Origin of the sequence: Streptomyces sp. NPDC014656, assembly GCF_043084305.1 — a bacterium.
Taxonomy (GTDB): domain Bacteria; phylum Actinomycetota; class Actinomycetes; order Streptomycetales; family Streptomycetaceae; genus Streptomyces.
On the sequence record NZ_JBIBZN010000023.1, the window covers coordinates 1 to 114,000 of the forward strand.

Annotated in this window: 86 protein-coding genes and 13 pseudogenes; 60 read left to right on the forward strand and 39 right to left on the reverse strand. The window is 71.7% G+C overall.

What is annotated here, in order from left to right; translation table 11 throughout:
* From ACF1ED_RS34505 to ACF1ED_RS34520, 4 genes and pseudogenes are all read left to right on the forward strand, one after another.
* Positions 1–201 (forward strand): transposase (locus tag ACF1ED_RS34505; RefSeq protein ID WP_391767304.1); only part of this gene is annotated, 201 nt, incomplete at its 5' end.
* A gap of 10 nt (positions 202–211) precedes the next feature.
* Positions 212–425 (forward strand): annotated as a pseudogene (locus ACF1ED_RS34510) (IS5/IS1182 family transposase); the annotation flags it as partial.
* Between the two features lie 864 nt (positions 426–1,289).
* Positions 1,290–2,024 (forward strand): ParA family protein, encoded by a 735-nt coding sequence (locus ACF1ED_RS34515; RefSeq protein ID WP_391767305.1) that lies wholly within the window; start codon positions 1,290–1,292, stop codon positions 2,022–2,024.
* Positions 2,024–3,178: a ParB/RepB/Spo0J family partition protein gene (locus ACF1ED_RS34520; RefSeq protein WP_391767306.1), complete on the forward strand. Its 1,155-nt coding sequence runs from the start codon at positions 2,024–2,026 to the stop codon at positions 3,176–3,178. The genes ACF1ED_RS34515 and ACF1ED_RS34520 overlap by 1 nt, the downstream gene beginning before the upstream one ends.
* A 351-nt stretch (positions 3,179–3,529) precedes the next feature.
* On the opposite strand, the pseudogene ACF1ED_RS34525 reads toward ACF1ED_RS34520, so the two are convergent.
* A pseudogene (locus ACF1ED_RS34525) lies at positions 3,530–3,806 on the reverse strand (transposase family protein); the annotation flags it as partial.
* Between the two features lie 50 nt (positions 3,807–3,856).
* Here ACF1ED_RS34525 and ACF1ED_RS34530 point away from each other — a divergent pair.
* On the forward strand, positions 3,857–4,174 hold the full coding sequence (locus tag ACF1ED_RS34530) for a DUF6221 family protein (RefSeq protein ID WP_391767307.1): 318 nt from the start codon (positions 3,857–3,859) through the stop codon (positions 4,172–4,174).
* Positions 4,175–4,180: 6 nt separating this feature from the next.
* Here ACF1ED_RS34530 and ACF1ED_RS34535 read toward each other — a convergent pair whose 3' ends face one another.
* Together ACF1ED_RS34535 and ACF1ED_RS34540 are read right to left on the reverse strand one after the other, a co-directional pair.
* Positions 4,181–4,453 (reverse strand): hypothetical protein, encoded by a 273-nt coding sequence (locus tag ACF1ED_RS34535; RefSeq protein WP_391767308.1) that lies wholly within the window; start codon positions 4,451–4,453, stop codon positions 4,181–4,183.
* On the reverse strand, positions 4,429–4,662 hold the full coding sequence (locus ACF1ED_RS34540; RefSeq protein WP_391767309.1) for a hypothetical protein: 234 nt from the start codon (positions 4,660–4,662) through the stop codon (positions 4,429–4,431). Before ACF1ED_RS34540 ends, ACF1ED_RS34535 begins: the two co-directional genes overlap by 25 nt.
* Before the next feature lie 520 nt (positions 4,663–5,182).
* Between ACF1ED_RS34540 and ACF1ED_RS34545 the strand changes: the two genes are divergently transcribed.
* The gene (locus ACF1ED_RS34545) at positions 5,183–5,566 is read left to right on the forward strand and encodes a hypothetical protein (RefSeq protein ID WP_391767310.1); all 384 of its coding nucleotides are present in this window, start codon (positions 5,183–5,185) and stop codon (positions 5,564–5,566) included.
* A gap of 1,396 nt (positions 5,567–6,962) precedes the next feature.
* Here ACF1ED_RS34545 and ACF1ED_RS34550 read toward each other — a convergent pair.
* Entirely contained in the window at positions 6,963–7,682 is a 720-nt protein-coding gene (locus ACF1ED_RS34550; protein WP_391767311.1) for a DUF2625 domain-containing protein, read from the reverse strand.
* 795 nt (positions 7,683–8,477) lie between these two features.
* Between ACF1ED_RS34550 and ACF1ED_RS34555 the strand changes: the two genes are divergently transcribed.
* The 13 genes and pseudogenes from ACF1ED_RS34555 to ACF1ED_RS34615 all read left to right on the forward strand — a co-directional run.
* The gene (locus ACF1ED_RS34555; protein WP_391767312.1) at positions 8,478–9,587 is read left to right on the forward strand and encodes a bifunctional DNA primase/polymerase; all 1,110 of its coding nucleotides are present in this window, start codon (positions 8,478–8,480) and stop codon (positions 9,585–9,587) included.
* A 131-nt stretch (positions 9,588–9,718) separates the two neighbouring features.
* Positions 9,719–11,113 carry a phage/plasmid primase, P4 family gene (locus tag ACF1ED_RS34560; RefSeq protein ID WP_391767385.1) on the forward strand — a complete coding sequence of 465 codons (1,395 nt, stop codon included), beginning with the start codon at positions 9,719–9,721 and terminating at the stop codon, positions 11,111–11,113.
* Positions 11,110–11,511 carry a DUF6009 family protein gene (locus ACF1ED_RS34565; protein WP_391767313.1) on the forward strand — a complete coding sequence of 134 codons (402 nt, stop codon included), beginning with the start codon at positions 11,110–11,112 and terminating at the stop codon, positions 11,509–11,511. The genes ACF1ED_RS34560 and ACF1ED_RS34565 overlap by 4 nt, the downstream gene beginning before the upstream one ends.
* A gap of 392 nt (positions 11,512–11,903) precedes the next feature.
* The gene (gene gltX / locus ACF1ED_RS34570) at positions 11,904–13,280 is read left to right on the forward strand and encodes a glutamate--tRNA ligase (protein WP_391767386.1); all 1,377 of its coding nucleotides are present in this window, start codon (positions 11,904–11,906) and stop codon (positions 13,278–13,280) included.
* Positions 13,281–13,787: 507 nt separating this feature from the next.
* A complete protein-coding gene (locus ACF1ED_RS34575; protein WP_391767314.1) occupies positions 13,788–15,341 on the forward strand; it encodes a TIGR02677 family protein in 1,554 nt (517 codons plus the stop codon).
* On the forward strand, positions 15,338–16,792 hold the full coding sequence (locus ACF1ED_RS34580; protein WP_391767315.1) for a TIGR02678 family protein: 1,455 nt from the start codon (positions 15,338–15,340) through the stop codon (positions 16,790–16,792). Before ACF1ED_RS34575 ends, ACF1ED_RS34580 begins: the two co-directional genes overlap by 4 nt.
* On the forward strand, positions 16,789–21,000 hold the full coding sequence (locus tag ACF1ED_RS34585) for a TIGR02680 family protein (protein WP_391767316.1): 4,212 nt from the start codon (positions 16,789–16,791) through the stop codon (positions 20,998–21,000). Before ACF1ED_RS34580 ends, ACF1ED_RS34585 begins: the two co-directional genes overlap by 4 nt.
* A gap of 32 nt (positions 21,001–21,032) precedes the next feature.
* Complete coding sequence (locus ACF1ED_RS34590; RefSeq protein ID WP_391767317.1) at positions 21,033–22,337, forward strand: TIGR02679 family protein; 1,305 nt, start codon at positions 21,033–21,035, stop codon at positions 22,335–22,337.
* A gap of 385 nt (positions 22,338–22,722) precedes the next feature.
* Positions 22,723–24,198, forward strand: a complete 1,476-nt coding sequence (locus ACF1ED_RS34595; RefSeq protein ID WP_391767318.1) for a xanthine dehydrogenase small subunit — start codon at positions 22,723–22,725, stop codon at positions 24,196–24,198.
* Positions 24,195–26,579, forward strand: a complete 2,385-nt coding sequence (gene xdhB / locus ACF1ED_RS34600; protein ID WP_391767319.1) for a xanthine dehydrogenase molybdopterin binding subunit — start codon at positions 24,195–24,197, stop codon at positions 26,577–26,579. The genes ACF1ED_RS34595 and xdhB overlap by 4 nt, the downstream gene beginning before the upstream one ends.
* Complete coding sequence (gene xdhC / locus ACF1ED_RS34605) at positions 26,572–27,393, forward strand: xanthine dehydrogenase accessory protein XdhC (RefSeq protein ID WP_391767320.1); 822 nt, start codon at positions 26,572–26,574, stop codon at positions 27,391–27,393. The genes xdhB and xdhC overlap by 8 nt, the downstream gene beginning before the upstream one ends.
* Positions 27,394–27,603: 210 nt before the next feature.
* Positions 27,604–29,844 carry an FG-GAP-like repeat-containing protein gene (locus tag ACF1ED_RS34610; RefSeq protein WP_391767321.1) on the forward strand — a complete coding sequence of 747 codons (2,241 nt, stop codon included), beginning with the start codon at positions 27,604–27,606 and terminating at the stop codon, positions 29,842–29,844.
* Positions 29,845–30,134: 290 nt separating this feature from the next.
* Positions 30,135–30,803, forward strand: a pseudogene (locus ACF1ED_RS34615) (hypothetical protein); the annotation flags it as partial.
* Between the two features lie 121 nt (positions 30,804–30,924).
* Here ACF1ED_RS34615 and ACF1ED_RS34620 read toward each other — a convergent pair.
* From ACF1ED_RS34620 to sigK, 7 genes are all read right to left on the reverse strand, one after another.
* A complete protein-coding gene (locus tag ACF1ED_RS34620; protein WP_391767322.1) occupies positions 30,925–31,755 on the reverse strand; it encodes a DUF1295 domain-containing protein in 831 nt (276 codons plus the stop codon).
* Complete coding sequence (locus tag ACF1ED_RS34625) at positions 31,752–33,035, reverse strand: class I SAM-dependent methyltransferase (RefSeq protein ID WP_391767323.1); 1,284 nt, start codon at positions 33,033–33,035, stop codon at positions 31,752–31,754. Before ACF1ED_RS34625 ends, ACF1ED_RS34620 begins: the two co-directional genes overlap by 4 nt.
* Entirely contained in the window at positions 33,032–34,369 is a 1,338-nt protein-coding gene (locus ACF1ED_RS34630) for a class I SAM-dependent methyltransferase (protein ID WP_391767324.1), read from the reverse strand. The genes ACF1ED_RS34625 and ACF1ED_RS34630 overlap by 4 nt, the downstream gene beginning before the upstream one ends.
* Positions 34,366–35,133 carry a DUF1365 domain-containing protein gene (locus ACF1ED_RS34635; RefSeq protein WP_391767325.1) on the reverse strand — a complete coding sequence of 256 codons (768 nt, stop codon included), beginning with the start codon at positions 35,131–35,133 and terminating at the stop codon, positions 34,366–34,368. The genes ACF1ED_RS34630 and ACF1ED_RS34635 overlap by 4 nt, the downstream gene beginning before the upstream one ends.
* Positions 35,130–36,437, reverse strand: a complete 1,308-nt coding sequence (locus ACF1ED_RS34640; protein ID WP_391767326.1) for an NAD(P)/FAD-dependent oxidoreductase — start codon at positions 36,435–36,437, stop codon at positions 35,130–35,132. The genes ACF1ED_RS34635 and ACF1ED_RS34640 overlap by 4 nt, the downstream gene beginning before the upstream one ends.
* A gap of 101 nt (positions 36,438–36,538) precedes the next feature.
* Positions 36,539–37,288, reverse strand: a complete 750-nt coding sequence (locus tag ACF1ED_RS34645; RefSeq protein ID WP_391767327.1) for an anti-sigma factor — start codon at positions 37,286–37,288, stop codon at positions 36,539–36,541.
* Positions 37,285–37,878, reverse strand: a complete 594-nt coding sequence (gene sigK / locus ACF1ED_RS34650; protein ID WP_391767328.1) for an ECF RNA polymerase sigma factor SigK — start codon at positions 37,876–37,878, stop codon at positions 37,285–37,287. Before sigK ends, ACF1ED_RS34645 begins: the two co-directional genes overlap by 4 nt.
* 258 nt (positions 37,879–38,136) lie before the next feature.
* Between sigK and ACF1ED_RS34655 the strand changes: the two genes are divergently transcribed.
* The 3 genes from ACF1ED_RS34655 (at position 38,137) to ACF1ED_RS34665 (ending at position 40,760) form a co-directional block, all read left to right on the forward strand.
* Positions 38,137–38,313: a chaplin family protein gene (locus ACF1ED_RS34655; protein WP_391767329.1), complete on the forward strand. Its 177-nt coding sequence runs from the start codon at positions 38,137–38,139 to the stop codon at positions 38,311–38,313.
* A 53-nt stretch (positions 38,314–38,366) separates the two neighbouring features.
* The gene (locus tag ACF1ED_RS34660; protein WP_391767330.1) at positions 38,367–39,959 is read left to right on the forward strand and encodes a molybdopterin-dependent oxidoreductase; all 1,593 of its coding nucleotides are present in this window, start codon (positions 38,367–38,369) and stop codon (positions 39,957–39,959) included.
* 150 nt (positions 39,960–40,109) lie between these two features.
* Positions 40,110–40,760, forward strand: a complete 651-nt coding sequence (locus ACF1ED_RS34665) for a fasciclin domain-containing protein (RefSeq protein WP_391767331.1) — start codon at positions 40,110–40,112, stop codon at positions 40,758–40,760.
* A 251-nt stretch (positions 40,761–41,011) separates the two neighbouring features.
* On the opposite strand, the gene ACF1ED_RS34670 is transcribed toward ACF1ED_RS34665, so the two are convergent.
* Genes ACF1ED_RS34670 through ACF1ED_RS34685 form a run of 4 tightly spaced genes read right to left on the reverse strand, consistent with a single transcriptional unit; the run spans position 41,012 to position 43,160 of the window.
* Positions 41,012–41,536 carry a hypothetical protein gene (locus ACF1ED_RS34670; protein WP_391767332.1) on the reverse strand — a complete coding sequence of 175 codons (525 nt, stop codon included), beginning with the start codon at positions 41,534–41,536 and terminating at the stop codon, positions 41,012–41,014.
* Positions 41,529–42,443: a DUF6286 domain-containing protein gene (locus tag ACF1ED_RS34675; protein WP_391767333.1), complete on the reverse strand. Its 915-nt coding sequence runs from the start codon at positions 42,441–42,443 to the stop codon at positions 41,529–41,531. Before ACF1ED_RS34675 ends, ACF1ED_RS34670 begins: the two co-directional genes overlap by 8 nt.
* The gene (locus tag ACF1ED_RS34680) at positions 42,440–42,622 is read right to left on the reverse strand and encodes a hypothetical protein (protein WP_391767334.1); all 183 of its coding nucleotides are present in this window, start codon (positions 42,620–42,622) and stop codon (positions 42,440–42,442) included. The genes ACF1ED_RS34675 and ACF1ED_RS34680 overlap by 4 nt, the downstream gene beginning before the upstream one ends.
* A 58-nt stretch (positions 42,623–42,680) precedes the next feature.
* A complete protein-coding gene (locus tag ACF1ED_RS34685) occupies positions 42,681–43,160 on the reverse strand; it encodes an Asp23/Gls24 family envelope stress response protein (protein WP_391767335.1) in 480 nt (159 codons plus the stop codon).
* 169 nt (positions 43,161–43,329) lie between these two features.
* On the opposite strand from ACF1ED_RS34685, the gene ACF1ED_RS34690 reads away from it, so the two are divergent.
* The 3 genes from ACF1ED_RS34690 (at position 43,330) to ACF1ED_RS34700 (ending at position 45,013) form a co-directional block, all read left to right on the forward strand.
* On the forward strand, positions 43,330–43,911 hold the full coding sequence (locus tag ACF1ED_RS34690; protein ID WP_391767336.1) for an RNA polymerase sigma factor: 582 nt from the start codon (positions 43,330–43,332) through the stop codon (positions 43,909–43,911).
* Positions 43,912–44,153: 242 nt separating this feature from the next.
* Positions 44,154–44,687 carry an Asp23/Gls24 family envelope stress response protein gene (locus ACF1ED_RS34695; protein ID WP_391767337.1) on the forward strand — a complete coding sequence of 178 codons (534 nt, stop codon included), beginning with the start codon at positions 44,154–44,156 and terminating at the stop codon, positions 44,685–44,687.
* A complete protein-coding gene (locus tag ACF1ED_RS34700; protein ID WP_391767338.1) occupies positions 44,684–45,013 on the forward strand; it encodes a hypothetical protein in 330 nt (109 codons plus the stop codon). Before ACF1ED_RS34695 ends, ACF1ED_RS34700 begins: the two co-directional genes overlap by 4 nt.
* 28 nt (positions 45,014–45,041) lie before the next feature.
* On the opposite strand, the gene ACF1ED_RS34705 is transcribed toward ACF1ED_RS34700, so the two are convergent.
* Together ACF1ED_RS34705 and ACF1ED_RS34710 are read right to left on the reverse strand one after the other, a co-directional pair.
* Positions 45,042–45,641: a helix-turn-helix domain-containing protein gene (locus ACF1ED_RS34705; RefSeq protein WP_391767339.1), complete on the reverse strand. Its 600-nt coding sequence runs from the start codon at positions 45,639–45,641 to the stop codon at positions 45,042–45,044.
* Positions 45,642–46,018: 377 nt separating this feature from the next.
* The gene (locus ACF1ED_RS34710) at positions 46,019–46,405 is read right to left on the reverse strand and encodes an STAS domain-containing protein (protein WP_391767340.1); all 387 of its coding nucleotides are present in this window, start codon (positions 46,403–46,405) and stop codon (positions 46,019–46,021) included.
* 407 nt (positions 46,406–46,812) lie between these two features.
* On the opposite strand from ACF1ED_RS34710, the gene ACF1ED_RS34715 reads away from it, so the two are divergent.
* From ACF1ED_RS34715 to ACF1ED_RS34725, 3 genes and pseudogenes are all read left to right on the forward strand, one after another.
* Positions 46,813–47,166 (forward strand): hypothetical protein, encoded by a 354-nt coding sequence (locus tag ACF1ED_RS34715; RefSeq protein WP_391767341.1) that lies wholly within the window; start codon positions 46,813–46,815, stop codon positions 47,164–47,166.
* A 1,994-nt stretch (positions 47,167–49,160) separates the two neighbouring features.
* On the forward strand, positions 49,161–49,565 hold the full coding sequence (locus tag ACF1ED_RS34720; protein ID WP_391767342.1) for an STAS domain-containing protein: 405 nt from the start codon (positions 49,161–49,163) through the stop codon (positions 49,563–49,565).
* 1,032 nt (positions 49,566–50,597) lie between these two features.
* Positions 50,598–50,706: pseudogene (locus tag ACF1ED_RS34725) on the forward strand (transposase family protein); the annotation flags it as partial.
* A gap of 234 nt (positions 50,707–50,940) precedes the next feature.
* On the opposite strand, the gene ACF1ED_RS34730 reads toward ACF1ED_RS34725, so the two are convergent.
* Complete coding sequence (locus ACF1ED_RS34730) at positions 50,941–51,552, reverse strand: class I SAM-dependent methyltransferase (protein WP_391767343.1); 612 nt, start codon at positions 51,550–51,552, stop codon at positions 50,941–50,943.
* Between the two features lie 477 nt (positions 51,553–52,029).
* Here ACF1ED_RS34730 and ACF1ED_RS34735 point away from each other — a divergent pair, with 477 nt between their 5' ends.
* From ACF1ED_RS34735 to ACF1ED_RS34750, 4 genes and pseudogenes are all read left to right on the forward strand, one after another.
* Entirely contained in the window at positions 52,030–52,260 is a 231-nt protein-coding gene (locus ACF1ED_RS34735; RefSeq protein WP_391767344.1) for a hypothetical protein, read from the forward strand.
* A gap of 505 nt (positions 52,261–52,765) precedes the next feature.
* Positions 52,766–52,936 (forward strand): annotated as a pseudogene (locus ACF1ED_RS34740) (ISL3 family transposase); the annotation flags it as partial.
* Positions 52,937–53,217: 281 nt separating this feature from the next.
* Positions 53,218–53,823 carry a transposase gene (locus ACF1ED_RS34745; protein WP_391767345.1) on the forward strand — a complete coding sequence of 202 codons (606 nt, stop codon included), beginning with the start codon at positions 53,218–53,220 and terminating at the stop codon, positions 53,821–53,823.
* A gap of 1,077 nt (positions 53,824–54,900) precedes the next feature.
* The gene (locus tag ACF1ED_RS34750) at positions 54,901–56,304 is read left to right on the forward strand and encodes an erythromycin esterase family protein (protein WP_391767346.1); all 1,404 of its coding nucleotides are present in this window, start codon (positions 54,901–54,903) and stop codon (positions 56,302–56,304) included.
* Between the two features lie 742 nt (positions 56,305–57,046).
* Here the strand turns inward: ACF1ED_RS34750 and ACF1ED_RS34755 are convergent.
* The 4 genes and pseudogenes from ACF1ED_RS34755 to ACF1ED_RS34770 all read right to left on the reverse strand — a co-directional run.
* On the reverse strand, positions 57,047–57,553 hold the full coding sequence (locus tag ACF1ED_RS34755) for a TspO/MBR family protein (protein WP_391767347.1): 507 nt from the start codon (positions 57,551–57,553) through the stop codon (positions 57,047–57,049).
* A gap of 296 nt (positions 57,554–57,849) precedes the next feature.
* Positions 57,850–58,809, reverse strand: a complete 960-nt coding sequence (locus ACF1ED_RS34760) for a LysR family transcriptional regulator (protein WP_391767348.1) — start codon at positions 58,807–58,809, stop codon at positions 57,850–57,852.
* Positions 58,810–58,812: 3 nt separating this feature from the next.
* Positions 58,813–59,808 carry a DMT family transporter gene (locus ACF1ED_RS34765; protein ID WP_391767349.1) on the reverse strand — a complete coding sequence of 332 codons (996 nt, stop codon included), beginning with the start codon at positions 59,806–59,808 and terminating at the stop codon, positions 58,813–58,815.
* Positions 59,809–59,975: 167 nt separating this feature from the next.
* Positions 59,976–60,291, reverse strand: a pseudogene (locus ACF1ED_RS34770) (transposase); the annotation flags it as partial.
* 401 nt (positions 60,292–60,692) lie between these two features.
* Here ACF1ED_RS34770 and ACF1ED_RS34775 point away from each other — a divergent pair.
* From ACF1ED_RS34775 to ACF1ED_RS34795, 5 genes are all read left to right on the forward strand, one after another.
* Positions 60,693–61,802, forward strand: a complete 1,110-nt coding sequence (locus ACF1ED_RS34775) for an endonuclease/exonuclease/phosphatase family protein (RefSeq protein ID WP_391767350.1) — start codon at positions 60,693–60,695, stop codon at positions 61,800–61,802.
* 84 nt (positions 61,803–61,886) lie between these two features.
* Positions 61,887–62,678, forward strand: a complete 792-nt coding sequence (gene cseB / locus ACF1ED_RS34780) for a two-component system response regulator CseB (protein ID WP_391767351.1) — start codon at positions 61,887–61,889, stop codon at positions 62,676–62,678.
* A 16-nt stretch (positions 62,679–62,694) separates the two neighbouring features.
* Positions 62,695–63,951 (forward strand): sensor histidine kinase, encoded by a 1,257-nt coding sequence (locus ACF1ED_RS34785; protein ID WP_391767352.1) that lies wholly within the window; start codon positions 62,695–62,697, stop codon positions 63,949–63,951.
* A gap of 113 nt (positions 63,952–64,064) precedes the next feature.
* Complete coding sequence (locus ACF1ED_RS34790) at positions 64,065–65,063, forward strand: D-alanyl-D-alanine carboxypeptidase family protein (RefSeq protein WP_391767353.1); 999 nt, start codon at positions 64,065–64,067, stop codon at positions 65,061–65,063.
* Positions 65,064–65,331: 268 nt separating this feature from the next.
* A complete protein-coding gene (locus tag ACF1ED_RS34795; RefSeq protein WP_391767354.1) occupies positions 65,332–65,748 on the forward strand; it encodes a DUF5958 family protein in 417 nt (138 codons plus the stop codon).
* A gap of 271 nt (positions 65,749–66,019) precedes the next feature.
* Here the strand turns inward: ACF1ED_RS34795 and ACF1ED_RS34800 are convergent, their stop codons facing one another.
* Positions 66,020–67,486 carry an amidase gene (locus ACF1ED_RS34800; RefSeq protein ID WP_391767355.1) on the reverse strand — a complete coding sequence of 489 codons (1,467 nt, stop codon included), beginning with the start codon at positions 67,484–67,486 and terminating at the stop codon, positions 66,020–66,022.
* Positions 67,487–67,820: 334 nt separating this feature from the next.
* Entirely contained in the window at positions 67,821–68,387 is a 567-nt protein-coding gene (locus ACF1ED_RS34805) for a TetR/AcrR family transcriptional regulator (protein WP_391767356.1), read from the reverse strand.
* 100 nt (positions 68,388–68,487) lie between these two features.
* Between ACF1ED_RS34805 and ACF1ED_RS34810 the strand changes: the two genes are divergently transcribed.
* The 5 genes from ACF1ED_RS34810 (at position 68,488) to ACF1ED_RS34830 (ending at position 73,854) form a co-directional block, all read left to right on the forward strand.
* Positions 68,488–70,161 (forward strand): CocE/NonD family hydrolase, encoded by a 1,674-nt coding sequence (locus tag ACF1ED_RS34810; RefSeq protein WP_391767357.1) that lies wholly within the window; start codon positions 68,488–68,490, stop codon positions 70,159–70,161.
* A gap of 115 nt (positions 70,162–70,276) precedes the next feature.
* A complete protein-coding gene (locus tag ACF1ED_RS34815) occupies positions 70,277–71,227 on the forward strand; it encodes an ABC transporter permease (RefSeq protein ID WP_391767358.1) in 951 nt (316 codons plus the stop codon).
* Entirely contained in the window at positions 71,224–72,081 is an 858-nt protein-coding gene (locus ACF1ED_RS34820; protein WP_391767359.1) for an ABC transporter permease, read from the forward strand. Before ACF1ED_RS34815 ends, ACF1ED_RS34820 begins: the two co-directional genes overlap by 4 nt.
* Entirely contained in the window at positions 72,078–73,073 is a 996-nt protein-coding gene (locus ACF1ED_RS34825) for an ABC transporter ATP-binding protein (protein WP_391767360.1), read from the forward strand. Before ACF1ED_RS34820 ends, ACF1ED_RS34825 begins: the two co-directional genes overlap by 4 nt.
* Positions 73,066–73,854, forward strand: a complete 789-nt coding sequence (locus tag ACF1ED_RS34830) for an ABC transporter ATP-binding protein (protein WP_391767361.1) — start codon at positions 73,066–73,068, stop codon at positions 73,852–73,854. The genes ACF1ED_RS34825 and ACF1ED_RS34830 overlap by 8 nt, the downstream gene beginning before the upstream one ends.
* Positions 73,855–74,817: 963 nt before the next feature.
* Here the strand turns inward: ACF1ED_RS34830 and ACF1ED_RS34835 are convergent.
* Positions 74,818–76,464, reverse strand: a complete 1,647-nt coding sequence (locus ACF1ED_RS34835) for an ABC transporter substrate-binding protein (protein ID WP_391767362.1) — start codon at positions 76,462–76,464, stop codon at positions 74,818–74,820.
* 277 nt (positions 76,465–76,741) lie between these two features.
* On the opposite strand from ACF1ED_RS34835, the gene ACF1ED_RS34840 reads away from it, so the two are divergent.
* A complete protein-coding gene (locus ACF1ED_RS34840) occupies positions 76,742–77,203 on the forward strand; it encodes a DUF3237 domain-containing protein (protein ID WP_391767363.1) in 462 nt (153 codons plus the stop codon).
* Between the two features lie 107 nt (positions 77,204–77,310).
* On the opposite strand, the gene ACF1ED_RS34845 is transcribed toward ACF1ED_RS34840, so the two are convergent.
* Complete coding sequence (locus ACF1ED_RS34845; protein WP_391767364.1) at positions 77,311–77,724, reverse strand: MarR family winged helix-turn-helix transcriptional regulator; 414 nt, start codon at positions 77,722–77,724, stop codon at positions 77,311–77,313.
* 226 nt (positions 77,725–77,950) lie between these two features.
* Between ACF1ED_RS34845 and ACF1ED_RS34850 the strand changes: the two genes are divergently transcribed.
* From ACF1ED_RS34850 to ACF1ED_RS34870, 5 genes are all read left to right on the forward strand, one after another.
* Entirely contained in the window at positions 77,951–78,862 is a 912-nt protein-coding gene (locus ACF1ED_RS34850) for an SDR family oxidoreductase (RefSeq protein ID WP_391767365.1), read from the forward strand.
* A 2-nt stretch (positions 78,863–78,864) separates the two neighbouring features.
* A complete protein-coding gene (locus tag ACF1ED_RS34855) occupies positions 78,865–79,752 on the forward strand; it encodes an amidohydrolase family protein (RefSeq protein ID WP_391767366.1) in 888 nt (295 codons plus the stop codon).
* A gap of 11 nt (positions 79,753–79,763) precedes the next feature.
* Positions 79,764–81,311 (forward strand): long-chain fatty acid--CoA ligase, encoded by a 1,548-nt coding sequence (locus ACF1ED_RS34860; protein ID WP_391767367.1) that lies wholly within the window; start codon positions 79,764–79,766, stop codon positions 81,309–81,311.
* 59 nt (positions 81,312–81,370) lie between these two features.
* Complete coding sequence (locus ACF1ED_RS34865) at positions 81,371–81,829, forward strand: MaoC family dehydratase (protein WP_391767368.1); 459 nt, start codon at positions 81,371–81,373, stop codon at positions 81,827–81,829.
* A 742-nt stretch (positions 81,830–82,571) separates the two neighbouring features.
* A complete protein-coding gene (locus tag ACF1ED_RS34870; RefSeq protein WP_391767369.1) occupies positions 82,572–82,961 on the forward strand; it encodes a hypothetical protein in 390 nt (129 codons plus the stop codon).
* A gap of 85 nt (positions 82,962–83,046) precedes the next feature.
* Here the strand turns inward: ACF1ED_RS34870 and ACF1ED_RS34875 are convergent.
* The 4 genes and pseudogenes from ACF1ED_RS34875 to ACF1ED_RS34890 form a co-directional block, all read right to left on the reverse strand.
* Positions 83,047–83,898, reverse strand: a pseudogene (locus ACF1ED_RS34875) (IS3 family transposase); the annotation flags it as partial.
* Positions 83,899–84,058: 160 nt separating this feature from the next.
* Positions 84,059–90,109 carry a hypothetical protein gene (locus tag ACF1ED_RS34880; protein WP_391767370.1) on the reverse strand — a complete coding sequence of 2,017 codons (6,051 nt, stop codon included), beginning with the start codon at positions 90,107–90,109 and terminating at the stop codon, positions 84,059–84,061.
* Positions 90,110–90,284: 175 nt separating this feature from the next.
* The gene (locus tag ACF1ED_RS34885; protein WP_391767371.1) at positions 90,285–92,609 is read right to left on the reverse strand and encodes a hypothetical protein; all 2,325 of its coding nucleotides are present in this window, start codon (positions 92,607–92,609) and stop codon (positions 90,285–90,287) included.
* Positions 92,606–98,509, reverse strand: coding sequence for a DEAD/DEAH box helicase (locus tag ACF1ED_RS34890; protein ID WP_391767372.1), 5,904 nt, complete (start codon positions 98,507–98,509; stop codon positions 92,606–92,608). Before ACF1ED_RS34890 ends, ACF1ED_RS34885 begins: the two co-directional genes overlap by 4 nt.
* 682 nt (positions 98,510–99,191) lie before the next feature.
* Here ACF1ED_RS34890 and ACF1ED_RS34895 point away from each other — a divergent pair.
* The 4 genes from ACF1ED_RS34895 to ACF1ED_RS34910 all read left to right on the forward strand — a co-directional run bounded on the left by ACF1ED_RS34895 (position 99,192) and on the right by ACF1ED_RS34910 (position 101,800).
* Positions 99,192–99,572, forward strand: coding sequence for a transposase (locus ACF1ED_RS34895; protein WP_391767373.1), 381 nt, complete (start codon positions 99,192–99,194; stop codon positions 99,570–99,572).
* Positions 99,464–99,979 (forward strand): transposase, encoded by a 516-nt coding sequence (locus ACF1ED_RS34900; protein WP_391767387.1) that lies wholly within the window; start codon positions 99,464–99,466, stop codon positions 99,977–99,979. Before ACF1ED_RS34895 ends, ACF1ED_RS34900 begins: the two co-directional genes overlap by 109 nt.
* A gap of 85 nt (positions 99,980–100,064) precedes the next feature.
* Positions 100,065–100,979 (forward strand): transposase family protein, encoded by a 915-nt coding sequence (locus tag ACF1ED_RS34905; RefSeq protein WP_391767388.1) that lies wholly within the window; start codon positions 100,065–100,067, stop codon positions 100,977–100,979.
* Positions 100,980–101,224: 245 nt separating this feature from the next.
* The gene (locus tag ACF1ED_RS34910; protein ID WP_391767374.1) at positions 101,225–101,800 is read left to right on the forward strand and encodes a hypothetical protein; all 576 of its coding nucleotides are present in this window, start codon (positions 101,225–101,227) and stop codon (positions 101,798–101,800) included.
* An 8-nt stretch (positions 101,801–101,808) separates the two neighbouring features.
* On the opposite strand, the pseudogene ACF1ED_RS34915 reads toward ACF1ED_RS34910, so the two are convergent.
* Both ACF1ED_RS34915 and ACF1ED_RS34920 read right to left on the reverse strand, forming a co-directional pair.
* Positions 101,809–102,005, reverse strand: a pseudogene (locus ACF1ED_RS34915) (IS5/IS1182 family transposase); the annotation flags it as partial.
* 100 nt (positions 102,006–102,105) lie between these two features.
* Positions 102,106–102,333 (reverse strand): hypothetical protein, encoded by a 228-nt coding sequence (locus ACF1ED_RS34920; RefSeq protein WP_391767375.1) that lies wholly within the window; start codon positions 102,331–102,333, stop codon positions 102,106–102,108.
* 44 nt (positions 102,334–102,377) lie between these two features.
* On the opposite strand from ACF1ED_RS34920, the gene ACF1ED_RS34925 reads away from it, so the two are divergent.
* Positions 102,378–103,064 carry a hypothetical protein gene (locus tag ACF1ED_RS34925; protein ID WP_391767376.1) on the forward strand — a complete coding sequence of 229 codons (687 nt, stop codon included), beginning with the start codon at positions 102,378–102,380 and terminating at the stop codon, positions 103,062–103,064.
* Positions 103,065–103,123: 59 nt separating this feature from the next.
* Here the strand turns inward: ACF1ED_RS34925 and ACF1ED_RS34930 are convergent, their stop codons facing one another.
* Positions 103,124–103,606, reverse strand: a complete 483-nt coding sequence (locus tag ACF1ED_RS34930) for a DUF4253 domain-containing protein (RefSeq protein ID WP_391767377.1) — start codon at positions 103,604–103,606, stop codon at positions 103,124–103,126.
* A 206-nt stretch (positions 103,607–103,812) separates the two neighbouring features.
* Between ACF1ED_RS34930 and ACF1ED_RS34935 the strand changes: the two genes are divergently transcribed.
* Entirely contained in the window at positions 103,813–104,247 is a 435-nt protein-coding gene (locus tag ACF1ED_RS34935; protein WP_391767378.1) for a hypothetical protein, read from the forward strand.
* Positions 104,248–104,457: 210 nt separating this feature from the next.
* Here the strand turns inward: ACF1ED_RS34935 and ACF1ED_RS34940 are convergent, their stop codons facing one another.
* The 3 genes from ACF1ED_RS34940 to ACF1ED_RS34950 all read right to left on the reverse strand — a co-directional run bounded on the left by ACF1ED_RS34940 (position 104,458) and on the right by ACF1ED_RS34950 (position 106,119).
* A complete protein-coding gene (locus ACF1ED_RS34940; RefSeq protein ID WP_391767379.1) occupies positions 104,458–104,970 on the reverse strand; it encodes a transposase in 513 nt (170 codons plus the stop codon).
* Positions 104,901–105,119 carry a transposase gene (locus ACF1ED_RS34945; RefSeq protein ID WP_391767389.1) on the reverse strand — a complete coding sequence of 73 codons (219 nt, stop codon included), beginning with the start codon at positions 105,117–105,119 and terminating at the stop codon, positions 104,901–104,903. Before ACF1ED_RS34945 ends, ACF1ED_RS34940 begins: the two co-directional genes overlap by 70 nt.
* A 253-nt stretch (positions 105,120–105,372) precedes the next feature.
* Entirely contained in the window at positions 105,373–106,119 is a 747-nt protein-coding gene (locus tag ACF1ED_RS34950) for a hypothetical protein (RefSeq protein WP_391767380.1), read from the reverse strand.
* 320 nt (positions 106,120–106,439) lie between these two features.
* Here ACF1ED_RS34950 and ACF1ED_RS34955 point away from each other — a divergent pair.
* Positions 106,440–106,949: pseudogene (locus ACF1ED_RS34955) on the forward strand (IS630 family transposase); the annotation flags it as partial.
* Between the two features lie 440 nt (positions 106,950–107,389).
* On the opposite strand, the gene ACF1ED_RS34960 reads toward ACF1ED_RS34955, so the two are convergent.
* Entirely contained in the window at positions 107,390–108,031 is a 642-nt protein-coding gene (locus ACF1ED_RS34960) for a TetR/AcrR family transcriptional regulator (RefSeq protein WP_391767381.1), read from the reverse strand.
* Between the two features lie 211 nt (positions 108,032–108,242).
* Between ACF1ED_RS34960 and ACF1ED_RS34965 the strand changes: the two genes are divergently transcribed.
* The 3 genes and pseudogenes from ACF1ED_RS34965 to ACF1ED_RS34975 all read left to right on the forward strand — a co-directional run.
* On the forward strand, positions 108,243–109,631 hold the full coding sequence (locus ACF1ED_RS34965; protein WP_391767382.1) for a serine hydrolase domain-containing protein: 1,389 nt from the start codon (positions 108,243–108,245) through the stop codon (positions 109,629–109,631).
* A 150-nt stretch (positions 109,632–109,781) separates the two neighbouring features.
* A pseudogene (locus ACF1ED_RS34970) lies at positions 109,782–110,099 on the forward strand (CNNM domain-containing protein); the annotation flags it as partial.
* Positions 110,072–110,448: pseudogene (locus ACF1ED_RS34975) on the forward strand (IS5/IS1182 family transposase); the annotation flags it as partial. The pseudogenes ACF1ED_RS34970 and ACF1ED_RS34975, both read left to right, overlap by 28 nt.
* A gap of 21 nt (positions 110,449–110,469) precedes the next feature.
* Here the strand turns inward: ACF1ED_RS34975 and ACF1ED_RS34980 are convergent.
* Both ACF1ED_RS34980 and ACF1ED_RS34985 read right to left on the reverse strand, forming a co-directional pair.
* Positions 110,470–110,565, reverse strand: a pseudogene (locus ACF1ED_RS34980) (IS5/IS1182 family transposase); the annotation flags it as partial.
* Between the two features lie 18 nt (positions 110,566–110,583).
* Entirely contained in the window at positions 110,584–111,213 is a 630-nt protein-coding gene (locus tag ACF1ED_RS34985) for a hypothetical protein (protein WP_391767383.1), read from the reverse strand.
* A 287-nt stretch (positions 111,214–111,500) separates the two neighbouring features.
* Between ACF1ED_RS34985 and ACF1ED_RS34990 the strand changes: the two are divergent.
* Positions 111,501–112,245 (forward strand): annotated as a pseudogene (locus ACF1ED_RS34990) (transposase family protein).
* 78 nt (positions 112,246–112,323) lie between these two features.
* A protein-coding gene (locus tag ACF1ED_RS34995; protein WP_391767384.1) for an IS5 family transposase occupies positions 112,324–113,132 on the forward strand; the annotation gives its coding sequence in 2 pieces (ribosomal slippage) (positions 112,324–112,663 and positions 112,663–113,132; 810 coding nt in all).
* Positions 113,133–114,000 lie beyond the last annotated feature (868 nt).

The window sequence follows — 114,000 nt, forward strand, 5'->3', positions numbered from 1 at the left end:
ACACCGAAGATCGCCCGACGCGGCGTCCCGCACGGCTCCGGACTGGGCAAGACACGCTGGGTCGTCGAGCGAACCTTCGCCTGGCTCCACCAGTTCAAACGCCTCCGCATCCGCTACGAGATACGCGCCGACCTCCACCTCGGCCTGCTCCAACTCGCCTGCAGCATCATCTGCTTGAGACGCCTGCGAACCTCATTCTGAAACGATCAGTAAGACCGCCATCGGCAAAACCCTCACGATCACCAACGGCAGCTACCCAGGCACCCCCCGGACTCCTCCCACACCACCGGCAGCGCAGCCAGACCGAACCGACGACATGGAAAGAAGAGCGCACCGAGCCCCACAAACAGGACCGGGACCGGCTCGAGCACGTCTTCACCCGCATGAAGACGTGGAAAATCCTCCGCGACTGCTGCCTCGTGGGAGCGGATCGTCGACGATGTTGTCCGCGGTCGACAGCACGTGCTCCCAAGCGAGCAAGCCGGCGTGCTCCGCCCCAACGGAACGCTTCGCGACCGATACGTACGGCTCGCCGCCGAACACGGCCACGACCTGAGTACCGAAGCGGCCCTCCCAGCTCCGCAGGAGTGCGCACAACAGAGGCGCAGGGGCGCGACCGCGGACCAGCCGATCGACGCCAGGGCATCGCTGCGGCACTGCGCGGGGACGAGTAACAGCCGGCAGCCGAGGCGCCAGGCCCAGCCATCGTTCGAAGGGCGGCCCGGGGGCATGCGGTCGGGGCTCGACTCCTTCGGATACCCGGACCGGGATGGGCTCCCTCAAGAAGGACGACCTCCTGCGGCGGTACTCGACGAAGTCCACGGCCGGCTGCTCCTCCAGCCGGACGGCAGCGACACGGTCCGGGCCGAGCGGTCTTGCCACGGCATCGGTCCGGCAGAGGAGCGGAACCGGACCGTAGACGGTGGTCCCGACAACAGGGCTGCCCGCAAGGGTCCCGGCCTTGCTGTCAGCCCGTACAGCTGACTCGAAGTCCCTCACCCCACGAGCAACCGAGCGACGAGCCCTCGCCCTCCACCCAGTCCCAAACCCCAGCCCCCAACCCATGCACCCGCCCCCCAGCGTCACGACGGGATCCAGGGGGCAGCGAGCACCGAGAAGGGGCCCCAAGGGCCCCGGAAGAAGGCTCCGGCCCCACTGGTTTCAAAACCCGGTTTTGAAACCGCCGCGTCGATGTACCTACCACCCGGGGGATACATGGCATCCTGTCCGGGTCCGCTAGTACCGGCCGACGTGGCCGGGAAGCATACGGAGCATCAGGAGTACCACCCATGGCACGGATTACCGCGCTCATCAACCGCAAGGGTGGAGTCGGCAAGTCGACTCTCACCGTGAACACCGCGGCCATCACCGCCCACGTCCTGGGCGCAGCCCCCGAAGGCGACCCGCACTACGTCGCCGCCGTCTCTGCCGACCCCCAGGGTTCGACGACCTGGTGGTCGGAGCGGGTCGGGCAGGAGCTGCCGTTCGCCTTCGAGCAGATCAACTCCAAGGACGACCTGGAGCTGTTCTCCCACCTGAAGAGGTCCCGCAAGGTCAAGCACGCCTTCATCGACACCCCGGGTTGGATGGACCTTCCCGAGGACGAGAAGGAAGAGGCCGGCGACCCGTTCGGCAAGAGCACGGCCGCCGATGCCATGCGCGCGGTGCTGGCCAACGCCGACGACATCATCGTCCCCATCGAGCCCGAACCGCTCGGCTTCATGCCGACCCGCGACACCATCGAGGAAGTGGTGAAGCCGCTCGGCATCCCGTACCTCGTGGTCATCAACAACTGGGACCCGCGCGACGGCGAGGCCGACCTGGAGCAGACGAGGGACTTCATCCGGGCCCAGGGCTGGAACCTGGCCAACACCGTCGTCCGCCACTACAAGGTCCACACGCGGGCGGCTCTCGAAGGCACCGTCGTGACCCAGTACAAGAAGAACCGCGTGGCCATGGAGGCCCGCGAGGACTTCTACCAGCTCGCCCTGGAGCTCGGCGCGGGCAAGAAGGGCACGCGCTGATGGCGACGAAGAAGCCCTGGGCCGACCTGCTGGACGGCCCCGGCAAGCCCGGCAGCAAGCGCGCCGCGGCCTCCGCGGAGCCCGCCAAGACCGACGTACCGCCGACGACCGTGTACATGCACACGCTCATCGGCAACCCGGACAACCCCCGTACCGACTCGGACTACACCGACCAGGACTCCGACTTCCGCGAGCTCAAGGAGTCGATGCGGTCCGTCGGCCAGCTGCAGCCGGCCGTGGCCCTGTCCCGCGAGGCGTACCTCCGTCTCAAGCCGGAGTACGGCGCCCGCATCGGCGACGCCGAGTGGATCGTCATCCTCGGCAACCGGCGCTTCCACGCCGCGAAGCAGCTCGGCTGGACGAAGTTCGAGATCCGGGTGCGCGACCGCCTCGGCAACGAGGACGACGACCGGGTCGACGAGGCCGTCGTCATCGAGAACATCCACCGCAAGAACATCCCTCCCTACAAGGAGGCCGAGTTCCTGCAGCGGATGGTCGAGCGTCACGGCTCCCAGGAAAAGGTTGCGGAGCGCATCGGCAAGTCGCAGATGTACGTCTCCAACCGGCTGGCCCTGCTCAAGCTGACGCCCGAGCTCCGGGACGTCGTCGACACCAAGCAGATCAAGGTGAAGACGGCGGAGAAGATCGCCAAGATCCAGGATCCGGAGGAGCAGAAGGCGGTGGCCGCCGAGGAGCTCCGCAGGGCCCAGGAGCCGAAGCCCCCGCGCAAGCGCGCGGCACCCCCGGTTCCCGCTCCGGTGCCGGCCCCCGTTCAAAACCCGGTTTTGAAGGAGCCCGCCGAAACGGCCCCGACGGGCGGGGGAGTGGCCACCGCCGAGGCTCCTGAACAGGCTGCCTCAGCCGTCGCGTCCGTCCCGGACCCGCGGGCCACGCCCTCGCTCCCGGCTCCGGCCTCGCCCCCCGGTGTCACGCCCTCCACGATTCCGTGGCACGACGGCGCAGCCCTGATGAACCTCGCCTTCGACGGCCTGGACCCCGTCCAGCGCAGCGCGTTCATCCTGCGCTACTTCCGTCGCAGCCATGGAGTCGAGTCCGTCATCACCGACATGAGGGGCGACCTCGCCTCACAGGACCGTGCCTCCCTGGCCTCCATCCTCCAGGAAGTGGCCGCCGGGCTCCTCCGAGACGCGTAGCACCCCAGCACCAGGAGCCCCTGTTCTTCACCTCCGAAGAACGGGGGCTCCGTCGCGTTCCGTCCCCCGTCCGACCGATCCCCGTTCACGACCTCGGCAAGCCGCCCCCTCCTCCCCTCCACCAGACCGAGACAACTGACCGACGGATGCCCTCAGACACCTGGAACGGCAGTCCCCGCAGGAACCGGGCACCTGAACCCGAACACTCCGTACGGCCGGCTCGGCCGGCTTGCGCCGGGGGAGTGGCCGAAGGAGTACGCCGGCTGGTGCCCCAACCGTCCGGGCAATGCGTGATAGCCACGGAGCGAGGAAGGTACGGAGTCCGCCTCTGATCCAGAACGCTCGGGTGGTCGTGTGGTTGCGGGTGGGTACGAGGGTGCCGTCGACGATGAGGACGGTGTCCTTGGGGAACCGCGTGGGGGGCTGGAGCGCGAGTATCGGCCCGTGGTGGTCGATGCTCCGGTCCGCCGCCGACTTCGAGACCGCTGAAAAGCGGGGGGAGCCGGCGCATCGTGAGGTTCGTCCGCGACCAGGCCGCGACCAGAAGGGCCCGGTCCTCCAGCGGCAGGCTCCATAACCAGCCCCTGCGGACCGCGCCCGCACCCCCACACCGCAGAACCCTCACCAGCCACCACAAGATCGTTCCATGGCGTCGGGCACAAGATCGAGAATGCGCGTATGACTGAAGAACTGGTGAGGTTCCTTGAGGCGCGGCTGGACGAGGAGGCCGACTTGGCTCGGCGCTGCGACGGTGACGGTTGCGGAGAGTGGTCTGCCCAAGGACATACGGTCGACTTCTGTCAGGTGGACCTCCCCGGGTTCCACCCCACAATTGCTCTCCATGTGGCTCTGCACGACCCGGCCCGGGTCCTGCGCGAGGTCGAGGCCAAGCGGCGCATCCTGGCACGTCACGCCCGTGATCCCTGGCCGTGCCACGACCTGCGGGACCTTGCCTCGCCCTACACGGACCATCCTGACTTCCCCGTCCGGGCCTGAAGCAGATCAGCTGCCATGCAGAGCGCCCGACGAGGCTGAACCGATCCCCGCTTCCTGAAGATCATTTACGCGACAGCCCTTACTGATCTTTTCGTTAGATCGGTGGGGTTGATGGGTGGATGGTGAGTCCAGTGTGGGGGGAGGAAGGACCAAGGGCGGCTGCTGGTTCTGATTGATCCGGCAGATGCCCTGTTCGGTGGCATAGGCGACATCGGCGAGGTGGTCACCGGCGAGGTTGGTGAGTTCGCGTTCCTTCAGCGGGGACCACAGCAGTTCCATCGGGTCAGCTCGGGCGCGTAGGCGGGTGATCGTTCCAGGGTGAGCCGGTTCTGTTCGGCGGGCCAGGCCCGTATCGCCCGGCTCCAGTGGGCGGACAGTCCGGCCCGGCCCAGCACCGCCCGCTGGCTGCGGTAGAACACCTTGAGCTGTTCCCGAACCTCGATGAGGGCGGTGGTGTCGTAGCTGCCGGGCTTGAGGTGGAAGCACATCCGTATCACTCACATCTCAAGATCCACTTTCGATGCACGGTCTGGCACCACGTACAGGACGAACAGCTCGACAGCAGCGCGGAGCGAGCTCGGAATGCCCAGTCGGCTGGGGGAGTGGTGCGCGGTGAGTCTGCTGCAGCGACGCGGCACGGCCTTGACGCACCCGCACTCGCGCCTGCAATCCCTACTGCCCCAGGCCACCAGATGATGATCAAGCTGAAGTCACACTGCCCCTACAGAGACCTCGATCTCCCGTTCGGGGCTTGGGGAGCGCCCTCCGGGCTCTTCGCGAGCGCCACGGGCAACACGAATACTTCCCCGCCCCTCTTGGCGATGTGAGGTCCGAGAAAAACTTGGACGGTCCAGTTCCAGGAGATGGCCGGCAGGCCAGTCTTCCGTTCCACGTGCAGGCCGTCTTGCTGTGAACGCCGTGATCACACCAGCCACATGGCGATCGTTTCAGTTGTCGATGACGCTCGTTCTGACCGATCCTGTCCCCTTAACAAGCGGGGAGGACCACGTGAGCTTGACCTTGTTCCCAGGAGACGGAGACGTCAGCAGCCCGGACGTCCAATGGTCCTGCATCCGCTTCAACAGTTTCCGGGAACGGCTCGCGCAGTCCGAGGGGTTCAGCCTCTCCGAGATGTGGGGGTTTGGAGGCGACCAGCCGTGGAGCGGCATCTCCACCGTCCTGGAGCCGCTTCTGAACCACCCGGATGTCGGTGGTGACGCCCTCTCCGCCGCCGACTGCGCCGCGATGCTGCCTCGCCTGCGAGCGATCACCGACGAATGGCTGGAGGAGCCCTCCGAACCGGTCCTCCAGCAGCACGTCCAGGACGCTCAACAGCTGGCGGTCGTCCTGCGTTTCTGCGTAGACGAGGACGTCGAACTCATCTTCCTCTGATGTCGAAGAGCACCCAGGCCCTCGGCACCCCACCCACCCCCACGGCAATAGTCGCGGGACAGCTCCTGAAGGGGGCGGCAGCAGGACGGGCCCTGGGCGAGGGCGAGCCGGTTCTGGACCCGGTCTGACCATGCGCGGCCCGGAACGGGGTCGTGCAGGGGGTCGACGGGCCGAACCATGTGGAGAAGGCCGACACCACGCCGCCGGCAGTCGCAGGAAGCTTGTAGTGCTTCATACGAGCGGAGGCATGCTCGACCCGCGCTCGGCCTTTGCGGTACTCGGCACTCTCCTCTTCTCAGCCCAGCAGCAGAGCCCGAGACCGGGGACTTGCCGTGGGGGCCGACGAGGGCGCCTGCCCAGAGGCTCGTTCGCTGCTCATGCCGTCGAGCGGCCAGACCTTTGCCTACCCCGCCGCCCTCTGTACTTGTGCCGCGGCGCCGGACGGCCGCCACCTCGGTCTCGCGAAACAACCCGCCCGCACCCTTCCAGCGGGGATCGCTGCCTCCCTCCTCTCCTCCTTCGGTCGCTGGTTGTTTGTGGGTGGGGGAGCGACTGAAGGGGCAGCGACTGAAGCCCAGCGACCGAGGCTCAGTTCAGTCGCTGGACAAAACCCCAGGTCAGAGCGGTGCACCCTCCCGGAACAGCGACTGAAGCGACTCAACTTCCATATATCAGCTAAGTTACTTGCGCGCGTACGCGTGATATATAGGGAACTTCAGTCGCTTCAGTCGCTGTTTTCAGTTGATCATGCCTCTGACCTGCTGGTTTACCCAGCGACTCAAACCAGCGACTGAAGCCCTCAGTCGCTGGCCTCAGTCGCTCAGTCGCTCCACCCACGGAACGGGCAGGATCCGCCAGTCCACGGTCAGGCCTCGGTCCGTCTGGGCCGACCGCGCACCGTCGGTTCACGGGAACATGCGGGCCTCAAAAGGGGGCCCTGCAGGTCTGAATCCGGTAGATCACGGTAAGAAGGCCTCAAAGGGTCGTTTGATCACCGCGCGGTCTGGTCCGCCCCTCTTGATCGGGATCTCCGGCGCGGGCACTCACGACAGCGCGGGCCCGTGCCCCTTGTCCGCGGCGTCCCGCTCAGCCGCTCCCGCCGGGCACCGTGTCGACGACGGGTCGCCAGGTTTCACGGCGGACACGGGGCAGGACTGCGCCACGCCTGCGAAGGGGACTGAGCTCCCGCAGCCCCACCCCGTGCACCGCCCTGAAGGGCGTCAAAGGCTCTCAGCGCCTGGGCCGCCGCCGCTGGACCGTGGAGCAGACGGTGACCCGGCTCGCTGGATGCCTCAGTCCCCGTCCCCGCTACGAGCGCAAGGACGGGCACTTCCTCGCGTTCGCCGGCATCGCCGCCACCCTCATCCGCTCTCGGCGTCCGAACGGGTGAGCCGGTTCATGCTGCTCCCAGGAAGCCCGGGTCGATGCCGTCGAACTGGAGGCACGAGGCACGGTTCACTGCGAGGAGTTCCGCCATGGGCACCGCGCGGCGGCTGGCCGCCGACAGATCCTGGCGGGCCTCGGCCGACCACAACGGCGGGAAGAACGACAATCCCTGCCTGCCGTCCAGCTTGGAGACCTCACTGCGCCAGCCGTCCCACCGCAGGTTCTCGTAGAACTCCTGGAGTCCTCCGGAGAGGATCCAGGACAGCCAGGCTGAATGGCCGGCGCCCAAGGTCTCCCAACCGAGCGCATCAGGGGCGAAGTAGATGATCTCGCCTGGCTCACCGGGTCGCCCGGCCTCGTGGGGGTTGCCCCCGTTGAGGGCGAAGACCCCGCCCAGCACGTCGTGCGCGATCACGAGCCCAGCATCAGGGCGCCATGAGGGGTCGAACGTCGAGGGCATCGCGTTGATCTCGGCCAGGCCAGGCAGTCCGGCGTCGCCCGGGCTGCCGAAGATCCGAAGCCATCCGCCGTCCACGAGCAGGCCGCCGCAGTTCAGTACGATGCCGCCCAGATTCGACCGGGCGGAGACCTGCAACTGCAGCAGGGAGGTCCGGCCTGCCACGGGATCACCTGGCAGCACCTGGACTGGTACGTCGGTGCGGGACAGCTCCTGAAGAAGGAGTGGCCATGCAGGGTCGTCGACCTCGATCAGTTCATTGTGGTCACGCATTTTCGCATCGTCGCACCCACGCCGAGAGACACAGCCCGCCGGGGCACCAGGGCTTCGATGCACCAACCGAGACGACCTCTCGACCGAGAGGCCCCGCGGGACGCCGACCTTCTGACACCGACGACGCTGGCCTTCCGCCACCAGCCCTCGGTCGCTGGTCGTTTGTGGGTGGGGGAGCGACTGAAGGGGCAGCGACTGAAGCCCAGCGACCGAGGCTCAGTTCAGTCGCTGGACAAAACCCCAGGTCAGAGCGGTGCACCCTCCCGGAACAGCGACTGAAGCGACTCAACTTCCATATATCAGCTAAGTTACTTGCGCGCGTACGCGTGATATATAGGGAACTTCAGTCGCTTCAGTCGCTGTTTTCAGTTGATCACGCCTCTGACCTGCAGGTTTACCCAGTGACTCAAACCAGCGACTGAAGCCCTCAGTCGCTGGCTTCAGTCACTCAGTCGCTCCACCCAGGAGAAGGACCCGAGAGAAGGACCCAAGGGAGGGGAGACAGAGCCGATTCCCCAGCCATCCCGCCGACCTCTCCGCCAGGAGCTTCGGCCGCAACCACGGCCGCAACCCTGGCCGCAATCCCGATGGCAATCCCGATCGCAATCCCGGCCGTACCCCGAGACGTACTCCTAGACGCACCCCAGACCCCCCAGCAGGCCAGCCCGCCAGGTCAGGCCGGTCCTCTCCGCACCCAGCACCGACGCGCCCGCCGCCCACTTGTGCCGACCGAACTCCTGTTTTCGCTAGGCTATGTCCGTTGTTCAGTCGCTTCAGTCGCTCTAGGGGGAAGAAATGCCTGCTGACCTGCGGGTTTCTTCCAGCGACTCAAAAGTCGCTGAGCCTGCGCCGCGGGTGCCCTCCTCCCTCACCCTGGCCCGCTGGTGTGCCAGCCACGGATGGCCCGTGCATCCGCTCGCACCGGGCAAGAAGACGCCCGCCGCGAACTGCGCCGCTTGCCGCGAACCCGGGCACGACCACCGCACCTGCCCGTGCCGGGCGGAAGGCCGCTGGTGTCACGGCTTCCACGCCGCCACGCTCGACAGCAACCGCATCCAGCAGTGGTGGGGTCCCCATCCCCGGATGGGCGTCGCGGTCGCCTGCGGTCCGGCGAACCTGGTCGTCATCGACATCGATGCCCATGCCTCGGCGCCCCCGGACAGGAACCGCCTTCTCCCCGGCATCGAGATCAGCGAAGGCATCGACGTCTCCGCGATGACCACCGGCTTCCACACGATGGCCGTGCTCGCCGCGCTGCGGGGCCAGGACAGCCCCGCAGACGACACGACCACCCTGAGGGTCCGTACCCCTTCCGGGGGGCTCCACGTCTGGTACCGGAGCACGGACGCCCGCCGCTGGCAGTGCTCCTCGGGCTCGGGCAAGAACCGCGCCCTCGCCTGGCAGGTCGACGTCCGCGCCGACGGCGGCTACATCATCGCGCCGGGCACCACCACGGAGAGCGGTGTGTACACGCCGATCGGCACCGTCCGCACGCCGGCGCCGCTCCCGGCCTGGCTCGCCCAGGAACTCCAGCGGACCCATCACCTCCCGGCCGCGCACGTACCCGCACCCCGCCCCGTTCCCGGCCGCGCGGGGCAGGCCGTCGCAGCGGCCCGGCACGGCAGCAGCCCGGTCGAAGCGGTCCTCTCCACGGTCCTCTCCGAGGTCGCTGACTGCGCCGGTGCGACCGAGGGCACGGGATTCTCCGAGAAGCTCAACAGGGCCGCCTACACCCTCGGTGGGCTCGTCGCCGCCGGACACCTCACAGCACAGGACGCACAGGACGCCCTCATGGAGACCGCCTGCTACGCCCGCCCGGGCCAGGAACACCGAGCACAAGCCATCATCCGCAGTGGCATGACCGCCGGCGCCCGACGTCCCCTGCACCCCGGGAGCCGCTCGTGACCCTCCCCACAGGCGGTGAGCCGAACACGCTCTTCGACTTCGACCCCCACGACCTGGCGGCCCAGATCATCGCCAAGTCCTCCCCGGTCCTGCCGCCCCAGCAGATCGCCAAGGCGTCCGGCCCCGCTCCCATGGGCGAAGCGACCGCGCAGGGGCTGATCCCGGATTCCCTCACGGACCGGGGCAACGCCAAGCTGTTCGTCAAGCTGTACCAGGCGGACTTCCGGCACGTGCCGGGCCTGGGCTGGTACCGCTGGGACACCACCCGCTGGCAGGTCGACGAGGACGACTCCGTCCTGTGGGCCGCCGGCGAGATCGGTGAGCACCTCGCCACCGCGGACCCCTACGGGGAGCACGCCGTCGAGGCCCTGCGCAAGCACCGCCGGCGCACCCTGAGCACCACCGGCATCAACGCCCTGCTCACCCAGGCGAAGTCGGCCCCCGGAATGGTCCTGAAAGCCGAAAGGCTCGACGCCGACCCGTACGCCCTGTGCACTCCCGCGGGCATCGTCGACCTCTACACCGGTCTCGTGCGCAAGCCCGACCCCAACAAGGACTTCCACTCCCGTTCGACCAGCGTCGGCCCCGCCCCGATGCCGATTCCCCGGTTCCAGCGCTTCCTCGAGGACACCTTCGGCGACGACGCCGAAGGCACCGAGATGATCTCGTTCCTGCAGCTGCTCCTCGGGTACTCCATCACGGGCGACGTCGGCGGCCAGGTGATGCCGTTCCTCTTCGGCGCCGGAAAGAACGGCAAGTCCGTCCTCCTCGACGTCTCGATGAAGCTCCTCGGCGACTACGCCGACGCGGCTCCGCCCGGCTTCCTCATGGCCCGCCTGTACGAAGGCCACCCCACCGACCTCGCCGAACTCCACGGTCGCCGGGTCGTCGTCTGCTCCGAGGTCAAGCCCGGTGACAAGTTCGACGAGGCGAGGGTCAAGCACCTCACCGGCGGGGACCGCATCAAGGCCCGCCGCATGAGGCAGGACTTCTTCTCCTTCAACCCCACCCACAAGCTCTGGCTGCTGGGCAACCACCGTCCCGAGGTCGGCACCGGCGGCTTCGCCTTCTGGCGCCGCATGCGCCTGATCCCCTTCGAACGGACCGTCTCCGACGACCGCCGGATCGACAACCTCGCGGACATCCTCGTCGCCGAAGAAGGCCCCGGTATCCTCAACTGGCTCATCGAGGGCGCCCGTCGTTACCTCGGCGGCGACAAGGACCTCGCCGGCCCCGGCAAGGTCCGCATCGCCACCACCGCCTACGCCGAGACCGAGGACCACACCGGCCGCTTCTTCGAGGAGGCCTGCACCCTGGGCGCCGACTTCCGCACGGAGCAGAAGACCCTTTACGAGGCCTATCGTGTCTGGTGCAACAACGAAGGATGCTTCGTCCTGAACAGCCGTACTTTCGCTGCCCGGGCCCGCGAGCTCCTGGGTCTGTCCTCTCCCAAAGAGATGATCTTGTCGAATTCGAGGAAGTACTACCCTGGTATCGGACTGCTCGCCCAGGAGGAGACGCCATGAGTTCCTTGATCAGCGAAAACGATCTCAAGCACGAGACCGAGCTGGTCTGGCTCGAGGACGTCACCCATCTCGATTACGTCCGACAGAGTCTCGACCGCCTCCCCTCCCGCGTGGGCAAACCCGCCTACTACCGTGACGGCCGTCTGGTCGGGTACGCCGTACTCGGCACCGCCGCCAAGGCCTCCCGGGCGTCGGGCACCTTCCGTCGCCGCGTCTTCTGGCTCCTTCCGCATGACCGGGACTCCATGCCCGAGGGCCTCTACGCGGGTTCCGCCCCGGCCGAAGCCGTCGACCCCCTGACCCTGGAGCCCGGGGCCAAGGGGCGCAAGACCGAGCGCAGCGAAGGCGGCCCCCCGTCCGACGCCATGCAGAAACTCGGCATAAGTTTCCCCCTCTGACCCGGGCAAGTCGCGATCCCTTCCCGGCGAACAGACAACAGACGACAGACGACAGACGACAGACAACAGACGACAGGTGAATCCGCGAGTCGGTGAATCGGCTGACCAGCGACCGAAGCGAAGCGACTCAAGCGACTCAAGCGACTGAAGCGACTGAAGCGACTGAACTTCCGACATCACTCAACGGTCGGTGAGAGGCAGCAGTCCCAGCGGGGGAGTGGAGAGGGCCGGATTCCTTTGCCTGGCATGGGGCAGGCACATGCCAGGCATTCGACCGGAAAGCGACGGTTCTCCGGTGGGAAATGTTCCAAGGCCGGATGTCCGGCATCGGTACTCTGAAACGCATGTCTGCTGCCCCGGTTCGCGTTCGTTTCGCCCCGTCCCCGACCGGCATGTTCCATGTCGGTGGTGCGCGGTCCGCTCTCTACAACTGGGCCGTGGCGCGACAGTCTGGCGGCACGTTCGTCCTGCGGATCGAGGACACGGACGCGGCGCGGAACAAGCCGGAGTGGATCGACGGGATCGTCAACGCGCTCGCGGCGATCGGCATCCACGGCGAGGACGCGGCCTTCGAGGGCCCGTACTTCCAGTCGTACAACGCTGACCGGCACCGCGAGGCGGGTCTGCGGCTCTTCGAGTCCGGGCGGGCGTACTACTGCGACTGCACCCGGGAGCGGCTGAGGGAGCGCACCGGGTCGGACCATCTCGGGTACGACGGGTTCTGCCGGGAGCGGGGGCTGGCCTTCGAGGAGGGGCGGGCGCTGCGGTTCCGGACGCCGGACGAGGGCGAGACCGTCGTGGTCGACCTGGTCCGCGGGGAGCCGGCGTTCCCGAACAGCGCGATCGAGGACTTCGTGATCGCCCGTGGTGACGGGTCTCCGGTCTTCCTGATCGCCAACGTCGTCGACGACCTGGACGAGGGCATCACGCAGGTCATCCGTGGCGAGGAGCACCTGTCGAACACGCCGAAGCAGCAGCTGCTGTGGGAGGCGCTCGGCGCGAAGCCGCCGGTGTGGGCGCACCTGCCGGTGATCGTGAACGAGAAGCGGCAGAAGCTGTCCAAGCGCCGCGACAAGGTCGCGCTGGAGGACTACCTCGCCGAGGGCTTCCTGCCCGAGGCGATGGTGAACTACCTCATGCTCCTGGGCTGGGGTCCCGGCGACGACCGGGAGATCATGCCGTACGAGGAGCTGGAGCGGCTCTTCCGGATCGAGGACGTCAACACGGCGCCGGCGTTCTTCGACGTGAAGAAGCTGACGGCGTTCAACGGCGACTACATCCGTGCTCTCTCGCCCGAGCAGTTCGCCGCCGCCTGCGCGCCGTGGCTTGTCGCCCCGTACGCGCCGTGGGCGCCGGAGGCGTTCGACAAGAACCTCTTCGAGGCGGCGGCCCCGCTGGCCCAGACGCGACTGGCGCTGCTGTCGGAGATCACCGGCTACGTGGACTTCCTGTTCCTCGACGAGCCGGTCGAGGACGAGGCGTCGTGGAACAAGGCGATGAAGGCGGGCGCCGGCGACATCCTGTCCGACGCCCGTGCCGAGCTGGCCACCGTCCCGGAGTGGAAGGCGGACGGACTGAAGGCCGTTCTGCTCGCCGTGGGGGAGAAGCACGGTCTCAAGCTGGGCAAGGCCCAGGCGCCCATCCGGGTCGCGGTCACCGGCCGCACGATCGGACTTCCGCTGTTCGAGTCCATGGAGCTGCTCGGCCGGGACCGCGTACTGGCCCGCCTGGACGCGGCGACCAGGAAGCTGGCGGCCATGCAGGCGTAGCCGCCGGCCAGGCGACCTTCGCCAGAAAGCCGTCCTTAGGACGCCGGTGCCGCCCCCCCCCGCCCGGATGGGGCCCGGCCATCCCTGCGGGCCGTCCGAGCCGGCGTACGGTCCCACGAGGCCGCACCCTCGCACGAGGCCGCTGTCTTTCACGAGACCGCCCCCCACGAGGCCGCCACCCCCGGTTCTGCCGACGGCTACGGCACGAACCGGCCGTCGATGACCTCCACGGGATGGCCGGCTTCTCCCGCGCGTGCGTCTCGGATCCGCCAACCGGATCCGCCAACCGGATCCACCCGCCCGCCGCACCCGTCATCCTGAACCTGTCGAAGCGCCGGCCCGACCGGCCGAGCGGCACGGCGCGCGTCTCCGGCAGGCGGGACGCGCAGAACCCCGCGCGCCTGCCCGCACGCACGCACGCCCGCACGCACGGAAGGAAGGAAGGCCGGAGCGGGCCCCGGCCATGACGGACACGCACCAGGACTCCGCAGGAGGGCACGACCGGAAATGCGCAGGATCCCACCGGACATGTTCCGGTTCACCACGGGGGAGAAGGCCGACCTGAACACGGCCGTCCTCGAAGCCTTCGGCGTGGCCGGCGAGCACCTGGAGACCGCGCTCGGGCTCGACGGAGTGCGCGAAGGGCTGCGCGCGGCGGGCTGGCTCGCGGACCTGACGGACGAGGACCTGCACGAGACGCTGAAACGGCTGGTGGGCTGGGAACTCCTCGACGTGGTCCACAACCACGCCGAGAACTACCGCACGGCCGCGGAGTACGAGCGGCGCAACCTCCAGTACTCGCTGACCCGGCGGGGCGAGGCCGCGCTCGCCGGAGTGCGGCACGCCCTGGAGGCACTGGCCTCGACGGGCGCGCTCCAGACCGCGGTGCTGGAGGCGATCGCCGACCGACTTGACGAACTCAGCGTCCTCTCCGGGGAGACCGCCTCGGCCGACCGCCGGATCTTCAGCACCCTGCGCGAACTGGAAGGCCACCTGGAGGCCCTGGTGGAGAACACCAAGGCCTTCAACGGCCAGCTCCAGCGGCTGCTCCGTGCCGAGGGCGCGGACCTGACGGTCTTCCGCGACGTCAAGGCCGCCACCGTCGCGTACCTCCAGGAGTTCCTGGTCGACCTCGACCGGCGTGGCGAGACGATCGCCGCCGCCGTCGCACGCGTGGAGGCGCGCGGCGTCGCGGCCCTGCGCGAGCGTGCCCTGCGCGGCGCGGAGCTGCCCCCGGTGGCCGGGGCGGACCCCGCGGCGGCCTGGCTGGAGAGCCGGCGGGCGCGCTGGGCGGGTCTGCGGGCCTGGTTCCTGCCGGACGACGGGGCCCGCCCCCGCATCGAGCAGCTGCACGACATCGCCCGCCGGGCCATCGTCTCCCTCCTGCAGGTCCTGGAGCGGATCAACGAGTCCCGGCGCCGCTCCTCCAGCGCCGTCCAGGACTTCCGGGAACTCGCCCGCTGGTTCGCGGCGGCTCCCGCCGAGGACGACCTGCACCGGCTGTGGTCGGCCGCCTTCGGGCTCGGCCCGGCCCGGCACGCCCACCTCGCCCACCCGGACCCGGAGCTGATCCCCTCGTCCCACTCCTGGTCCGAGGCGCCGCCGGTCGAGGTGTCGGCCCTGCTGAGGACCAAGGGACGCACCGAGCGCTTCACGCGTACGGGCAAGGTGCGCGACGTCGCGACGGTCCGTGCCGGCCGGGCCGAGCGTGCCCGCGCGCAGCGCGCGGAACTCGCGCGTGCCTGGCGGGAGCTGGAGACGGACGGCCCCGTGCGCCTGTCCTCCTTCGGCACCCTCGACCCCGCCGTCCTCGACCGCCTCCTGGACCTGCTGGGCCGGGCGCTGGCCGCCGGGCCAGACGCGAGCGGCCTGCGCCGCGCCACCACCGGCGACGGCCGCGTCGAAATCGTCCTGTCACCGCCTCCCGACGCGCGCACCGCCGTCCTGCGCACCGCGAAGGGCACGCTGGCGGGCCCGGACCACCTCGTCCACATCACCGCCGTCGGCGGAACGGCCGCGTTCCCGGCCGTCCGCACCCCCGCGCGGGAGGCTACGGGATGAGCACCCTCGCCAACCAGCTGGCCTCCGCCGAACGGGAGGAGGTCGCCCGCGCCATCCGCGTCCTGCTGGCCTCCCCCCTGCTCACCGAGGCCGCGGACCCGGCCGGTTTCGAGCTCGTCCGCCGCCGCCGCGATCCGCTGGCCCGCTGGTTCGACCACACCTGCGGCTGGCACCTCGTCGTGGAGCCGCGCCGCGGCTACGCCCGCCTCGCCAAGATCCGTGCCGACCCCGACGGTTCCCGTCCCGCCCGCAGGGCGCGCGCCGGCCGGGCCCCGTTCGACCGGCGGCGCTACGTCCTGCTCTGCGTCACCGCGGCCGAGCTGCTGTCGATGCCGATGACGACGATCGGCATGCTCGCCGACCGGGTCGTCCAGGCCACGGCGGCCGACCCGGCGCTGCCGGGCTTCGACCCGGTCCACCGCCCGGAGCGGGCCGCCTTCGTCGACGTCCTGAAACTCCTGGAGTCGTACGACGTGCTGCGGGTGATGGACGGGGCGACCGAGGCGTACGTCGCCTCCGCGGACGCGAAGGTCCTCTACCGCGTGGACAACACGCTGCTGATGAGGCTGCCTACCGCTCCCGTCGGCGCCTCCCGGCTCGCCGTGCCCCTGGAGGAGGTGCCCGCCCGGTTCGACGAACTGATCCGCGGGCTGGTGCGGGAGCGCCGCTACGGCGGCACGACCTCCGACCCGTACGTCCACACCGAAAACGGCACGGGTACGGGGACGAGTACGGGCACCAGCACCAGCACCGGCACTGGTACCGGCATCAGCCCCGGCACCGATGCCGACCCCCACGCCAACCCCGACCCCTACCCCGCCCCCAGCACGGCCACCGACACCGAAACCGAAACCGAGACCGCCACCACCGACGCGCAGCGCAACCTGCGCCTGCGCCACTCGGTGCTGCGCCGGCTCTTCGACGACCCCGTCCTGTACCGCGACGACCTCACCGCCGACGAGCTCGCCTACGTGACCTCGCTCACCGGCCGCCAGATCCTGCGCCGCTCCGTCGAACAGGCCGGCTTCCTCCTGGAGGAACGGGCCGAGGGCTACCTCCTCGTCGACCCGGACGCCGTCGCCACCGACGTCCGCTTCCCCGACGACAGCTCCACCACCCGCGTCGCGGCCCTGCTCCTCCTCGAACCGCTGTGCGCCGCGCCCGCGGGCATGCTGCCCGAGCAGCTGGCCGAGGCCGGCGCGGAGCTGCTGCGCCGCTTCCCGGGCTGGGCCAAGGCCTACCAGTCGCAGGACGGCGCGACCCGGCTGGCGGACGACGCCGTCCGGATCCTGCGCGACACCGGCCTGGTCCGCGACACCCGGGGCCGCGTCGTCGCCCGCCCGGCCGCGTACCGCTACCGCCTGGCCCGGACGACGAGCACGGGGCCGTACACCGGACCGGAAGACACGACGGCCCCCGGCGGCGACGCCACGGAAGGAGACACGCGGTGAGCGTGACCGAGTTCCCCCTCCAGCGACGGCCCGAGGAGACCGCCGGCCCGGCCCCGCACGCCGACCCGGCCCCGCACGCCGTACCGTCTCCGCACGCCGCCCCCGGCCGCTGGCGGCCCCACCGCGCCGGCATCCTCAACGTCTGGCGCTACTACGACGAGACCTTCACCTTCCACCAGGGGCGCCTGCTGCTGCGCGGCCAGAACGGCACCGGCAAGTCCAAGGCCCTGGAACTCCTCCTCCCCTTCCTCTTCGACGCCAGCCTGCGCCCCAACCGCCTCTCCACCTTCGGCGGTTCGGAGCGCACCATGCACTGGAACCTGATGGGCGCGGGCGCCTCCGGCAAGACCCGCGTGGGGTACGTGTGGATGGAGTTCCGCCGGGTCGGCGAGGACGGCGCCGAGCGGTGGTTCGGCTGCGGAGCCCGCCTGCACGCCAGCATGCACACCACCACGGCCCACGCCGACTACTTCACCACCCGCTCCCGGATCGCCCACCCCGACGGCGTCCCGCTCGTCAACGAGGCGGGCCAGCCGCTGACCAGGGCCGCCCTCGCGGAGGCCCTGGGCGACCACGGCGAGGTGCACGCCTCGCCCGCCGACCACCGCACCGCCGTGCGGCGCGAACTCTTCGGAGGCATGGGCGAGCAGCGGTACGACTCCCTGCTCTCCGCCCTGCTCCAGCTGCGCCAGCCCAAGCTCTCCGAACGGCTCGACCCGTCCCTGCTGTCCACCCTCCTCTCCCGCGCCCTGCCCCCGCTCGGCGAAGGGGAGATCGCCGAACTCGCCGAGGGCTTCGAGCGCCTGGACCGGCAGCGCGACCACCTCGACCGGCTCGACGCCGAGGTGGCGGCGGCCGGCACCGTCGCCTCCCGCCAGCGCGCCTACGCCCGCCGGGTGCTCCGGGCCGGCGCGGCCGCGCTGATCTCCGCCACCACGGAGATGGACGACCTCACCCGGGCCGCCCGCGAGAGCGCCGCCGGACTCGACACGGCGCTCGCCGAGCGCGCCTCGGCCCAGAAGGACCGCGACGGACTGGAGCTGCGGGCCCACACCCTGGACGAGACCGTCGAAGGGCTCCGGGAGAGCGACGCGTACCGGCAGGGAGAGGAACTCGACCGCCTCCGGCGCCGCACCGGCGAACTGCGGGCGGCCGCCCGCGACCGGCACGCCACCGCCCGGTCCGCCGGGGCCCGGGCCGCGGCGGACCGCGTCCAGGCCGACGAGGCCGCGCGGGACGCCCGCGTCCTCGACGAGCACGCGCGCGAAGCCGCCGGAGAGGCGCACCGGGCGGCGCGGGCGGCGGGCCTGGAATCCCTCCACCACGAGGTGCGCACCCTCCTCGACACGGACGCCGCCGACGCCCCGCGGCCCGGCACGGACGGCCGGACACCCGCTGCCCGCACGGCGGGAGAGGCCGACGCCCCGCGGCCCGGCACGGACGGCCAGGCGCCCCCCGCCCGTACGGCGGAGGCCGGGGCCCGCCGGGCCCGCCCACTGCTCCGGGGCGCCGTCACCGCCCGCAGGGAGCAGGTCGCCCTCGTCCTCGGGGCGATCGACGAGCACGACCGGGCGGTACGCGACCGGGGCGCGGCCGAGGAGCAGCTGGACGAGGCCCGCACCCGGCTCGCGGAAGCGAGGGCCCACCGGGACGAGACGGCCGGCGCCTGGGACGGTGCCGTCACCGCCCAGGGGGAGCGGCTCCGGGCCTGGGCCGAAGGCTGTACGGAGCTCCGCGTCGCCGACCCCGCCGAGCTCGCGGCCCGCGCGGCCGACGAGGCCGGCGTGCGGGCCCTGGCCGACGCCGCGGCCCGCCCGGCCGAGCAGGAGATCGCCACGGCGCGGGCCGACGTCCGCGCCGCGCGCCGGGCCCTGGAGACGGAACGGGACGGGTTCGCCGGGCGGCTGCGGCGGCTCAGCCGCGAGACCGACCTCCCGCCGGTCCCGCCGCCCACGCGCACCACGGCCCGGACACCGCTGGCGGGGGCGCCCCTGTGGCGGCTGGTGGCCTTCCGTGACGGCGTCCCCGTCCCCGTACAGGCGGCGGTGGAAGCCGCGTTGGAGGCCTCGGGCCTGCTCGACGCCTGGGTCGGCGCGTCCGAGGGGATCACCCTGCCCGGCCACGACACCCGCGTCGAGGCCGCCCTCGCCACGCCCCTCCAGGGCCCCAGCCTCCTCGAAGTGCTGCGGCCCGAGGAGGACATCCCCGTTCCGGCCGACACCGTGACCCGCGTCCTCGCCGGCATCGCGTACGGCACCACCCTGCCCGGAGGCCACCCCGCGGCCGTCTCCGCCGAAGGCGCCTGGCGCCTCGCACCGGCCACCGGCACCTGGAGCAAGCCGGAACCCGCCCACATCGGCACGCTCGCACGGGAGCGGGCGCGCCGGCGCGCGATCGCCGAACTGGACGCGCGCCTGGACGAGACGGACACCGCGCTGGCCGGGCGCGACGACCGGCTGCGCGACCTCGACGCCCGCGCCGCCCGGCTGGAGGCCGACCGGGCCGCACGGCCCGACCACCGGGAGCTCGACGCCCGCCGGCGGGAGTGGGACCGGGCCGAGGAGAAGGTGGCCGCCCGCGACGACGCCGTACGCTACGCGACCGGGCACCTGGCCGGGCGCGAGGCCGAGGTGGCGGCCGCCCTGCGCACCATGAGCCGCCGGGCCGCCGAGCACGGCCTGCCCACCGACCGCGCCCGGCTGCGCGCACTCGCCTCCGACGTCGACGACTTCCGCGACCTCGCCGACACCTGGATCTACGCCCGGCTCACCGCCGCGACCGCCGCCGACCGCGCCCGGCAGGCGGCCGCGCAGGCCGAGCGGTCACGCGCCACCGCCGACGAGCGGGCCGCGGACGCGGCCGCCGCCGAGGCGGACGCGGCCGGGGCGGCGGCCCGCCTGCAAGCGGTGGAGGCGACCGTGGGGGAGGACTACCGGCAGATCGTCGCCCGCGTCACGGCCGCCCGCGCCGAACGGGACCGCTGCCGCGCCGAAGCCCGCCGGCTCACCGGACACCTGGTGGACCTGGAAGGCCGCATCGGAGAACTCCGCGCCACCAGCGGCCAGGACACCGAGCGGCGCGAGCGGGCCGTCACGACCCGGGACGCCGCCGCGCACCGCTTCCGCCACCTGTGCCTGATCGGCCTCGCCGAAGACGCCGGCCTCGCCCCCGGACCCGACGCCGGCGACGGCACCAAGGCCACCCTGGAGGCGGCCCGTGCCACGGCGGCCCGGTGGCCCGGCGTCCCCCACGCCCCGCACCACCTCGGCGACGCCGCGACACGCCTGTCCGAAGCCGTCCACGACGCCCGGGGCAAGCTCGGCGTCCGCGCCGACCTGGACCTGGAACCCGACGACGACATCCAGCTCTTCACCGCCACCCTCGACGGGACGCGGGTCGGGGCGGCGGGCCTGCTCACCGCGCTCACCGAGGAACGCGACCGCAGCCGCGACGACATCAGCTCCTCCGAGCGGCGCCTCTTCGACCAGATCCTCACCGGCGACATCCGCCGCCACCTCGCGGCCCGCATCCGCCGCGCCGGCGAACTCGTCGACCGCATGAACGGACACCTGGAGCGCGTCCGCACCGCCTCCAAGGTCGCGGTCCAGCTGGTCTGGGACGTCCGGCCCGACCTCCCCGAAGGCACCCGCACCGCCCGCGGACTCCTCCTGAAGGACCCCGGCAGGGTCACCGAGTCCGACCGGCGGGCCCTGCACGACTTCTTCCGCGCCCGCATCGAGGAGGCCAAGGGCAGCGACACGGCGGCGAGCTGGGAGGAACACCTCGCCGAGGTGCTGGACTACACGGCCTGGCACCGCTTCACCGTCCGCCTCGACCGCTCCGCCGGAACCGACTGGCAGCCGCTGACCAAGAAGCTGCACGGCGCCCTCTCCGGCGGCGAGAAGGCCATCGCCCTCCACCTGCCCCTCTTCGCCGCCGTCGCCGCCCACTACGAGGACGTCCCCCTGGCTCCCCGCCCCATCCTCCTCGACGAGGTCTTCGTCGGCGTCGACACCGTCAACCGAGGCCAGGTCTTCGCGCTGCTCGCCGCCCTCGACCTGGACCTCATGATCACCTCCGACCACGAGTGGGCCACCTACGGCGAACTGCCCGGCATCGCCGTCCACCAGCTCCTCACCGACGGCGACGACGACGCCGTCACCAGCGCCCGCTTCGTCTGGAACGGCACCGGAATGGAGGAAGGGTGACCCCGCCGGAACCGCACCAGGACGGAGGAAGGGTGACCCCGCACGACCACCCCGCACCGGCCGCGTCGATCCTCGACCGCCCCGGACTGCGCCCCCTGTGGGAGGCACTGCACACCCGCCTGTCCTCCGGCCGCCCCGTCACCCGCGTGCGCCTCGGCCCGCTCGACGACCCCCAGCGCGAGGCCCTCGCCGACCTCCTCGGCATGGACCGCCTCCCGGACCCCCGGCCCACCGTCGCCCTCGCCCACCTGGAAGAGGCCGTCACCGAACTCACCGGCCACACGGTACGAGAGCTGGTCACCCGGCTCGTCGGCCCGCTCGGCGACCGCGCCGGCGAGCGCCGCCTCCACCACGACGAACGCGCCGGACTATGGGCCTGGCTCGCCGGCCACGACACGGTGCGGGCCCAGCCGGCACTCGCCGACTGGGCCGCCGCCTGCCGCACCGCCGGCCTCGTCGGCGGCTCGACCGAACGCACCCGCACGCTGCTCGACCACGCCCTCACGGTCCTCGCCGCGCTCCCCGGCCGGGCCGAACCCCTCCCCGTCCTCGCCGCCCGCACCCTGAACGGCCACTCCCACGCCCTCGACGACGGCACCCCCCTCTCCACCCTCGTCCTGCGCGCCCTCGCCACCCTCTACGACACCGAACCGCCGCAGTCCGCCGCCCAGCGGCGCGCCCTGTGGACCCGCGCGGGCGTCGCCGACGACGACCTGTCCGCCACCGTCCTCGCCGCCGGCCTGCGCCCGGCCGGCGACGGCCTCCTCGCCCTCCTCACCACCACGTGCGCCGACGCCGGCCAGGCCGCCAGCCTGACCCTCGCCCACCTCCGCGCCCCCGGCGAACTCGCCCTGCCCGCCCCCCTCGTCGTCCACATCACGGAGAACCCCAGCATCCTGGCCCTGGCCCTCCGCCGCTTCGGCCCCCGCTGCCCGCCCCTCGTCTGCACCTCCGGCTGGCCCAACAGCGCGGCGATCCAGCTCCTGCGCCTCCTCGCGGACCACGGCGCCGCCCTCCGCTACCACGGCGACTTCGACGGCGAAGGCATCCGCATCGCCGCGCACGTCATGGCCAAGACACCGGCCCGCCCCTGGCGCATGACGGCCGCCGACTACCGCACGGCCGCCGCCCGCCACCCCCACGCCCCCCACCCCGGCCGCGTCACCCCGGCCCCCTGGGACGGCGAACTCGCCCGAGCCATGGAGGACCACGCCACCGCCGTGGTCGAGGAACTGGTCGCCGACACCCTCCTGGAGGACCTCGCACGACACACGAAGCGGAACGACGCGCCCGGCCACGCCCCCACCCCCGAGCCGACAGCGGTGGCCGGCCCGTGACGGACGGCGTCGGAACCTGCTCAGGTCCTGGGACGGTCCTTGACCGATGGGCCGGAGGGAACGTACTTTCGTCCGCGCCGACTCGTGACCGGAAGGGGTGAGGTCGGATGTCCATCTTCTCCGACCTGAATCGCCTCACCCGCCAGAGCGCCTGGGTTCCGGGCCGCGTAGCGCACGGCTGCTGAGTTGGCACATCCCGGAGCGCCCTTTTCGGCCCCGGTTCCCCTCTTTTTCTGATACCCCCGTTTTCTGACATCCCTGTGGCGTGCCGTCGTGCGGATACCGGCGCGCGCCCCGGGAGGTCTTCCCTCTGTGTGCCGAACAGAAGGTCTGATATGGCGACCCGTACGAGCAGTCTCCCCATGCGCCGAGACGAGAAGAAGTCATGAGCCGAGCGCACGTCACCATCAACGGGAAAAGTTTCCCGATCGCTCCCGCCGTGCCCCACCTGACGGTGCTCGACTTCCTGCGTGAGCGCGGTCTCACCGGTACCAAGGAGGGCTGTGCCGAAGGCGAATGCGGTGCCTGTTCGGTGCTGGTCGCCAGGCCCGGAGTGAAGAAGCCCACCGACTGGGTCGCGGTCAACGCCTGTCTGGTGCCGGTCGCGGCGCTCGACGGCCAAGAGGTCGTCACGGCCGAGGGCCTCGCCACGCCCGGCGAGGACGGCACGCCGCCCGCCCTGCACCCGGTGCAGGAGGAGATGGCGGTCCGCGGCGGCTCCCAGTGCGGCTACTGCACCCCGGGGTTCGTCTGCAGCATGGCGTCGGAGTACTACCGGCCCGACCGCCGCGCGCACGGGGGCACGGACGCGGACGCCGCCGACCGGGCCGGCACGGAGCACGGCTCCAACGGCTTCGACCTGCACGCGCTGAGCGGAAACCTCTGCCGCTGCACGGGCTACCGGCCGATCCGTGACGCGGCCTTCGCCCTCGGCGGGCCCGCCGAGGACGATCCCTTCGCGCGGCGCCGCGACCAGGAGCCGCCCGAGCCCGTCGCCACCGAATACACCCGGGACGGCAGCACGTTCCGGCGGCCCCCCACCCTGGCCGACGCCCTGCGGGTGCTGCGCGAGCGGCCCGACGCGGTACCGGTGTCCGGCAGCACCGACTTCGGCGTCGAGGTGAACATCCGCTCCCGCCGCGAGAGTTACGTGGTGGCCGTCGACCGGCTCCCGGAACTCCGCGAACTGCGCGCCGAGCCCGACCGCGTCGAGATCGGCGCGGCACTGACGCTCACCGAGATCGAGCGCCGCCTCGACGGCGAGGTCCCACTGCTCGCCGAACTGTTCCCGCAGTTCGCCTCCCGCCTCATCCGCAACAGCGCCACCCTCGGAGGCAACCTCGGCACCGGCTCCCCGATCGGCGACAGCCCGCCGGCACTGCTCGCGCTCGACGCGTCGCTCCTGCTCGCCGACGCCGACGGCGAGCGCGAGGTCCCCCTCGCCGAGTACTTCACCGGCTACCGGCAGAGCGTGCGACGCCCCGGCGAGCTGATCCGCGCCGTGCGGATCCCGCTGCCCCTGTCGCCCGTCACGGCCTTCCACAAGATCGCCAAGCGGCGCTTCGACGACATCTCCAGCGTCGCGGTCGCCTTCGCGCTCGACGTCGAGGACGGCACCGTCCGCAAGGCACGCATCGGCCTGGGCGGCGTGGCCGCCACCCCGATCCGCGCCCACGCCACCGAGGCCGCCCTGGAGGGCAGGCCGTGGACGGCGCGGACCGTCGAGGCCGCGGCCCGCGAACTGCGCTCCGAGGGCACGCCGATGGACGACCACCGCGCCAGCGCCCTCTACCGCGCCGCCATGCTCGGCCAGAGCCTGAAGAAGCTGTATGCCCAGAACACCGAGGCGGTGTCGTCATGAGTCATCTGTCCGAGCGCCCCGAGCAGCCCGTCGTCGGCGTGTCCATGCCGCACGAGAGCGCCCACCTGCACGTCACCGGTGCCGCGCTCTACACCGACGACCTGGTCCACCGGACCAAGGACGTCCTGCACGCCCACCCGGTCCAGGTCATGAAGGCGCACGGCCGGATCACCGCGCTGCGCACCGGGCCCGCGCTCGCCGTGCCGGGCGTGGTCCGCGTGCTGACCGGAGCCGACGTCCCCGGCGTCAACGACGCCGGCATGAAGCACGACGAGCCGCTCTTCCCCGACGAGGTCATGTTCCACGGCCACGCGGTGGCCTGGGTGCTCGGTGAGACGCTGGAGGCGGCCCGGCTCGGCGCGGCCGCCGTCGAGGTGGACCTCGAAGAGCTGCCCTCGCTGGTGACCCTGCGGGAGGCGGTCGAGGCCGGGAGCTTCCACGGCGCCCGGCCCCTGATGGAGACCGGCGACATCGACGCCGGCTTCGCCGACTCCGAGCACGTGATCACCGGCGAGTTCGAGTTCTCCGGCCAGGAGCACTTCTATCTGGAGACCCACGCGGCACTGGCCCAGATCGACGAGAACGGCCAGGTGTTCATCCAGAGCAGCACCCAGCACCCGTCGGAGACGCAGGAGATCGTCTCGCACGTGCTCGGCGTGCCCGCGCACGAGGTGACGGTGCAGTGCCTGCGGATGGGCGGCGGCTTCGGCGGCAAGGAGATGCAGCCCCACGGCTTCGCCGCCATCGCCGCGCTCGGCGCCAAGCTCACCGGCCGCCCCGTCCGCTTCCGGTTCAACCGGACCCAGGACATGACCATGTCCGGCAAGCGGCACGGATTCCACGCCGCGTGGAAGATCGGATTCGACGCCGAGGGCCGCATCCAGGCCCTCGACGCCACGCTCACCGCGGACGGCGGCTGGAGCCTGGACCTGTCCGAGCCGGTGCTCGCCCGCGCCCTGTGCCACATCGACAACACGTACTGGATCCCCCACGTGCGCGTCGCCGGCCGCATCGTGAAGACCAACACGGTCTCCAACACCGCCTTCCGCGGCTTCGGCGGACCCCAGGGCATGCTCGTCATCGAGGACATCCTCGGCCGCTGCGCACCGCGGCTCGCCCTGGACCCCATGGAGCTGCGGGAGCGCAACTTCTACCGGCCGGGCCAGGGGCAGACGACGCCGTACGGCCAGCCGGTCACCCAGGCCGAGCGGATCTCCACCGTCTGGCACCAGGTCCGGAACGACGCGGGCATCGCCGACCGCAAGCGCGAGATCGAGGCCTTCAACGCCGCGCACCCGCACACCAAGCGGGCGATCGCGATGACCGGCATCAAGTTCGGCATCTCGTTCAACCTCACCGCCTTCAACCAGGGCGGCGCGCTGGTGCTGATCTACAAGGACGGCTCCGTCCTGATCAACCACGGCGGCACCGAGATGGGCCAGGGCCTGCACACCAAGATGATGCAGGTGGCGGCGACCACGCTGGGCATCCCGCTGCACAGGGTGCGGCTCGCCCCGACGCGCACCGACAAGGTGCCCAACACCTCCGCCACCGCGGCCAGCGCCGGCACGGACCTCAACGGCGGGGCGATCAAGAACGCCTGCGAGCAGCTGCGCGAACGCCTCCTCCGGGTGGCCGCCACCCGGCTGGGCGTCAACGCCTCCGACGTACGCGTCGTCGACGGCGTCGCGCGCGCCCTCGGCAGCGACGAGGAGCTCGCCTGGGACGACCTGGTGCGCACCGCGTACTTCCAGCGCGTGCAGCTGTCGGCGGCCGGCTACTACCGGACCGAGGGCCTCCACTGGGACGCGAAGTCCTTCCGGGGCTCCCCGTTCAAGTACTTCGCGCACGGCGCCGCCGCGACCGAGGTGGAGGTGGACGGTTTCACCGGCGCGTACCGCGTGCGGCGGGTCGACATCGTGCACGACGTCGGCGACAGCCTCTCCCCGATGATCGACATCGGCCAGGTCGAGGGCGGTTTCGTCCAGGGCGCGGGCTGGCTGACGCTGGAGGACCTGCGCTGGGACACCGGCGACGGACCGGACCGCGGCCGGCTGCTGACCCAGGCGGCGAGCACCTACAAGCTGCCCAGCTTCTCCGAGATGCCGGAGGAGTTCAACGTCAGGCTGCTGGAGAACGCCACCGAGGAAGGCGCGGTGTACGGCTCCAAGGCCGTCGGCGAGCCCCCGCTCATGCTGGCGTTCTCGGTGCGGGAGGCGCTGAGGCAGGCCGCCGCGGCCTTCGGGCCGGCCGGCGTCAGCGTCGACCTCGCCTGTCCGGCGACGCCGGAGGCGGTGTACTGGGCCGTCGAAGCCGCCCGTGCGAGCGGGGCGCGGGGGAGCGGGCCCCGCACGGAAGCACGCGCGTCGAGTCATGCCTGACACGACCTGGATCGCCGCGGTCGCGCGGTTGCGGGCACGCCGGGAACCCGGCGTGCTCGTGACCGTCGCGACCGTGCGCGGTCACGCACCCCGCAAGGCCGGCGCCAAGCTCGTCGTGGGCCGCACCGGGACGTGGGGCTCCGTCGGCGGCGGCAACATCGAGGCCGTCGCGATCGACCGGGCCCGCGAGCTGATCGAGAAGCCCGGCGCGGAGCCGGAGCTGATGGAGTTCGCCCTGAACGACAAGGTCACCGGCCGGCACGGGGTGCAGTGCTGCGGCGGCGCCGTCTCCGTCTTCCTCGAACCGCTGCCGGTGGTCCCGGCGGTGGCGGTCTTCGGCATCGGGCACGTCGGCCTGGAACTGGCCCGGATCCTGGCCCGCCACGACATCGACCTGCATCTGACGGACAGCCGTGCCGACATGCTCGCGGGGGAACGCCTCGACGTGCTCACGGCGGACGCGGTCGCGCGGATCGAGGTGCACCACGCCCCGCTCCTCCCGGAGGAGGTGCTCGAAGAGCTGGCACCCGGCACCCACGTCCTGATCATGACTCATGACCACGCCGAGGACGCCGCGCTCTGCGACGCCGCCCTGCGGATCCCGGCCCTCGGCTCGATCGGTCTGATCGGCTCGGCCGCCAAGTGGGCGCGTTTCCGCCGGCGGCTGGCCGACGAGGGCTGCCACGACGCCGCCACCATCGACCGGATCAGGACTCCGGTCGGACTCCCCGAGATCACCGGAAAGGAACCCGCCACGATCGCGGTCGGCATCGCCGCGGACCTCCTTCTGGCCTTCCAGGGGGAAGACCGCTGAGGGGCCTTGACCTCGGACCTCGGCTCTCGGACCTCGGATCCCGGACCTCGGATCCCGGACCTCGGATCTTGGATCCCGGCTCTCGGATCCTGGACCTCGGATCCTGGATCCCGCAGTGCCTCCAGGCTGATCCCGCACAACCATTCGGCCCGGCCACGAGTCAGATCGGGCGCGGCACTTCCGTGCCCGCTGTCCTCGTGGGAGTTCACCTTGCGATTCCGCACCACCCCTGCCCGTCTCGCCTCGGCGGTGACGGCCGTCCTCGCCGTCACCGCCCTCGGCGCCGGCACCCTGGCGACGGCACCGGCGGCCTTCGCGGCGCCCGTCCGGGCGGCCGCCGGGACCGATGCCCTGCCCGTCTTCCCGACGGGCGCCCAGGTCCTGGCCACAGGGCCCTCGGGCTTCCTCACCCACGACCGGTTCGTGTCCGGTGCCGGCGCCCCGGCACTGCTCTGGACCCCGTACGACGGCGGGGCGCCCACCCCGGTCGCGGTGCCGGACGGCGGCGGGTGGGCCTCGGCCGGCGGCGACGTGCTCGTCCTCGGCGACGCGCCGTCCGCCCGCGACATGCGGACGGTCACCCTGCGGCACATGGCCGACCCGGCAGCACCGGGCGTGACCATCGACCTTTCGTCCCTGAACGCCTCCTACGTGACCGTCCTCGGCCCCACGAGCGTCCTCGCGCAGGTGCAGAAGGGCGACGGCGAGGCGGAGCTGCTCGTGGTGACGAGGAACGGCGCCGCGCTCGACACCGAGCCGGTGACCGGTCTGCCCGCCCACGCCCAGCACTTCTGGAGCGACGCGCCGATCGTGAACGGGCAGGTCGTCGTCGGCCACATGGCCAGCAAGAGCGACCCGACGGCGGGCGGCCGGTCCGTCATCGACATCGCCTCCGGCACCGTCCTCCTCACCTACCGTGCCGACGAGGGCGGCATCGACTTCAGCCGCCTGCTGTTCTCCGAGTCGTACGTGGGCTGGTACGAGCGCGCGGGCACCGCGATCACCCTCACGACGGTCTCGCGCGGCCAGGACCCGACGCGGACCACGAAGACCCTCAGCGCCGCGGAGACCGACCTCATCGCGCTCGCGGGCGACTGGCTGGTCCTCGGGAACCCGACGGCGGGCGTCAGGGCCTACTCCCTGTCCTCCGGCGACAGCCGCCCGGTCACCGACGCGGCCGGCACGACCGGCCTGGCGGCCGCGGGCGACGGCACCTCAGTGGTCAGCGGCGAGCGGCCCGACGGCACGCGCGGCCTGTTCCGGCTGGGGAACGCGGAGAACGGCGACCTGGCCGTCACCAAGATCGCGGACATGGAGCTCGGCACCCCGCTGGCCGTCGTGGCGTCCCACGTCCCCGCGACGGTCGACCTCGACAGGAGCGGCGGCAAGGTGGCGCTGGGGTGGACCCTGTCGCGCCCCGACGCCACCGTGGACGTGACGCTCACCCACCTCGCGACGGGCAGGGCCTTCCGCCAGCACCTCGGACCCGTCACGGACGGCACCTCCCGCTTCTCCCTCGACTGGGCCGGGGAGGTCTTCGGACCCGACACGCCCCGCACCGACGACGCGCCGAACGGCGCGTACACGGTCGCGATGGAAGCCACGCAGGTCGACGCCATCGGAGAGACCGTCCGGGACACCCGGCGCATGGAACTCAGCAGGACGTTCAACCCGCACGACTACACGAACAACGGCTCCACCGACCTCCTCGCCCGGGACGCCGCCGGTGTCCTGTGGCGCGACGACCTGCGGGACCGGCCGGTGAACGGGCAGGTCAAGGCGGCCCAGCGGAGCCGGATCGGCTCCGGGTGGAACACGTACAAGCAGATCGAGGCAGTCGGGAACATCGGCGGCACCGCCCACGGCGACCTGGTCGGCCTCGACGGCTCCGGCGTCCTCTGGTCCTACGCCGGCAAGGGCGACGGCACCTTCGCCACCCGCACCAGGGTCGGCGGCGGCTGGGGCGTCTACGACAAGATCACCGGTGGCGGCGATCTGAACGGCGACGGCCGGTCCGACCTCATCGCCACCGACACCGCCGGCGCCCTCTGGCTCTACAAGGGCACCGGCACCTGGTCCGCGCCCTACGCGTCCCGCGTCAGGATCGGCACCGGCTGGGGGATCTACAACCACCTCACGGCCACGGGCAACATCGCGGGGGCGTCCGCCGGAGACCTCGTGGCCCGCGACAAGGACGGCGTCCTCTGGCTCTACCTGGGCAAGGGCGACGGCACCTTCGCCACCCGCACCCGCATCGGCGGCGGCTGGAACGCCTTCTCCCAGCTCGTCGGCGCGGGCGATCTCGACAACGACGGCCGCCCCGACCTGGTCGCGTACGGAGCGGCCGGCACGTACGTCTACCGCTCGACGGGCTCGTGGCGCTCGGTCTTCACCCGTCAGACGACGTCCCTGTACGCCGGCGAGGGCACCAAGTTCACCGGCGTCGCCTGACCCGCTCGCCCACCGAGGCCGGACGCGTGGCACCGCGGGAGCCGACGGCTCGTCACTCCCGCGGCGCCACCGGCACACGCGGTGTCCACGGGGCGGCCGGCCGCCGGCGCCGTGGGGGAGGGGGACCGGCGGGGGTCCGGCCCCTGCGGTGCGCCCACCCGTGGAGAGTGGTGCGACCGGCCTCCCATCCTCCTTCGCGTCCGCGCCGAATAGAGGATGAAAGGGACTGAACGTCCGCACGCGATCCGGACTCGTGCCGGTGAAACCTCCCCGGAAGGGGATGCATCGCGATGACTGTCAAGCGCTCAACCCGTCTGACCGCCCTCATGGCCCTGCCCGCCGCCCTCGCGCTCACCGTGGCGGCCCCGGCACTGGCCCATGACACCGACGACGCGGGTCAGCAGAGGCAGCACGGCCGGAGCTACCAGGCCGACCTGCGGCAGCTGAACGACTCGGGGGCCCGCGGCACCGCCCAGCTCAGCCTGCAGGGCCGCCAGCTGACGGTGAAGATCGAAGCCCAGGGCCTGGTCCCCGGCCAGCCGCACGCCCAGCACATCCACGGCTCCACCACCGGGCACGAGTTCACCTGCCCCGACGCGAGCGCGGACAAGAACGGCGACGGGATCGTCTCGACCGCCGAGGGACTGCCGGCCTACGGCGACATCAACATCTCCCTGACCACCAAGGGCGACACGACCAAGGCAAGCGGTCTGGCCGTCGACCGGATGCCCGTCGCGGACGGGAACGGCAACCTGTCCTACTCGCGGACGATCACCGTCTCCCAGGCCGTCGCCGACAACATCACCCACCTGCACGTCGTCCAGCACGGCATCGACCCCAACGGCAACGGCACGTACGACTTCGGCAAGGGCAAGAGCGAGCTCGACCCCAAGCTGCCCCAGGAAGCCACCGCCCCCGCCGACTGCGGCACCATCGAAGGCCACTCCGGCGCCTCCATGGGCACGGACCACTAGCTCCCGGCGAGGGCGGAACGCCCACGGCCACAGCGGTGAGGGCAGTGGCCGTTCGCCCGCGGTGACGGCCTCGGCGACCACTCGGCGCCGGGGCCGTCACCCGCGCTCATTTCGTGCCGTCCGGCGTGCCGCGAGCGGTTCGGCGGGGTGGCAGGGGGAGGAAGCCGCTGGTGCGCGCCCTGTAGGCGGCGTAGCCGGGGCGGTGGGCCATGTGCTTCTCCAGGAGGCGTTTGCCGCTGCCGACGGTGAGGAGCAGGGTCATCAGGACCGGGGAGACGAGGACGGCGAGGGCCGGCTGCCAGGCGGTGCAGGCGAGCAGGTACAGGCCCCACCAGACGAGGCTGTCCCCGAAGTAGTTGGGGTGCCGGGTCCAGGCCCACAGGCCCTGGTCCATGATCCGTCCCCGGTTGGCGGGATCCGCTTTGAAGCGGGCCAACTGGTGGTCGCCGACGGCCTCGAAGACCAGCCCGGCCGCCCACGTCGCGAGCCCGCAGTACGCGAGGGCGTCCAGGGGCGCGGAGCTGTAGGAGGCGGCCTGGACGGGGAGGGAGACCAGCCAGACGAGGGCGGCCTGGCCGAGGTAGACGGTGCGGAGCGCGTAGAGGGTCCGGTTCCCGGGCGCCTTGTCGAGGAGGTCGGTGTAGCGGGGGTCCTCGCCGTGTCCGCGCGAGCGCCGTGCGATGTGCACCGAGAGCCGCAGCCCCCACAGGACGGTCGCCGTGGCGACGAGCAGGCGCCGGCCGCCGTCGCCGTGTCCGGCGGACAGCAGCCAGGTGACGGCGGCGACGGCGCTGAAGGCGATCCCCCAGGCGATGTCGACGACGCGGTGCAGTCCGCGGCGCACGGCCACGGCGAAGGTGGCGAGGAGCACCGCCCCCGCCGTGGCCGCGCAGACGGCGAGGTTGACGGCGAGGGCGCCCCAGTCGGTGCCGTTCACGACGCGGTCACCGGGGCGTACCAGCCGGTGGGGGTGAGGGGCATGGCCGACGTCCCTTCCCGGGTGGGGCGCACGGCGAGGACCTGGTCGACGCCCATGCGGCGTTCGGCGAAGGCGAGCGAGGCTCCGGCCAGGTACAGGCGCCAGACCCGGGCGGTGGTCGTTCCGACGAGCGCCTCGACGTCGCTCCAGCGCTGTTCGAGGGTGGCGCGCCAGGCGTCGATGGTGGTCGTGTAGTGCTCGCGGAGCGATTCGACGGAGCGGGCCTCCAGACCGGCGGTCTCCAGTACGTCCACGGTCCGGCCCACGGGGCGCATGTGCATGTCGGGGGCGATGTACGTCTCGATGAAGGCGCCTCCGCCGGGCGCGTGGGAGCCCCGGGACATCTGCTGGACCAGGAGCCGGCCCTCGGGGCGCAGCGCGTCGTGGAGCTTGGCGGCGAAGGCGGGGTACTCGGCGTCGCCGACGTGTTCGCCCATCTCGACGGCCGCGGCCGCGTCGTAGCCGCCGCCGTCGATGTCGCGCCAGTGCCGCAGCTGGACGTCCACGAGGTCGGCGACCCCCTCGCGGGCGGCGCGTTCGGTGACGTGCCGGTACTGGGCGCGGGAGAGGGTGACGGCGGTGACACGGGCCTTGTGTTCGCGAGCGGCGTGGAGGGCGAGGGAGCCCCAGCCGCAGCCGACGTCCAGCAGGCGGCTGTCGGGGCCGAGGGCGAGTTTGCGGCAGATGAGGTCGAGTTTGTCGCGCTGGGCGTCGGCCAGGGTGTAGGTCGGGTCGTCCGGCCGGGTCCAGTAGGCGCAGGAGTACGCCATGGTCTCGTCGAGGAGGAGGGCGTAGAAGTCGTTGGAGAGGTCGTAGTGGTGGCTGATGCCCGCGCGGTCGCGCGAGACGCTGTGCAGGCCGCCGGTCGGGCGGGCCCGTCCGTCGGGGCGCCTGGGGGGCGGACCGACGGCGCCCAGGCGTACCGCGAGGGCGGTGGCCGCGGCCACGTCCGCCGGTCCGGGGCGGGTGCCGGGCCGGCCGCGGACGCTCCGGCCGGCCCGGGAGAGGGCGTCGGCCAGGTCGCCCTCGACGTCGAGGTCCCCGGTGACGTACGCCTCGGCGAGCCCGAGCTCGCCCGGCTGCCACAGCAGGCGCCGCAGGGCGCGGGGCGAGCGGAGGACGACCAGGGGCGCGTCGGCGGGGCCCGCCTGGCTGCCGTCCCAGGCCCGGACGCGCACCGGGAGGGGGCCGGGCAGGAAGTGGCCGAGGAGTTGTGCGAGGCGGTCGGCGGCGCTCATCGGTGGGTTCCTTCGGTGAGGAGGAGCTGGCGGACGTCGAGGTAGCGGGAGCGGAATCCGGCTTCCGAGTAGGCGAGGTAGAACTCCCACATGCGCTGGAAGACCGGGTCGAAGCCGAGGCCGGCGACGGCGGGGCGGTGGGCGGCGAACCGTTCCCGCCACAGGCGCAGCGTCTCGGCGTAGTGGTCGCCGAAGCCGTCGTCGGCGGCGGTGGTCAGCCCGGCGGCGGCGGAGTGCCCGGCGATGGCCTCCCGGGAGGGGATCAGCCCGCCGGGGAAGACGTACTTGCTGATGAAGGTGTGGGTGGCGGCGGTGTGCAGCATCCGCTGGTGGCCCATGGTGATGGCCTGGAGGGCGATCCTGCCGCCGGGGGCGAGCGCGCGGCGCAGGGCCGTGAAGTAGGCGGGCCAGTAGTCGGCGCCGACCGCTTCGATCATCTCGACGCTGACGACCGCGTCGTAACGGCCCTCGACGTCGCGGTAGTCGCGCAGTCGGACGTCCACCCGGTCGGCGAGCCCGGCCGCCGCGACGCGCTCGCGGGCCAGGGCGGCCTGTTCGGCGGAGAGGGTCAGGGTGGTGACCCGGGCGCCGCGGGCGGCGGCCCGCAGGGCGAGCTCGCCCCAGCCGGTGCCGATCTCCAGCAGCCGGGTGCCCTCGCCGACGGCGGCGAGGTCCAGGAGCCGGTCGATCTTGCGGTGCTGGGCGGCGGCGAGGGACTCGAAACGGGCGGGGAAGGCGGTGAAGACGGCGGAGGAGTAGGTGAGGGTGGGGTCGAGGAAGGTGGCGAACAGCTCGTTGGACAGGTCGTAGTGGCGCTGGACGTTGTCGCGGGCCCCGGTGCGGGTGTTGCGGTCGGAGGCGGGGCGTGCGGGCACCCACAGGCCGCGGAGCCGGCGCAGCGGAGCGGGGACCAGCTCGTCGGCGTGGGCGGCGAGGACGGTCAGGACGCCCGCCAGGTCGTCGCTGTCCCACTCGCCGGCCAGGTAGGACTCGCCGAAGCCGATCAGCCCGTCCCGGCCGATGCGCCGGTGGAACGCGTCGGGGTCGTGGAGCGTCAACCGCGGAGCCGGGGCCGGCGCGCCGTCCCGGGCGGAGGGCCCGGTCAGCCCCAGCCTGTCCAATGCCCGGCCCACCAGCTGCCGGGCGACGGCCGTGCGGACCGGGCCGGCCGACGGCAGCCGGGCCACGTCGGGCCACCGGCCGGCGTCGACGTCCGCGCGGCGGACGGTCGGGGCGGCCGCGGGCCCGCCGCTCGGGACCGGCTGGGAAGGGATCCCGGCGGTGCGGCCCGCGGGCTGGGGGAGGGCCTGCGAGGTGAGGGCGGAGCGGGTCACGGCAGCATGCCTTTCTGCGGGGTGGAAGGGAGACGGGGGTGCACGGGCAGGCCGCGCAGCAGCAGGTGGATGCCGTGGCGGCGGATCCCGGCCCAGACCGCGGCGGTGGACCAGGGCCGGCGCACGGACGCGGACAGCAGGGCGGGCACGGTGGCGGGGCGACGGGTGCCCCGGACCACCGCGGTGAACGCCCGCTCGCCGTCGTGCTCCAACTGGACGGTCAGACCGAGCCGTTCGCCGGGAAGCGGCAGCCGCATCCGGTAGCGGCCCTCGACCGCGAAGAACGGCGAGACGTAGAACTCTTTGTCCGCCTCCGCCGCACCGGCCGCGTCCGTGCGCAGCAGGTAGCAGTGGCGCTGCCCGTAGGTGTTGTGGACCTCCGCGACCACGCACACCAGGGCGCCGGAGGGGTCGTGGCACCAGTACACGCTGAGCGGGTTGAAGACGAATCCGAGAACGCGGGCGTGCGCGAGCATCACCACCCGCCCGCCTTCCAGGTCGACGCCGTGGGCGGCGAGGAAGGCGTCGAGTCCGGCGCGCAGGGTCCCGGCGGTGCCCGCGAAGTGGTCGCGGGCGTCGAAGCGGGCCAGCGGACGCAGCGGCCGGGGCAGCACCGGCAGCCGGTCCAGATCCACGCACCACAGGTGGGTGCGGTGCCGCAGGGCGTGGCGCAGGGGCGTGCGGCGCACGTGTGTGATCACGCACTCGTACAGCGCCGGCGTCCCGGCCGCCGCGAGCGCGGCGGCGGCGTCGGTACGGTTCACCAGCCCACGCCCAGGGAGCGGGCGGCCTCCACGCCGGACCGGCAGCCGTCCTCGTGGAAGCCCCAGCCGTGCCAGGCCCCGGCGTACGCGGTCGTGCCCGTGTTGAGCCGGGGCAGCTCCCGCTGCGCGGCGACCGAGGTGGGGGTGTACACCGGGTGCTCGTACACCATCCGCTCCACCACCCGGTCCGCGGCGATGCCGTCCTCGCCGCCGAGGGTGACGACGTAGTCGGCGCCGGCGGGCAGCCGCTGGAGCCGCCGCATGTCGTAGCTGACGCGGACGGGATCGGCCGCGGGGTCGCAGCTGGTCATGCGGTAGTTCCAGCAGGCGCGGGCGCGCGGCGACCGGGGCAGGACGCTGGTGTCGGTGTGCAGGACGGTGGGGTTGCGGGAGTAGGTGAAGGCACCCAGGAGCCGTTTCTCGTCCGTGGTGGGGTCGGCGAGCAGGCGCAGCGCCTGGTCGGGGTGGGTGGCGATCACGACGGCGTCGTAGGCGTCGGTGGTGCCGTCGCCGGTGGTGACCAGCACCCCCCGGGTGGTGCGCCTGACGGCGTCGACGGGGCTGGAGGTCCGGACGCGCTGGATGTGTTTGGCGGCGGCGTCGACGTAGGCGGCGGAGCCGCCGGTGACGGTCTTCCACCGCGGGGAGCCGGTGACGGAGAGCAGGCCGTGGTGGTCGAGGAAGGCGAAGAGGTAGGCGGCGGGGTAGGACAGGGCGGTGCGCGCCGGGCAGGACCAGACCGCGGAGACCAGGGGGAGGGCGAAGTGGCTGACGAAGTAGGCGGAGAACCCGCCCTCGCGCAGGAAGTCCCCGAAGGTGATGCCCGTGTGCGGGGCGCGGGCCAGCAGGCGGCGGGCGCCGCGGTGGAAGACCGGGACCTCGGCCAGCAGGCGCAGGTAGCGGCCCCGCGCCGCGGGGCGGGAGGCGAACAGCCCCGCCGGGCCGCGGGCGCCCGCGTACTCCAGGCCGCAGCCGTCGCACCGCACCGACATGCTCATCTCGGCGTCCTGCGTGGCGATCCCCAGCTCGCCGAAGAGCCGCAGCAGGGTCGGATAGGTGCGTTCGTTGTGGACGATGAAGCCGGAGTCGACGGGCACCGACCGGCCACCGGCCGCGTCCAGTTCGCGGGTGTGGGCGTGGCCCCCGAGCCGCCCGTCCGCCTCGTACAGGGTGACCTGACGGGCGGTCGCGAGGACGTAGGCGGCGGTCAGTCCGGCCACCCCGGCACCGACCACGGCCACTTTCCGGTCTTCCACCACAAGCGCTCCCGCCACTCGACACGCCGCTCGGCTGCTGCGTTTCACCCGTACTTCGCAGCAGCCGGGCCATCGGATTGGGCGTGATGTGCGGGCGCGGGGTGGAAGGTCCGGCCGAAGAGGCGTTCCGGTTCAGGCGGACAGGGCCATCAGGCGGGCAGGGCCATCAGGAGCAGGGGGTCGGTGGTGGGCTGGGGGGAGCCTCCGGCGGGTTCGAGGGTGAGGCCGACGGCACCCGCGTCGGCGGGGTCGCCGGTGAGGAAGACGGTGCCGTCGTGGTCGATCAGTCCGGCCGGGCTCATGGTGCCGTCGTGGTCGAGCCACAGCTGGTAGGTCCTGCCCGTGCCGGGGTCGGGCAGGTTGGCGGCGGTGAAGACGGCCTTGTTCTGCCGGTCGGAGGCGACGACGGTGGTCAGGGCCCCGTTGGCGGCCTTGCCGTGGACGGTGCGCGCGTCCGGGGCGGCCAGTACGGCGCTGACCGCGTCGAGCTGCTGCTGGGCCTGGCGGGCCTGCTGTTCGAGTTCCTGCGCGTTCCGCGTCTGCCACGCCGCGACTCCGCCGAGTGCGGCCGCCGCCACGCTGGCGGCCAGCGCCAAGGGCACGGCACGGCGGCGCAGGATGCCGCCGAGGACGGGGGCCGGACTGGGGGCGGGGACGCGCGGGGGCAGCTGGCGCACGCCGTCGACGGCGGCCATGACCTGGGCCTTTGCCGCCGGAGGCGGTGGCTGGGCGACCGCTGCCGCCAGGCGCGCCGTGGTCGCCTGGAACCCGGCGGTCTCCTGCCGGCATGCCTCGCACGTCCGGAGGTGGGCGTCGAAGTCCTTGCGTTCGGTGTCGTCGAGGGCGCCGAGGGCGTAGGCGGCGGCGAGGGTGTGGGCGTCGGTGGCGTGGTGTTTCATGTGGTCACCCCCATGCAGTCGCGGAGCCGGATGAGCCCGTCGCGCATGCGTGTCTTGATGGTGGGAAGAGGCGTGCGCAGGGTTTCGGCGACTTCACGGTAGGTCAGGCCCTGGTAGTAGGCCAGGGCCACGGCCTGGCGTTGCAGTTCGGTCAGGCCGCGCAGGCAGCGGCGCACCTGCTCGGACTCCAGGCGGGTCTCGACCTGCTCGGCGACCTCGTCGAAGGCGGTGGTGTGCTCGCGGGCGGCCTGCGCCTGCTCGCGGTCGGCCGCCGCCTGGGCGGAGCGCACCCGGTCCACGGCCCTGCGGTGGGCGATGGTCGCCGCCCAGGTCCTGACGGAACCGGCTTCGGGCCGGTAGCGGGCGGCCTGGCGCCACAGGTCGATCATGACCTCCTGGGTGACCTCCTCCGACTGCGCCCGGTCGCGCACCACTTTGAGCACGATGCCGAAGACCAGGGGGGCGAGGGCGTCGTAGAGGGCGGAGAAGGCCTGCTTGTCGCCGCGCGCCACTTTGCCCATGATCTCGGTGAGGTCGCTGGGGGCCGAGCGGCCGTCGCGGCCGGCGGCGAAGGGAAGCGGCTGGTTCACCTGCGCCGCTCCGGTCGTGGGGAGAAGGCTGAGGGGCGGCCTGGGCCGGCCGTCGGGGGGCGGGGTGTCCATCTCATGCCGGTCCTTCGTCGTCGCTCGATCGGGCCGGACCGCCCGGGGCGGTCGGGTCACCGAAAGCTGGAGGTGGGTCGTCCGTTCTTCGTAGCGGACGGGCATGTGGATGGGTGGCGCTTAGTCAACCGCACCATCCCCAGGTAACCCGTTCGAGGGAACCGGGGGTGGTGGTCAAGCCCGAGGGTGTACGGGGGCGGTGCCGGCGCCCGGGGAATGGCCGCCCACGCGCCGGGAGCCGGGAGCGGTCTCGGCAACTCCGTTCGGGTTCCCGTCCGCGTCCCGGTCGACGCGTGCGGTGACGCCGTCGGTGTGATCGGGCCGCCGAACCCGTCCTTCGGCGACACCTCCGTCAACTTCTGAAGGAGTTTCACTCTTCTGGGTGTTGGGCCAATCCGCCGGGCGGCGGCCGCCGAATGCCGGGTGTGAGCAGCTTCCGCAGCAAACTCGTCCGCGCCGCACTCGGCGCGCTGGCCGGACTCACGGCCGCGTTCACGGCTCTGGCCGTGGCCGAGCTGGTGGCCGGACTGGTGCGGCCGGAGGCCGGGCCGGTGACGGTGGTGGGCGGGGCGGTGATCGACCGGACGCCCGCCGCGGTGAAGGACTTCGCGATCCGCACGTTCGGAGAGAACGACAAGATCGTTCTCCAGCTGGGGATCCTGGCGGTTCTCGCCCTCATCGCCGTCGTCCTCGGCGTCCTCGCCCTGTCCTCTCGGCGCGCGGGTTCCGCGGGGGTGCTGCTGTTCGGGATCGTCGGCGCCGCCGCGGCCCTCAGCCGTCCCGACTCCACCGGCCCTGTCGACGCCCTGCCCTCGATCGCCGGGGCGGTCGCGGGAGCCCTCGCCCTGTACGCGCTGGCTTCCAGAGCCGCCCCCGCTCCGGCCCCGGCCGGCGCGGACGGTCAGGCGGGCCCCGGGGCGCGGAGCAGGCGCGGGTTCCTCGTCGCGGCCGGCGCGACCGCCGTCGCCGCGGCCTCGGCCGGTGCGCTGGGCCGGTACTTCACCGGCCGGCAGGGCCAGGGCGCCGTCGCCTCCCGGGAAGGCCTGGTGCTTCCCGACCCCGCGTCCCCGGCCCCCGCCGCCCCGGCCGGTGTCCAGCTCAAGGTTCCCGGCATCACGGCCTTCACCACCCCCAACTCCGACTTCTACCGCGTGGACACCGCGCTGACCGTCCCCAAGGTCGACGCGGGCACCTGGCGGCTGCGCCTCCACGGCAAGGGGGTCACCCGCCCCCGCACCTACACCCTCGACCAGCTCCTCGCCCGCCCCCTCATCGAACGCGACATCACGCTGACCTGCGTCTCCAACGAGGTCGGCGGCCCCTACATCGGCAACGCCCGCTGGCTCGGCGTACCCCTCGCCGACCTCCTGGAGGAAGCCGGCGTCAGGCCGCCGTCGAAGGGCGGACGGGCCGATCAGCTGGTGGCCCGGTCCGTGGACGGCATGACGCTCGGCTCGCCCGTCGAGGACCTGATGGACGGCCGCGACGCCCTCCTGGCGGTCGGCATGAACGGCGAACCGCTCCCCTTCGACCACGGCTTCCCCGTCCGCATGCTCGTCCCCGGCCTCTACGGCTACGTGTCGGCCTGCAAGTGGATCGAGGACATCGAACTCACCACCTTCGACGCGTACGACCCCTACTGGGTCAAGCGCAAGTGGGCCCGCCGCGCGCCCGTCAAGACCCAGGCCCGCATCGACACCCCCAAGCCCTTCGCCCGCCCCGACGCCGGCACCGTCACCGTCGCCGGCGTCGCCTGGGCCCAGCGCCGCGGCATCACCCGCGTGGAGATCCGCGTCGACGACGGGCCCTGGCAGGACGCCGACCTCGCCGCCCAGGCGGGCGTCGACACCTGGCGCCAGTGGTCCTACCGCTGGAAAGCCACCCCCGGCGGACACGACATCACCGTCCGCGCCACCGACGGCACCGGCCAGGTGCAGACCGAGCAGCGCACCCGCACCATCCCCGACGGGGCGAGCGGCCGGCACAGCGTGTTCGTCACCGTCTCCTAGACCACCGTCCCCCCGGACCGCCGTCCCCTGAACCCCCGTTCCCCGGACCACCGTCCCCCAGACCACCGGAACCGGCCTCGCGGCCGGCCCCGGCAGCACCACCCAACCCTGACAACCCATACCCACAGCCCCGCTGAGGAGCGCAACACCATGAACAGCATGAAGATCCGCCGCACCGCGATCGCCGTCGCCGCAGCCGCTCTGCTGCCCTTCTCCCTGGCCGCGTGTTCCGACTCCGGCGGCGACACCAAGGCCGCACCCTCCGCGGGCCCGGAGGAGGCCGCGAAGACCAGCGAGAGCACCCCGTCGGACGCCGCGATGACCGACGACCAGCCCTTCGGCCCCGCCTGCGCCGGGGTGCCGAAGGAGGGCGCCGGCTCCTTCGACGGCATGGCCAAGGACCCGGTCGCCACCGCCGCGTCCAACAACCCGGCCCTGTCCACCCTGGTCACCGCGGTCAAGCAGGCCGGTCTCGTCGACACCCTCAACAACGCGGAGAACATCACGGTCTTCGCCCCGACGAACGACGCCTTCGCCAAGATCCCGAAGGCCGACCTCGACAAGGTCCTCGCCGACAAGGACATGCTCACCAAGATCCTCACCTACCACGTCGTCGGCGAGAAGCTCACCCCGCAGCAGCTGGAGAACGGCTCCTTCGAGACCCTCCAGAAGGGCATGATCACCATGAAGGGCTCCGGCGAGAACTACACCGTCAACGACACCTCCAAGGTCGTCTGCGGCAACGTCAAGACCTCCAACGCCAACGTCTACATCGTCGACACCGTCCTCATGCCGAAGTAAGGCTTCGCGCGAGGTCCGCACACACGGTGGCCCCGCACCCCTCCGAGGAGGAGGGGTGCGGGGCCACCGGCATGACCACGGCCCGGCAGCGGACCCGTCCCCCCCGGCCCGGCCGCCCCTGCCCGTACTGCGCGCCGCCCGGCCCGTCTCACCGGGCTCGGTACGGCCCGGCCCGTCTCACCGGGCTCGGTGCCGCCGGACTCGTCTCACCTCACCGGGCTGGTCTCACCTCTCACCTCTCACCTCTCCCCTCACCGGGCTCGGTACGGCCGGGAGCGTCGGACCCGCAGACGGATGCGGGTGTGGAGTCGACGAGGTGCGAGCAGGGGGGCGATCTGCGTCAGGACACCGTCGGCCACCGCGGCCAAGACCTCGCCGGGGTGCGCTGTGCCGTTCACCGTCAGGGTGATGGCCAGGCGCACCGTGCCCCGGCGGCCGGTGAGGCGGCAGCGGGCCCGTACGACTCCCGGCACGGCGGCGCAGCCGGTCCCGACGGCGTGGCGGACCGCGCGGCTGTCGAGTCGGCAGCCAGGGGCGGGAAGGCTCAGGCGGCGCCGGCCCGGGCGCGGGATCTGCGCCGTGAGCAGGACCAGCGAGGCGGCGAGGGCGGCACCGCTCGCGGCGAGGAGCAGGCGGTGATCCGCGGGCTCCAGGTGTCGCAGGGCAGCCGTGAGGATCCTCTCCTCGCCCCACCGGGCGGCGGCGGCTCCCGAGGCCAGGAGGGCGAGTCCGGCCAGGGCGAGCGCCGTCCGGTTGGCCACGGTGCGGCTACGCATCCCCGTCCTCCCGTGCCGGCCGCCGGGCGGAGGCGGTGTGCGGGTCCTGGACGGGGCGGAGGAAGAGCCGTACTTCCGGAGGGCGTCGCAGGACCATGCTCCGCAGGGTGCGCTCGATGGTCGCGGTGGCCGTCCCGCGGAGCTCTTGCGGCGCGCCGTGGGCCGCTTCGGCGCGGACGGTGACCTCGCGCGCGGTGAAGCGGACGGAGCGGACCCGCAGCCCGGGCACCTCGGCGAGGGCCGCCCGGACCAGGCGCGCGGCGTGCGCGCGGCTGATGACCGCCCGGGCCGACCGGGGGCAGCCCAGGGGCAGCAGGCGTCTGTGGCCGGGAGTGACGGCCAGGAGAACCAGCCATGCCCCGGCAGCGGCGGCCACCAGGGCTGCCGGCCGCACGAGGGACCGGCCGCCGGACAGCGCCGTCCACTGCCGCGCCTGCCCCCACGGCGGCGCGGCGGTGCCGGGCAGGTGCTGGTGCAGGAGGGACCACAGCGTCAGCGCGGACAGGACGCCCACGGCCAAGGCCGCGCCCGTGGCGGCGGCACGACGCGGGGACCACGGCCTGACGGCCGTGGCCGGCCGCTGCTCCCCGGCCTCCGGCAGGGGGCGGAGGGGGAGCGGTTGAAGCCCGCGGACCCGCAGACGTGCGGGCGTGACGGCCAGCCCGGTCAGGTGCCGGGTGCGCCCCGTCAGGTGATCGCGGAGGTGGACCATCCGGTCCGTGTCGGCCGGTGCCGACAGGGGAAGGTCCACCTCCACGGTCACCTCGACGCGGCGCCCGCGGGTGGTGGCCACCGACCTGAGGACGTGCCCGCCGACCGGGGCGGTGGCTTCGGCGGCCGCCTGCCGGGCGATCTTGGCCGTCACCCGGTCGGCGACGGTGGTGACGCCCCGCTCGGCGGCGTTCACCGGTGCCTGCGCTCGGCGATCAGGAGGCCGCGCAGGTCACCGCCCCGCTCGGCGTGGCGGCCGGCCGCGTAGCCGAGCCCGCCGAGGGCGCCGACCAGGAGGAAGGCCCCGAAGCCCCCGAACCAGCCGGCGAATCCCAGTGCCATCCCGACCATCAGCCCGAGGACGTCCCTGCTCATGGCTGCTGCCTTCCTTCCCTCGTCGACGGTGTCCGTGCGGTGACGCGGTCCGAGCCGCTCACGCCACCCGCGTCTCGGTGGTGTCGTCCTCGTCGTCGCCGGGCAGGTGGACGTCGGTGACGGCGATGTTCACCTCCACGACCTCCAGGCCGGTGATCCGCTCCACCGCGGCGATCACGTTCTCCCTGACGTCGCGGGCCACGTCCGGGACCGGGACGCCGTACTCCACGACCAGTTCCACGTCGATGGCGGCCTGGCGCTCGCCCACCTCGACCTTCACGCCGCGGCCCACGTTCGGGCGCCCGCCGGGCACCCGGTCGCGGACCGCGCCCAGCGTCCGGGACAGGCCGCCGCCCATGTCGTGGACACCGGGGACCTCCCGTGTCGCCCGCCCGGCGATCTTGACGACGACGGTGTCCGCGATCGACGTCCTGCCGCGCGTGCCGCCGGGCTCGTCGACCTGCGTGCGGCCGGCGCCGGGCACCGGACCGGTCGCGTGATCCCTGCGGACCGGGGTCTTCTCCTGCGTTGCCGTCATGACTGCTCCCTCAACGGGTCGGTGTGTGCTGGCACTGCTTTGACACCGCGAGGGCGCCCTGCGTTACGGACCTCCAGTCGTGAACGGGTGAACGAAGGTTCGGATCCAGCGGGCGTAACGAAAGCCGGGCAGGCGGTGTCAAAGCGGTGGAGGCTGGAAGGAGCCCGCGTTGAACGCTCGGTGGGGCCCGGACGACGATGAGGAGACGGCCGAGGCCGGCGACCGGCTCTTGGCGGTACGGGCCGCGGAAGGGGACGAGGAGGCGTTCGAGATGCTGGTCCACTGCCACTCGCCGGCCATGTTGCAGCTCGCCGAACGCCTGATGGGCAGCCGGGCCGAAGCCGAGGACGCCGTCCAGGACGCCTTCCTCAGCGCGTGGCGGAGCCTTCCCGAGTACCGGGGCGAGGCGGGGTTCCGCACGTGGCTGTACCGCATTGTCACCAACCGGTGCCTGAACCTGCTGCGGGCCCGCAGACCCGCGGCCGACCTCGACGCGGTCGCCGAACCGGCCGCACCGGAACACCAGTCCTCACCCGCCCGCGCCGCCGAGTCGCACGCCGCCGTACGCGACCTCGCCCAGGCCATGGGCGGCCTGTCCGCCGAGCAGAAGGTCTGCTGGGTCCTGCGAGAGATCGAAGGACAGCCGTACGAGACGATCGCCCAGGCGGTGGGCATCCGGCCCGAAGCGGTCCGCGCACGCGTCTTCCGGGCCCGGCGCATGCTGACGGAGGCGATGGTCGCATGGCGATGAACCCCCCCCACTCCCACGGGAACCCCGACGAGAACTCCGACGGGAACTCTCACGGAAACCCCGGCGGGAACCCTCAGGGAAACCCCGGCGAGAACCCTCACGGGAACCCCGGCGAGAACCCTCAGGGAAACTCCGACGGGAACCCTCACGGGAACCCCGGCGGGAACCCTCAGGGAAACCCCGACGACAACCCCCACCACGAGGACCTCGAACTCCTCGCCTGCGGCAGGGACCTGGCCACCGTGTGGGAGCACGCCGGCCGGCCGGACGCCGACCCGCACACCGCCACCTGCCCCTCCTGCAGACAGGCCGTCGCCGACCTGGAACACCTGCGGGCCGCCGTACTCCCCCCGGCCGCGCCACCCGCCGACATCGACACCACCGCCGTGGTGCGACGCGTCATGGACGCGGTCCGCCTGGAGTTGCGCCCGGGCCGCACCCTGCCCCTCGGCGAGGCCGAAGAGGACAGCTGGATCTACGAGTCCGTCGCCGCCCGTACCCTGCGCACCGCCGCCGAGCGGGTGCCCGGCGTGCTGGCCGGAAGCTGCCGCATCACCCCGCCCGGCAGCCGCACCCACCCCGCCCGCGGCCCCTCCGCCGTCCACCTCGGCATCACCGTCGCCTACGGACAAGACCTCCAGGACACCGTCCGCGCGGTGCGCGAAAGCCTGGTCCGTGCCGCCCGGCATCACCTCGGCCTCGCCCTCGGCGGCCTGGACGTCACCGTCACCGACCTCCACGACCCTCCCAGTCAGCCGCGAGAGGCCAGGCCGTGAACAGCGACCGTTCCGAGGCACTCACCCAGCAGGTCACCGACGCCGTCCTGGCCGTCCCCGGCGTCGCGTGCCTGCGTCCCGGCCTGCGCTCCCTGCTGCGGGCGGCCGGCTCACGACAGCCGGCTGCCGACGACCGGCCCGATCCGGGCACCGCGGTGCGCATCGCCTACGACTCCCGGGGCCGGACCACCGCCCTGCGGATCGACATCGTCGTCCGCTCGCAGCACCAGGCCGCCCGCACCGCAAGCGCCGTGCGGACGGCGGCCGCCGAGGCGGCAGCCACGACACCGGGCGCCGTACGGGTGACCGTCACCGGCATCGTGTGACCGGCCGGCGCCCATCCGGCCGGTGCCGTCAGAAGGGTGGGGGACAGGTGAGGAGCACCCACAGGGCGAGCGACCACACGCAGGCCGCGGCGCTGAGCAGCCGATGGCGCCGGACGCGCTCCGGCGCCACGGGATCCGCCCCCGCCCCGCCCGGGCCGACGCGCACCACCCAGCCCGCCGCGGCCGGGAACGCGGGCCCGGGCGTGCCGCCTTGTCGCGGGGCGGGCGCCACGGCGGCGGGTGTCACGGTGGCGGGTGTCACGGTGGCGGGTGTCACGGGGGCGGCCGGGCGGTGTGCCGGACGCCGGACGTCCGCCGCCGGACACCGATCGCCGGCCGCGGCGCGGGAGCGGGCCACCTCGCCGTGCTGGGCCAGACCGGCAAGGAACCGCCGGTAGGCCTCCTTGCGGCCGCCCCGGGGTGCCGTACGGCCCTGCTCCCACGACCGTACGGTCGCCGGTGTCACCCCGAACGCCGTCGCCACCTGCCGGGTCGACAGGCCCCACCGCTCCCGCAGCCGGCGCCGCTCGTCCGGCTCGGGCAGATCACCGGGCCGGCGCCGCAGCGCCCGTGCCGCAGGGAAGGCGGAGGTCTGGCGGGGGATCGTCTGCTGATGCGCTGTTGTCATACCTGTGTGACAATCCGTGCGCGCCGGCCGTGATGCGAGGTTACGGATGATCACCCGGACGTAGCAGCGGCACACGCCCACGCATGAGGAGCCGCCGCCCGACCGGGCCCGTCACGCACGGGGAGCGGCAGAAGGCCGCCACGGCGAGGAACGACCGCCGGGCGGCCCGTGCCCGCGCGACGCGAACACGGGCCACCGGGCTGATACGGGTCAGCGTGCTCCGCCGCACGCGCGATGGCGGCGTCCCGGCCGCCCGACCGGGCCCGACGCCAGGAGCGGTACCGGGAGGAGCGGTGCGAGGAGCAGCGGTACCGGGAGCAGCGGTGCCAGGAGGAGCGGTACCGCAAGGAGCGGTACGACCGTCATCGCGCGGAAGATCACCGGCCGGTCACCTTCCACGCGCCCGGCGCCGAGGGGCGGCCCAGGTCGCGCTCCATCGCCAGGAGCCGGCCCATCGGCCCGGACGTGCCGGTATGGGACACGGTGCGGCCGCCGCGGCACCAGTCGGCGAGCGCGCCGAGCAGCGCGGAGTCGCAGAAAGTGACGGCTCGGGTGTCGAGATCGAGATGCCGGTATCCGTAGGCCGCGGCCGTGGCCAGTACGACCCTCAGGGGTGTCGCGGTGAAGTGGTCGACTTCACCGGCGAGCCGCATCCGCAGGGCGTCACCGCACGAGACGCAGCTGAGGTCCAGTGCGGGGGCGTCCGCTGCGGGGGCGTCCGCCTCGTCCGTGTCCGGCAGGGCGACTATCGGGGAACTGATCATGATGCTCACACCCTCACAACACCCCCGGGCCGGGCCGGGGAAACGGTGGTGCCAGCCGCTTCACCCGCGCGGTGACGGAGAGGGGCCGCCAAGGGTGAACCGCTTCCGAGGAGCGTCACAGACCGCGGGCCGAGGTGTCCCACCGGTCAGACTGGTGCGTGAAGCCGCTTCGCGGGTGGACGGCGACCACCGCGAAGCGGTGCGCCCGAGGGGACGGACGCCGTGGAACCGACCGGAGCCGCCACGGACGGGGAACGTCCTGGTGCAGGGTTCGCCGCTCGGCTCCCGGCCGGGCCGGGAGCTGAATCCTTTCGCTCACGGACGGTGAAGTCGGGCGTAGTTTTAGGCCCGTTCGGGGGCGGCAGAGTGGGGCAAGGAAGTCATCCGACCTCACGGAGAGAAACACTTTGAAGAGCAACAGGAAGGCGGGCGTCGCCGTGCGCGCCGCCCTCGCCGCGTCCGCGGCCTTCGCCCTCGCCCTGTCCGTCGCGGCGCCCGCCGCGGTGGCCGCCCCCGCCGCGGACCCGCACGGGCTCTCGTGCGAGAAGGGCAAGCACAACATCGACGACTACACCGGCTGGGCGCTGTGCACCAATGTCGGGAGCGAGCCCATCACCTTCTGGGTCCACCTGGTCTGCGGCTGGTCGCCCGACGCGGACGGCGAACACATCCGCCTCGAACCGGGCGACTCCGGCCAGTCGACCGCGCACTGCTCAAGCCTCGGGTCGGGAATCGGTGAGATCCAGGTCCGCTCCTCCTGACGGCGGACGCCACAGAAAGGCGTGCCCTCCGGCCAACAGCCCGGAGGGCACGCCTTTTCCGCCTTGCCGACCCGCCGCGGCCAGGACCACGGGCCGTCACAGGCACGGACGATGGCCTCCCGAGGTTCCTCTCGCTCGGTCACGGGGAGGAGACGGATGGTCTGGCCGGGGGCCGGGGGCCGGGGGCCGGGGGGCCGACGGTCGATGGCCGACGCGAACCGCGCGGGGATCGCGGCCACGAACCGAAGACCTCCACGATGGACATCGCGCCGCCCCCGGCCCGACCACCGCTGTCCCCGTACCGCTCGTAGCCTCCGCGCCCCAGCTCCAGCGCGCGCTCCTCACGGTCAGGTGCTCTCCCGGCGCCCCGGCCGCGCGAAGCACCCGCTCCACGTACTCCTGCTCCTGTACGGGCAGCCCGTACCGACGAGGGAACTCGGCCAACCGGCCAACCGGCCCGCCGGACGGCCCCCGACGGACAACGCCAACCCAGCCACGCGCCGAGGGCATCGGCCCGGCCGGGCGAACTGCACTGGTCCGGCGGCGTCTCGCGCGGCGAGATCGAAGGCCGTACGGTGCCGGTGCGCCATGGACGGGAGCGACGTCTTCGTACGAGCGCACATGCCCCGCACCCGATCCCGAGGCCGGAGACCGAGCCGAGGCGCCCCGCCCGGAGGGCCATTGTCCGGCGGCCCGGCAGGTGTTCGAGACCATCTGCGACAACCACGCCGACGGCCAGGGCCCCTGCCCGCCGACCGCGCGGCCGAGCGCGGCCTCCGCCTGGCACACGTCTCCGGTGACGCGCTCTTCTCCGGCACGGGCTGCCATCGGTACGACCCCGACCCCGACCCCGACCCCGGCTCCCACTGCGGCGAGCACCACGCGGCCGGACACACCGGTCCTCCTGGCGGCCGGCGCGGCCGCCGCCCTGGTCCTCACGGGCGCGGCCGTGTGGGGAGTGCGACGTAGCCGCCGCTCCGGCTGACACGGTCCGCCACGGAACGGACTTCGGCACGGCAACCGGAGTCAGCGGCACCACCGGCCCCAAGGCCCGGCGCTCTCTGCGCAATACGCCAGACCCGCCCCGGAGGACTCCCTCGGGCGGGCCTGTCGGCATGTACGGAGACGGCCGGCAAGCGGACGCTGTTGCACGCGGCGGCAGGACGTCGTCGGCGATCGGGGTGACGGTGCCGGCGGTCCGCCCGCTCGGACACGGGACCGCGCTTCTCCGCGGGGGCTCGCGCAGGAGGCGGGGAGCGCGTAGGAGAGGGAGCGCGTAGGAGAGGGGGCGCGCAGGAGACGGGGGGCGCGTCAGGGCGATGAACCGTCTCCCCGAACCGTCCGTGAGATCGTCATGCTCGTGGCGCGCGGGCCGCAGCCGACGCCCTGACCACCGCCTTCACCCGTACCCCCTTCCACCGCGAAGCTCCTCCAAGCGCTCGCCTCCCACCGTCACGCCGACTTCCTGTACCGCCCCCAGGAGACCGAGCGGATGGCCGCCCGGCTCCACGCGCCGGTGCGCGGGGCCGCCCGCGGGCGCCCGTCGGGAGGCGCCGCTGCCGGAGGCGGAGAACATGACGGCGAATCAGGCCGCGCGCAGACCCGCCCGCCGTCTCGTGGCGGAGCACAAGCTCACCCACATCGCCTACCGCGATGCTCCCGGGCACCGGTACCGATATCGGTACCGATACAGGCCTGGGCGGAGGCCGCCGCCCCCACGAAGCCCGCCGTCGCCCACCACACCGCAACCCTCGACCGGACCCGCGAAGCCGGCGCCACCACTGCCTCGCGCACGCTCCTGACCTGCGAAGTGTGCGTTCCGGCCCGGAGAAGAGGATGGTGGGGGTACCGGACCGATCCGGGTTACCGCCGGTGATCCTCCTTCCCGCCGGCGGCGATGTCGTCTCAAGACCGGGCTTCGACGCCTGGAATCCCGCGGAGGCCAGCGGGAGCACCACGCCGGAGGGCTCTCCTCACGGATCGAGGCGCATCCTGTGATACCCGACCGACCCCAGGGCGACGAACCCCGCACCCGTCTTCACCTCGTCGACGGCACCCCCGCCTGGCGCCCGACCCACGGCGGCGCCCTCGTCCGCTACGTCCCCTCCGGCTACCCCACCACGGCCGCCCTCCTGCTGAGCGGCGCGTTCGACGCTGAGACCGTCCCCTGCCTGCACGAAGCCCTCGACGCGGTGCGCACCCCCCAGATCGAGCTGGTGCTGCTGGACCTGACGGGCGTGAGTTTCGGCGATTCCGCCCTCGTCCACGAGCTGACCGACACCCAGCACCGCCCCCAGCGGCACGTCCTCTTCGGCCCCCTCACCCGGCAGGTCGCCCACCTCCTGGACCTCACCGACACCCGCCGCGCGCTCGACATCGCCCTCGACGAAGCCGCCTGACCGTCAGCGCCCGCTCACGGAACCCGCCAGCGGACGGACACCGCGCCCCTCGACCCAGAACACACCCTCGAAGCGCACGCCCCACGGTCCCGCCGCCCCACGGTCCCGCCGCCCCACTCTCCCGCTGGCCCGCCAACCCGTTGGCTCGCCGACCTTCCGCCGGGGCCGCTGCTTGCCGGGCCCCGCGAGCCCCGCGGGAACGCCTCCGCCTCCGGAAGCGTTCCGTCTTGCCTGTGTCAACGGCACTGGAGCGGCACAACCGACCCGCGCACGTGATCCGTTGTCACGACCACCTTCCGCCGCTCCTCCTGACCACCGCACAGAATCCGGCAACCAGGCACGTCTTCTGACGCACCGCCGGAGGAACTCCCGGAGAGGACCATGGACCGCGATCACGGCCACCGCCAAACGCAGACGGCCGGGGCGCGTCTGGCGGCCGGCACCCGGGCGCTTCTCCTCCCCAGCCACTGCCGCGCACCGCGCCGTTCCCCGGCTCCGACCCCGCCGTCACGGCCGCCACCGTGACCGCCGCCCTCCGAGGTCCAGGCGTCACCGTCCAGCACGCCTGGCCCGGCTGCGCGCATCCCGAACCACCGAGCTCGTCACCACGGACCCATCCTTACCTCCGAACAGGCAGCCGCCCGCCCGCCTCGGCTGTCCGGCCGGCCAGGTCCGCACCGCCGGCCTCACCACCGACACCCCCGCCATCGAACAGACCCGTACCGACACCTGCGCGCAGCCGTCCTGCTCACCGCCGGCGCACCGGTACCACGCTGATCCGGGAGGGGAGGACCAGATGGCGCACGGCTTCTCGCCGCCGTCCCCCTACACCCGCCGCCCGCCCGCTCCCGCCCAGCCACCCAGCCCACCCCCTCGACCCCCCGGCCCGCAAAGCGAGGCGTGCACAGTACGCAGTACGACCCCCCGCGGAGGAGAAGGCCCTTGGCGTACCACATCCCCGAACGCGGTGGCGTCTGCTCCCCGGCCCGCGGGGGCAGCCCCTCGGCTGGCGGGAACGGTCCCGGTGGGTGTCGGCCGTGGTGTCTGCCACTGGCCGACCAGGTGCTACTGGTGGCCGTCTACTACCGGTACCGGACGAACCTCACCACGCGGCAGCTAGCGCCGCTGTTCGGCTGCTCACCGGCGACGGTCTGCCGGGCGACCCAGCGGCTGCGGCCGCTGTACGCGGTCGAACCGGCCACCCGCCCGGTCCCCGGCAACACCCGCCGACGCGAGGCATGGCGGGGCTCAGGCCCGGCCGACGTCTGCGAGGGCGTGACCGCGCCCGGCGACGGCGCCCACGTCAACATCGGCCTCGTCGTCCCGCACCGCAACCGGTCCCGACCTGCCCGGACGCACCCTTCTGCAACGCGCTTCAGCTGCTGGTGTCGCCCTGGGCGCGGCTCAGGATCCAGACGCCGTAGGCCTCGTCCGCGGGGTGCAGTTGGTAGGTGCCCGCCCGCAGATCGACGCGGAGTCCGGCGGCCGCGAGGTCGGCCTCGAACTCGGCCGCGGTGTAGGCGTGGGCGTGCGGGGGCCGGTCCTGGAGGTGGAAGCCGACCAGGATCCGGCCGGTTTCGCCGAGGACGGCGCGCATCGCGCGCAGGGCTGCGCGCTCGGTGCCCTCGGCCAGGTAGACCATGACGTTGCCCACGCAGACGACCAGGTCGAACGGGCCGTCGTCGGGGCCGAGGTCGAGGATGTCGCGTTCCTGGATCGGCAGCCCGGGGTAGGTCTCCCGGGCTTGTCGGACCAGCGCCTCGTCGGGCTCGATCGCGACCACGTCGTGCCCGCGCCGCAGAAGAGCCGCGGTGACCCGGCCCATGCCGGCTCCGGCGTCGAGCACCCGGGCCCCGCGTGGCAGGAGAGTGTCGGCGAGCCGGGCTTCCCCGTCGATGTCCTCGCCGGCAAAGACGAGCTCGGCGAACCGCTTGCCGTAGTTCCCGCTGTTGCCCGCCTCCTGCCAACGGGTCCGCCGCGTCGTCATCGGCGTCGTCCTGCGTGTCCCGGCATGATCCTGTTCATGCCCCACATCCTAGGACCGGCGGCGTCCACGTGAACGTGGCCGTGGCAGGGGTTCCGCAGCCGAAGGCCATCTCGATGACATGGTTCTGTACACCGAGAACGGGCCTCTGGCCCAACTTCCGCGGAACCCCGCCGATCGCTGACTGTGTAGGGTGCACGCTACCTGCGTGGAACAGTTCGCCGCAGGTCACAAGGGGGGGGAAATATGAGAACGTCGTGGGCCTGCGGCCTGGTATTGGGCATGATCGGTCTCGTCGGGTGCTCCGGCACGGTGGAAGATCCGAAGAAGACAGCGCCCACTGCCACGCCGTCCGCCGTTCGTCTCGCCATCAGCGGGGGGATTACCGTACTTCTGTCCACCGATGGCAAGGGTCCCGACATCGGGAAGCCGTGCGCGCCCCCGGCGGGTTCGAAGGTCAAAGCCGGCGCAGAAGTCCGCGTGACCGACGACAAGGGCAAGACGCTGGGTACCCAGAAGCTCGGAGCAGGTCACGCCGGTGGCTCCACGCTCAAGACGTGCAACTTCTACTTCTCCTTCAAGGTGCCCGACGCGGCAGAGAACTACGAGATGCGCGTCGAGGGCTTCGCGCCGATGAAGTACACCCGCGAGGCCATCCGCCGGGGGCTCTCCTTCTACGAGACGGAACAGGGCACACTCGCCCCCCAGTGAGCGCAGCGGTGACGCTTCCGGAACCGCGATCCAGGCTTCGGTTTCACGGAAACAGTGCCGGTCCTCGGGCGCGAGGGCCGGCAGTTGGCTTTGTGCGCGAGTTTGGCGTTCTGGCCCACATTCCGTGAGGCCGATCACCTGGGTTCTGCCACGGTGACCTGCCGTCATCTGGGACTGTGGTGCGGTGTGATGACCTCATATCGGTGCTGTTTTCGCACTTCAACGGGGTGCTGGCGGAGCGGGTGCTCACGGAGTGCGGGGTGGTGCGCATTGTGGCGAGGACCCTTAACAGCAATGCTTCGTGCCCTGACTGTGAGATTCCGTCGGATCGTGTGCACAGCTGCTACGGGCGTCGGCTGGCCGTGGTCCTGCACAGCGTGGTCAGTCGGACCACGCTGCTGGGGCTGCTGATGGCGCTTCCTGACCCAGCCTGGAAGGTGCCCAAGGTACCCAAGGCGCTCGGGGTCGATGATTTGCGACTCGCCACAAACAGCACTACGGGACCGTGCTCATCGACTGCGAGACCCGCAAACCACTTGGTCTGCTGCCAGGACGGGGCGCCGGGACCCTGTCCGCATGGCTGCGTGAGCATCCTGGCATCGAGGTGATCTGCCGAGATCGTGCTGGCTCCTACGCGGAAGGCGCCCGCACCGGGGCCCCGCAGGCCGTCCAGGTCGCTGACCGTTTTCACCTGTGGCAGAACCTCGGCACCGCGTTGGAACGAGGCGTGCGCCGGCACAACGGATGCCTTCGGTCACCCGCCTCCGGTCTCGGTGACGTGCCGGGCACAGAGTCGCCGCCAAAAGAGATGTCACCGTTCGAAGCCCGTATCCGTGCACGTCACGCCCTCGTCCATACGCTCCTCGACCAAGGCCACGGCATCCGGGAGATCGCCCGCGAGTTACACGTGGGCGGGACACGGTCCGGTGACGCGCCCGCGCGGCAACCCCGGAGGAGTTGCTCGGTGGCCGGCGGCAACCACGGCCCGGCCAGCTCGACCCTTTCAAGCCCCACCTGGACAAACGCTGGGCAGAAGGTCTCACCAACGCGATCCAGCTGCACTCCGAGCTCCAGTCTCTCGGCTACCGCGGCAGCTACCAGATCATCAGCGACTACCTGCGGCCAGGACGCCGACGTCGCATCCGCGTCGTCCGGCCAGTGCTGCCAGGGGCCCGGCAAGTCACCCGGTGGATCATGCGTCACCCCGACCGGCTATCGGAGAGGGAGGACCAGCAGCTGACCGAAATCCTTGCCCGTTGCCCCGAACTCGCGGCAGCCCACCGCCTCGTCCGCGGCTTCGCCGAGATCCTTTCCACCCGCACCGGCCAGCACCTGAAGGACTGGGTCGTCAGCGCGCGAGCCGAGGGACTTCCGGACCTCCACTCCTTCGCCACCGGCCTGGAGAAGGGCTGGGACGCCGTCGTCCAGGGCCTGACCAGCCGATGGAACTCCGGCCCAGTCGAAGGCCGCGTCAACCACATCGAGATGATCGAACGCCGGATGTTCGGCCGCGCCAAGCTTCCACTCCTCCGGAAACGGGTGCTTCTCACCGCCGCCCGATGACCGTCCTGCTCAAGCAGGACGAAGCCGTCGGAGTACGTAATCCGACGGCCGGCAGAGGGCTCGGACAACCGCGTTGGTCACGACGAAGTACCCCGGGCTCACCCAACCGTCCTCTTTGCTCACGAGCCCCGGACCGTCCTCGCGGTAGGAGCGGCGCAGCATGCGGCGCCGCAACGGAGTCCCGGCGACCAACAGAACCGGGGCAACGATGATTGCACCGACCGTCACGGCGAGCCGGACTGCCTGGATCCTGACGACACTCTCTATCCGCATCGCTCCAGTCTGCCGATCAGATGAGACTCGTCCACCGCTCTCTCATGGAATATGCGCCAGAACCGAGAACGGGTTCTGGCACGACCTCCGTGAAACCGCACCGGCCGGGCTTGCGCCTGGCGATCATGCCCCTGGACCCCAACGGGGCGAGGCCAGGCCCGTTGGCCCCTGCACGGGCAGACCTCCCTGAACGCCTTCGACATCACCATCAAGATCACCTCCGGCATCACCTTCGACGACCGGCCCTCGGCAGCCCGTCGATAACCCCGACCACCCCGACCACCCCGACCACCCCGACCACCCCGACCACCCCGACCACCCCGACCACCCCGACCACCCCGACCACCCCGGTCACACCGGCTCGACCGCCAGACCCCTCGTCGGCAGTGGACGTGCGACGATCGCGAGGTGGAAAGTCCTGATCCTTCGTTCCGTCGGCGCCTGTTGATGGAGGCGCTGACCGAGATGACGGCGCAGTGGTGGAGGAGCCGGTAGAGGGTCGCGATGGCCGCTGTTCGTGCTGGTGAGTGCGCCGGTGACCCGCGGGGGCGGGGGGCGGGGATGTCGGAGGCGTCGATGACCGCCGGCGGCAGGGGCGTGGACAGAGCCGGCTGCCCTCTCGGCGGGGGATCGCCGTTCGTCCGTACCCCCTGCGCTCAGGCAAGTCAACCTACCTGCTGCCCCGTTCACGACCGGGACCAGGATCCCAGTCCTCCGCCCACCGACGGATGGGGCTAACCCCCAGGTCGATCGGGGGGTGCGGCGGATGGTCCGGGACGTCCTCGCCCGGCGAGAGTGGGGCACATGAACGCGCACAAGACCCTGCTCGCCGCCCTGCTCGTCCCGCTCGGTGCCGCCCTGGCCGTCGCCCCGGCCGCCTTCGCCACCGCCCCGCCCGCTGTACCGGTCTTCGCCGACGCCGCTGTGCCCGTCGGCCCGGAGGCGGCCGCGGCCGACGCCTTCCGCTCCCCGGAGGGGGCCCTCGGCCGGGTGGCCCACCCGCTGCGCACCACCGAGCCCCGCGGGGGCCTGGCCGACCTGCGTCCGTTCGGCCGGATGGTCGGTGGCGCCCGGGTGGTGGGTCTGGGGGAGGCCACCCACAGCTCCCACGAGTTCCTCACCGTCAAGCACCGGGTCTTCCGGTACCTGGTCGAGGAGAAGGGGTTCCGGGCCTTCGCCCTCGAAGTGCCCTGGAGTACCGGACTGCGGCTCGACGCCTACCTGCTGCGCGGCGAGGGCGACTTGGAGCAGATCATGGACGAGGAGTTCCAGGGCGCCTACCGGTGGTGGAACAACGCCGAGTACCGCGATCTGCTCCAGTGGATGCGCGCGTACAACGTCGGGCACCCGAAGGACCCGGTCCGCTTCGTCGGCGACGACGGAGGGTTCGCCGGCGCCGAGCTGTACGACGAGGTGAACGCCTACGCGGCCACGGCCCGCCCCGAAATCGCCCCACGGCTCACCGAGCTGTACCAGGGCCTGCGGCCCGCCACCGGCGCCGGGACGTACGTCGACGACTACCTGTCGAAGCCGGTAACCGAGCGCAAGGAACTCGCCGAGAGGACCGGCCGGGCGCTGGACCTGCTCAAGCAGCGGCCCGGCACGGGCACCGATGCCGACGCGCACGCCTGGGCCGTCCAGCACGCCACCGCGATCCACCAGATGACCACGCTGTACGCCTTCGACTGGGACGACCCCGACGCCATCGCCGACGCCATGCTGTACCGCGACCGCCTCATGGCGGAGAACGTCGTCTGGTGGCAGCGGCGGACCGGCGACAAGATCGCCCTCGCGGCCCACAACAGCCACGTCGCCCTCCGGACCTACGTCCCCGGCACCTACCCGAAGGTCCAGGGCGAAGTCCTCCGCGAGCAACTGGGCAGCGGCTACCTGAGCGTCGGCCTCACCTTCGACCACGGCTCGTTCAACGCCTTCGGCCAGGACGGCGCCGTCCGGCACTTCACGGTCGGCCCGGCCGCGCCCGGCACCGCCGAGCACACCCTCGACCGGGTCAGGCACCGCGACTTCGTGGTGGACCTGCGCGATGCTCCTGGGCCGGCCCGCACCTGGCTCGCCACGCCACACACCGTCAAGAACATCGGCGCCACCTACCCCGGCATCGCGGACGCCCCGCAGGTCCGCCTCGCGCAGTCCTACGACGCCGTCATCCACCTCCATCGGGTGGAGGCGGCCCGTCTGCTCAAGTAGCACCGGGCCCGCGCGGCACGGCCACGGCCAAGACAGCGGCGTCGACACCCCGACCGTTCGACGGGCCCGCAGTCGCCCCCCCGAAGCAACGAGCAAGACACCCCCTCGTGGGGCCAGGGCGGGAGCGCCCGCGAGCAGCGGGCCGGGGAGCGGGGACCAGGAACCGGGGATCGGGGGCCGAAGCCGTCCCCACCGGGACGGGCCGGAACGCCACCACCCATCCCTCGGCACACGGAAACAGCGACCCAAGCGACTGAGACGCCGAACAACCCGCACACCACACGAAGGGGGCGTAGCGCGCGCCGGCGGGTGGCGGTGGCGGTGGCGGTGGCGGGGCGCGGGCCACCCGTACCGAGCTCAAGAACTCTCAGGCTGTGGCCACCCGATGTGGCAGGTGTGGTGACGTCTTCCGGGCCCCATCGCCGCAGCGGCCACGGTCATCCGGCTTCGGACCCGGAGTCTTCTCACAGTGCGATGGGACGGTACTCCAAAGCCTGACCGGCCACCTGGGCGGCTGTCGGATCCGGGCCCTTCCGGCCAGAAGACCAAGTCGCTGACAGAGTCACTCGGGCACCCCGAAGCCCTGGCCGGCACTTCCAAGGTCTGGACGGTCTCGGCTCCGTCGGCACAGTCCGAGTCCATGGCCTTCTGCACCCTGGCAACGGCCGTCACCACCGCCCTCACCCCTTCACGCGTAGGGGAGCTCAGCGACTCGCACGACCGCCCGGACAGGCCCTGAGCGTCAGGTGTTCGCGAGCCAGATGTCGAGGTTGAGGGCCGAGGCGAAGGCCACCCACAGGGCGTAGGGAACGAGCAGGAGAGCCGCGGCACGACGGTGGCGGGCGAAGAGGACGATCGTGACCGCCAGGGCCACCAGGAGGAGACAGATGTCGAGGAAGGCCAGCCCGTACTCGCCGGCGGCGAAGAAGATCGGGGACCAGGCAAGGTTGAGGAGCAGCTGGACCGACCACCAGACCATGGCGCTCCTCGTAGGTCCGTGAGGCTTCCGGACCACCAGCCATGCCGCCACGGCGATGGTGCCGTACAGCACGGTCCACACGGGACCGAACAGCCATCCGGGCGGTGCCCAGGCAGGCCGGTCCAGCGCGTCGTAGGTCTCGCCCGCGTCGGCGGTGGCCAGGGCGCCCAGTGCGGCGACGGCATAACAGACGGCGAGGAGGGCCACGAGGAGGAGCAGGCGCGAGCCCTCGCGGCGTCGCCCGGTTTCTGCGGGTCCTGCGTTCGTCACGGTGAAGTCCGTTTCGTCGGTGGGGTGACGTTGAGCTCGTGCCCGCGAGAACGCCGGTGATGTGGGGGTGACGCTCCCGTTGCCGTTCGGTCGCCGCGGCTCCGTGTCTACGGGTTCCCCGCCCCCGACCAAGTTGCTCCCCTTCGCCCGCGCGCGTCACTCCACGTCACGGCGCATGTCCACCCCTGGCGCACGCTCGGGTCAAGGCACAAGCTTCGGAGCAAGGCACACGCTCGGCTCAAGGCGCGTGACCGGGACCGGCCTCCAGGCCCAATCCGGGTTCGGCGCGGGTCCGGCTATGCGTGGCGCTTGGTGCCGGCGGCTGCCGCTGAGTCGTGGAGCAGTTGCCGTACGCGTCGCAGGTCGGGGCGCTTGCCGGTTCCCGCGCGGCTGACGGTGAAGACGGAGCGGGAGACGGGGTGGAGCAAGGGGTGGAGGCTGAGGGGCCCGGTGGCGTCGGGCAGTGCCATGCGGGGGATGAGGGCGATGCCGGCCCCTGCGGCGACCAGGGCCGCCAGCACGGCGAAGTCGCTGCTTCGTGCCCTGATGTCCGGGACGAAACCGGCCGCGCCGCAGGCGCGTTGGATCATTTCGTAGCAGGAGGTCTCCGGTCCCGGCGTGAGCCAGGGCATGTCTGCCGTGCGAGACAGGTCCACCGGCCGGCCGGGCCGCAGACCCAGCTCGCCGGCCTGGCGGGGATGCAGGGCGAGCAGCACCGGTTCCTCCATGAGGAGGGCCTGCTCGTAGGCGGCGGGGAAACTGCGTGGCAGCACGGTGTAGCTGTGGACCAGGGCCAGGTCGGTGGCGCGCTTGTGCAGTTCGTCGAGGGCTTGGTCGGGTTCCTGCACGGACAGGCGCAGCGACAGCTCCGGGACGGGCTCGGTCTCGATCTCGGTCGCGGTCTCGGTGTCGGCCAGTCGTTGCCACAGGGGCGCGATGAGGGTGCGGGCGGCGGAGGCGAAGGCGGTGATCCGCACGATGCCGCGCCGACCGCTCTGCAGGGCGGCCAGACCGGACTCGGCCGCCGCGAGTTCCGCGAGGATGATCTCGGCATGGGCCACCAGCAGTTCTCCGGCCGCGGTCAGGCGCAGGGTGCGTCCCTGCTTCTCCACCACCGGTGTGCCGGCCTCCTTCTGGAGGGCGGCAAGGTGCTGGGAGACCGCCGGCGGAGTCAGGTGGAGGGCCTCCGCGGTGGCAGCGACGGTCCCATACGCGGCGAGGTGCTGCAGGATGCGCAGGCGTCGTACATCGAGCACGGTCTACTCCTTGATCGGGCCGGGGCCGGGAACGGGAACGGGGCCGGGGCCGGGGACGGGTTTCACGGTGCGGTGCGGACGGCGGCGGGTGTTCTCGCCGTGCGCGGTCGCGGGCCGGTGGGCCGCCGGACGGCCGTGGGCACGCCGGTTGATCATGATCACTCCCGCGACGCTGACCGCTCCGCCGGCCAGCTCGATCAGGTGGGGCACTTCGTCCAGCCAGAGGAAGGAGACGAGCAGGGCCACCGGCGCGACCAGGTACAAAGCGGCGGTGGAGGCGGCGAGCGGCAGCCGGGCGACGGCGTACGCCCAGATGACGAAGCCGAGCGCGGAGGGAAGCAGGCCCAGGTAGAGCACGGAGACCAAGGCGTCGACCGGTGCCAGCGGGGTCGCGTGCCAGGCGGCGGGGGCCAGCGGCAGAGCGAGGACCGCGCCGGCGACCATCGCGTAGGTGGCGACCTCCAGACCGGTGTAGCGACGCAGCAGGGGCTTGGTGGCGACGTGGTACACCCCTTGGACCACGGCGGCGGCCAGGACGATGAGGGCGGAGACGGTGAACCCGCCGGTGCCCTTGGCCACGCTGACGACGGCCGCGCCGGCGAGCGCGACGACGCTGCCGAGGACGATGTCGCGGCTCAGCCGCTCTTTGAGGACCAGGCTTCCCAGCAGCACGCTGAAGGCGGGGACGATCGCGATCAACAAGCTGGCCGTACCGGCCGCCACCTCTACCTCGCCCCAGTTGAGCAGGAGCTGGTAGGCGGTGATGCCGGTCGCCCCGCACAGGCCGATCATGGGCAGATCGCCGGACCGGGGTATGCGGACCTTCGCGAACGGTGCCACGAGCAGCAGGGCGACGGCAGCGATCACGATGCGCAGGAACGACAGGGCCTGGACCCCCAGACCGTCGACCCCGACCCGGATGGCGGGAAAGGCCGAGGCCCACAGGACCACGGTGCCGGTCAGGGCGAGGAAGCTGGAGGAAATGAGACGTGGCTGCATGAGCTCCAGCATCCCCAACCGGAACAGAAAGTTCCATTTAGTCTTTCGGGCGAAAACCGTTAGCCACGCTTATCAGGGGCCCTGTGTCTTTGGCCGAGGTGGCCGAGGTGGCCAAGGTGGCCGAGGTGATGTCGGGTGGTTCTGGCAGTGATTCCTCATGTCGCTTGTCAAGCCGCGACGGCCGTCAGTGGCGTGAGCTCGTAGCACCGTCCGTCGCGGAGGAGGGTCCAGAGGACGTTGACCCGACGGCAGGTAAGGACAAGGGCAAGGACGGCTTGGGTGTGTCGCTTGCCCTCTGCGCGTTCGCGATCGTAGAACCGGTGCGACGCCGCTGAAGCCGGCAAGAAGGTCGGGGGTGCCGAAGACGGCCATGTCACCGCCGGTGGCGGCCAGGAACTCGGCACCGAGGATGATGCCGAGGCCCGGCATGCCGGTAATCACCTCGAAGGGCCGGTGGTCGCGGAACCTGGCCTCGATGAGGGCCAGTACCTCCTTCGTCTGACATGAGCGCTCGTCTGCAAGGAGGCGTTTCATCCGATCACCCGAGGGACGATCGGTAGACAGGGCCCAGGCCGAGGGGACCACTCGGAGACTGCGTTTCGCTGTGGCGGGAGGGCGCGGCGGAAAGGCGCTTGGTGAGCAGACGAGGGTTCGGCCGCTTCGCTGCCGCCGGGTTGCCTGGGGGAACGGGTCTGGGCCGGGGCGCTCGGGAACTCGCCGACGCCCCGCCCGCCCACCTGCTCGCCCCATCGGCTCGGGTCGATACGTGCCTGAAACGAAGCCGTGGGGTGCTCGAAGCAGTGATCGCGTCGGCTGGAAGCGTGCCCACGCGACTCTGTGCCCGTACCCGATTCCCGGTGTACGTGACGCCGGAGGCCACTCTCATGTCGAGCATTCCCCACCGCCCCAGTCCCACCACCCGAACGGCCCCCGCCGACCCGTCTCAGGAGCCCGCCGACCCACCCCAGGAGCCCGCCGACCTGTCTCAGGACGGCCCCGACCCATCCCAGAAGGGCACCAACCCATCTCAGAAGGGCCCCGACCACCGTGAAGCCCCCGCCCCCGCCCCCGCCCCCACCCGCCCGGGCCGTCGCGGACGGCTGGTCGCCGGCTTCGCGCTCTGCGCGGCCCTGCTGATGGCGCTGCACGCCCAGATCCCCAACGGGGCCGGCCAGCTCGGCAGCCTGTTCGAGACCTTTCTCCCGTGGGCCGGGCTGAGCGTTCCGGTTCTGCTCGCCTGCGCGGCGGTTCGACGCTCCCGGCTCGCGGCCGTCGCCGTGATCGCGCCCGCGGTCGTCTGGGGATCGCTCTTCCACGGTGTGGTGGCCGACAAGAGCTCCGAGGGCGGAGACCTGATCGTGGTCACGCACAACGTGGACGAGGCGAACGCCGACCCCGAAGGCACCGCGCGTGCCCTCGTCCGGTCCGGGGCACACGTCCTCGCCCTGGAAGAGCTGTCCTCCGAGAGCGCGCCCACGTACGAGCGTGAGCTGGCCGGGACCTACCCGTACCACTCGGTGCACCTCGGCATCGGGCTGTGGAGCAAGTACCCGCTGCGCCGGGCGGAACCCGTGCCGATCATGCCCTGGACCCGTGCGGTACGGGCCACGGTCGACACCCCGCAAGGCCCCGTCGCCGTCTTCGCCGCCCACCTCGCGTCGGTGCGGGTGACCCCCCTCGGCTTCGCCACCGCCCGCCGCAACGAGGCGGGAAGGAATCTCGCCGAGGCCGTGCGGGCCGAGAAGCTGCCCCGAGTCATCGTGATGGGCGACTTCAACGGGACGAACGAGGACACCGCGCTCGGCCCGCTGACCTCACAGTTGCGCTCGGCGCACAGCGAAGCGGGCGCGGGATTCGGCCTCACCTGGCCGGCGTCGTTCCCGTTGGTGCGCATCGACCAGATCCTCGTCAGGGGGGTCAGCCCCGCCTCCTCCTGGTCGCTCCCGGCCACGGGCAGCGACCACCTCCCCGTCGCGGCCTCGCTCAGCCTGTGACCGCCCCACCCGTCCCACTGGTCCCACCCCCACCCGCCCCACCCGTCCCTCTGACTACGATGACGAAGAACAGAAGAAGAACATATGTCCGCCCATGAGCAGATCGGTGGTGGGTCGGCCATCCGAGCACCAGGCCCCGTCAGCATCCTCGTCGTCGAGGACGACGCCGCCATCCGCCGTTCCGTCCAGCTCTTCCTGGAGCGCTACGGCTATCAGGTCGCCGTGGCCGCGGACGGCCTCGCCGGCCTGGAGGCATTCCGGTCCGACGCCCATGACCTGCTGATCCTGGACGTCATGCTGCCCGAGCTCGACGGCATCGGGCTGTGCCAGCGCATCCGGGAGGAGAGCCCGGTGCCGATCCTGATGATGTCCGCCCGCGGTGACGCCCTCGACGTCGTCGCCGGCCTGGAAGCGGGCGCCGACGACTACGTCGTCAAACCCGTCGACACCGCCGTCCTCGTCGCCCGCATCCGCATGCTGCTGCGCCGCGCCAGCTTCGGACGGCCCGAAGGGCCGGACACGCCGCCGACCCCCTCCCCGGACACCCGCGCCCCCGCCCGCGCGGACCGGACCGGCGCGGTGTCCCCCGGCGTGCTGGTCTTCGGCGACCTGACCGTGAACACCATCGGTCTGGAAGTGCACCGCGGCGGCCGGCACGTCCCGCTGACCCCGACCGAGCTGCGCCTCCTCCTGGAGTTCGCCGCGGCGCCCGGCACCGTACTGGACCGCCGGCGGCTGCTCCGCGACGTCTGGGACTACGGCTGGGAAGGGGACTCCCGGGTCGTGGACCTGTGCGTACTGCGCCTGCGCAAGAAGATCGGAACCGGCCGGATCGAGACCGTCCGCGGCTTCGGCTACAAACTCGTCCGCGACTGAGCGACCGGACCGGACCATGGCACTCCTCAACCCACGCGCCCTGCGCTGGAAGATCGCGGCCTTGACGGCGGCCGCCTGCTGCGCGGTGGCCGCCGTGATCGGCGTACTCGTCCACCAGGCCATGTCCGAACGCGGCGACCGCACCGGCGAGCAGCGCGTCGCCGCCCGCCTGGCCGCCGCGGAGCGCGAGTACACCCGGACGGGCACCACACCCCTCGACGTCGAGATCAGTTCCCCCCAGCAGCTGGAAGCGCCCCTCGCACGCGCGCTGGCGGCCAAGAACCCGAACGACCTGTACGTGACCTGGTACGACCGGAAACCCCCCAACTGGTACTGGCTGTGGGCAGCCCAGCCCGTCGCCGGCGACCGGGTGCTCGTCGCGCGGACGGACATGAGCGCCGAGGTGCGCGGCCTCCAGCTCCTGGACCGCAGCATCGTCAAAGCCGTGCTCGCGGCCCTGGCCGTCGTCGTACCGCTCGCCGCACTGGCCACCGAACCGATGAACCGCCGGCTGCGCCACGGTTCCCGCACCGCCCGGGCCATCGCCGACGGCGACCTCGACGCCCGGATCGGCTCCCGCGGCCGAGCCCGTGACGAGATCACCGAGATGTCGGCCGCCGTGGACGTGATGGCCGCGGCCCTGCAGCGCAAGCTGGAGAACGAGCGGCGGTTCACCGCGGACGTCGCCCATGAACTGCGGACCCCTCTGATGGGCCTGTCCACCGCCGCGGGACTGCTCCCGCAGGACGACGAGGTGGCGGAACTCGTGCGCGACCGGGCCCTGGCGCTGAACGGCCTGGTCGAGGATCTCCTGGAGATCTCCCGGCTCGACGCCGGCGCCGAACGGGCCCGGACCGACCGCGTACCCCTGGGGGACCTGGTGGCCGACGTCGTGCGCCGGACCGGGACGCGCACCGTCGTCACGGCCACGGACGCCCGGGTCGTGGAGACCGACCCGCGCAGGGTGGAGCGGATCCTGGTCAACCTGGTGACCAACGCGCACCGGCACGGAGCGACCCCCGTCGAGGTCACCGTCACGGACACGCGGATCGTCGTACGGGACCACGGACCCGGCCTGCCCGCCATCCTCCTCGCCGAAGGACCGCAGCGCTTCCGTACGGGGGCCTCCGAGCGGGGACGCGGCCACGGCCTCGGGCTCACCATCGCGCTGGGGCAGGCCGATGTCCTCGGAGCGCGGCTGACCTTCGCCGACGCCCCCGACGGAGGCGCGACCGTCACCCTCGACCTGGCCTCGATCCCGTCTGAAACGTAACCGCAATACGACCCCACGGCGACGGAAACAGGGGTGCACGGGGCCGGAAGCACGGGCCCCCGATGGTGGATCCAGGTGCAAGATCCGCACCGGACCCGCCTTGGAGGTGCCCCATGTCCGACCAGCCCCGCCGTTACCGCCACCGTTTCCGCCGGCCCGCCGTCCTGCACCTGTCCGCCGCCCTCCTCGTGAGCGGGACAGCCGGCTGGCACGCCCTCGGGGGCGGAGACCTGACCGGGCTCGGCGGACAGGGCTCCTCCGGCCCCGGCGCCGCGGGCGCCGCACCGGACGCCGTCCTGAGCCGGGCGATGGACCTGCCGTGGCCGACGGAAGGACAGGCGAGCGCCGAGGTCGAAGGCGTCGGGAGCCTCGGCACCCATGGCGAACAGACACCGGTGCCGATCGCCAGCATCACCAAGGTCATGACCGCGTACGTGATCCTCACCGACCACCCGATGCCGGCGGGGGAGCAGGGCGGGACGGTGACCGCCGACCAGCAGGCCGCCGACGAGTCGTACTCCTCGAGCGAGTCGACGGCACCCCTCGTGGCCGACCGCGACTACACCCAGCGCCAGCTCCTGGAACTCATGATGCTGCCGTCCGGCAACAACGTCGCCCGGCTGCTGGCCCGCTGGGATGCCGGAAGCCAGGAAGAGTTCGCCAAGAAGATGAACGAGGCCGCCTCGAAGCTCGGAATGGACCGCACGGTCTACACGGGGGCCTCGGGCATAGAGGCCAGCACGCGGAGCACGGCGACCGACCAGCTGAAGCTGGCCCGTGCCGTCATGAAGAACGAAGCCTTCCGTCAGATCGTCGCCACGCCCACCGTCACGGCTCCCGGAGTCGGCGTGCGGATCGACAACAGCAACAGGCTCCTCGGCCGAGACGGAGTGATCGGTCTGAAGACCGGCTCCTCCACCCCGGCCGGCGGCAACCTCATGTGGGCCGCCACCCAGGAGATCGGGGGAACCACCCGTCTCGTCCTCGGTGTCGTCCTCCACCAGCGGGCCGGCACCAACCCCACCCAGGCCATGGCCGCCGCCTTCGACGCGAGCCACACCCTGATCACCGCCATCCGCGACGCCCTCCCCCAGGCCCTCGCGGGGGCGTGAACGGGCCGGAGAGCCGTCGAGCCGCCCCGCGACGGTGTCGCCCCGTCCGGCGGCGCGCCGAATGCCGGCCGGGCAGTACGAGGCGGTGGATCCGGGGGACGCGCGCCATACGGGTCTCGGACACGCGCTCCGCGTTCTGGCTCAGGCGTACGCCGAACACCCCGACCGCCGTCAGGAACGGCTCCCTTGGCGCTTCAGCCACACTTCGCGATCTGGTTCGATGGCCGTGCGGGGTTGACGGTCTGGGGTGTGGTGGAGGTGGGGCGGGATGAACGAGCGCGCCGTGGTCTTGAACGGCCTGGCCCAAGGCATCCGTCCGCTTGAGCAGGGCATCGACTGGTTCGAGGGCTTGGCCGGCGCCGAGCAGTTCGAAGTCCTGCGCGACCTGGCAGGGTTCTGCGTCCAGGCCCGGGCCCTCATCGAGGACGGGCCGGAGGGCATCCGCAGGTCGGGGATCCGGCCCACGCACACCCCGGCCGTGCTGATCACGCGAGGCCGTCTCACCGAGCAGCTGACAAAGATCATCAATCTGCCGCAGGACGAGCGCGTCAAGGCGTTCCGGCTGCTGGTCGCGCTGTTCGGCGTGGCCGACGAGCGGCGGCGGGCTCGGTTCTGCGCCCACGGGTGTGTCCATGCCTGGCACCACCTGGACACGGGTGCGGGAACCGGAACGGCCACCGCGTGATCCCCAAGGGGTGTGCGGTCTCCTGAAGAGCGCGCGGCGGCCGCGGGCCACAGCACGGACGCAGCCCGTCGGCGGGTGCCGTCCGACCGGGCCACGGCCCGGATCGCGGGCCGGTTCCGCAGGGTGGAGCCGCGGGTGACCGCTCGCGCCTGTCTGCTCGGACCACGGTCCCGAACCGGGCGGAAGAACTGCCGGCGGCCGGCGCGGGCCGATCCGCGGAGGCGGCATCACATGATCCGCGGAGGCGGCATCACATCGACCGCCGGTCGTGTCAGGAGCCCTGGTCCCACGTCCGGATCGCCGGCGTGCGGTCCTCGATGGCCTGGGCGGCGTCGAGGATGAGGTCCTCCTCGAAACGGCCGCCGATGAGCTGCACTCCCACCGGCAGGCCGCCCTCCAGCGCGACCGGCAGGGTGACGGCGGGGAAACCCAGGACCGGGACCGCGGTCATCGGCCACATGGCGGAGAACAGCTCGCGGGTGCGTCCGGGCCCCGCCTGGTCCGCGTCCTGCTCGAAGGGGAGCTCCGCGCAGGCGGGCGTGAGCAGCAGCCGCTGCTTGCCGAGGAGTTCCTGCAGCCGGGTGATCAGGGTGGCGCGTCGTGCCCAGCCGTTGATGTAGGTCTCCAGGGAGGGGCGTTCGCCCCACACCTCGGCGGCGTATCCGAAGTGGCCTTCCAGCGCGGTGCGGATCGCCGCGTCGCCCATCTGCCGCACGACCGGCAGGATGAGGCGGATGTCCTCGGTGATCAGCAACGCCCACAGCCGGGACGCCTCGGTGAGCAGGGACAGCCGGTCCACTTCCTCGACGGCGTAGCCGGCGTCCTCCAGGCGGGTCACCGCCGCGTCCAGGGCCCGGTCGACGGCCGGATGGTTCTTGACGTCGGCGTTGCCCCGCACCACGGTGACGGCGACCGGGCCGGCGGGTCGTGCCGCGGCGGGGAAGGCCGGGACGCCCTGCGGCATCCGCACGTCAGGCGTGCTCATCGCGTGCAGTGCCAGACGGGCGTCGGCCACGTTGCGGGCCAGTGGTCCCTGCACGGCGCAGTAGTGGACGGTGGGCGGGAAATCCAGTTCCACCGGTCCGCCGGGGGTGTCGGCGAAGGCGGGCGGACCGTAGTCGGAGACGCGGCCCACGGTGGGCCGCACGCCGACCACGCCGCAGCAGGCCGCGGGGAAGCGGATCGAGCCGCCGATGTCGTTGCCCTGGGCGAGCGGCGTCATGCCCGCGGCCAGGCTGCTGGCGGATCCACCGCTGGAGCCGCCGGGCGTGCGGTCCGCGTCCCACGGGTTGAGCGTGCGGCCGTACAGCTCGTTGGTGGAGAACCAGCGGAACGAGAAGCCCGGCGAGTTGGAACGGCCGAGCGGAACAGCGCCTGCCTCGCGCAGCGCGGTGACGCACGCCGCGTCGCCGGTCGCCGCCTTGTCCGCCAGGGCGGCCACTCCGTTGCTGGTGGCGTATCCCTCCTGATCGGTGTTGATCTTGATGGACACGGGGATGCCGTGCAGCGGCCCCAGCTCACCGCCCGCGGCCACCTCCGCGTCGGCACGGCGGGCGGCGGCCAGCGCCTCCGCCGGGCGGATGTCCACCAGCGCGTTCAGCTGGGGGTTGGTCTCGGCGATGCGGTCCAGACAGGACCGTACGAGTTCCTCGGAGGAGATCTCGCGGGTCCGAATGGCTTCGGCCAGGTCGGTGGCGGAGCGCTGCCACAAGGCCGCGGACGGTTCGTTCTTACCCAAGGGACACCTCTTCGGGAAAGGCCGGCTCGTCGGCGGCGCGGCCTGGGCGGTACGAGAAGGGAGTGGGCGAAGGGCGCCCGGCGGGCTGGGCCCGGCCGGCGGCGGCGCCGCACGCCGCGTCGTAATGCAACGGCGTTTTATCTCGGTGTCAGAGTGCTTTCCCGCCGCACGCCGTGTCAACCCCCGACCGGCGCGGCACGAGAGCGAAGAGGCGTCCGGCCGTCGTGCGGACGGTGGGTCGGCCGGTGGTGACGCGCCTGGACGGAAGGGCGCGGGGCGGCGCGAGGCCGGCTGCCCTCACGGGTCGGCCGGGCTTGCGGCCGGGGATGCCTTCTCAGGCGTCGGTGAGGGCGTCCACTATGGCTTTGGCGACGCGGCCGGCCCGCTCCGCCGTCCAGTAGGACGGCTCCTCCATGGTGGAGACGTAGTAACCGCGGGTCAGCAGGGACAGGACGTCCGCGGCGAGATCGGCGTCGGACACTCCCGCGGCGGCGGACGCGTCGAGGAACTCCCGGCGTGCCTCGCGCGGCTCGCGACGGTCGACCCCATGGGGGTCGGCGTGCGCCGACGAGAGCATCTCGACCCACAGGGTGCGGAGCAGCCGGTCCTCGGGATCCGTGCTGAGGTGCCATTCCACCGTGGCGCGCAGGCGGTCCACCCCGCCCAAGTCGCCCAGGTGCGCTTCCAGGTCGGCCCGCCAACGGGATTCGGCGACGCGTACGGCATTGGTGATCAGCGCTGCGCGCGTGGGCACGTAGTTGGTGACCATGGCCGTGGAGCCGCCGAGTTCTTTGGCCACGGCGCGGATGGTGATGGCGCGTGCCCCGTCCCGCGCCGCCACGGCGAGGGTCGCCTGGGCGATCGCCTGGCGGCGCTGGACTTCATCGACATCGATCGGCATGGCAGCAACCTAGCGCAGAGGGGGTTGACGTCGGACACCCGTAGATGCAACGTTGTTATATCACAGTGTTTTTCAAAGATTCGCCTTCGTGGAGGCTTCCGTGAGCCCTGCTGTCCAGCGCGTCACCCCAGAACCCGTCCCCCCGCACGCGCGGCAGCACATGGTGCGCATGCGTGACGGAGCCCTCCTGGCCACCGACGTGTACGGCGCCGCCCCGGGAGAGCCCGCGCCGACCGTGCTGGCCCGTGTTCCCTACGACAAGAACAGCCGGTACGTCTTCTTCGACGAGATCGCGGAGAGGTTCACCGCGCGCGGCTATGTCGTGGTGGTCCAGGACGTCCGCGGCAAGTTCCGCTCGGAGGGGCGGACGCTGGGCTGGACCGGTGAGGTCGACGACGGCTACGACACCCTCGAGTGGATCACCCGGCAGCCCTGGTCCGACGGGACCGTGGGCATGTTCGGCGACTCGTACTACGGATTCACCCAGTGGTCCGCGGTCTCCAGCCAGCACCCCGCCCTGCGCGCCATCGTGCCCCGGGTGACCTGCACCACGAACGCCCCCGGCATCGCCACCTACGACCCCGGCGCCGGACCGCAGCCCCCGTGGCTGGAAGGGGCCACGTACCAGGCGCAGGTATGGGTGGACAACGACACCTACCAGTTCGACGTCGACCTCTCCCGACGCCCGGTCACCGCCGCCTACGAGGAGGCGTTCACCGCGATCGGAAAGCGCTCGGCCGGCTTCGACCTCATCGTCGGCGGCATCCCCCTCGCCCCGTACAACGGTCCGCATCCCTACGACGCGCGCCCCGTACCCGTGCTGCACTGCGTGGGCTGGTTCGACAACCTCGGCATCGCCCACATGCGCGACTACACGGAGCTGGCCGGACGCCCCGGTTGGGCGGCCCTCCAGTACCTGATCGCCGACACGATCGACCACGAGAACTACTTCCTGGAGGACGCCCCGGCCACCCCCGAGACCGACCACCTGGCCGGTGCCGCCGCCCTCGAACGCATGCTGGACTCCTACACCGGCCCGGCGATCGACTTCTTCGACGTCTTCCTCAAGGGCACCGCACGGCCCGACTCGCTTCCCCGGGTGCGCTGGAAGCTCGGCCACGAGGGCTGGCACACCTCCGACACCTGGCCCCCGCCCCGAGCCACGACGACCGAGCTGTACCTGGCGGAGCCGGCCCTCGCCGCCGGGAAGACGCCCGGCGGCACGCTCGCCCCACGCCCGGCCACCGGAACGGAGCCGGCGGAGTGGCGGTACGACCCCGACGACCTCGTGCCGTCCGCCGCGGCCGACACCTTCCTGCAACTGCGCGACCACGTCGACGAGCGCCGCACGCTCGACCGGGACGACGTCCTGGTGTTCACCGGCCCCGCCTCCGACCGGCCGTTCGACCTCGCGGGCCCCGTCCGCGCGGTGCTCCACGTGGAGAGCACGGCACCCACCTTCGACGTGTTCGTCCGTCTCCTCGACCTGGCCCCGGACGGCACGGCACGCCTGATCGTCCGCGGCTGCGTCCAGGCCGACGGGCCGGGCGAGGTGGAGGTCGCCCTGGGACACACCGGCTACCGGCTGCGCCCGGGCCACCGCCTCGCCCTGATGATCGCCGGCAGCGACTTCCCCAACCACCTGCCCAACTCCGGCTCGACGGAGAGCCCGTGGCTGACGACCACCCCCCGGGCGAGCCTCCAGAAGCTCCGGACCGGCTCCGCCCACCCTTCCCGCCTGTGCCTGACCGTCCTGCCCGAAAGCGGCGAATAGCCCCGCACCCTGGAGGGCTCATGCTCCCTCTGCGACACCTCCCCAGCGCGCCGCCGACCGGCTCGGCGGCGCACCCCCCGGCCGTGGAACGGCGCCGTGAAGGGGGCGGCCGGAAATGAGCCTCCGCTTCGTCACCACCCGCCTCGGCATGCTCGTCCTGACCGTACTCGTCTCCAGCGTGGCCATCTACGGCGCGATGTTCCTCACCCCGGGGGACCCCGCCACCCTGCTCGTCGGCGGCAGCCGGAACCCCGACCCCGCCGTGCTGGCGCAGATCCACCGCGAGTACCACTTGGACGACCCGTTCGTCCAGGGCTACTGGCACTGGCTGAGCAACTGCCTGCAAGGGGACTTCGGCAGGTCCCTCGTCTACCGCGACTCCGTCGCCGGCCTCATCGGCGCCCGCGCCGGCGACACCCTCGCCCTCGTCGTCTACGCGGCCGTCCTCGTCCTCGCCGCCGGCACCGTCACCGGCACCGTCGCCGCCCTGCGCGGCGGGCGTACGGAAACCCTGGTGACGACCCTGACGGCGGGCGCGATGGCGGTACCGACCTTCGTCATGGCGGTCCTGCTCATCTGGCTCTTCGCCGTGCGGCTCCCGTGGTTCCCCGTCTACGGCTCCGGCGAGGGCTTCACCGGCACCCTGGCACACCTGACGCTCCCGGCCGCCGCCCTCGCGCTGACCTGGATCGGCTACGTCGCCCAGGTGACCCGGACCGCCGTCCGCGCCGAGATGCGCTCCGAGCACGTGGAGACCGCCCGCAGCCGCGGCGTCCCCGAGCGCACGGTGATCAGGCGGCACGTGCTGCACAACGCCTCCGGCCCCGTCTTCGCCGTCTCCGGCGTCGGCATCGCCGGACTCATCGCCACCGCGGCCGTCGCCGAGCAGGCGTTCGGCACCGGAGGGCTCGGAGCCCTCATGATCGAGGCCGCGTCCAAGCAGGACATGGCCGTCGTACAGGCCGTCTCGCTGATCTTCGTGGTCGTCTTCGTCGTCATCAACACCACCGTCGACCTGGTCAGCGCCGCCCTCGACCCCCGCACCGCGCAGAAGGGGGTCCGATGACCGCCGCCCTGTCCACCCGCACCGCCTCCGCACGGCGGACCGGACGCCCACGCGACCACCTGACGTTCGGCGCGGGATGCGTCGTCGCCCTGTTCGTCCTCCTCGCCGTGCTCGGGCCGCTGCTCGCCCCCCACGACCCGAACGCCGTCGACCCCCTGAACGTCAACGCCGGCCCGTCCGGCGCCCACCTCCTCGGGACGGACGACACCGGACGCGACCTGTTGTCCCGGCTGATCGCCGGCACCCGCGCCAGCCTCGCCGCCCCCGCCGTCGTCATCGCCGTGTCCACCACGCTCGGCACCCTCCTCGCGCTGGCCGCGGCCTGGTTCGGCGGATGGACCGACCGGTTCGTCTCCGGCGCCCTCGACGTCGTCTTCGGTTTCCCGGGGCTCATCATGGCCGTTCTCGTCGCGGCCGTGTTCGGGGCGGGACTCACCGCGCCGGTCGTCGCCCTGTCGATCGCGTACCTCCCCCTGATCACCCGCGTCGTACGCTCGGCCGCGATCAAGGAACGCAACCTGCCGTACGTATCGGCGCTCCAGCTGCTCGGCGCGCCCACCGCCCGCGTCTGGCTGCGGCACCTGCTGCCCAACCTGCTGCCGCTCGTCCTCGTCCAGGCCACCATCGGCTTCGGATACGCCCTGCTCGACGTGGCCGCGATCTCCTTCCTAGGACTCGGCAGCCAACCGCCGGACCCGGAGTGGGGACTGATGGTGTCCAACGGAGCCCCCTCCATCCTCGCCGGCCAGCCGCAGCAGTCGCTGTACGCGGGCCTCGCCATCCTCGTCGTCGTCGTCGCGTTCAACCTGCTGGGGACGGGACTGTCACGACGTCTGCTCGGAGAGAACGCATGAGCACACCGCCCCTGCTCCGGATCGACGCGCTCGGCGTCGACCTGCCCCTCGACGGAGAGCTCCGTACCGTCGTCCACCACGCCGACGTCACCGTCCGCGAAGGCACGGCCGTCGCCCTGGTCGGCGAATCCGGCTCCGGCAAGTCCCTGACCGCCCGCTCCGTCATGGGGCTGCTGCCCGGGAACGCGGAGATCCGCGGGGACGTGCTGTTCGCGGGGGAATCGGTCCCGCGGATGAGGCCCGAGCGCCTGCGCGCCTTCCGCGCGAGCGAGGCGGCCATGGTGTTCCAGGACCCCCGCGCCCACATCAACCCCGCCCGCAGCGTCGGCGACTTCCTGGTCGAAGGTCTGACCACCGTGCGCCGTGTCCCGGCCGCCGAGGCGGTCAGGAAGGTCACGGGAATCCTTCGGGAGGTCGGCATCGCCGATGCCGAACGGCGCATGCGCCAGCGGCCCCACGAACTGTCGGGCGGCCTGCTCCAGCGCGTCATGATCGCCGCCGCGCTGGCCGCCGAACCGCGCCTGCTCCTCGCGGACGAGCCGACCACCGCCCTCGACGTCACCACCCAGGAGGAGGTGATGGCCATCATCGACGAGACCCGCGAAGCCCGTGGACTCGCCATGCTGTTCATCACCCACGACCTGGAACTCGCGGCCGCCGTGTGCGACCGGGTCGTGGTGATGTACGCGGGCACGACCGTGGAAGAACTCCCCGCGGACCGTCTGCGCGGACACGCCGCCCACCCCTACACGCGCGCCCTGCTCGCCTCGCGCCCCCCGCTCTCCGACACCGCCGCGGAACTCCGCTCGATCCCCGGAAGGCCCCTGTCGGGCTTCGAGGCACCCGACGGATGCGCCTTCAGCGAACGGTGTCCCCACGTCCAGGACCCGTGCCGCGACGAACGGCCGGAACCGGTCTCCACCGGCGACGCCACGGCGGCCTGCCACTTCCCCCACCCGCTCTCGCCCGAGGGGACCGGAAACCATGCTTGAGGTACACGGCCTCCGCAAGGAGTTCGGCGACTTCGTCGCCGTGGACGACGTGACGTTCTCGCTCCCGGAGCAGGGGTCCCTGGCGATCGTCGGCGAATCGGGATCGGGCAAGACGACCACCGCCCGCATGATCGCCGGACTCGAAGCGCCCAGTGGCGGACGCGTCGTCGTCGGCGGCGACGAGCGCGGAACCGGCCGCCCCCGGTCACGCGAGCGCCGCGCCCGCGGCCGGCAGATCCAGATGGTGTTCCAGGACCCCTACTCGTCCCTCGACCGGCGCCAGCGCGTCGGCGACGCCGTCGCCGAGGCGGTCGCACTGCACAAGGACCTGCCGGCGGACCGGCTGCGCGCCCGCGTGGCCGAACTGCTCGACATGGTGGGTCTGGACGACCGCCAGGCACGCTCCCTGCCGAAGGCGCTCTCCGGCGGCCAGCGCCAGCGCGTCGCCATCGCCCGCGCCCTGGCCGCCGAACCCCGGCTGCTGATCCTGGACGAGGCCATCGCCGCCCTGGACGTGTCCATCCAGGCACAGATCCTGGCCCTGCTCGTCCGCGTCCGGGCAGACACCGGAACCGCCCTGCTGTTCATCACCCACGACCTCGGCGCCGTCCGCCACATCAGTGACGACGTCCTGGTGATGCGGGCGGGACGAGTCGTCGAACACGGCCCCGTCGCCGCCGTCCTGGGCGATCCGCAGGACTCGTACACCCGTCGGCTGATCGCTTCCCTCCCGAAACCGGGCTGGAAGCCGCGGAGAAGGGCGAGCGGAGTCGTCACCTGACGCTCCGTGCGACACACGACCCACCGACGAAGGCGGCTGCCCCGACGAGGGAACGGGGCAGCCGCCTTCCTCTCGCCTCATCGGCCACGACATCCGCACGTCGGCCGGGCCCTGCCGGACGAAGCGGCTCCTCGCAGACAGCGCAGCCTCCTTTCGCCCGACGCGGCGGGGGAGAAGACCACGGCCGACACGGCACTCGCCGCCCCCGCCGGCCCCGCCGGCCGCCCGACGGCCCCCGGCGGTCCGGCCCCGACCGGCCGCGGGTCGACACGCCTCAGGGCGCTTCCACCCACGGGGACCCCCAGGGGACCGTTTCTCGTCCTGCACGGCGCCGGGGACGCTCTCATCCCGTTCGCCCAGGGCGAGCAACCGGCCACGGCCCTCCGCCGAGTGGGCGCCCGGGCCGGCCTCCGGCCCGCAGATACCGGCGCAGCCCAGGAGAAAGCCGCCAGGGACGGTGACCCACGCGATGTTCCGGAGCGGGAACCAGTGGAAGTCGTGGCTCGGCAGGAGCGCGGAGGGACTTCCCGACACCGCCGGACTGAAGAACCGCAGAACGCAGAACAAGGCAGCACGCCAGGGAGCCGTAGAGCGTCCACAGCGTTCCGCGCCGGGTGAAGTCCTCCCCGAACGGGGTGACCAGGGAGACGGAGGCGGCCACGGCCGCGTTGACCACCAGCAGCCGGCTTCGCGGGCGCCGTGCGGCGCCGCGCTGCCGCGCGTGTGCCGGTTGCCCGGCGACGACTTCCGAGGAGCCGCGCGACGTGGGCTCGAACAAGGACATGGTGCGGCTCCGGAAGACGGGCGCTTACAGGGGGCGGGAGAGGAAAACGGCATGCCCCGCGGTCGGTGAGGACCGCCGGGGCATGCCGTCGAAGACTGGTGGGGCGGGTGATCAGCCGGTCTGTGCCCGGGAGGGGGCCGGCCGGGGGCGTGTGGCCCGGGCTTCGATCGCCGTGGCGATCACTTCTCGGTACCGCCGAGGTGGGCGGCCCACGGCATTCCCATGTACGCGAAGGAGGACGGGGCGCCGCTGACGCGCTTGTTCATGAACATCCGCTCGTGCGTGGAGGCCAGGAACACCATCGGGGTGGTGGGCGTGAACAGGGCCTGTGCCTCGGCGTACGCCTCGGCCGAAGCCGCCGGGTCGGAGGAGGTGCGGGCCCGGTCGAGCAGCCGGGTCACCTCGGGATCGTCGTAGCCCGTCCAGTTGAAGATGCCGCGGGGGGTGACGCTCTCGGCCACGTACGACGCCGGGTCGGGCAGCGTGACGTAGCCGAAGGTGAGGATGAGGTCGAGGTCCCTGCGGGCCGAGGGGTCGTAGAAGAGCGAGGACATCTCGGTGGGCTGGAGCTGCTTGATCTCGATGTCCACGCCGATCTTCTTGGCCGCGGCCTGGACGAACGTCAGCGCCTGCAGTCCGCGCTGGTCACCGGCGGGGATGGCGGCCACCAGCGGACGCGGGAGCGGGCGGGCCTGCGCGACCAGCTTCTTGGCCTTCTCCGCGTCCGGTTCGGGGACGTCGGGCAGTGCCGCGTAGGCCGCGTCGAACCGGGCGGCGGCCTCGTCGCCGCGCCAGGTCAGAGGCGGGACGAGCGACTTCAGAGGGGTGGCGTCACCGCCGAAGACGTTCTTGATCAGGGCGTTCCGGTCGATGACCAGGGACAGGGCGTCCAGGAGCTTGCGGTCGGCTGCGGGCGACTCGGCGTTGGCGGGAACCAGCAGCACGTTCTGGGTCGACGGGCCGAGGAACACCGTGCCGCTGTCCGCCTTGCCCAGTGCGGCGGCGCTGCTGGGCGGCAGTTCGTAGGTGCCGTCCACCTCGCCGGACAGCAGCGCGCTGGTCAGCGTGTTGCTGTTGGTGATGAACTGGAACTCGACCCGCTTGGCCTTCGGCTTCAGCCCGGTGTCCCAGTAGGCGTCGTTGCGTTCCAGGGTGATGCCGTTGCCGGACTTCCAGGAACCCAGCTTGAACGGCCCCGTACACATCAGGCCGCCCTTGGCGGTTCCGTAGGCGGGGCCGGCCTCTTCGGCGTACGCCTTCTGGTTGACCGCGCCGAACGACGTGGACAGTGCCTTGGGCAGTGTCCGGTCGTACTCCTTGGTCCGCAGCGTCACCTGGTGGGGGCCGGTGGCCCTGATCGAGGTCACGGCGGCCAGGTAGTTGCCGTACAGGGCCTGGGTCTTCGGATCCCGCTGCCGCTCCAGGCTGTGGATCACGTCTTCGGGGGCCATGGGCGAGCCGTCCCAGAACTTCACGCCGGGGCGCAGGTCGAGCACCAGGGTGTGCTCGTCGGACCAGGTGACCTTCCGGGCGAGCCCGGGGCTCAGGGAGAAGTCCGCGTTCATCCGGGTCAGGGTGTCGCAGAGGTTGGCCCCGACCGTCTGGGGGGAGTAGTCGCCGACCTTGGCGGGGTCCAGGGTCGTCGGCTCGCCGTAGGGCAGAGCCCAGGTCACGCGGTCCACCTCGGAGGCGCCGGGCGCCGTGGTGGTGGTGAGGTGTCCGGCCCTGGGGAGCGCGCCGTTTCCGGCCGGGGGGCCGCTGCAGGCCGTGGCGGCCAGCAGCCCCACGCCCGTGAGCACCGTCAGCACCGTTTTCTTCGCAGCCATGGCTGATGCTCCTTGCCGAGAGGAGGGAGAAGGAGGGGACGCTCGACATGGGGGGTGTGGGGAACGCCGACGAGCCGTCGTAAACGAACGTCATATAACGTTGTTGCATGTCACGCTTGCATCTGGTGAGCTAAGGCGTCAAGAGCAAGGCGTGACCATCTCGCGGAACAGCCGTCCGCCTGTCGGAATCGACCCGGCGCGGACCCGCGTCCGACCGGCGGCGACGTCCTGCGGCCCCGCGGCGCTCGCCGCCCCCTCGCAGAAGCGGAGAATCACCATGACTTTCAGTCCCGCCCTCGACTTCGCGTTCGAAATCCGTGCCGAGGTGTCCGACACCCTGCACATCGGCAACGGTGACGGAGAGGTCACCGAGTTCACCCCCATCACCGGAGGCCGGGTGGACGGGCCCCGGCTGCGCGGAAAGGTCCTGCCCGGCGGCGGCGACTGGAGCAGTACGCGCGGGAAGGTGTGCGAGCTGGAAGCCCGCTACTTGATCCAGGCGGAGGACGGCGCCGTGATCGACGTCGTCAACCGCGGCTACTACAGCCCCAAGGCCGACGCCCCGGACCAGTTCGACGGAGATCTGCGGGTCTCCGAGGCCGGCCACTACTACCGCACGTCGCCGGTCTTCCGTACGGACGCCGCCGCGCACCGCTGGCTCGCGGAGACGGTCTTCGTCGGACTCGCCCGGCCGGACGGCGACGACGCCGTCGTCATCCGCATGTACGCGCTCGCGTAGCCGTAGCCGTAGCCGTAGCCGTAGCCGTAGCCGTAGCCGTAGCCGTCGCCGCCACGGCCCGCTCGCCGACCGTGCGGGCTCGTGGCGCGGCCCCGCCGCGGCCGGGGCTAGGCCAGCGCGCGCCACGCTCCGATCAGGGCCTCCCGCAGTGCGGCGATCTCCTCGGTGCTCAGGTCGGCGACCATGCGTTCCTCCAGGGCGCGGGCCGGCCCGGCGTACTCGGCGAGCAGTCGCCGTCCCGGGTCGGCGAGCAGGACGAGGCGTTCGCGGCGGTTGCCGGGGTTGGGCTCGCGGCGGATCAGGCCCCGGCCCTCCAGCGTGCGGACCATGTCGGCCATCGACTGGGCGGTGACGAAGGAGTCGCGGGCGAGCTGCGCGGCGGAGATGCCGTCGTGCCGTTCCAGCACCGTCAGGGCGGTGTACTGCAGCGCGGTGATCCCGGCGGGCTTGAGCAGCTCTTCCAGGCGGGCGCGCACCGCCAGCTCCGTCCTCTTGAGCAGGTAGAGCAGCGAGGTGCTCATGTCCGTCCTCCCGTCGTGTCGGCCCGTGCGGGGCGGCTCGGCCCTTCGCCGCGCCGGGCGCCGCCTGGAGGCGGCCGTCCCACCCTAGGCCATTGACAGGAATCCTGTCGGTTACCCAGACTGGCGTTCATCAGGATTCCTGTCGATCCCGGCTCGCGCCGGCCCTTCGGCATCCCCCTTCCCCTCCTTTTCCACTCCTTCTCCACTCCTCACGAGAGGCCCCCTCATGGATCTTCACGGCAAGGTCGCCGTCGTCACCGGCAGCGGACGCGGCCTCGGACTGGCCTACGCCCAGGCCCTCGCCGCGGCCGGCGCCGCCGTCGTCGTCAACGACGTCGACCGGGCCGTCGTCGACGCCGCCGTCGCCGCCATCACGGCCGAGGGGGGCCGGGCGACCGGCGTCGTCGCGGCGGTGGGCGACAGCGCGGCCGCGCAGGAGCTGGTCGACACGGCGGTGGAGGAGTTCGGCCGCCTGGACGTCCTCGTCACCAACGCCGGCATCCTGCGCGACCGCGTGCTGTGGAAGATGACCGACGACGACTTCGACGACGTGGTCCGCGTCCACCTGCGCGGCACCTTCACCTGCGCCCGCGCGGCGGCCGTCCGCATGCGCGAGCAGGGCACCGGCGGCCGGCTCGTCCTCATCTCCTCGCCCGCAGGGCAGCGCGGCAACTTCGGGCAGACCAACTACGCCGCCGCCAAGGCCGGCGTCGTCGCCATGGCCCGCACCTGGGCCATGGAACTGGGCCGCGCCGGCATCACCGTCAACGCCGTCGTCCCCGTCGCCGCCACCGAGATGACCAAGACCGTCCCGGCGTTCGCCCCGGTCATCGAGGAGTCCGAGCGCACCGGCAAGCCGCTGCCGGACTGGCTGCGCAAGGACGAGGGGCTCGGCACCGTCGAGGACGTCGCCGCCCTGATCGCCTTCCTCGCCTCGGACGACTCCGCCGGCGTGACCGGACAGGCCATCGGCATCGGCGGTGACCGACTGGCCCTGTGGGCCCACCCCAAGGAGAAGGCGGTCGCCTTCGCCGACGGCGGCTGGAGCGCCGACGCCATCGCCGCCGAGTGGCCGGGCGGCGTCGGAGCCGAGCCCGAGACCTACGGCATCCCCGCGCCCCAGGCCCCGGAGGCGTAGACATGGCCGACCTCGCGCTCGACCTCGACCGGCTCACCGCCATCGACGTGCACACGCACGCGGAGGTCTCCAAGGACGGCCACGGGGCGCTGAGCCCGGAGCTGTTCGGGGCCTCCGAGAAGTACTTCAAGGCCCACGGCCACCGGCAGCCGACCATCGAGGAGATGGCCGGCCACTACCGGGAGCGCCGCATGGCGGCGGTGGTCTTCACCGTCGACGCCGAGCACGCCACCGGCCATCCGCGGATCTCCAACGAGGAGATCGCCGAGAGCTGCGCCGCCCACGCCGACGCGCTCATCCCCTTCGCGAGCATCGACCCGCACAAGGGGCGCGCGGGCGTGCGCGAGGCGCGGCGGCTGGTGGGGGAGTACGGCGTCCGCGGCTTCAAGTTCCATCCCAGCATCCAGGCGTTCGCCCCGAACGACCCGCTCGCCTACCCCCTGTACGAGGCCATCCAGGAACTCGGCGTGCCCGCGCTCTTCCACACCGGCCAGACCGGCATCGGCGCCGGTGTCCCGGGCGGCGGCGGCATCCGGCTGAAGTACTCGAACCCGATGCTGGTCGACGACGTCGCCGTCGACTTCCCCGAGCTGCGGATCATCCTCGCCCACCCGTCCTTCCCCTGGCAGGACGAGGCCCTGGCGGTGGCCACCCACAAGCCGCACGTCTACATCGACCTGTCCGGCTGGTCCCCGAAGTACTTCCCGCCGCAACTCGTCCGCTACGCCAACACCCTCCTCAAGGACAAGGTCCTCTTCGGCTCCGACTACCCCGTCATCACCCCCGACCGGTGGCTCGCCGACTTCGAGAAGCTCGACATCAAGCCCGAGGTCCGGCCGAAGATCCTCAAGGAGAACGCCGCCCGCCTGCTCGGCCTCCTCACCGACTGAAGGAACCGCTCATGTTGAACCAAGGCATCGGCTCCTGGCCCGCGCGCCGCACCCGCAAGACGCCCGACCGGATCGCCGTCGTCCACGAGAACCGCACCTGGACCTACCGGGACCTGCACCACCGCGTCCTGCGCCTCGCCCACGCCCTGCGCGCACTCGGCGTGGCGCGGGGCGACCGGATCGCGTACCTCGGCCCCAACCACCCGGCGTTCCTGGAGACCCTGTTCGCCGCCGGGACACTGGGAGCGGTCTTCGTCCCGCTCAACACCCGTCTCGCCGCTCCGGAACTGGCCTACAACCTGACCGACTCGGGCACCACCGTCCTCGTCCACGCGCCCGAGCGGGCCGGGGCGGCCCGTGCCGCGGCCGCCGAGGCGGGCGTACCGCACCGGATCGCCCTCGCCGGCCCCGACCGGGACGGAACCCTCGGCTACGAGAAGCTCCTCGCCGCAGCCGGGACCGATCCGCTGGACGAGGCCGTGGCACCCGAGGACCCGTGCATGATCATGTACACCTCCGGAACCACGGGCCGCCCCAAGGGCGCCGTCCTCTCCCACGCCAACATCACCTGGAACAGCGTCAACGTCCTCGTCGACACCGACCTGTCCGGCGACGAGGTCACCCTCGTCGCCGCCCCGCTCTTCCACACCGCCGGCCTCAACATGACCTGCCTGCCGACCCTCCTCAAGGGCGGCCGGGTGGTCCTCCTCGGCGCCTTCGACGCCGAACGCGTCCTGGAACTGATCGAGGACCTGCGCGTCACCTACGTGTTCGGCGTCCCCACCATGTACGACGCCATCGCCGCCCGGCCCCGCTGGGCGACCGCCGACCTGTCCAGCCTGCGCACCCTCAACTGCGGCGGAGCCCCCGTGCCCGCCCGCACCATCACCACGTACCTCGACCGCGGCCTCGCCTTCAGCCAGGGCTACGGCATGACCGAGGCGTCCCCCGGCATCCTCTTCCTGGACCGGGAGCAGACCTCGGCCAAGGCCGGCTCCGCCGGAGTGCCGCACTTCTTCACCGACACCCGCGTCGTACTGCCGGACGGCAGCGAGGCCGGGCCGGGCGAGCGGGGCGAGATCCTGGTCCAGGGCCGGCACGTCATGACCGGCTACTGGAACCGGCCCGAGGACACCGAGGCGGCCTTCACGGACGGCCGCTGGCTGCGCACCGGCGACATCGCGCGCATCGACGACGAGGGCTTCGCCTACATCGTCGACCGGGCCAAGGACATGTTCGTCTCGGGCGGCGAGAACGTCTACCCGGCCGAGGTAGAGGACGTACTCCTCACCCACCCCGCCGTCGCCGAATGCGCCGTCATCGGCGTGCCCGACCCGGTCTGGGGCGAGGTGGGCCGTGCCGTCGTCGTCCTGCGCCCCGGCACCCACGCCGACCAGGACGACATCCTCGGCCACCTGGCCGGCCGGCTCGCCAAGTACAAGATCCCCAGGTCCCTCGTCGTGACGGAAGCCCTGCCCCGCACCGCCTCCGGGAAGATCATCAAGCACGCCGTGCGCGACGCCCACGCCCCCGCTCCCGCCGAGCACCCCCACCCGTGACGGACCGGGAGCGACACGCTCCCGGGAGCACCCCCGCCCTGCCACCGAAAGGTTCTTCCATGTCCACCACCGCCCACGGTCTCGACGCACTCAAGTCCCTCAGCGGAGCCGACCTCGGCCACACGCGCTGGCTCGACATCACCCAGGACCGGGTGAACACCTTCGCCGACGCCACCGACGACCACCAGTGGATCCACACCGACCCGGAGAAGGCCAAGGACGGCCCGTTCGGCGGCCCCATCGCCCACGGCTACCTCACCCTCTCCCTCATCATCCCGCTCTTCGGAGAACTGCTCACCATCACCGGCACCAAGATGAGCGTCAACTACGGCCTGGACAAGGTCCGTTTCCCCAGCCCCGTCCCCGTCGGCGCGAAGATCCGCCTCCACGGCACCGTCGGCACCGTGGAGGAGGTCAAGGGCAACGGCGTACAGATGCCCCTGACGTTCACCGTCGAGGTCGACGGCACCGACAAGCCGGCCTGCGTCGCCCAGGCCGTCTACCGCCACTACGCCTGACCGACCCCGTGCCGCGAGGTGCCGACACCCGCCGCAAGCGGTGGCGGACGCAGACGGTTCACCAGGAGCCGCACCACCGGCCGCCGGTCCCCGCCCCGCCCCGACCACCTCTCTCCCGTTCAAGCCGGGGAACATCATGAGCCGACGGGGCATCAGCTTCGTCGCTCAAGAAGGAGCCGAAGAGAGCCGAAGGGGGCCGAAGAAAGCCAAAGGGGGCCGATCATGGCGCCAACACCCTCCGAGGCGAATGCTCCGCAGGTGGCGGAGCAGGCGACGAGGATCCGGACGGTGTGGGAAGAGGTTTCCTCAGCGCACCGGGGTCGGCCCTCCAAAGAGGTGGAGGAAGCCCTCGGGCAGGCAGCCGACTGGTGGGGTGTGCCGATCGATGATGCTTTCCCCGCGAAAGCAGCTCTCCGGATCCACGCGGGTTCCTGGGAGTAGCCCGCCCTGGGAGTAGCCCACCCTGGGAGTAGCCCACCCTCAACCGGCACCCCCTCGCCGTCGAGTACGCCCAGACAGGCGACTCCCACCGCCCGGCGCTCACCCGCGGTCTGTTCCTGGCCGCGGCGGATTGTCAGTGGCCCCGTGCATGCTCACCGAGAAAGAGATCGGCATCAGCCACCCCCGTTGCCGGGCCATGAGTAGCAGTACTCATGCGCAGGTGCCCGTCCAGGGGCAGGGTGGCTGTGTTGTGACAGGCGTTCAGGGGAGGTAGTGCGTGATGCGTACGAGGAATGTGTCTGTGGCGGCGTTGCTGGCTGCCGGAGCGATGGCTGTGGGGGGCGTCACGCCGGCAGCAGCGGCTGGTGGTCTGCTTCCGCATCCCGGCCCGGATGGCCTGGTGTGGGTGGAAGACATGGTCGGGGACGGGGGTGTGGCTTCGGGCGGAGCGTGGGACCGTCTGCCGACGGTGCTGACGGTGGCGTGTGAGGGAGGCGGCGCCGCGCACGTGACGATGGACTCGCAGGGGTACCGGGTGGCCGACTTCACCGTGGACTGTCCCACCGGTACCCCGGGCACAGGTTCGGTGACCCTGGACCCGGGCGTAGTGCGCACAGGGTCCTTCACCATCGGTGTCGACGCATCCGACGACACCGTCCGCTGGGCCCTGACGGTCACCCAGCCCGAATAGCCCACTCCTCCCTCCCCTGGCCGGCTGCCCGCGAAGCGAGCTCAATGGATCCTGAAGGCGAAGCCGTAAGGGCCTCAGGCCGGGGGAGCGCGGCGGTGATGGTCTGCGAGGTGCGCATGTGGTCTGCGATCGACCAGCCGACCACCCTCCTCGAGCAGATGTCGATCACCGTGGCAAGGTAGAGCCAGGTCGCGCCGACGGCTATGTAGGTGATGTCGCCGCACCACCTGGTGTTCAGTCCGGCGGCGGTGAAGTCGCGCATCACCAGGTCCGGCGCGGGCGGCGCGGTCCTGTCCGCGATCGTCGTCCGTTTCTTCCTCCGCAGGTGCCGGCCGAGAGGTGATTGACCCGCATCAGCCTGGTCACGCGCTTGCGGCTGATCCGCCGTCCCCTCGCCCGCAGCTCAGCATGGACGCGCGGGGCACCGTAGGCGCCGCCGTGCCCGGCGTGAATGGCACGGATCTCGCTCACGATCCGGTTCTCCTCGGCCCGGCGCTCGGCGCGGGCCTGCTCGGTGGCCGGGGGCCGGTAGTAGCCGGCGCGGGATACCCCGAGCACCTGGCAGATCCGCTTGACGCCGAAGTCGGCGCGGTTGTCGGAGACGAAGGCCCAGCGGCGGGATCTCACTTCCCCTCCCGGGCGAAATGCGCAGCTGCCCGGCGCAAGGTCTCGCGCTCCAGCCTCCACTCCTGCTCGGCCTTGAGCAGCCTGGCGTTCTCCGCCCGCAGGCGGGCGAGCTCCTCCGCCGCGCTGGCACTGCCGTTGCGGCCGGCAGGCGCGGCCTGGGCTTCGTCCTTGCGCACCCACGTCCGCAGCGACTCCGCGGCGATACCGAGATCCGCGGCCGCCACCGGTGCGTCCGCTTCCCGGCCGCGGCAAGGCAGAGCGCGACCGCGTCCTTCCTGAACTCCTCCGGACACGGAGACCTGCGTCCCACCTGGACGTCCTTCCCTGGACCATCAAGATCCATTGCCAGGGTGCCCGCTCCGAAGGATCAGCCTCACTCACTGCCGGTGCTCCGAGCCGGACACCACCCGGCTGACGCCCTGGTGGACCGTGAGGGCCGGATCCGGGTGACTGCGGCCCTCACGGTGGTGTCATTCCCCTGCGCTCAGGATGCCGAGAGCCCTGTGGAGGACCGGCTCCACGCGCAGGTGGGTGCCGTCCCTGTCGAGGGCCTGGAGGGATTCCAGGCAGGCGATGGCCCACTGCGCGTCGTCCGGCGAGAGGCCGGCGAGTTCGGCCGCGGTCGTGCAGTCGGCTTCGGGGTTCCACCCGGTGCCGAGCTCTCCGACGACGGCTTCGTAGCCCCGCCTGACCAGGTCGTCGTCACCCGCCACGGCGGTCGTCGCCAGACCCACGGCGTTGACGAGCTCCTGGGCGCTCTCCTTCCGGGCCAGCCACTTCTCCAGCTCCTGCAGGGCACCGTCCTGGTCCTGGTTCGGGTCGCGCAGCTCCAAGACCTTGTCCAGCAGGATCGGCCAGCCTCCGGTGATCGCAGCCAGCCGGGTCAGCCGCTCCTCCGTCTCGTAGACGTTGTGCTGCTGCGTCCAGTCCCTCAGGCCCCGCTTGTCGTAGCGGCGCAGCACCACCACGGTCTCGTCGGCTCCGCCGGCCGCCTCGGAGCCTGCCAGCAGGTCGCGCCAGAAGCCGATCTGCTCGGGGCTCGACACCAGGACCACCGAGCGGGTCGCCCCGGGGACGGTGGGAAGTATCGTCCTGGCCTGCTCGAGCGACTCCCGGCAGGACTTGTCGCTGCCCAGGGCGAGGTCGCTGATGAGCAGACGCCGTTCCTCGGTCCGGCCCGCCGCGAGCTGCCTGCGGTAGGTGTTGGCGTTGCCGATCGGCGGGAGGATCCAGCCGGCGACCCGGCCGGTCGCGTCCCGCAGGGTGCGTTCCACGTCCCCGATGCCCGTCGCCCGGGTGCCCAGGACGACGCGGACCTGGTTCCTCCGCTCTCCGAGCAGGTAGTCGATCTGGTTGATCGTCAACGGCGCGGAGCGGCGCCCGTCGTCGAGGCCGGGGCGGCTCTCCAGGACGACGGCCTCCTCCAGGCGGTACTCCTCCTCGGCCCCCAGGAGGCGTGCCTCGATCTCCTGCGCGGTGCCGATCATGCGCAGGGCGTTCGGGCCGCGTAGGTGCCAGCCCTGTCCGTCGTGGTTCGGCGCGAGGACGCCGAGGCCCACCATCTCCTGCAGGTAGGCCCGGAAGCCTTCGCTGTCCAGCTTGTCGAAGCCCTGCGGCCACCAGCCGGCGCACTCGTCGCGCAGTTCCCGGTCGCTGAGTCTGGTCTCCAGGCCGTTGTCGCGGGCGTGCTGGGCGAGGACGTTGGCGACGACGTTGTAGCGGTCGTCGAGGGCGAGGGTGTCCTTGAAGGCCGCGGTGATGTCGGAGCGCAGCGACGCGTCCTGCTCCACGGCGTCGACGTCGGCCGTCTCGATCGTGTAGGGCGGGGGAAGCATCGGCTGCCGCGCCCGCTTGTCCTGCATGACCTGCACCATCCTGCTGCCGAAGATCTGCAGCAGGAAGGGCTGGTACGAGCAGAATCCCAGGACCCGGTTGACGAGGTCGACGTCCTCGAACTCGAATCCCAGGGCCCGCATGGGGTGGACGATCAGGTCGGCGGCGAACTGCGGCGTGAGCGGCCCGACGACGGTCGGTGTCTGTGCGAGGTGGCTGAACGGCCCGTTCCTGGCGAGGCGCGTGAAGCGCTGCACGGAGTGCAGACCGGCGAAGACGACCTTCGCGCGGCCACGGGAGTCCTCGCCCAGGCCGCGCAGACGGCGGGTCTCCGTGCACTCGGGGACGTCGGCCTCGAAGAAGCGGTCGCACTCGTCGAGCAGGATGAGCAGCCGCCGGTCGGAGTCCTGCTCCAGCCAGGTGGCGATGCCGTCCGTGACCCGCTGCCACGGCTCCGGCTTGGGGCCCCTCCGACGGGGCTCCTCCAGGACGCCTTCCTTGGTCAGCTCCTGGTCCAGCGTGTTCCAGATGGCCGCGGCGCCGAGAGCGGTGCCCTTCCCGATGCCGATCTTGTCGAGGTTGAGGTAGAGCTTCCGGTACGAGCCGGGACGCTGTTCCACGAACCGGTCGCCCGCGTCGGCGAGCAGCGCCGACTTTCCGAGGCCGCGGCCACCGTAGATGATCTGTGTCCCGGCCGGGTCGAGGATGCTCTTGCGCTCGCGGTCGCGTCCGTAGAACATCTCACGGCCGATCTGCCCCCGCTTCTCCTTGATGTACGGGTTCACCCCGGAGAAGGGCAGCAGTGTCTCGGTGGCGGCGTCGACCCGACGGTTGCCGTGCGCGGCGAGGTAGGCCAGGGCCGCGTCGTCGACGACGAGGATGGGCTTGCCGCCCTGCGAGACGGCGGCGAGCTCGGTGCGTGTCCTGCTGTCGATCGTGCCGAAGTGCACGACGAGCAGGCTGCTTTCGTCGGGATCCTGGGAGATGCGGCTGATGAGCAGTTTCGCCGCCGGACGTCCCCAGATGAGCAGGGCGCGCAGTTTGTTGCCGCGGTCCTTGATCTGCGAGCCGAACGCGGGTGCCCACGCCCTGCCGGTGACCTCCGTCTCGGCGAGCTCGAAGAAGCGGTAGTCGTTGCCGTACCTCAGCTCGCGCAGGGGCAGAGCCTTCCTCGCCTCGAAACCCAGCAGGGAGAGGGCCGGGGTCAGGTCGACCCGGGGATTGATGTTGGCCCGGTCGCGGGTCGAGGCCAGCTTCGCCCATCGTTCGAGGGCGTCCGCCGCCCGCTCGGCCTCCCCCTCGGACAGGTCCGAGTAGTCCAGTACCGCCGTGTCGGGGAGCTGCCTGCGGGACCGGACGGCCTTGATCAGATCGGGCGTGATGCCTCCGGGCAGGGCGTCGGGAACGGCGGGGAAGAACGTCTCCAGGTGCGAGTCCTCAGCCCTGATCTCCGGTACCGACTCGCCCAGTTCGAGGAAGTAGACGAGTTCCGCGGCGGTGGCCAGGTTGTCCGTGTCCAGGTTGTGCAGCACGCGCCGCCGGTCGTCCTCGCCGACCGTGGGGAGGGCGGCGAGCCGTGCCCGGAGCCGGTCCGCGGCCTCCTTTCGGTGGTGCGGGATCAGTTCGGCCACCCGGTCCAGATTGCGCCGGATCACCGACAGCTCGCGCGATGAACCGCTCTCCGTCCGGGGAGCGGAGTCCGCGAGGAGTTCCTGGAGGTTGACGTCCTGCTCGACGGTGAGGGCGCCGTCCGCCTGGGCCCGGCGGAGCTCCGCCCCGAGTTCCCGCACCCTGTCGGCGAGCATGCGGTGCCGCTCGCCCTCCGTCTGCGCGAGGCGGGCGAGCCGTTCGCCGGACGACTCCAGGGCGTGGCCGTCCGGCAGGACTCCCCGCTCCGCGAGGCTCAGGATCGTCCGTACGGCGGTGAAGCCGTCCCGTGCGGTCTGGAAGCCGATCGCCTCCTCCCACGTCCGGTCCGCGGCCGCGATCAGGGCGGGCAGCGTGGGAGCCGTGCCGGGCCAGTCCGGCAGCTTGTACAGCTCGACGTCCAGCAGCTCCGCGACGTCGGTCTCCATGGTGTGGGGGGCAGGGGGCGTACCCGACTCGAGTGCGTCGAAGACCTCGTCGAAGATCTCGCCCGACGCGGCGGACGCCGCCCTCGCCACGGGACGGGATCCCTGGCCGGCGGGGGTCAGGTCGCTCATGACGCCCTTGCGCAGTCCCAGGAGGGACAGCCGGAGGGCGGCCACCGAGTCCGCGGCCCATGCCGTCTCCTCGGAGCGCGTGTTCCCCAGTTCCCGCTGGATCATGTGCCATTCCCACACCGCGGCACGCACGCGTTCCAGGAACTGCCGCACGTTGTTCCGTCCGGAGCCGTGGATGGCGCGTCCGCCGGTACCGCGGAGCTCGCCGTCCATCCGGTCGATCTCGTCCTCGAAGTGCGCGGTCCGCTCCAGCTGCCGCAACAGGCTGTCGGCGCGGTCCGCGGCGTCGGGGGAGCCGTTGACGACGGCGGTCAGCACGCTGCCCAGCAAGCCGTTCGGCAGCAGCCACTGCTTCGCCATCTGAGAGGCCCGCTGGAACCGCATCCGGGGCGCCACCAGCAGGTTCCGGCACGTCTCGACCGAGTCCTGGAGCCGGCTCTCGGCCTGCGACGCGTCGGCGACGACGGTGTGCAGGGGCGCCAGGATCAGTGCGCTGTTCAGGGTGCGTTCGGCCACCTCTGCGGCCACCTTCTGCAGCGTGTCCGGCAGGTGCTGCGAGAGTGCCCTGAGCTGGGCGCCGACAACCGGGGACCCCGTCAGCAGCGCCGCCTTGACGAGTACCGGCAACAGGAGCAGTTCCAGTCCGCCCGCGGCGGCGCCCTCCTGCGCGTCGCCTTCGCGCAGCGCGTCCTCGACGAACCGCGCGGCCCCGTCGGAGCGCGGGTTCAGCAGCTCCGCCGCGGCGGAGAGGCGCAGCACCGCGGACTCCGCCGGCGGTCGGTCCGCCGCGCCGGACAGATGGGCGGCGAGTCCGAAGCGCTTCTCCTCGATGAGGCGGGCGAGGATCGGCTCGACGTCCTCCCGGTGGTCGTCCGAACCGCTCCGCGGGTCGGTCGTGGCGCCCGCGCCGGCATCGTCCGCCGTCACGTCGGTGTCGGTCCCGGGAAGCAGGGCCGTGCCGGTGAGGGAGCTCTTGAGGAGGTCGGCGACGGGCCACTCGGATCGTGGGGCCGGCAGCACGAGTTGCTCGGCCGTGGCGGATTCCGGCTCACCCGCGGCGAGGGCCGTCGCCCCGTCCGTCTCCGGTACGGGCCGACCGGCGTCCGCCGTGTCGGACCCGCTCTTCGGTCCCGCTTCCGGAGCGGCCGTGTCCGGCCGGTCCTGTCCGTCGGCTCCTTCGGCGGGTTTCCCGGTCACCGTCCGGTGCGTGGTGACGGGCTCCTTCGTGGGCGTGATCGTGATCTGGTCGTGCAGCACGGCGGCCACCGCGTACGGAGGATGGGCCAGCGACAGCCGCTGCTGCGCCTCGACCAGTGTCTGGCGGTGGGCCGGATCGTCCTTCACCTCGACGAGGCGCACCAGCAGGGCGAGGAAGTCCGCGCACGCCTCGTCCCGCTCGTCCCATCGCGCCTTGGCGAGGAGGGCCCCGGCCCGCTGTCCGGCGTCCGCGATCACATCGGCCACCGCGCTGTCTGGTCGGCAGCCGAGGGTGAGCACCGTGGCGAGGGCTCGGCGGGCCCGCTCGTCCTTCTCGCTCCGTTCCGCGGTCGCGCGGAAGGCGTCGATGGCTGTGTGGACGTCGTCGAGCCTGTCGGGGACACCGGTGAGACCTGCTTCGGCGAGCCCCGTCCGGGCGCGGGCGAAGGCCGGCTCGACCTCGCTGAGGCTTCTCAGGTCGGGGGCGGCCGGCGGGCGGCCGTCCGCCAGCGCGAGCTTCAGCCGGTCGGCGGCGTCCCGTGCCCGGTCGAGGACGTCCTCCAGTTCCTCCCGGAGGGAGCCGAGGCTCTCGAGCACGGCCCTCGCCGTGCGGGGCTCGGTCTCCTCGGTGTGTTCTCCGACGGCGTCGTGAGGGCGCCGAGGGGTCGACACGGCGGCGGTCTCCGGAGCGCCTCCCGCCGACTCGTCCTCTTCCCCGTCCACACCCACACGGTCGCCGTCGTGAAGGAAGGCGGTGGCCGGGTCGTAGTCCGGAACCGCGTCGACGACCCGCTGCGCCGCCGCACGCGCCGCCTCCCGGGCGACGGCGTCCGACCCCGCCCCGTACCAGCCCTGCTCGGCGGCCCGTACGAGGAGGTGCGCGTCAAACACCGACGCCTGGACCCTGGAGAAGAGGGTGAGCCGGACCAGCCGGGCGTCCCATCGGCCGGCGGGGCCGCCACGGTCGTCGGAGGCGGGTGCCATGACGTCACGGACCATGTCGACCATGACGCGGGCCGTCAGGTGCATCGCGGCGTGGCGCCGTTCCAGGGCAGGTTCCCGCCGCTGTATCCGGCTGAGCACCTGTTCGCTCAGCGCCTGCCCGAAACGGCGGGGTACGACCCTGCGGAACCCCAGCCTGTTCATGATCGTCTGACGGTCCCTCGTGTCGAGGGAGTTGAGCGCGAGCCCCGTCTCTTCGACGGTGAGTTCCGCGAGTGTGTCGTCCACGACCGGACCGAGCCCGTCGAGCGCCGATGCCAGCTCTTCGAGAAGCTCGATGGACACGCCTGGTGGCGACATCGGCGGTTCCGCGACCACCGCATGGCTGAGGGGCATTCTGTGTGTGACCTCTTCGTCGATGTGCTGCTGGGTGGGCATGGGGAAGGTGAGGGCGGGCGGGGCAGGGCGCGCGTGGGAGAGGGGCGTCGCTCCGGAGCCGGCTCCTGCCCGGCGCGGACCGTCAGCGCCGGCGGGAGTGCGGCGTGACGAAGGTGTAGCCGCGCGGCAGTTCCCAGCCGTCCGCCTTTCCGGCGTGACGGCAGTGGGCACGGTAGGCGGCACGCTGGACGTCGCTCGGTTCGCTGCCCGCGGGCAGTCTCCGCAGGAAGCCCGGGACGGCGTACTCGAGTCCCGGGCCCTGAGGAAGCCCGTGGGCTCCCGGGCCCGGGCGCGGCACGACGACGGGACGGGGCTCGTAGCCCACCAGCGGGATCCGGGACTCGCCGTCGCGGACGGGGTGATGGGGTTCGCCGTCCGGGCCCCGGCTGCCGACGGCCGCGTAGAGGTGTCGTTCGGCGAGCAGTTCCTCCACGGCCCGCTCCACCGCGGTGATCTGGTGGGGCGCGGGTGCGGCGGCATGGATTCCCCGGGGCAGTGCGTCGCGGTCGAGCAGGGCGTGTCCGTCAGGTGTGAGCAGACCGAAGCGGCGTACGGCGCGCAGGACCAGTCGCCGGATGTCGAGTCCGGCGGACGTGTCACCGTCCCGGGTGCTTCCCGGAGCGCCGTCCCGGGTCAGGACCTGGGGGTCGTACTCGTGGGTGACGAGCCGGCCGTCGATGTCCACGGGTTCCTCCAGCTCCCGCGTGGAGAGTCTGAGGACGGTGCCGCCGCGCGGCCACTGGAGCCACAGGCGGAGTCCCGGGAAGAAGTCGATGGGCCACTGGACGTCGCGGAGCGTGCCGGTCTCCTCGGCGAGGTCCAGGACCACCTCCTGCACCTCCTCGGAGGGGTCGATCGCGACGCCGGCGTGATGGAGTTCCAGCCGGACACGGCCGCTCTCCGGCCCGAGCGAGGCGAGTGCGCTCCGGGCCATCCGGTTCAGCGGCAGTCTGTCCTCCATGAGGTGGGCCAGGCGCAGGGGCTGCTGCCAGCAGAGCTCGCTGTCGTCGATCCGGAGGTAGTTCCGAAGGCCGATCTCCTCCTCGTCCGTGAACGGCGGGTCGGCGAGGGGAGCGTCGGCCGACGGCACGTCGGCCGGCTCCTCCTCCCGCGGGACGTTCCGCGGAGCGGGCTCGGCGGCCCGGGGCGCCGGCGGGTTCACCGCGTCACGCCAGCCTCGTCCCGCCGGGATCAGGGGATCGGTGCCGTCCGTCTCCTCCGAGCCGGGGTGGTGGGAGCGCCAGATGGCGCCGCTCTCGAAGCTGTCGTCGAGGGTGATCCGGACGTCGCTGCCTTCGCGCAGGCCGTCGTCGGTGTCGCGGCGGAGGAAGTCCGTCACGACGAGGTTGGCCCGGCAGACCGAAACCGCGTATTCGGTGCCGGTCAGCAGCGGCCCGGCGCCCGCCACGCCGCGCAGCCACGGGGCTATCGCCGTGTAGGCGGTGCGCGAGCCGTTCAGCCCGTGGCGGCGGCGCGGGCCGGGGGCGGCCGCGCGTTCCAGGGAGCCGGCGAGGTCGTACAGGTCCGATCCGCCCAGCGGCCCGTCCTGGCGGAGGCCGGCCCCGATGCGTTCGCGGGTCAGCGTGTAGGGGCCCCAGGCGCGGAGACTGTCGGTGGTGCGCAGGGCGTGGGCGATCACGTCCAACAGTCCGGTGAGCGCGCCCCGCAGACGCTCCTCGTCCCCGCCGTCGGCCAGGTGTGCGACGGATACGGGCACGAGGGGGCTCAGGAGCGCTTCGTTCTGGTGGGCGAGGAGGTGGTCGACGAAGGCGGCCGTGTCGTCACGCGCGGCTTCCTGGGGGGTGGCGTAGCGGACGTCCACCACGACGTGACCATCCTCGTTGAGCCATCTCCCGCGGGTACGCAGCCTCGTGAGCTTCGTCTCGTCGAGCTGGAGCGCGGGGCCGAAGGCCGTGAGGTCGGGGACGAAGAGCTCCCGGCGCACGCAGGTCTCCGCAGGCTGCTCCCGCGGCCCCCGGGCGGTGGCCGGGGCTCCCGACACCCAGGACGGCACCTCGCCGTCCTCCTCGATCCGGGGGTGACGGCCCTCCTTGTAGACGATCTCGGCGTACAGCGGGTCGGACCCCGTCTCGATGCGGACGAGGGAGCCGACGGGGTGTGCCGGCACTTCGTTCCCCAGGCTCAGGACGGGGAATTCGTCGAGGTCGAAGGGGCCGTTGCCGTACCCTTCGCCGCCGATCTCGTAGCCGAAGTAGGCGGCGTTGAAGGCGACCGTCGTGTGGACCGGGCAGCTGCGGTCGGCGACGACCGCAGCCAGGTAGCGGCGCAGCCGGGCGAGCTCGTGGGGAGGCGTGGTCCGGTGCCCGCCGGTCATGTTCGGGGTGAGGACGGGGTGGTCCTCGTACGGCCGCCAGATGTCGGCCCCGTCGGTGGTCGTCGCGGTCACGCTCCGTCCCCCTTCCCCGGGGCGGGGAGAGGTGTTCGTCGCGGTGGGCGGGACGTGTGCCAGAGGCCGTCCGGGCCCTCCGTGGCGGCTCCTCCCGCGGCCAGCCGCTTCAGGCTGTCGCCGACCGCCGCGTACGGGAGGTCCGCGCGGCCTCCGAAGTGGCGGCTGTCCCGCACGGCCCTGGGCAGGGAGATCATCGTGCGGCTCCTCGGCTGGTAGGAGGACTCGTCGCCGCGCAGCGCGTGCCAGAGCCGGCGGGGGTGCATGCCCTGGGGCTGGAGCTGCAGCAGCCGGTGGATCTGCAGGTCGACCCGCTGGTCGCGCTGCGCGGTGTCGGTGCGGCCGCCGCGTCGGGGGGCCGGGCTGTGGAACGCCTCTGCCACGGCCGGTCGCCTTTCGTCCGCGGACAGGTCGCCGGTGTCCCAGCAGGCGGAGCACCGGCGGTCGGGGGTGGCGCAGCAGCCCTCGGGAAGGTCCGTGACGCCGAAGTAGTCGGCGAAGACCCGCTGGGCGCAGACGGTGGTCGCGTCGAAGAAGCGTCTGAGCTCCGCCAGTTCCGCCGCGGCTCGGCTGCCGCGCCGGTGGAGCAGCGGAAGGTAGCCGTCGGGCAGGGTGCCCGTGCGCACGGTGAGTCCGGTGACCAGGCGGCGGCTCGGTGCCGCCGAGACGTCCAGGAGGCCGCGGTCGTGGAGGTCTGCGAGGAGCTCCCAGGTCGCCGCGGGCCCGTCGGCGACCGCCCGGTAGTCGGGGCAACGGGCGGCGAGCTCCCGGTCGAACGCCTGGACGTCGACCTTTCCGGGGGTGTGCCACGAGAGTGCCGTGGCGATGACGGCCCGCTCGATCCGTACGGGCTCGGCTTCCTGCCGGCCGGCCCGGTCCGCCGGGGGACCGGTCCGGCCGCCTTCGTGCCGCACCCGGTGCAGGTCGCCGGGCTTGACCGCGCAGTGCGGCGGATGGTCGCCGAGGTCCTCGACGGCACCGAGGTCGGAGAGGGCGCTGAAGGCGCGCATGACGCCGCTCCGGTAGCGTTCCTGGGTGTACCGGTCCCGCAGTTCGGCCTCCTTCAGGTCCCCGGCGGCGGCGTCCTCGGTCATGAGGATCTCGGCCAGGCGTACCGGGTCGAGCGTGCCGTCGTGCTGCGCGAGGACGAGGTGGCCCATGCGCCGGAGCAGGGCGGCCGGCAGTTCCTGCCCGGTCATGAAGCGGACCATGCGCATGCCGCGGCTCGTGGCGAGCGCGAGGCCGCTGTTGACGGGGCCGGAGCCCGCAGTGCGGCGGCGGCCGCCGTCCCGTCCGGCCCGGCCGATCTGCTGGTAGAGGGCGGCCAGGTCGGTCGGCGGGGACACGCACATCACGGTGCGCACGTCGGGCCTGTTGACGCCGAGGCCGAACGCGGAGGTGGCGACGACGACCAGCGGCGCGAACCCGTCGTCGCCTTCGCGCGGGGCCTCCCGGAATGCGTTCATGACGGCGGCCTTCTCCGCCTCGGTCAGGCGGCCGTGGAAGCGCAGGACGCGCACGCCCGCGTCACCGGTGTACTCGCGCAGGTGGGTGTAGAGCGTGTTGACCTCCTTCACGGTGAGGCAGTACAGGATGGTGTGGCCTTCCAGCGCGTCGACGACGCCCTCGACCAGGCCGGCCACGCCGCCCTGTCCGGGGCGGTCCAGGGAGCGACGGAAGACGGCGAGTTCGGGGCGGACGGGGTTCTCGCGGACGGTGAGGAGTCCGCCGGTGACACCGGGGTGCGCCGCTTCGGCCGCCGCCCGGGCGGAGCCCTGTGCGGGGATCTCGGCGGGCAGGGCGAACAGTCCTTCGCGCAGTGCCTCGTGAACGGCCCGGTTGGCGGTGGCGGTCACCGCGGTGACCGCCACCCCGTGGTCCCGGCGCAGTTCGTCCAGGAACCGGCTGACCCTGCGCATGCTGGGACGGAAGTCCTCCCACTGCGCCAGCGTGTGCGCCTCGTCGACGGCGATCCGGGTCACCCGGCCGGCCGCCGCCGCGGCACGTACCGTTTCGCGGAAGCGCCGCTGGCACAGACGTTCCGGGCTGACGTACACCAGGCGGATCCCGTGGTCGGCACGGCCGAGGAGCTGGTCAGCGACCTCGGTCTTGCCGGCTCTGCTGCTGGACTCCCGCAGCGGGGAGATCAGTGCGCGGACCGCTCCGCCGATGGTCCGGTTGAGTTCGAGGGCCTGGTCGTGCATCAGGGCGACGAGTGGGCTGACGACCACGGTGACGCCGGGCAGGACCAGGGCGGGCAGCTGGAACGTGAAGCTCTTGCCGAAGCCGGTGGGGAGCAGTCCGAGGACGTTTCTGCCTTCGGCGGCGGCGGTGATGACGGCCCGCTGCGCCGGCTTGAGGGACACCGGGTCGTCGGAGAGGCCGAGCAGGCCGCCGATCCGCGCGCAGCGTTCCCGTACTTCTTCGGCGAGCCGGTTCTTCTCGCGGAGCAGGCGGGTCTCTTCGGAGGTCAGCGCCAGTTCCCGGATGCGTCGGGTGTGCGGCAGGAGGGTGTGCCGTTCGAGGGCCGGGGCGGTGCACAGTTCGGCGGCGCGTGCCGGGTCCAGAAGTCCTTTCGCGACCATGAACTCCCAGATACGGCGCCAGCCTTCGGTCATGGTGGTGACGTTGCCCCCGCCGATGCCGCCGTCGTCCGGATCGGGCCGCTGGAGTCCTTCGTCGAGGCTGCCGAGGAAGGCCCGCCGGTAGGAGCGGCGCAGGCTGCTCTGACCTCCGAGTTTGCGGTCGCTGATGATGACGACTCCGCGGTGCCGGTCGGACCGGATGAGCCGACCGACCGCCTGGCGCAGTTGAAGGGCCGCGAGGGGGAGGTAGTAGTGCTCGGTGGCGGCCCCCTCCGGATCGGGGTGGCCGGCCTGCGCGGCCCGTTCGGCCACGGCCGCGCGCCGGGCCTCGATGATCGGTGCGGCGAACGGCGCGAAAGGCAGCTTGTTGATCCACACGAGGTTCAGTCGTCCGGCGTCCGAGATGTCGACGCCCTGCCAGAGTCCCTTGGTGCCGACGAGGAATCCCCCTCCGTCCTGCCGGTCGGTGAACGCCTGGTGGGCGCGGCCGTTGCCGAGGACGAGCGCTTCGACGACCGGGGTGTCGAGGCCGTGGGCGCGCAGTTCCTCGACGAGGTGGCAGCCGATGCCCGCGGCGGTCGAGCGGGCGGTGGTGAGGATCATGCCGCCGCCGTCGAAGCCGTTGCCGTCAGGGCGTTCCCTCGTCATCTCGGTGGCGAATCCCGCCACCTGGTGGGCCACGGTGCGCAGTGCGCCCTCCTCCTGTTCGGCCCAGGAGGGGAAGTCGGAGAAGCACACCACCTCGGCCTGGGTGCGCAGGTCGAACGGGGAGGGGAGGGCGAGCGCCGGCAGCTCGCTCGGCAGTCCCAGTCTGCTGCGGACGAAGTCCCACTCCCCCGAGACGCGGAGGGTCGCGGACACGTAGTGGACGCGGGCGAAGGACTCCAGGTAGCGCCGCCACTCCGGGTCGGCGGGCAGGTCGACGGGGCTGGTGGCGACGCGGAAGCGGTAGGAACGCAGCTCCGTCGTCGGCTCGGCCAGTTCCTCCAGGTGGACGACGCGGGAGGGAGGCGTCTCGTCCAGGAGACCGGCGGGGTCGAGGAAGGCCCCGAGATCGGTGGTGATCCGGTCGATGGAGGTGGTGAGGGTGTCCGTGTGCAGGGCGAGCGCGTCCAGTCGCTCGCGGACCAGTGGGTCGAGGTGGGCTGTGTGCTGGGCGGCGTACCGCTCCAGGGCGATGCGGCAGCTCAGGAGTGTCTTGGCGATGCGCTCCAGCAGCAGTGACAGCCGACGGGTGTCCCGGGTGCCGGCAGTGCCGGTGTGGGGGCCCGCGAGCGTGGTGGTACGGCTGCCGATCCGTACGCCGACGCCCTTGGCCCGGGTGTCGAACGCCTGGGCCGCGAGCCGGGGGAGCCGTTCGTCGTCGAGCAGCCGGTCCAGTTCCGCGATCGCGACGAGGGCCCGGTCCCGCTCCGGGCCGGAGCGTGCTTCCGCCACCCAGGTGTGGTGCTCCGCCAGCACGTCCTCCAGGTCCTGGTGGTCGACGCCGACGGTCAGGGCCGTGGTAGCGGCGTTCTCCAGCTCGTGGGCCTCGTCGAGGACGAGGAGGACGTCCGGGCCCGCGGCCCTCAGGTCGTCCAGGTGGGAGAGGACCAGGGCGTGGTTGACGAGGACGAGGCGGTGGCCTCCGAGGGCCTCCCGGACCGTGCTCGTGTGCGCGGTGAGGGGATTGCCGGTGGCTGGGCCGTAGTCGCCGTCGCGCTGGGACAGCGACTCCAGCCAGAAGGAGAGCGCGGCACCCATGTAGTCGCCGCAGAAGGCGGGCAGGTCCACCGGATCGACCGATCTCGCCGTCCAGGACCGCGGCGCTTCTCCGGAGGCGATCAGCCGCAGGGTGAGGAGGACCACGAGTTCACGGAAGCGGAGATCCCGCGTCTGTCGGATGCGGCGGCGGGGCGCGTGGTGGAGGGCGGGCCCGCGCGTGGCCTCGGCGAGGGCCTTGGTGAGGGCGGCGAGGGAGAGCCGGTTGGACTTTCCCTTGACCAGGTCGGTCACGCCGAGCACACCGGGGAGGGCCCGTTCCAGGTCCTGGACGTCCTTCGCCATCTGGCTCTGGAGCTGCTTGGTGTAGGTGGCGATGACAGCGGTGCGACCCGGCCCGCCGGCCAGCCAGTCGAGAGCGGCCGCGAGGACCGCGTAGCTCTTTCCGGTGCCGGTGGGGGCTTCCAGCAGGCCGCTGACACCGGCGTCGGTCCACTGGTGCAGCGTCGTCGTCATCCGCTGTTGGGCGGGGCGGGGTTCGACGTGGGGGCCGTGCACGACACGGGCGAGAGCGGTCGGATCGACCCTTCCGTCGGCCCCGCGGAGCACTGCCGGTACGACGACGGCGCCACGGCCCGGCATCCGGCCATCCGGGTTCCGGCGCGGTGGATGGTGCGCGCACTCCGCCCCCAGCAGACGGGCCACACTCGCCTGCTCCCAGACGAGGGGTTCCCGTGCGGAGGCCCGCTCTTCTCCGGCGAATTCCCTCAGCAGCCGCCAGGCGTCGGAGTCGGGACAGACGTCGGAGACGAGGGCGCGCAGCTCGGGTGCCTTCTCCGAGAACTCGACGGCGGCCCTCCGCAGAAGGCTGACGAGCAGCGTCGCGTCGCCCTCCGCGGTGTGCGCGCGCGGCGCCGGCCGGGAGGGTTCGGGTGTCGGGGCCAGGTCCTGAAGCCGGTGGGAGGGAGCCGTCGGCCACACCGCGTGGGCGAGGTACAGCGTGTCGACGAGACGTACGGAGGCGAGCGGATCGTCCGCACCGGCCTCCTCCGCCGCCTGCCTGACGACGGGGAAGTCCAGCGCCGTGCCGTTGTGCGCCACGACGGCATCGGCGTCCGCGAGGAAGTCCCGCAGCTCCGTCCACGCCTGCCGCGCGGAGATCCCCCGGTCCAGTACGGCGTCCCGCACGGCGCCGTCGCGCAGTGTCTCGCCGTCGCCTGGGAACCTGAGGTACCGCTGCCAGCGGGGAGCGGCCGCGACCCACTCCCGGTCCGCGCCGCACCTGACGGCCGCCACCTCGTACACGTGGCGCTGTACGTACGGCGCGGTGGCGGTCGTTCGCACGACGCTTTCGAGGTCGAGCGCGACGGCCCGGAGGACGGGCGTCCTGGAGGGGGTTCCAGCGGAGTCCGCGGCATCGGAGCTCTTTATTCCCTCGTCCGACGCGCTCACGGAGTCCGTGAACGGACCGTCGCCGAGCGGGACTTCCGGCTCGACGGCGGACACGAGGCGGTCGCCGTCCCCCAGCAGCAGACCTCCGGCGACGGCCTCGGCGATCAGTTTGGCCACCCGCTGCTCGGGCAGCCTCGGGAACCGCCTGGTCGCCTCCGTCACGAGATCCCGTCGTGAGATCCCGGACGGTAAGTCCTGGACCAGCTCCACGATCCGTCGCGCCGCGGCCGACACCGCCCGCACACCACTCACGAACACCCCTCCCCTGCGGGGTCCCGGCCGGCGCACGGCCACCGCGCGCACCAGGAACCCGTTCCCTCCCCAAGGGAACCGGGGCACATGCCCCCGGCACCATTTATGACACCTTCGTCCGACGGAACGGAACCCCTGTTCCGGTCGAATATTTGACCAATCTCTCGACGGGCTCCTTCCGTGGCGGAGCACGCGCCGGCGGGCGGCGAACGGCCCATGAGTGCCGCCTCGACATGTACACGCCCATAACTCACGCCCGCCGAGCCACGCACCGGCGCCAGGCCGAGCCGCCCGACCCCACCCTGAGCCCCCGTGCCGTCCACCGTCGGCAGAACTCCCGATGCCGCCGGATTCCCGATCGAGCCGGCTCGCCGACGGCATTACAACCCCGACCGAACAGGAAATCCCGCGCCCCTCGCACCAACCGCAGGCCCCACCCGAAGCACGGACGAACTTTTGCAGGCCAAGGGGACGAAAGGGCCCTACGAACTCGTAACACGATCTTGCTGATCGGCCCTGATCGGCCCTGATCGGCCGTGACAGGTGTGACAATTCCGCCTTTCGGGGCGGTGTGACTACCCGGCCGTGGATCGTGGACGACGACCTGTGGGAGCTGGTCGAGCCGTTGCTGCCGCCCTGGCCCGAGAAGGCTCCCGGCCCGCGGCCGGTGCCGGACCATCTCTGCCTCCAGGGAATCCTGTTCGTCCTCTGCGACGACATGGCCTGGCGACTCCTGCCCTCGGAGCCGGGGTTCGGCTCAGGGCAGACCTGCCGGCGGCGTCTGGACCGGTGGCAGAAGGCCGGGATCTTCGACCGGCTCCACCGCGTTCTGCCCGCCGAGTTGAACGCGGCCGGCGAGCCGGACTGGCCCAGAACGCGCGTCGACGGTTCCCATGTCCGCGCGAAAAAAGGGGAGCCGACACCGGTCCGTCGCCGGCCGACCGGCAAAAGACGGGCAGCAGGCATCACCTGATCTGCGACGGACACGGCACCCCGTTCAAGGCCATCACCACCGCGGCCGACGTCGACGACGTCATCCAGACGCTCGCCCTGGCCGACGGCACCCCGCTCGTCGCGGGCCGTCCCGGCCGTCCCCGCAGGCGTCCCGAAGCCCTGCTCGGCGACAAGGGCTACGACTCCAACCCCAACTGCCGTGAACTGCGCAAACGCCGGATCCGGCCGGTCATCTCCCGCAGAGGCGCCCCGAACATCAAAGACCTGGGCAAACTCCGCTGCGTCATGGAACAGACCTTCGTCCTGCTCCACCGGTCTCAACGCCTCGCTGTCCACTGGGAACGCCGCGCCGAACTCCACGACGCCCTCATCTCCCCGGCCTGCAGCCTCATCCGCTGGAGACGCCTCAAGAAGCGTCAATCATGATCGTGTTACGAGCTCTTACGAGCTGGTGCGTGATAGCGGCTGATACGTCGTTGCTGGTGGCTGGCATGATCCAGGTGTGACGATCATGGTTGACCGGACGGTTCTCGCGCATCAGTTGTTCACGGGGATCTCTCGGCATCATCTCGCCTGCCTGGCTGAGGAGCTTGCCGGGCCGTGGCAGGCCGCTGTCGAGGGGTGCCGTCATGAAGCACGCGGTGGGGCCAGGAGACGGGCTGCGGGAGCCGGCGCCCGGCATCAGCTGGTCTTCGTGGACCGCCTGGTCGCCACCCTGATTCATCTGCGGCACGATCTGCCGCATTCTGTTCTCGCCCTGCTGTTCGATGTCGACCGCTCCACCATCACCCGGGCCGTGGGGGAGATACGGGCGCTTCTGGCCAAGCGGGGATGCGCGGTCCCCGACCACCCCGGCCTGCGACTGCGGACCCTGGCAGACGTGTTCGCCTATGCCCAGGCCGAGGGCGTCGAGCTGCGTCTGGACGCCACCGAGATCCAGGTCCGCCGGCCCGTGGCCGGCCGCGGCGGACGCCGCGCATTCGTTTCGGGCAAGAAGAAGCAGAACACGATGAAGGCCACCGTCATCGCCGACTCTCAGGGCCGCACACTGTGGACCGACGCCCTGCGACCTGGCCGGATGCACGATGCGACCGCCGCACGCAACGAAGGCATCGGAACCTGCTTCCAGCACTTCCCCGACGTGGAGGTTCTCCTGGACGACGGATACCTCGGCCTCCGCCGCGACCACCCCGGCCAGGCGATCACACCACCCAGGAAACCGAACAAGATCGCCCTTCCGCAGGTGCACGCAGCCAGAGAGGAAGCCCTACACAACCACTCATCGAAGCGCATCACCGTCGAGCACGCACTCGTCGACCACAAACGCTGGAAGCAACTGACCCGCTGGACCCACCGACGCGAAGCTCTGCCCGCCACCTACCGGGCCATCGCCGGCCTCGTCTCCGATCGCACCGTCAATACCTGAGAACAGGCCACGACCAGGCGAAACACGTCTCCACTGCTATCACGCACCAGCTCGTTAGGGAGAACCGGAGTGCTGTGGCGCGCGTCATGGGGTGTGTCGTGGGTCCGCGGTGCTTGGAAGGGCGGGGAGCAGTGCGAAGTCTGACGATCCGAGTGGCGGTGGGATGCGTTGTCCTGGCGATGGCCTCCTGCGCAGGTACGGAGGAGCCGGTGCGGGCTCCACTGCGGACGGCCGAGCGGGGGAGCATGACCGGGACGCCAACGGGTTCGGAGCCCTCGCCGGAGGAGGCGTCGAGCACGGACGAGACCGTCGCCCAGGCGACACGCCAGATGCTCGCCGCCGCCACCGGCGCCAATTCTCCCGCTGAACCGGCCCTGTTGGTCGCCGCAGAGGGGGAGAAGGGGGCGCTCTTCGTCTGGGAGACGGCGGACGACCGGTTCTGCCACGGTGCCGCGGCGACGGAGGGGATGACGGTCGTCACGTGTGCTTCCCGTCCGGACACGCCCCCGGTGGAGGAGAAGCCACGGCTCGTGCCGTTGGTCCGCACGGTGGCGACGGGATGGAACGTGGTCTTCGGCGCGGAGCACGAGACGGTGGAGTCAGCCACCTGCAATGGTGAACCGATCCGGGTGCGGGACGTCGGCGTGATGGCGGACGGACGCCGTACGATCCACGCCATGAAGTTCCCCGACATCACGGTGGGCTCGGTGACCGTGAAGGTGAGGAGGGGAACGCAGGTGGTCACGGAGTCCCTCGAACTGGAACAGGCCGCGAAGGCGAAGGGCGAGAACCTGGCGTCGTGCGACTCGGCCAAGCCTTAGACCGTGTCCTATGCGGTGAGTCGGAGGAGTCGTTTGTAGCAGCAGATGGCTGCGGCCAGGCCGAGGAGGCCAGGTAGTGGTGGGGATGGCGTTCGTAGCGGTGGTTGAGCCGGCGGTAGCCGGTCGGCCAGGACATGGTCCGCCCGATCACCCAACGGCGACGTCCGAGTCGTTCACCGGACCCGATGCCTTTACGGGCGGTGCGATGTCGGATGCCGCTTCAACACCAGCACCCGCGGGTACGACGAGCCTGCCGATGACCACATCGTCCTCCTCCACGTCCGCGACGCCGGCGTCGACGGCCGTCAGATGAGGGAGCCGTACGCGCATTGGCTCGCCGCGCAGGTGGGCCTCGCGGTCATCGGGCCCGTGCAACGGTGCTCAAGGAACCCGCCAACTCCCGGAAACAGCTCCCACAACTCATCCGGCACCAGCCGCTCGACGATCCCCGGCACGGCCTGCCAGCCACCCAGCCGCCGGCAGCCCGAATAGGCCGAGCCGATCACCCGCTCAGCGCTATCGTCTGCGGACAAGAGCCTTACGCTCGGGGGGAAGTGTCTTGAGACAACGGATTCTCATGACCGCCGCAGTCACGCTGCTGGCGGCGTCGACCGGTTGTATATCGGGGACGGAACAACCGCGGGACTCCCCAAAGCCCACAGCGGTGAAGCCCTCGGCCACGACACCCTCGGTGGCCACCCAGCGGCCGTACGACAAGATGCCGGCGCGACCGCTGGGCCAGGCGGCGGTCAGCGGCCGCGACCACGCTTTCCTGCAGGCGGCGTTCGCGATCCAGATGCCGGGAGGACACAAGATTCCACCGGCCGAGGAGGTGGCCGTGATCCGTCGCTTGGACGCCAAGAACGGAGAGCTGGCCTGGATGTCCGACGGACGCACCTTCTGCTACGGCAAGATCCGGGAAGGCTACAGCTCGCTCAGCTGCGGCCGACTTCCTGAGGAGGCACCGGCACCCGGACTGCTCTTCACGATCTGGGGCGAGCCCGACCGGGTGAGCGACGGGGAAAACAACGACCAGGTCCGTGTCGTGGGCTTCGTGATCGCCGAGGGTGGTCCGGCACGGTTCGACCACGTCAAGCGCAGCAAGGGGACGGGGCCGGTACACCAGGCGGTCGCGAGGCTCCCCTCCGGTCGCATGGTCACCTTCCTGACCTTCGACCGTGCCTACGGGCCCATCGACCCGGAGGCGGAGATCTGCAGGAGCGACCGGAAGATCTGCTTCCCGTCCGAGAACCTGCCGCACTGACCCGACGGCGGTGTGTGTTCGTCAGCCGCGCACCGCGCCACAAGGTCCTGCGCTCTGGTTCAGTCCCACCAGAGTGACCACATCGTCGAGAGGGCCATCGTGTCGCCGGTCTTCACCGCATCGTCCACGGTGTCGTGGCAGCAGGCGTGCAGCTCCGCGGCGGCCTGCGCGGCGCCCGGCGGGTCCAGGGGCGGCCGGGCGACGACCAGATCCAGGTAGCAGCCGTTGGTGAAGAAGAGCTCGGCACCCCACTGCTCGTGCCGGCGGCGCAGGAGCGCGGAGGTGTCGAGGGCCGTCAGGCCGCGGTCGCCGTACCCGGCCCAGCCCCACGTCGTGTAGACGAACGGCAGAAGCACCGGAACCTCGTAGCCACCGCGCGCGGCCACGAAGTTCACCCATCGCAGGTCCATCTCGAAGAAGGCCCGGGTACCGGTGGCCCACTGCGACACCCCCTGCAGCGGACGTTCCACGGCCGGTGCGAGTTGGGGTGCCAGCCGGTTGGGGTCGTAGTCGGACCGCCAGAGGTCGAAATCATCGTCCACGTTGGAGGCCTCCTCCACCGCCCACCGGAAGGCCGGCACCAGTATGGACGCCGCCCTCGCATCATGGTCCTGAGAAGCCGTTGCTTTTCCGGATCTGATGTGTGTGTTTCCGCAGGTCAGGTGTGATGTGCGCATTGTCGAGGCAGGCTGGGGCCGTCTGATTCCTCGTGGATGACGTGAGGGGGCGGATGCCGTCGATGCGGGCTGTGACGGAGAGCCGTGAGAGGGCCGCGCTGGCGCGAGTGGAGGAATTGCGTGCCGAATTCGAGCGGGTGCGGGCGGTTCTCGCCGACGCGGAAGCGGTGCTGGACCGCCGGGTGATCGGCCTGGAGGAGTATCTCGAGACGCTGACCCAACTGCGAGGTCCCGAGCCCGCCGAGGCTTCAGGGCCGTCCGAGCCTGAGCCTGTTTGTGAGCCGGTGGTGGACGACGCGGCTGCCCCGTCGACGGCCAGGGCTCGGCGGGTGGTGGCCCGCAGGAAGGACGGGGCCGAGGTCGACATTCTCGGCCCGGACTACCGACGGATCATGGCCGTGTTCGAAAGGGGGGCGGTGACGGATTGTCGGCACGGCAAGTGGCGGTGGGCCTGGGCTGGGAGGTTTCGGTTCCGGCCCGGGTTGAGGGTGCGCGGGGCAGGCTGAAGCGGCTGGTCGAGCGGGGCTGGCTGGCGGAGAGCCGGCCGGGTGTGTGCACGCTGCCGGAGCAAGATTCCGCCGTGGCTGCTGGCTGCTGGCTGGTGGCGTGGCGGGCGAGGCGGCGGCTCATGACCATGGTCATCGACCACAGGACGAACGCCTCGATGGTGTCGGAGCGCCGTCGTAGTCGCGGGCGAGCCGCCGGCTGCGCATCAGTCAGGCGAGGGTCCGCTCGACGACCCATCTGCGGGGCAGGACGGTGAATCCGCGGCTGTCGTCGCTGCGTCGGACGATGTCCAGGCCCAGGCTGAGCCGGTGGGCGGCTTCGGTGAGGACGTTGCCGGTGTAGCCGCCGTCCGCCCAGATCAGCCGGAGCCGGCGGAAGCACTCCCGCACCGCGGGCAGCATCCCGCAGGCGGCTTTGCGGTCCGTCACCGCCGCGGGGGTGACCAGCACCGCCAGGACGAGGCCGAGGCGGTCCGCGACCAGGTGCCGCTTGCGTCCGTTGACCAACTTGCCGCCGTCGAAGCCGCGGGAGGCCGCGCCGACCACGGCGTCCCCTTTCACCGACTGCGAGTCCACGATCCCCGCGGTCGGCTCCGGGTCCCGGCCCTCCGCCTCGCGGACACGTTCCCTCAGCCGGTCGTGGAACTCCCTGATCAGAGCGTTGTCGCGCCAGCTTCGGAAGAACGCGTAGACCCGGTCCCGGGGCGGGAGGTCCGCCGGCATCGCCCGCCACTTGATCCCTTGTCGACCAGATACCGCACCGCGTCGACCATCTGCCGGTGGCAGTGGCTCTCCGGCCTGCCTCCCCGGCCGTCCATCCATGCCGGGACCGGCAGCACCGTCCGCACCACGGCCCACTCCGCGTCCGTCATGTCCGACGTGTAGCGAGGCCGGCGGCCCGGTTTGTCGGCCGCGTTCCCGAACCTGTGAACAAGACGGTCACACCCCGGGGTGAGCAGGCTGGACTCCACCGGAACGACCACGTGCAACTGCGCCGACAGGGCCTCCTGGCGCTCGGGCTTCGACAACCACGAGCTGTTCGGGAGGCCCTTCCTTCATGCTCTGTCAACCGCGAACTCACCCGATCCGGCCCCCGTTCGAACCTGCGGGCCGTGTGCCCATCCGTCAGAAGGGAGGTTCGAGATCGCCGCGGCCATCGCTATGGGGCCCACAGTCCCAGGGCTCCTCCTGGAAAGGCGCGATGTCGGTGACGTCGTGGCCCCATGCTTCCAGGGCCTTCCAGGCAACGCGCCGGTTAGGGCCGTCGCTGCTGGTGTCCAGGATGCGGCGCGCGTGCACGGCGAGGTGATCGCGGTGCTGGGCGAGCGCGGGGTGTTCGGCGAGGATGAGCGCGGCGAGGCCGGCGGCTTCGCGCACGTCCTCGTGACTGTCCTGCAGGAAGGGCGCGACGGCTCGATAAAGCATCGGGCGCAGGTCCCGGAAGGCCGCCACGATGGTGCCGGGGGTGAGGAAGCCAGGGAAGTACCGCTCGGTGCGGTCGACAATCTCGTCGGAGGCGTCGTAGGCCGTGGAAACCAACCAGTTCAACAATGTCGCGCGGATGGGGACGTTGCGATACGGCCGGAGGGTCATGGCCGCCGGGTGGGTGAGGATGCCGGCGACATACATGGCGACGGGGGCTGTGGCTTCGTAGATGCTGTTCTGGTGGCCGACCAGCTCACTCAGTTCCGACAAAGCAGTGACCTGGACCTTGGGATCAGGCTCCAGCAACCGTGCCAGGACTTCGGGAAGGCACTCACCGTTCCCGAAAGCCGTCTGGAGCGAACCCCAATCCGTCTCCGCCAGGACTACCTGATACGGCGGCAAGGCAGGCTCGCGGGGCGCCCCGGCCTTGGAGCTGCTGTGGTTCACAGGCCAAACCTAGACCAGACTTCTGACGCGATTCCCGTGCGGATCGGTTAGAAGCCGCTGTCCTTCCGAGAGTGACGGGCGCGTTTGCGCTGGTCAGACATAGGGTCGGTGTTTCGGCGGCAGAGACGAGGCGTTGTGTCGTCTCTGCGGTGGGGGTGCCGGGATGCCGTCGGCAGGGCCTCCTGGTGGGCTCAAGGTCTCGACAACCCCGAGCTGCGCCAGAGGCCCTGTCTTCACGCACGGACAGACCGAAGAGCGCCCGGCCGAGCCGCCGCATTCGAACCCGTGCTCACCAAGATCGGTACGACAACGGCTTCTAACCGAAGTATCGGGGCGGGCGGCCCAGGACGTTCACGTTGCCCGAGCGCCGGGAGATCAAGAAGATCGCCAAGTCGAAGCCGTCCAAGCACGGCCTGCCGTTCCCGACCCGGAGTCCGGCCAAGCTGGCCGACTTCCTGGTCGCCGAGGGGGTGGTCGACAACATCGGCCACGAGGGCCTTCGGGTCCTGCTCCGCGAGGAGGGCGTGTCGTTTCAACGCGTGAAGACCTGGAAGACCTCCCGCGACCCCGACTACGCCGCCAAGAAGGCTCGCGTCGAGCAGCCCTACGCGGTCGCCGGCTGCGAAGTTGTGCCCGAGTCGGGCGAGCCCGAAGTCGTCTTCTGCCTAAACGAGTTCGGCCCGCTCCATCTGATGCCCACCCCGGCCGCCAGTGGGCCGAACGCGGGGGCAAGCACCAGGGCCCCGACCGCGACGCGGCCCCGAATGCGGGCGGTCTACACCCGCCCGCACGGGGTCCGGCACCTGTTCGCCGCCTACGACCTGGCCAAGGCGGTGTCTTCAAATGATCCACCAGGCAAGATCATTTGAAGACACCGCCTAGCAGTCCGGTAACCGCCGGCACGGGCAACGAGGAGGGCCTCCCTTGGACGGGGAGGCTCTCCTTCGCACAGGGGGACACCGCCGCCCTGCGCCCGCTTCCAGCGATCACCCAGACCGTGCGGGACCGGATCCGGCACCCCAGGCATGGGGCGCCCTGGACGATCACGGATCACCCCGCGCGGCGACGAAGTCCACGCCTCATCCTTCGTCCCCTGGTCGTCAAGCCTGCGGCACCCGCGGTCGGTGGCGCTGCCGGCTCGCGTACCACGGCGTCTGGCACCGTTCAAGGCGCGGCCGTGGCGCTGGGCAGCCTCGCGGACGGCGACCCTGTTCTGCGCGGACACACACCAGCGCAGGGCCAGGCCTTGTCTGCAGTCAGGGAGAGTTGCTCACGCCGTGTACTGATGGCATTCGCCGGTGAAGACGAGGCCGATCTCGGCGTCGAGCAGGGGGCCCACGAACCGGGTGACGCCTTCTCCTGCGAGGCCCTCGGGCTCGCGGTAGACCTGGAGCGCGAGCCCCTCCATCAGGGCGGCAAGGCGTACAGCGGCGGACAGCGGGTCCAGATGCTCGTCGACCTCGCCGCATTCCTTGCCGTTGTGGACCGCGCGGGCGATGTCCTCCCGCAGCTGCCGGGCGCTTCCGGTGTCGACTTCGGCCAGGGCGGGGGAGTCCAGGGAGCGGCCTGCGAACGCGCGGGCGACGCGGTACTCGGCACGGCGGGTCTCGTCCAGGGGGATGTACTCGGTCATCACGTCGGCCATGACCTGTGCGAGAGGCTGTTTGTGGGTGACGCCCTCTCTGATGCGCTCGTCGACGCGGGCGCGGATACGGGCCGAGACCTCGCGGAAGGCATGGAGCAGCATCTCGTCCTTCGTGCGGAAGTAGTGCTGCACCAGCCCGACGGACATGCCCGCGGCGGCGGCTGTGCGGGCGACGGTGACGGCGTCGAGCCCTTGTTCGGCGATCAATTGGCTGACGGCGTCGGCGATCTGACGGCGGCGTTGTTCGTGGTCGGCGGTTCGCGGCACTTGATAACCGTACCAGCGTACGGTTATAACCGTATCGGCATACGGTTATCTGTCGCGTCCACGGAAGAACGAGGCCCTGATGCTCAACGCCCCTCGACGCGCCGCCGCTGCGGTGGCCGCCCTCCTGCTCCTCCTGCTCCCCTTAGGCGGGGCGTCGGCGGCGACGCGCCTACCCGTTCCGGCAGACCGTTTCGCGGCGATGGACGCCTACGTGCGCGAGCGAATGGAGGCCACCCGGGCACCCGGGCTCGCCTACGCCGTGGTCGACCCCGACGGGCCCGTCCACGCGCGGTCCTGGGGAACCGACGGGAACGGCGAACCGGTCACGGACGCCACCCCGTTCTTGTGGGGGTCGGTCGCCAAACCGATCGCCGCCAGCGCCGTGATGACGCTCGTGCAGGACGGACGGCTCCGGCTGGACGACCGCGTCGTCGACCATCTGCCGGTCTTCCGCTTCGGCAGCCCGGATCACGCCGCCCGGGTCACGGTCCGCCACCTGCTGCAGCAGACCGCCGGCATACCGCAGTCGGCGACCTCCGCGGTCGCCGACTGCGTCGACGCCGACTGCGCGGACGCGCTCGGCCGGCTCGCCGCGCTGGACGGCGTACGTCCCCTCGGGCCGCCCGGCACCATGTACGCCTACACCAGCGCCAACTACCTCGTCCTGGCCGCCCTGGTCGAGTCCGTCATCGGCCGGCCCTTCGCCGAACACCTCCAACGCAGCGTCCTGCGCCCCGCCGGCATGGACGGGGCGATCGCCGACCGGGCGTCCGCCCGTGAGCGGAACCTCCCGCCCGGGCACCAGCTCCTGTGGGGCGTACCGTCCGCGATCGTCGAGGGTGTGGACGACGCCGGCGCCGCCTACGGCTATACCGGCGGCGACCTGAACGACCTCGCCGCCTTCGCCGCCCTCCAGCTACGGTCCGGGAAGACAGCCGACGGCGGGACGGTCCTGAATCCCGAGTCCGTCCGCCTCATGCGGCAACCGGGCCGTCTCCACCCTTCCGGCGCCGCCACCGGATACGGACTCGGCTGGCGCGTCGGCGGCCTGGAACCTCCGCTCGACACCGCCGTCTGGCACACCGGTGCCACCCCCGGCTACTCCGCCATGATCTTCCTCCTGCCGGACCGGGACATCGCCCTGGTCCTCCAGCAGAACCTGCACGGCCTCCTGCACGACGCCGCGGTGACGGACGTCGGATTCGGCGCTGCCCGTCTCCTCGCTGGAGGAACCGCCGCCGACGCTCCCTCCGCCGCGACCTACTACGCGACCGTCTGGGGCCTGACAGCCCTGGCACTCGTCCTGCTCGCCGAGGCATTCCACTCGTTCCGCGTGCTCCGTCGCGGGGGCGTGCGCCATCGCATCGCCCCCACCGTCCTGTGGTGCCTTGCCGGCGCCGCCCCCGTGGCCGTCCTGGTGGCGGCCCTCGCCTTCATCGGTCATGGGGCGCTGTGGACCTGGGCGCCCGACTCGTTCATGGCCCTGTGTGCTGCGGCGGCCGCCGGGGTCGCCGTCATCGCTCTGCGGTTCGGGGCCGTGCGTGTCGGGACGTGCGGAGGGGCGGGCTCTCGATCGGAGATCGCCTTTCCTTTGCAGTGATGTAGTAGGCCGTGTCTCCGCCGGTCCGATCCCGCCCGGATTCCCGCTCAGGACGAGAAGGAGTGAGCGGCCCGCAATGGGTGAGCCTCTCAGTGCGAGCCGTGCCACCGCCTGCCCTGAGACGTCCAGCCGGGGAGCGGGGGTGGCGCGGTGACCGAGACGCTTCTTCTCCTGCTCGCGCCCGCCCCCACCCTCGCGTGTGCCGTCTTCGTCACGGCCGAGTTCTCCCTGACCACCGTCGAGCGCGGTGAGCTGGAGCGGGCCGTCGAGGCAGGCGAACGTGGTGCCGAGGGCACGCTGCGCGCCGTGCGCCGGCTGACCGTGCAGCTGTCCGGCGCTCAGCTCGGCATCACCGTCACGTCCCTGGTGATCGGTATGCTCGCCGACCCGCCCCTGGCCGCGCTGCTGCGCGGACCGCTGGAGGCGATCGGCCTGGATGCCGCGCCTTCCTCGACTCCGCCCGCGTCCGGGCGGAAAAAGGGGGCGAACTCACCGGTCCGAGCCCCGTGGACCGGGGCAGGGCGGGTTCCAAGATGCACGTCCTGTCGGACGCGAACGGACTGCCCCTCCTCGTCACACCTGAGCTGCGGAGATGGCTCCGAGGTAAACGCATCGGCGTCCGCGTCGCCCGCAAGGGCATCGAGTCCGGTGAACGACTCGGCCGCCGCAGGTGGGTGATCGGGCGGACCATGTCCTGGCCGACCGGCTACCGCCGGCTCAACCACCGCTACGAACGCCATCCCCGCAACTACCTGGCTTCCTCGGCCTGGCCGCAGCCATCCGCTGCTACAAACGACTCCTCCGCCTCACCACATAGGACACGGTCTTGCTGATCGTTTCAGAATGCGGTTCGGAGGCGGCGGAGGCATATGAGGCTGCAGGTCAGTTCGAGCAGGCCCTGATGGAGGGCGGCGCGTCGCTCGTAGCGGGTGCGGGCCGTGGCGCACGCCTCCTACGGGCGGGGGAGCGGTGCCAGTTCGGCGTGGGTGACGGTGTAGCCGCCCTTGACGACGGGGGCGTACGGGGCCGGGGCCATACAGGTGCCGACCTCTGCGTCCTTACTGTTCGGCAGCAGGTTCACCCCGTTCCACGAGAAGCCCACCCGATCGGCCTTGCCGCTCTTTCCGCCGTCGTACACGCTCAGTCCGACGCGCTTGCCGAGCGAGCCGGTCTCCTCGTGGCTGACCTTCGTGATGAGGGCCGTGACCGTCGCCGTGTTCGGGCCGGTGACCAGGCACTCCACTTGGCCCTCGGAGGTATAGGTGACGTTCCGGTCAGCCGAGTGGTGCGAGATGCGTACCGTCCCCCGCGCGTCGACGGGCAGCCCCGTGGAAATCTCGGGCCGCGGGATGCTGTACGGGGCGGCCACCGCGTCGAAGCTGAAGGAGCGTACATCGTTGTCGCTCAGGTACGGCAGTACGATGTCCCCACTGCCGACAACCCGTGCCGCGCCCGGCCGGCGGTGGTCCGTGCGCTGCTCGGCGGACGAGGCGATGGACGAGGTGCACAGGGTGAACCCGGCCACCAGGGCGGCGATGGTGGCGGTGGCGGTGCGCCGAGCAGGCAGCGACAGCGAAGTCATGACGATCTCCTTTTCTGCGAAGGGGAGTTGACTGGCGGAACGCGACCCATTCTTCGCTTTGACAGCCGCCCAGTCGTCATCCCAAGGCCGCAAGATCGATGCCGCCTAATCGCCCGCGCGGCTGACCAGACGTCAGCCGAGAGTCGCACGGGGTGGATCACCGCCAGCCGCAGGCGTTCGCGGATCAGTTGTCGCGCTGGCGCCGTCCAGGCCCCGGCTCAAGTGGGGCACACGGAGAGCAGGCGAGGCCTTCGGGCAGTGGTCCGAGACGTCTGACGTCTCAACCGCTGCGACCGGAGGCCTCGTCGGTCATCCATCCTGCCGTACTCGACCTGCCGCACACGCGCGCGCGTGGAGTGGGTCACGATGCTGATCGTCACCCCCAAGGGCAACCGCCGGAGCAAACTACGGCCCTCGCAACGCGCCCTCACCACCTGCGCGAAGCTCGCCCCGGGCTTCCGGATCAGCGAGGACACCGCCCACGCCTACGTACAGAGCGTGATCAAAATCCTTGCCTCGAAGGCGCCATCCCTCACACAGGCGCTCCGCCGAGCACGTCCCAAGTATGTCCTGGTGGACGGCACCATCGCCGAGTGCGACCGTGTCGGCGACCACGAACGGGACTACTCCGGCAAGGCCCGACGGCATGGAGTGAACATCCAGGCCGTCACCGATCCCGCGGGCGGACTGATCTGGTACTCGCCGGCACTGCCGGGTCGCACGGTCGACATCACCGCCGCCCGCACCCACCGCATCGTCACGATCTGTGAGCGACTGCGGATCTCCGTGCTGGCCGACAAGGCCTACGCCGGGGCCGGCGGCACGTTCCAGGTCCCGTTCAAACGCCACCTCGGAAGACCTCTCACCACCAGACAAGCAACCGTCAACCGAGCACACACACGGCTCCGCTTCCCCGTCGAGCGCGCCTTCGCCAGGCTCAAGGCCTGGCGGATCTTCCGCAAAGCGCGGATCAGCCCCAACCGGCTCACGTCCATCACCAAGGCCGTCCTCACCCTCGAGAGGCGACGCTGAAGATCCTTACTGATCGTTTCAGAATGAGTTCGGTGTGAGGGCTTGGCGGTCGGGTCTGGTGGCGGCAGAGTGGTGCGGGTGTCGGATGATCTTGTGCCTGATGACCTGTGGGAACGTATCGCTCCACTGCTGCCGCCCCGGCCGCCGCGGCGTCATCGGTATCCGGGGCGGTTGCCGGCGGACGACCGTGCGGCTCTTCGGGGCATCGTGTACGTGCTGCGCAAGAGCGTGAGCTGGAGGGACGTTCCCGCGGAGCGGACCGGGTGCAGTGGGGTGACGGCCTGGCGGCGGCTGCGGGACTGGACCGAGGCCGGTGTCTGGCCCCGCCTGCACGAAGTCCTCCTGGCCGAGCTGCGCAAGGCCGGTCTGCTGGACATGGACGACTGCGTGATCGACGGCTCGCACGTCAGATCGCTGAAAGGGGGGCTCACACCGGACCTTCGCCGGTCGACCGCGCGAGGCCGGGCAGCAGGCACCATCTGATCGTCGACCGGCACGGCACCCCTCTCGCCGTCACCCTGACCGGCGGAAACAAGCACGACGTCACCCAGCTGACACCGCTGCTGGACGCGATCCCCCGCATCCGTGGCCTGGTCGGACGGCCGCGGCACCGGCCGGGCCGGCTGTTCGCCGACCGCGGCTACGACTACGACAAGTACCGCCGCATCCTGCGGGCCCGCGGCATCACACCGAAGATCGCCCGACGCGGTGTTCCGCACGGCTCGGGACTGGGCAAGACGCGCTGGGTCGTGGAGCGGACCTTCGCCTGGCTCCACCAGTTCAAACGACTGCGGATCCGCTACGAGATACGTGCCGATCTCCACCTCGGCCTGCTTCAACACGCCTGCAGCATCATCTGCTTGAGACGCCTGCGAACCTCATTCTGAAACGATCAGTTAGAACGCTGCGCCGGGACGAGCCCGGGCTGCTCCCCGCGGGTGTGAGGCAGGCAGGGATGCGGTTTGCGTATGAGGGATGACCGTCCCTGTGGGGTATGCGCTTTCCGCATGCACGCGAGGGGCTGCTCCCCAGCCTCTCCTTCCCGGTCGCCGGCGCATGGCCTCTGCTCGTTTGCCCGCTCGAGCTTCATGAGCGGCGTGCTCCGCAGCCGGCCCAGCCCGGGCCGCGCCCCGGCACACAGCACCCTGCCGGTACGCCCCTGTGGCTGCATCTGCCTTCGGAAGGGTGATGGGTGACGGTTCGTCCTGATGCGTTTTCTGCATGGGGATTGACGGTTCGCCAGGCGGTGTCTGCTGCCAGCTTTTTGAACATCTCTCACCCACAGCAAGATCTCTAACAGTTGGCAGCATGTAAGGGGATAGGTATTCCTGATACAGGTCTAGACAACTACTCTCGGGCTAATCTCCCATCCATCACTTACAGTGACTCTCTATGTAGCGTCCCTATGCCCGTGAATCGCCACCCCGGCACCATTCGAAGTGACACCCCTCGAGCGAGGTAAACGGCTGGCACGTACCGCCGGCCCCGCAGGGGCCGCACACCACCCACCCCACCCAAAACGCCCTCAACCACCCACCACCACAACCTATTTACCAGCCTCGCACCCCGCCGCAGGCGGGCGCCCCACCACAAACAACCCCCCACCCCATACCCGCACTCGTCACACCACCCCCACCACCCCGCGGTCACCGAAGGTGCCCGCCCCCACCCAGCCAGCCCAGCGCCGCGCAGCGGCGCAGCGCCTTTGGCGTGACGCAGTCACGCCGCGTCGTGTCTCCGCAGGAGACCGCGCGC

Bases quoted from the DNA above. Each gene is read 5' to 3' on its own strand.
- ACF1ED_RS34805 (WP_391767356.1), bottom strand. From the start codon at position 68,387: ATGCCGATCGATGTCGATGAAGTCCAGCGCCGCCAGGCGATCGCCCAG.
- ACF1ED_RS34665 (WP_391767331.1), top strand. From the start codon at position 40,110: ATGAACAGCATGAAGATCCGCCGCACCGCGATCGCCGTCGCCGCAGCC.
- ACF1ED_RS34625 (WP_391767323.1), bottom strand. From the start codon at position 33,035: ATGAGCGCCGCCGACCGCCTCGCACAACTCCTCGGCCACTTCCTGCCC.
- cseB (WP_391767351.1), top strand. From the start codon at position 61,887: ATGTCCGCCCATGAGCAGATCGGTGGTGGGTCGGCCATCCGAGCACCA.
- ACF1ED_RS34825 (WP_391767360.1), top strand. From the start codon at position 72,078: ATGAGCACACCGCCCCTGCTCCGGATCGACGCGCTCGGCGTCGACCTG.
- ACF1ED_RS34565 (WP_391767313.1), top strand. From the start codon at position 11,110: ATGAGTTCCTTGATCAGCGAAAACGATCTCAAGCACGAGACCGAGCTG.
- ACF1ED_RS34530 (WP_391767307.1), top strand. From the start codon at position 3,857: ATGACTGAAGAACTGGTGAGGTTCCTTGAGGCGCGGCTGGACGAGGAG.
- ACF1ED_RS34575 (WP_391767314.1), top strand. From the start codon at position 13,788: ATGCGCAGGATCCCACCGGACATGTTCCGGTTCACCACGGGGGAGAAG.
- ACF1ED_RS34860 (WP_391767367.1), top strand. From the start codon at position 79,764: ATGTTGAACCAAGGCATCGGCTCCTGGCCCGCGCGCCGCACCCGCAAG.
- ACF1ED_RS34815 (WP_391767358.1), top strand. From the start codon at position 70,277: ATGAGCCTCCGCTTCGTCACCACCCGCCTCGGCATGCTCGTCCTGACC.
- ACF1ED_RS34515 (WP_391767305.1), top strand. From the start codon at position 1,290: ATGGCACGGATTACCGCGCTCATCAACCGCAAGGGTGGAGTCGGCAAG.
- ACF1ED_RS34905 (WP_391767388.1), top strand. From the start codon at position 100,065: ATGGTTGACCGGACGGTTCTCGCGCATCAGTTGTTCACGGGGATCTCT.
- ACF1ED_RS34670 (WP_391767332.1), bottom strand. From the start codon at position 41,536: ATGCGTAGCCGCACCGTGGCCAACCGGACGGCGCTCGCCCTGGCCGGA.
- ACF1ED_RS34645 (WP_391767327.1), bottom strand. From the start codon at position 37,288: ATGAAACACCACGCCACCGACGCCCACACCCTCGCCGCCGCCTACGCC.
- ACF1ED_RS34705 (WP_391767339.1), bottom strand. From the start codon at position 45,641: ATGACAACAGCGCATCAGCAGACGATCCCCCGCCAGACCTCCGCCTTC.
- ACF1ED_RS34520 (WP_391767306.1), top strand. From the start codon at position 2,024: ATGGCGACGAAGAAGCCCTGGGCCGACCTGCTGGACGGCCCCGGCAAG.
- ACF1ED_RS34925 (WP_391767376.1), top strand. From the start codon at position 102,378: ATGACCGCCGCAGTCACGCTGCTGGCGGCGTCGACCGGTTGTATATCG.
- ACF1ED_RS34795 (WP_391767354.1), top strand. From the start codon at position 65,332: ATGAACGAGCGCGCCGTGGTCTTGAACGGCCTGGCCCAAGGCATCCGT.
- ACF1ED_RS34820 (WP_391767359.1), top strand. From the start codon at position 71,224: ATGACCGCCGCCCTGTCCACCCGCACCGCCTCCGCACGGCGGACCGGA.
- ACF1ED_RS34945 (WP_391767389.1), bottom strand. From the start codon at position 105,119: ATGACGGACGCGGAGTGGGCCGTGGTGCGGACGGTGCTGCCGGTCCCG.
- ACF1ED_RS34685 (WP_391767335.1), bottom strand. From the start codon at position 43,160: ATGACGGCAACGCAGGAGAAGACCCCGGTCCGCAGGGATCACGCGACC.
- ACF1ED_RS34835 (WP_391767362.1), bottom strand. From the start codon at position 76,464: ATGGCTGCGAAGAAAACGGTGCTGACGGTGCTCACGGGCGTGGGGCTG.
- ACF1ED_RS34765 (WP_391767349.1), bottom strand. From the start codon at position 59,808: ATGCAGCCACGTCTCATTTCCTCCAGCTTCCTCGCCCTGACCGGCACC.
- ACF1ED_RS34660 (WP_391767330.1), top strand. From the start codon at position 38,367: ATGCCGGGTGTGAGCAGCTTCCGCAGCAAACTCGTCCGCGCCGCACTC.
- ACF1ED_RS34910 (WP_391767374.1), top strand. From the start codon at position 101,225: ATGACCGGGACGCCAACGGGTTCGGAGCCCTCGCCGGAGGAGGCGTCG.
- ACF1ED_RS34730 (WP_391767343.1), bottom strand. From the start codon at position 51,552: ATGACGACGCGGCGGACCCGTTGGCAGGAGGCGGGCAACAGCGGGAAC.
- ACF1ED_RS34850 (WP_391767365.1), top strand. From the start codon at position 77,951: ATGGATCTTCACGGCAAGGTCGCCGTCGTCACCGGCAGCGGACGCGGC.
- gltX (WP_391767386.1), top strand. From the start codon at position 11,904: ATGTTCCATGTCGGTGGTGCGCGGTCCGCTCTCTACAACTGGGCCGTG.
- ACF1ED_RS34540 (WP_391767309.1), bottom strand. From the start codon at position 4,662: ATGTGCTTCCACCTCAAGCCCGGCAGCTACGACACCACCGCCCTCATC.
- ACF1ED_RS34985 (WP_391767383.1), bottom strand. From the start codon at position 111,213: ATGACTTCGCTGTCGCTGCCTGCTCGGCGCACCGCCACCGCCACCATC.
- ACF1ED_RS34775 (WP_391767350.1), top strand. From the start codon at position 60,693: ATGTCGAGCATTCCCCACCGCCCCAGTCCCACCACCCGAACGGCCCCC.
- ACF1ED_RS34680 (WP_391767334.1), bottom strand. From the start codon at position 42,622: ATGAGCAGGGACGTCCTCGGGCTGATGGTCGGGATGGCACTGGGATTC.
- ACF1ED_RS34595 (WP_391767318.1), top strand. From the start codon at position 22,723: ATGAGCCGAGCGCACGTCACCATCAACGGGAAAAGTTTCCCGATCGCT.
- ACF1ED_RS34830 (WP_391767361.1), top strand. From the start codon at position 73,066: ATGCTTGAGGTACACGGCCTCCGCAAGGAGTTCGGCGACTTCGTCGCC.
- ACF1ED_RS34750 (WP_391767346.1), top strand. From the start codon at position 54,901: ATGAACGCGCACAAGACCCTGCTCGCCGCCCTGCTCGTCCCGCTCGGT.
- ACF1ED_RS34855 (WP_391767366.1), top strand. From the start codon at position 78,865: ATGGCCGACCTCGCGCTCGACCTCGACCGGCTCACCGCCATCGACGTG.
- ACF1ED_RS34790 (WP_391767353.1), top strand. From the start codon at position 64,065: ATGTCCGACCAGCCCCGCCGTTACCGCCACCGTTTCCGCCGGCCCGCC.
- ACF1ED_RS34555 (WP_391767312.1), top strand. From the start codon at position 8,478: ATGCCTGCTGACCTGCGGGTTTCTTCCAGCGACTCAAAAGTCGCTGAG.
- ACF1ED_RS34845 (WP_391767364.1), bottom strand. From the start codon at position 77,724: ATGAGCACCTCGCTGCTCTACCTGCTCAAGAGGACGGAGCTGGCGGTG.
- ACF1ED_RS34710 (WP_391767340.1), bottom strand. From the start codon at position 46,405: ATGATCAGTTCCCCGATAGTCGCCCTGCCGGACACGGACGAGGCGGAC.
- ACF1ED_RS34865 (WP_391767368.1), top strand. From the start codon at position 81,371: ATGTCCACCACCGCCCACGGTCTCGACGCACTCAAGTCCCTCAGCGGA.
- xdhC (WP_391767320.1), top strand. From the start codon at position 26,572: ATGCCTGACACGACCTGGATCGCCGCGGTCGCGCGGTTGCGGGCACGC.
- xdhB (WP_391767319.1), top strand. From the start codon at position 24,195: ATGAGTCATCTGTCCGAGCGCCCCGAGCAGCCCGTCGTCGGCGTGTCC.
- ACF1ED_RS34785 (WP_391767352.1), top strand. From the start codon at position 62,695: ATGGCACTCCTCAACCCACGCGCCCTGCGCTGGAAGATCGCGGCCTTG.
- ACF1ED_RS34550 (WP_391767311.1), bottom strand. From the start codon at position 7,682: ATGCGTGACCACAATGAACTGATCGAGGTCGACGACCCTGCATGGCCA.
- ACF1ED_RS34940 (WP_391767379.1), bottom strand. From the start codon at position 104,970: ATGCCGGCGGACCTCCCGCCCCGGGACCGGGTCTACGCGTTCTTCCGA.
- ACF1ED_RS34560 (WP_391767385.1), top strand. From the start codon at position 9,719: ATGGGCGAAGCGACCGCGCAGGGGCTGATCCCGGATTCCCTCACGGAC.
- ACF1ED_RS34580 (WP_391767315.1), top strand. From the start codon at position 15,338: ATGAGCACCCTCGCCAACCAGCTGGCCTCCGCCGAACGGGAGGAGGTC.
- ACF1ED_RS34535 (WP_391767308.1), bottom strand. From the start codon at position 4,453: ATGGAACTGCTGTGGTCCCCGCTGAAGGAACGCGAACTCACCAACCTC.
- ACF1ED_RS34840 (WP_391767363.1), top strand. From the start codon at position 76,742: ATGACTTTCAGTCCCGCCCTCGACTTCGCGTTCGAAATCCGTGCCGAG.